This is a genomic window from Oceanobacillus sp. M60 (assembly GCF_053839645.1).
This window is the reverse complement of the sequence record NZ_JBSSNH010000002.1, coordinates 345,799-461,141: the sequence shown is the minus strand read 5'-3', so window position 1 is coordinate 461,141 and position 115,343 is coordinate 345,799. Positions and strand designations below refer to the sequence as shown.

Below are 115,343 nucleotides of genomic sequence, written 5' to 3'. Positions count from 1 at the left end.
CGACATTTCGGCATGACCCAAAGGACAATACACACTATATTTACAGCGGGACAATCGGGAAAGTTTTAGCTGGAGCTTTATTCTACGGGAAGGAAACCCATGCAGGAGAACCATTGAGCGGAATGACATCTCCATTTATCTCTTCATTTTTAACAAGGGAGATGGAATGGAATCCCATTTTTCAGGAAACGGTACTCGGTGAAACCGCTCCGCTGCCGGTTACACTGCAGCAAACAGATTTGCGGCTGCGGTATTCCACTCAGACTCCGTACCGTTCTTCCGCTTTATACAATATTTTTCTTTTAGAACGGACAGCAGAAGAGGTTTTTGCTTTATTTGAACAGGTTGCCAAGACTGCTGCCGCACAATGTAATGAACGGTATAAAAAGATATGCAAGGATAATCAAGTGCAGCCGATTGGTCATGTAAAAGTAATTACTTATAAAGAGTTATTAGAGTATGCAGGGAATAAACTGGGCAGGGAATTTGTTGAAGATGTGAAAAAGGATATTCATTTTCATGATGACTATGATGACCGGGAAAAATCGCTTCGTATTACGGACAGCTTAATGATTCATTGTCAGGAGCTTGCGCCAGCCATGGTGATTTTATTTGCACCTCCTTATTATCCTGCTGTAAATTCCAGCGGTAACGGTTTTGTAGAATATTGTGTTGATTTTGTTGAAAAAGAAGCGAAAAACGAATTTCAATTAGATATCAAACGGAGTCATTTTTTAAATGGAATTTGTGATTTGAGTTATGTACATTATCAAGGCAGTGATACAGGCCTGCAGGTTTACGAGGAAAATACGCCGGTATGGGGGGATTCGTATGAATTGCCGTTTTCATTGATGCGTAAATTGGACGCACCTGTATTAAATGTAGGTCCGTTCGGACATGATGCACATAAACGTACAGAAAGGCTGCATGTTACCAATGCATTTGAGCAATTTCCATATTTAATGCGTCAGCTCATTCTGCAAATTTCACAAAAAGAAGGCAAATCGTTATAATTTTATGGGTGTAACCATTAAAAAATAGATCGAAATGATTTATAATGAAATCAGAATGGAGGTGTTGTTCCATGAGTCCAGCAAACATAGGTATTCCGGGTTTGATATTGATAGTTATCATTGCCTTAATTATTTTCGGTCCCAAAAAGCTTCCGGAAATCGGGAAAGCAGCCGGACAGACCTTACGGGAATTCAAAAATTCAGCAAATAATATAATGTCTGAGGAAGACAAAAAGAAAGAAATAAAAGAAGATAATGATGAGCCTGAAAAGGACCCGTCAAAATAAGAGGAACAAGGCGCCGATGTAGTTTTCCATCATGCGCCTTGTTTTTATATTACATATAAAAAATGCTTGTAAAGAGGTTGATGCATTATCTTTACAAGCGTTCATAATCACGATCTATTTTCTTAGCCAGCCGTACGTAAAGCTAATTAATTATAGGGAAGAGGAGGAAAAGATTTGTTTATCATGGCATCACTAGAATCCCCAATAAGAAGTACCTACAATAATCAATAAGATGAACAGGACTACCAGTAGAGCAAAACCTCCGCCAAATTCATTGTAATTACTCATTTTTTACACCCCCTGTATGTTTACTATATGAAATGATTTTATGTTTGAGAGGGTATTTGACTAGAAAAAAGGATTTTAACCTATAGATATCGAATTAGAAAATTAAGAACGTAATACATCATCCGAGGTGGAATCGATGCAAAAACTAAATAACTTTTTATTAAACAAATGTCACAACAAAGGAAGTGTTTCAGGAATAAGTGTGCGCTCCGGGACAAGCGGTGCAAGCTTGTTTAATTATTATGCATCAACACGGCTGCAGCCTGCTTCCAACTTGAAAATACTTACAGCAGTAGCGGCATTAAGGAAATTAGGTCCTGAATATACATTTCAAACCGAGCTTCATTTGGGGGGGAAAGTAGTGGAGGAAACCTGTCATGGTAATGTTTATTTGGTTGGAAAGGGAGACCCGACTTTACAAGAAAAGGATTATAAACAGTTTGTGGCTTCTTTAAAAGAGCGTGGGATCAAAAATATATCCGGAGACTTTATTCTTGATGACAGCTGGTACGATGATATCCGCTGGTCTGATGATTTAATTTGGGCTGATCAGCAATACGGGTATGGTTCAGAAGTATCTGCTTTAACACTTGCTCCAGATACAGATTATGATACGAATGCTATTAAATTAATCATTACCCCGGAAAAATTGCATACAACCCCAAAGATAGAAATCCTGCCGCATACGGAAGGAATTACGGTGACCAACGATGCTGTAACGACAGAAGAAGCAGATGAAGAAGCATTGATTGTAAGGCGGAATAATTCAGCAAATCACTTTTTTATATCAGGAAAAATCGGCAGGAAAGAAGGAAAGCAGGAAGTATATATGGCTATTAAACATATTGAAAATTATATCGCAGACACAATCCGGCAAATATTAAAAAAGGAAGGTATTGCGTTAGAAGGCCGGATAAAAAAAGGAAAGCTTCAGGGAGATGCAGCGTGTATTTACCATAAACAGTCACCGCCATTAACTGGCATTATTATTCCCTTTATGAAGCTTAGCAATAATGGGATTGGTGAGATGCTCACAAAAGAATTAGGGCGTAAAACATATGATGACGGTTCATGGGAATCGGGTCTGGCAGCAGTGAAAGAAGCTCTGGCTACCTATTCAATCAATCTGGATACAATCCAGTTAAAGGATGGTTCCGGAATTTCAGCAGCTAACTTTATTCCAGCCGAAGAACTGACGCGTTTACTGTACGAAATCCAGCAGGAAAAGTGGTTCCCTGAATTTTTAGCCAGTCTGCCGGCAGCTGGAGAAGCCGATAAAATGATTGGAGGCACTTTACGTGAACGTATGAAGGGACTGGATGTTCAGGCAAAAACAGGAACCATTGAAGGTGTCAGCACTCTTTCCGGTTATGTAACCAATGGAAAGGGAGAACGGCTTATCTTTTCCATCTTATTTAATCATTTATTAGATACGGATACAGGAAAAGAATTAGAAGATGAACTGGTTGCGATAATGGCGGAGATAGAAGAATGGTGTTGACCTTTGTCATTTGTTTTTTGGGGGGGGTTCATTATTTGATTTAAGCTGTTATTAAACAGAAGTTTAAGGGCGTATTGTGGAATCGTGAAGCCGGGGAAGCATATTTATAGAGCGAAGGAATAATAGCAGCAAGCTTTATTTCGATGAATTAAGCTTCATTTCATGTTTTTTTTATGACCTTACCATAGTTTTACCACATTTCCATGCTAAAGTGAAACTAAGATAGAAAAAATGGAATGAAGAAGCAGAAATGTTTTACTTTCATTTCATCATAATCACTTTGAATCTTGTAATGAATATGTCAAATAATAAGGAGAATGAATATGACAGTGCATATTTACGGAGTATCTTGCTCATCTACAAGAAAAGCGAGACAATGGTTTCGCAAAAATGGAATTGCTTATAAGGAACGAAATATTTTACATCAACCATTGACAATTGACGAACTAAAGAATATTTTACAAATGACTGTGGAAGGCACGGATGAGATACTTTCAACCCGTTCTAAAATTTTTAAAGAATTGAATTTGAATGTAGAGGATTTGTCTCTGCAAACTTTATTGAAATTAATTCACAAATACCCAAGACTGCTGAAAAGTCCAATTTTGGTGGATGAAAAAAGATTCCAAGTTGGGTACCATGAGGAAGATATTCGTCAATTCTTACCTCGTAAAACGAGACAGCTGCAATGGTTACAATGGAAAGTGGATTTAGGTTTAATAAAAGGGTAACGAACCTTAAATGAACCTTAAATTATGGAAGCATACGATGAAATGGCTGTATGCTTCCATATGTTGAATGTTGAGCAAATTAAATAATATGTAAGGAAGAATATAATTTCATCTTTACTCTAAAAAAGAGGCAGCTTTAAAATGAGCTGCCTCTTTTTTGGGGTATTGTTTTAAATTTTACTGACAACCTGCAGCGCCTGCTCAATATCTGCTATTAAATCCTCCGCATCTTCAATTCCTACAGAGAAACGAAGAAGGTCATCACCGATTCCTCTGTTATCTCTTTCTTCCTCCGGCATATCGGCATGTGTTTGTGTTGTAGGATAGGTAATAAAGCTTTCTACACCGCCCAGACTTTCGGCAAATACAATTAAGTTGAGGTTAGCTAAGAAAGAACGCACCTGGTCGGCATCTTCTAAACAAAATGAAAGCATGCCGCCTTTATTTGGATAATAAACCTGTCCAATTGACGAGTGGTCTCGCAGGTAAGCAGCAATTTTTTGTGCGTTTTCCTCGTGACGCTGCATACGCAATGCAAGTGTTTTTAACCCGCGGACAAGCAGCCAGCTGTCTGAAGCAGATAATGTTGCTCCTGACGCATTATGCATTTCAAATAATTTTTCGGAAAGGTCAGGACTTTTGGTTACGACCAGACCGGCTAAAACATCATTATGGCCGCCGATATATTTTGTCGCACTATGCACTACAATATCCGCACCAAGCGTAATTGGCTGCTGGAGATAAGGTGTTAAAAATGTATTATCAACAATAAGCAGCAGGTTATGCTTTTTAGCCAGCTCCGCATACTTTTCAATATCCACCTCCTGAAGTAACGGGTTCGTCGGTGTTTCTAAAAAGATAGCCTTTGTATTTTCGTTAATACATCGTTCTGTTTCCGTGATATTTTGACAGACATCATAGGTCACGGAAATATTATAAGCTTTTTCAAAATGATTAAAAATACGGTAAGTTCCTCCGTAGATATCTTTTGTCGCGATAAGGTGATCGCCCATACGAAACAGGGAGGAGAGAACTAATTGAATAGCTGCCATTCCTGAGCTGCAGGCGAAAGCAGCATCTCCTTCTTCCAGCTTTGCGAAACCTTCCTCTAAAACAGATCTGGTCGGATTCTTGGTACGCGTATAATCATAACCTGTGGAATGGCCAATTCCCTGGTGCTGATAAGCTGTTGACATGTAAATAGGCGGATTTATAGCCCCTGTCCGTTCGTCCGTTTTATTACCTAACTGTACTAATGCTGTTTCTATTTTTCTCATTTTCCTTCAGCCTCCTCAATCCAGAAACATGAATTCGCTTATCTTTCGCGAATATGCTGTTTTCTTATGATTTTCCCATGTGAAATCAATAAAAAACCCTTCTTATTCCAGAGATGAGATAAGAAGGGTATGATATCGTGATGATACATATCTTATCTTTAAAGGGGAGTTCCCTTCTGGAATTAGCACCTTGCTAGAAGCAGCTGGTTGCTGAGACATCGTCGGGCCAGTCCCTCCGTCTCTCTGGATAAGAATTGGAATTTTATTAAATTATAATTACGTTAACTTTACAAGAGCGAGGAAAAAAAATCAAGTCTTGATTTTTTTAAAAATGAAAAAGCCGGCAACACTGGCTTAGAGGCTGTGTATAGAAAGAAGAAGCTTGAAAAAAACGAAAAGTATTTGAAAAGGACTCCGATGACGATTACAATGGTAGTGTAGTGAACGTATTGTTGAATGGTTATAAAATGGACAATTACTCTGAATGAGTTGGATATGTCTGATAATAAAAAGGGTGAAATAATAAATATCCGAATGAAACTATTTAAAAAGGAAGAAGATATATGCGCAAAAAAAAGCTATTATGGGTAAACATTTCTATGTTAGCAGGTTGTATTATCATCATTGGCATGGGGATTTATAAGGATAACCGCTCTGTAGAATATTCAATGGAAGTGAGTACAGAAGACGGAACTGGACAAACTGGAGAAAGCGTAGAGATTTTTACAACCTCCTGGAATAATCGGTTATTAGGAGACAATGAACAAATTTATCAAACAGCTAATTTAGATTATCGCAACATACTTCAGCAGGAAGACAATGAAATAGAAGTGCAGGAAGAGCGTACTGTGACTCAAGGTACCGAAACAGAGGAAGAAACATACACAAATCCAGAAACAGAGGTGCAGGAAGAAGATTATATAGCTTCTGAGGAAGCATCATCTAATCAAATAACAAATGATGAGCCAGCTGACAGTGAACAAAGCAGTAACGCTTCAAATAAGGAAAACGCAGCTGGTGAAAATAATGAGAATACAGAAAGCCGAGAATCAGAATCGAATACGCAACGTTCCACAGCTTCTGTACATCAGAATCAATCTGAAAAAAATAGCCGCTTTTCTGATTCCAATAATTCTGGAGCTGAAACTGAGGCGCCCGGCACAAATGACAGGAATGAAGAGAATTCAGAGAAAGAAGATTCAAAAGATAAATCGGATCAACCGCCGAAACAGCCGGAAGAGGAAGAAAATGGCAACGATGATAATGCAAACAACAAGGAACCCGATTCTGAAGATGTAGAGAGTGAAGAGCCGGAATCAGAGGAAGGAAATCCTGAAGAAGAAGAAAATAATGGAGAGCATGAGACTGAAGAAGAGGGAGAAAACTCAGACTCAGAAACAGATAAAGGTTCTGAAGAGCACAAAGGTTCTGAGGTCGATACTGCATCCATCTATGCTGATTAAATTACGAAAGAAAGCAGCTGTTTCATAATTAAATTAATAAGGTAAAATAAAACTGCGAATTTGCTGTAGCCTGGCGAATTTGCAGTTTTTTAATATTAAAATCTCAACTTTCGCACCTATTAATAAGCATATATATCATGCGGGTTCTTTGATAAAACAAGTTTCGCTAAGTTTTCTAAAGAAATTATAATGAAAATTAGCCTAATCCCGCAAAATTTGATATTATAATAGATGCAGTGACTATTAAACGTGATAGTTCGAAATTACATTACATTTTATTTGTGGAAGATAGAAAGGATGGAAGATGAATTATGAGTAAACCAAAAGTAGTCGTTCTTGGTGCAGGCTATGCTGGATTAGTTGCAACAAGACGTTTAACTCAACAGCTGTCTCCTGAAGAAGCTGAGATTGTGTTAATCAACAAACATAATTACCATTATGAAAGTACATGGTTACATGAAGTAGCAGCGGGTACGATTACCCCGAATCAGGCACGTTTTATGCTAACAGATGTAGTTAACCCTAAGCGTGTACGTTTAATTTACGATACCGTTACGGAAGTGAAGCGTGAGGAAAAACGCGTTGTTCTTGAAAACAGCGAAGTGGCTTATGACTATCTTGTATTTGCACTTGGATTTGTATCCAACTCATTTGGCATTCCGGGTATGGAAGAGAATGCTTATGCAATCACAGATATTGATTCCAGCCGATTAATTGCAGAGCACATTGAATATCAGTTTGCTCAGTATTCTTCAAGCGAAGAAAAACGTGACGAGCAGCTTACCATCGTTGTCGGCGGCGGCGGATTCACAGGGATTGAATTTGTTGGTGAGCTTGCAGACAAAGTACCTGAGCTATGTAAAAAATACGATATCGATCGCAGCAAAGCAAAAATTATTAACGTAGAGGCAATGCCATCTATTTTACCTATGTTTGATGAAGATTTAGTTTCTTACGGAAAACAGTCCTTAGAAAATCGTGGCGTAGAATTCCGTATTGGTACTGCCATCAAAGAATGTACAGAAGACGGATTTGTTGTCGGCGAAGATAACGAATTAATCAAAGCTGGTACAGTTGTATGGACAGGCGGCGTAATGGGTAACCCGGTATTGGCTGAATCCGGATTTGAATTATTCAAAGGAAAAGTAAATGTTGGATTAGATTTACGTCCAGAAGGAGAAGAAAATATCTTTATCCTTGGAGACTGCTCATGGACAATGGATCCGGAAACTGGAAAACCATTCCCTCCAACTGGTCAGCTGGCTGTACAAGAAGGCGCGAAAGCAGCAGATAACATTGTTGCATTGATTCGTGATGAAGTGATTACTGACTTTGTTTTCTCTAACAAAGGAACAGTTGCATCTCTTGGCTTATCTGATGGTATCGGAAACGTGCTTGATGGTAAAAAACTAAGCGGTAAAGCAGCGGCAGCAATGAAAAAAGTTGTTGATGACCGTTCTCTATTCTTAGTCGGCGGTGCTAAAACATTACTTAAAAAAGGTAAATTCCGTCCATTCTAATAACCAAATAACATTCGAATTGAAGTTGTATTTGATAAATTACTCCACAGGAGGTAAGCGATATGAAGAATTTATTATGTTACGTTCTACTTGCTCTGACAGCCCTGGTAGGCTACCGTGTTGCAAGTGAATATTTAGAAGACAACAGGGACTTTAGATAAGCTTTTAAAAATTGCCGGGATAATCTCCCGGCAATTTTTTTGCTTTTTAACAAGGAATACTCTCCACCGCGTAACAGTAAATCCTAGCTTATTCACTGTATAGAAATAAAGCATCCCAAACATACTAAGTCTTAAGGGGTGTGTCATGATGCGAACGATTGTACTTTTATTGCTATTTTTATTTCTTATATTTCCTCATACAACGAATGCTGCTGTTATGGAACTTTATGATGAACAGGATGATTCTTGGCTTATCGATTTAAAGCCGTATATATTTGAAATGGATGAAGCGTTATTGGATTGGAATGAGATTCAAGGGTTAACAAAATATATGCAGGAGCAGGTCTATAAAAAACCGGAAAATGCTTATATAGATAAAAATGGAGAAATTATCAAAGAAAAACAAGGATTTACCCTGGACGTAAACCAATTTCATACTCTGATTAACGAAGCTTATTATGGCGGGGCAGGGAAAAACCGGCTACAAGTACCAAAACAAATGATTCCGGCACGCGTGAATGAAGACCTTTTAAAAGAATTAAAGGAGAAAGAGTTAAATCGTTTTACGACAAGGTTTAAAAAAGGGAATACTGAAAGAACACGCAATATTGAATTGGCTGCAGATGCAATCAATAATACAGTGATCTTTCCCGGTGAGCATTTTTCCTTTAATGAAATCGTGGGAGAGCGGACAAGAGAAAGAGGTTACCTGCCGGCTCCGGTAATCGTAAAAGGGGAGTTTAGTGAAGATATTGGCGGAGGGATTTGCCAGGTATCCTCAACATTATTTAATGCGGTGGATCTGCAAGGCATTGAAATAACCGAACGCTATGCACACAGCAGAGAGGTCCCTTATGTTCCGAAGGGCAGAGATGCTACAGTGAGCTGGTGGGGGCCGGATTTTGCGTTCCGTAATAAATATAACCGTCCGGTGCTGATTCAAGCAAGGGCTGAAGAAGGAGTGATGACGGTCGCTGTTTATACGAGTCGCGATGCTTCTCTTTTTCAGGCAAAAAACCCCTGATTTTACTGCTCAGCGTAAAATCAGGGGCTTGCTGTTTTATGATGGAAAGGCTAGTGATATTATTCAGCCTTTTGTAATTCTAATTCAAAGTTGATTTTTACTTCTTCTCCTACCAGAACTCCGCCAGTTTCGAGAGAAGCATTCCATGTTAAACCGAATTCTTTACGGTTGATGCTTGTTGAACCGCTGAAGCCTGCAACAATGCTTCCGCTCATTGGATCTTTACTTTGACCTTCAAAAACAACATCCAAAGTGACCGGTTTAGTTGTTCCTTTTAATGTTAAATCACCAGTTACTTCGTAGTTATTCCCAGATTTTTTGATATCTGTTGCAACGAAAGTGATTTTAGGGTAATTTTCTGCGTCAAAGAAATCAGCAGAACGAAGGTGGTCGTCACGGTCTTTGTTACGAGTGTTGATGCTTTCCACATCAATGTTTAATTCAATTTCTGCATCGGTTAAATCTTCTGCATCTGCAACGATTTTTGCATCAAAATTATCGAAGGTTCCTTTTGCTTTTGAAATCATCATATGCTTTACAGAAAATCCTACTTCACTATGCGCTGTGTCTAAATTCCAGTTTACTTTTGCCATTTACGATTCCTCCTAAATAATTAGTTACTTACTTTCTGTTACCAAGTGTAAAATAATAAATAAAGAAAGTCAAGTATCTTTAATTAAAAATATTTTAAATGCATATATGTATGATACCCAAGTAAATAGATAATGAAACTTCTAAAGGTTTCTGCCGTTCCTAAAACCTTGTTTTTGCAATAATAATATATAGGGTTGTATAAGGAGGGGGAGAAAGTGGACAAAGGTACTATGATTAGTATAATAGCCGTGATTATCGCAGCAACAAATCAAATTTTTGTGCTATTAGATAAGTCACCGATGCTTATCGATAGTACCCTGATAGAACAACTATTATCTGCTATATTCACCATTGCGGCGGTTTTAAATGCTTGGATAAGGCGGAAAAAAGCGGCTAAGGAGAAACAAAAAAAGAAGTCTTCTAAAAAGAAATAAGATAGCTGTTTAAAAATAGATGGGAAATAAATGCCTGTAATAGAATAAATTTTCTTTACAGGCTTTTTTTTAATGCTTTGTTTTAACAATTTCGTTATACTAAATATTAGATAATAGAATAAAAAAAGGGAGAGAAGCTGATGACTCAAAAATTACAACCAACATGGGATCTAGATGTTATTTTTCCAGGGCAAAGCGATTCTGAAGCGCTTCGTCAATTTGTAAATGAGCTAAGTGAAGAAATTGAGACTGTCACCGAAAGCGTAAATAATCTTGAAGCAAACGGATTTGGAGAAGATTGGGAGCATGTTTTAAAACAAATCGAGCTTATTACAAAAAAATTACGTGAGATGGGAGCGTTTATCAGCTGTTTAAGTGCACAGGATGTAACGGATAAACAGGCAGATATCTATGTTGCCAAAAGAGCGCAGATAGCGGCTGCGCACAGTGCGTTAACAAAAATAGTCGACCAGAAGCTGGGAGCAGTGACTGAAGCGAATTGGGACCTCTTGCTGGAAAGGGAAGCGATAAAGCCGCTTCAATTTATTTTAACAGAAAGAAGAGAGCGGGCACGTGAACAATTATCTAAAAATGAAGAAATTTTAATCGGGGATTTAGCAATAGATGGGTACCATGCATGGAACCAAATGTATGAAACAATAGTCGGCAATATGAAAATTGATATAGAAGAGGACGGAAAAGTTCAACAATACTCTGTTGGGCAGGCTGCTAATAAGCTGTCGACACCTGACCGTGAGCAGAGAGAATATGTTTACCGGCGAATAAGTGATGCCTGGAAAGCGAATGAGGACTTATTTGGGCAGACATTAAATCACCTGGCTGGATTTCGCCTGCAGACCTATAAACATTATGGATGGGACAAAGTCTTAAAAGAGCCGTTAGCAAAAAATCGAATGAAGGAAGAAACATTAAATACAATGTGGGGAGCAATTGAAAAGCATAAATCCCTATTTGCAGACTACTTACATCAAAAGGCTTCTCTGTTAAATTTGGATAAATTAAGCATTTTCGATGTGAATGCTCCGATTCAATCAAAAATGGAAAAGAAAAGTTATGATGAAGGAGCTGCTTTTATTGTAGAGCAATTCCGCGGCTTCAGTCCCCAAATGGCGGATTTCGCACAAATGGCGTTTGAAAAACGCTGGATTGAAGCGGAAGATCGTGCAGGAAAACGTCCGGGGGGCTTCTGTACAAGCTTTCCGCTCAGTGAACAAACTCGTATTTTTATGACGTACTCTGGAACACCTTCTAATATAGCTACCCTGGCTCATGAGTTGGGACATGGCTATCACCAGTATGTGATGAACGATATGAACGGTTTGAATCAAGGCTATGCAATGAATGTTGCGGAAACTGCTTCGACCTTTGCAGAAATGATTGTAGCGGATGCATCGGTGAAAATGGCGGCGACAGATGAAGAAAAATTAACGTTGTTAGAGGATAAAGTATCGCGCAGTGTGGCTTTCTTCATGAACATCCATGCACGCTTTTTATTCGAGAAACAATTCTATGAAGAACGGAAGCAAGGTATGGTCAGTACGGAACGGTTAAATGAACTTATGGTGGAAGCACAGAAGGAAGCTTACTGCGGAAGTCTGTCCGAATATGATCCGCATTTCTGGGCTTCCAAGCTGCATTTTCATATTACTGGTGTGCCATTTTATAACTTCCCGTATACATTTGGTTATTTATTCAGCCAGGGAATTTATGCTTATGCAAAGGATTATAAAGGAGATTTTGAAGCAAAATATACTGCTTTATTAAGGGATACCGGCAGAATGACCGTAGAAGAGCTTGCTGAAAAGCATTTGCAAGTAGATTTGTCCAAGCCTGAGTTTTGGGAAAATGCCATCGAAATATGTAAACAGGATGTGCAGGAATTTTTGGAATTAGCGAAGAAAGTTGAAAAATAACAGGGGCTATTGCGGTTTTTTAGAAAGTGATTTATACTAAGCCTATACAAAAAAGTGAATATAAAAAGCCTGCAAGGGGAGCCTTTGGCTGAGAGTGGACATTTTCTATGTTCTGACCCTTTGAACCTGTCAGTTAGCGCTGGCGTAGGGATTGTGGACTTTTTGATGGATATAAAAGCAATGTGTGAGTGGAGTTTAAGGTATTCTCTTAAAATGTATTTTTAAAGAATACCGCCATCAAGAAGACTCCCTTGGCATTGCTTTTTTGTTGTCTAAAAAAAGATTGTTCGATGTAAATGGGGGAGAGACGATTGAAGAATAAAACATTATTTTTAGTAGAAGTAGCTATTTTTACGGCACTTGCATTACTGCTGGACATTTTACCGTTAGGATTTAAGCTTTGGCCGCAAGGAGGCTCCGTTTCTTTTGCAATGATTCCTGTCTTCATTGTAGCCTTTCGCTGGGGTCTGAAAGGAGGTTTGTTGTCCGGTTTCCTTTGGGGAATATTACAGGTGGCAACTGGTACAGCTTATATCCTGCATCCCGTACAGGGAATCATTGAGTATGGATTAGCTTTTACGGTAGTAGGGCTTGCCGGAGTGTTTTCGAAGCAGGTTATCGAAAGCATGAAAAACAAGCGGGTAAAGAAATCCTTTGTCTATATATCCGTAGGTGTATTTCTGGGATCAGCTGCTCGTTTTATTTGTCATTATATTGCCGGAATGGTTTTCTTTGGTTCAGCCGTCGAAGGACAGCCGGCGTGGCTTTATTCATTAATATATAATTCATCCTATATGGTTCCATCCTTTATTTTAAGTCTTGTTATTGTGTTCCTCCTGTTTTATAAACAGCCGAGAACATTAGTAGGAAAAGTATAACAAAAGAAAACTCCCTCACACAAAAACCTGTAGCACATCTTGCTTCAGGTTTTTCTTAAACCATTATTTTTATTTGGATAGTTTTGTTAAGTTTTATTAACATTTACTTATGGAATAGGCGTTGAACGTGAATAATGGTAGAATAAAGAAAATAAAATATATAAAGATACATTCTCACATCTTCATTTAACAAAAAAAGGGAGCTTTAAAAGAAGGAATTTTTGTCTAAGAGAACGTATATATGAATAAGGGGGATTTTCTAAGTGGGAAAACAGATTCTAATTGTGGATGACGAGCAATCGATTGTTACTTTATTAAAATATAATATGGAAAATGCCGGATTCACAACAGAGGTAGCATACGATGGAGAAGAAGCCTATCAAAAAGCTGCTGCAGATAACTATGAGTTAATTATCTTAGATGTAATGCTTCCAAAACTGGATGGAATAGAAGTATGCCGGAAGTTAAGAAAGAATGATATTGATACACCGATATTAATGCTCACCGCAAAAGATGAAGAAATAGACAAAATCCTCGGTCTGGAGCTTGGCGCAGATGACTATCTGACAAAGCCGTTCAGCCCGAAAGAAGTCATTGCCCGTGTGAAAGCAATTATCAGAAGAACACAGCGTCCGCTCGAGAATCATTATCAAGCGCTACGGATAAAGGATTTAACGATTTACCCGGAACGTTATGAAGCAGAAATGAAAGAAGAATTGATTACTTTCACACGAAAAGAGTTTGAACTGTTGTACTATTTGGCTAAACATAAGGGAAAGGTCATCTCCAGAGATCAATTACTCAGCAGTGTGTGGGATTATGATTTTGTTGGAGATACGAGAATTGTAGATGTTCATGTGAGTCATCTGCGGGACAAAATTGAACCTGATTCCAAAAAGCCTGTTTATATTAAAACAGTCCGCGGATTAGGTTATAAATTGGAGGAGCCGGTTTAAATGCAAATATTATTTTCGAAACCCTTGTTTCCTAATATACTAGGTATCACGATTGTCCTGGTTTTATCGGGCTGGTTAATGGTACAAGCTCAAGGAAACTGGATATTTATCGCAGCAATTATTTTAGTGGAATTTTTAGTGATTTCCATTATATTTATGCAATTCTACAATAAATACACAAGACCGCTTAATAAAGCTTCAAAAACAGTAAATGAAATGATTAAAGGAAATTATTCTGCCCGTTTTAATAACAGTAATAGTGAAGAAATGGAGCAGTTAAGCAAAAATATCAATAAATTAGCACGAAATATGAATGAAATTACGATTCAGGAACAAATGCATGCCGAGCAATTAACTTCTATTATTGATAATATGAAAAACGGGCTTGCGCTGATTGATGAAAAAGGATACGTTCATCTGGTGAATCGAGGGTTTACGGAAATGTTTCAAGGAAAAGAGAAACAATACCGCGGTCATCTATATTATGAAGTATTTGAAAACGAGGCAATGCACGACGTTGTCCAAAAAACATTTCTGTATGAAGAGCCTGTCAAAGAACAATTTAAAAATAAGCGCGGTCTGACTAAAAACTATATGGAAGTGATTGCAGCTCCTATTTTTAATGAGCATAATATGATTAAGGGTGCTGTCCTGGTTATATATGATATTACGGAATTAAAGCGTTTAGAAAAAATGCGCAAAGATTTTGTTGCCAATGTTTCTCACGAGCTGCGTACACCAATAACTTCTATCCGGGGATTTGCGGAAACGCTAAAGGAAAAACAGCATGATGAAAAAGCAGCAGAAGAATTTATTGATATTATTTTTAAGGAAAGCCATCGATTACAGTTGCTTATAGAGGATCTGCTCGAGCTTTCCCGTTTAGAAAGAGAAGATTTTCAACTTCAAAAAGCAGATTTTAATGTCAAACAGATGATTGATGCGGTTTTGCCGTCTTTAGAACAAAAAGCAGAGAAAAAAGAGTTGCATTTTACGACATCTATTCCAGCTGATATTCATATGTATGCAGATGCAGAAAAATTGAAACAGGTTATTATCAACCTTGCAGACAATGCAATTAATTATACGTCATCAGACGGAAGCGTTAGTCTAAACGTCTCTGAAAAGAATAATCGAGTGTTGTTTTCAATCGAAGATACAGGAATCGGGATTGAAAAAAAGGCTATCCCAAGAGTATTTGAACGATTTTACAGAATGGATAAGGACAGAAGCCGGAATACTGGAGGAACAGGACTTGGACTTGCAATTGTGAAGCATATTGTAGAGGTTCATCAAGGGGAGATTGTTGTAGAAAGCGAAGTGAATAAAGGAACTGCTATTCACGTTTATATTCCGAAAGATTAAGTCATCACTAGCGTTATAGTGATGGCTTTTTTTCTGCGGGGGGCTTCCCTCCGTGCTTTCCCACGATGGACAGGGCGTCCTAGAGTCGGCCGTTGGTCAAAGGACGTGACCGTTCTTAGCTGGCCAGGAGTCTCCATGATTCTCCTTCGCTGATTAGTCTTATTGCTATCTACTAGTATTAAATATAATTTTTATAAAATTCATTAACCTGACCACATTGCTGCTCTTTATCTTCCCACCGAAGACCATTGCGCTTTTGGTTCTGAAAGATATCGATGTCATATAGAGACGAGTTTAACTGGTTATGCGATGTGTACAGATTGGAAAAACTATGTAATAAGAACGTGTGCATTATGAAGTTTTCCCCAAACATGATAAAATGAAGTTACTTAAACAGTTGATAGATAAAGGAGACGGAATTATGACCAAAAAGCTAATTCTAATGGATGGCAACAGTATTATTTATCGTGCTTTTTTTGCTCTGCCATTATTGAATAACGAAAAAGGCGTCTATACGAATGCCGTTTACGGATTTACTACGATGCTGCTCCGTATTTTAGAGGAAGAGAAGCCAACGCATATGCTCGTGGCCTTCGATGCAGGGAAAACAACATTTCGCCATCAAACCTATAAAGAGTATAAAGGAGGACGCCAAAAAACACCTTCAGAGCTTTCTGAACAATTTCCAGTCTTAAAAGAGCTGCTGGATGCTTTTGACATCAGGCATTACCAGTTAGATCAGTATGAAGCAGATGATATCATTGGCACATTATCAAAACAGGCAGATGATAAAGACTGGGAAGTAACCGTTATTTCTGGCGACAAGGATTTACTGCAGCTTGTTTCGGATCACGTGACGGTCAGTGTAACCAAAAAAGGAATCAGTGAAATTGAAAAATATACACCGTCTTATCTTCTTGAGAAAATGCAGGTAACGCCTGAACAGATTACTGATTTAAAAGGACTGATGGGAGACAGTTCAGACAATATCCCGGGAGTGCCGGGTGTCGGTGAAAAAACAGCAACGAAGCTGTTAACACAATTTCATACGTTAGAGAAGGTTTACGAGAATCTGGACGATGTAAGCGGGAAAAAGCTTAAAGAAAATTTAACAAACCACCAAGATGATGCGCTAATGAGTAAAGATTTAGCAACAATCAATCGGGACTCGCCCATCGAGGTTAGTCTGGATGATGTTATTTATGAAGGCTACTCTGCCGCTTCCGTCCGTCAAATGTTTATGGATTTAGGCTTCCAATCTCTGTTGACGCGTCTTGCCGGCTCCGACGAAACGGAAGAAGAGGCGATAGAGCATAAAGAGATTCAATATGACATAGTGGAAGAAATAACGGAAGATCTATTTTCAGAGGAAGATGTACTCGTAATAGAGATGTTGGGTGAAAATTATCATACAGCTCAAATAGAAGGTATTGGCATTGTCAACGCCGATAAAAAAAGCTTCATACCTACTTCGGTTGCGATGGACTCGCCTATTTTCAAAAAATGGGCAGAGGACCCTCAGAAAAAGAAAATTGTATTTGATGCTAAGCGGACAAAAGTTGCCTTATTACGGAATGATATACAAATAGAAGGCATAGTGTTTGATGCGCTGCTTGCTTCTTATTTAATCAATCCTGCTGAAAACAGTCATGATATACCTGCTATTGCAAGCAGAAAAGGAAAATATGACGTATCCTTTGATGAAGAGGTTTATGGAAAAGGCGCAAAACAAAAGGTTCCGGAAGAAGCAATTCTCAGTGAGCATGTGATCCGGAAAACCAATGTACTGCTTGAATTATATCCGGCGATGGAGAAGGAATTAGAGGATAATGAACAGGCGAAATTATTAAAGGAATTAGAAATGCCGCTTGCTTTGATTCTTGCTGAGATGGAGCATCAGGGTGTTTTAGTAGATGTGGACCGGCTGAAAGAAATGGGAGACGATTTAAAAGAAAGGCTCAGCAATTTAGAAAAAGAAGTATATGAATTAGCTGGCAAGGAATTTAATCTGAACTCACCGAAGCAGCTCGGGCCGGTGTTATTTGAAGATTTAGGGCTTCCTGTAATCAAGAAGACGAAGACTGGTTACTCTACGGCAGCAGATGTTTTGGAACAGCTGGCAGATCAGCACGAAATAATTCCTAAATTACTTTTGTACCGTCAGTTAGGGAAGCTGCAATCAACCTATATTGAAGGCTTGCAAAAGGTGGTCCGTAAAGATACGCATAAGATTCATACACGCTTTAATCAGGCTTTAACACAGACAGGCAGATTGAGCTCAGTTGATCCCAATTTGCAAAATATCCCTATCCGTCTGGAGGAAGGCAGAAAGATACGGCAGGCGTTCGTCCCATCTCGAGAAGGCTGGAAAATGTTTGCTGCTGATTATTCGCAAATCGAATTACGGGTACTTGCCCATATTGCAGGGGATGAGAAATTGATTGCTGCCTTTAAAAATGATTTAGATATTCATACACAGACAGCAATGGATGTATTTCATGTCGAGAGAGACGAAGTCACCTCGGGTATGCGCCGGCAGGCAAAGGCTGTCAACTTTGGGATTGTATATGGAATCAGTGATTATGGACTATCCCAGAACTTAGGGATTACTCGGAAAGAAGCGAAACAATTCATCGAACGGTATTTTAAGAGCTATCCAAGCGTTAAAGAATATATGGATGACATTGTTGTTGAAGCAAAGCAAAAAGGCTATGTATCCACACTGATGAACCGTCGCCGTTACTTGCCTGATATTACGAGCAGGAACTTTAATGTACGCAGTTTTGCGGAAAGAACAGCGATGAATACACCTATTCAGGGAAGTGCAGCGGATGTAATCAAAAAAGCAATGATTGATTTAGACCATCGAATGAAACAAGAAAAACTGCAGGCCAAGCTTTTATTACAGGTCCATGATGAATTGATATTAGAAGCACCGGAAGACGAGATTGAAATCTTAAAGGAAATCGTTCCAGAAATGATGGAAAAAACGGTTGACATTTCTGTTCCGCTCAAGGTCGATTATTCTTATGGAGAAAGCTGGTTTGACGCGAAGTAAGGGGAAGGGAAAATGCCGGAATTACCAGAAGTAGAAACCATTAAAGAGACGTTAAAATTGCTTGTTCAAGGAAAGACGATTGAAAAAGCAGATGTTCTTTGGGCAAATATAATAAAACAGCCGGATGATGCGGAGATATTCAAGCATCTGCTGGAAGGACAAACCTTTCAACAAATAAAAAGAAAAGGGAAGTTTCTGCTTTTTTATCTAGATGAATATGTGCTTGTATCCCATTTACGAATGGAAGGAAAATATCGGTTGCATCAGCCGGGAGAAGAGATAGAAAAGCATACGCATGTTGTCTTCCATTTAAAGAATGGAGAGACATTGCGTTATAACGATGTTCGTAAGTTTGGAACCATGCATTTATTGGCCAAAGGGAGTGAATTCACGCAGGCTCCTTTAGCTGCGCTTGGCCCCGAGCCGTTTGAAGAAGCATTTACGACGGATTATTTTTACGAAAAGCTGAAAAAATCCTCCCGGTTTATTAAAACGGCGCTTTTGGACCAAAATCTGGTCACGGGGCTTGGAAATATTTATGTTGACGAGACGTTATTCCGTTCCGGGATCCACCCGTTAACAAAATGCAATGAACTGACAAAAAAAGAAGCGTCTGTTATTCGTTCTGCAGCCATTGAAACTCTTCAAGAAGCTGTGAAAGCTGGTGGTACGACCATCCGAAGCTACGTAGACAGCCAAGGGAATATGGGAATGTTTCAACAGGTTTTATATGTTTACGGTCAAGATAAGAAGCCATGTAAAACCTGTGGGGAAGAAATTATAAAAATGAAGGTTGGCGGACGGGCAACGCACCTATGTCTTCATTGCCAGCCGCAAAAAAAGGTGAATGTTTTATGAGTTTAGTGATTGGATTGACCGGAGGCATTGCCAGCGGGAAAAGCACGGTAGCGAAAATGTTTACAGCATTAGATATCCCGGTAATCGATGCGGATGTGATAGCGAGAGAAGTCGTGGAGCCTGGAGAAGCATCTTATAAAAAGATTATCGAGGTATTTGGCAAAGACATAGTAGGCGCAGATGGGTCGATTGATCGCCCGAAGCTGGGATCTATTATTTTTTCAAATGAAGAAAAAAGAGAACAATTAAACCAAATTGTTCACCCGGCTGTCCGCCAACGGATGCTGGCGAAAAAAGAAACGTACACAGAGCAGGGAGAAAAATGCATTGTGCTGGATATCCCGCTGCTGTTTGAAGGCAAGCTGGCTTCTTTAGCGGATAAAACAGTCGTCGTGTTTGTAGATGAAGCAACACAGTTAGAGCGTTTAATGGAAAGAAATCAGCTTCGTGAACAGGAAGCAATGGACCGGATTAAATCACAGATGCCATTAGCAGAAAAGGCAAAGCTTGCTGATGAAGTAATTGATAATAATCATTCCGTGGAAGAAAGCAAGAAGCAATTATTTGATTTGCTGAAAAAATGGGAAGTAATGGAATAGGTGAGTGAAAAGACACTATCTGAACGGTAATTTACACCGTTCAGATAGTGTTTTTTTATATCAGAAAAAGAAATGCTGAAAATGGTTCTGGAAAAAAGAAGAAAAAAAATCTTTGTCATGGTCAAAATATGTATCCCCCTGTTTAAATGGACATCCATCTGTTCCTTACAAAGGATATTCAAAAAATGTGTGAAACATTTTAATATTTAATGACACACTTTCTCTTATATGTGTTATACTAATTACAACAAAAGATAAAAAGTATAACATTTTCGGGAGGAAGATAGTGCTTATGGAAAAAACGCGTATTGCAATTACAGGTTTTGGTCGAATTGGTAGAATGGTTTTTCGTCAAGCAATGGAAGAGGAGCATTTAGAAGTTGTTGCCATTAATGCGAGCTATCCTTCAGAAACGCTTGCTCACTTAATTAAATATGATAGTGTCCATGGTCCTTTTAATGGAGAAGTGCAAGCGCTGCCGAATAAATTGATTGTTAACCGGAAGGAAGTTCTTTTGGTGAATTTCAGAGAACCGGAAAAATTACCATGGGAAGACCTTGAAATTGACGTTGTTATCGAAGCAACTGGCAAATTTAACACAAAAGAGGCAGCTGGGCGTCATCTGCAGGCTGGAGCAAAAAAAGTAGTCATCACCGCTCCTGGAAAAGAAGTGGATAAGACAATTGTTATTGGTGTAAATGAAAATGATTACAATCCAGAATTAGATGATGTTATCTCGAATGCATCTTGTACAACCAATTGTTTAGCTCCTGTGGTTAAAGTAATTGATGACCACTTTACGATAAAGAACGGATTAATGACGACTGTTCATGCATATACAAATGATCAAAAGAATATTGATAATCCGCATAAAGATTTACGCCGGGCAAGAAGCTGCACGCAGTCTATCATTCCGACAACGACCGGGGCTGCTAAAGCGCTTGCAGAAGTGCTGCCTCAGACGAAAGGTAAATTACATGGAATGGCATTGCGTGTACCAACACCTAATGTATCATTGGTAGATTTAGTAATTGATATTGAAGAAGATGTTACGATAGAAGAAGTGAATGCTTTATTCAAACAAGCATCAGAAGGAAGTATGCGTGGGATTATTCAATATTCGGATGAACCTCTGGTTTCTATTGATTATACTACAAGCACTTATTCTGCAACCATTGATGGGCTCTCCACGATGGTGATGGATAATAATAAATTAAAGATTATTGCTTGGTATGATAATGAATGGGGCTACTCTAAACGTGTTGTCGATTTAGTCAGCTATGTAGGTTATAGACTGGAACAGAAAGTGCGTTTAACATCATAGAACGATAAAAAAGGGAAGCAGGCTTCTATATCAGCTTCCTTTTTCCCGAAAAGAGATTCTTATAACAGCAGAAAAACATCCGCTTGAGCGTTTATGCGGATGTTTTTCTGTCTTATACTTTAAATTTCTGTGTCTCCTCCTGCAATCCTTGAGCAGTTTCACTTAAGGAGGTGGCGACATGGGCAACTTCATTCATCGTTGCAGATTGTTCTTCCATTGAAGCGGCAATCGTGTCAATATTGCCAGACATGACCTGTGATCCGGTTGAAATTTCTGTAACGGAGGCAGAAACTTGTTCTGCGCTTGCTGAAAGCTCCTGTGAGGTTGCTGAAACCTCCTGGATTTCGTGTGTCATTCCTTGGACAGCAGTCACAATCGCTTCAAAAGATGTTCCGGCCTCAGTAATAACCTCTACTCCTTTTTGAACAGCAGGTAAAGCAGTTTGCATGGCTTTCTCCACATTTTCTGTATCATTTTTGATTTCTGTGGTTAACAGACTAATAGAGCTGGCTGATTTTTTGGATTGCTCAGCTAGCTTGCGTACTTCATCTGCTACAACTGAAAAACCTTTTCCTTGTTCACCTGCACGGGCTGCCTCAATCGCTGCATTTAATGCTAATAGATTGGTTTGATCTGTGATATCAGTAATGACCTTCGTAATATTTTCAATTTCTTCGGTTTGTTTTGCCAGTTTCAGCACAAGATCATTGACAGAAGAAGCAGATTCATTTATGTGATTCATTTGCTGCTGAGCGTCCCCGATAACCAATGTTCCATTTTGTGCGGCTTCACTTGTTTCGCTGGAAGAAGCATGAAGTGACTGCGCAGCTTCAGCAATTCGCTGAACACCCTGAGCGGTTTCTCCCATTGCAATGGAGCTTTCATTTGCGGCGTGTGCTGCAGTTTGAGAAGTTTCCGCAGTCTCCGCAGCCTGCTTCGTCACTTCTTCCGTTGTTGCAGATGCTTCTTCAGCGCTTGCTGAAAGCTCTTCGGATGATGCACCCAGCTGTTCCGCATTGTGTTGAATACGCATAATTAAGTCCCGGGTATTATTTTTAGAAGCATTGAAAATTGCAGCCAGCTGACCTAGTTCATCTTTAGATTTAACAGCTATATCCTCTGCAGATAGATCACCATCACCAAATTTCCTTGCAACATCCATGACACTTACTAATGGGGCTGTGATAGAACGGCGAACATAGAACATTAAACCAATACCAATGAGTATACTTGCACCCAGAACAACGAATGAAATAACCTGGGCAGTAACAATGGCAGAGCTTATTTCGCTATCGATATTATCCATTTGTCCAGTTTGATAGATTTCCATTTCTTCAGCTGCATCAAGCATAGCAGTATTGATATCCTGTACAGTTGTATTGACGATTTCTGTCGCCTCTTCGATATTCCCATTTTCCACATCAGCTATAATATCTGGCATTGCCTCATTGAAATCATTATTCGGGGCATTAGCCTGATCCCAATATGATCTCATTTCCTCAGATGCTAAATAGCCTTGTAATTCATCTAAATTGTTGTCAAGGTCTGCAGCGACAGCTATAAGATTCTCTCTATGGATATCTTCCTCCGGTTCTAAAATCATTGAACGGGTATGGAGCGCCTGCATCGCAACATCATAGCGGATATTTTCAATTAATATAAGCTGCTCCAGGCGTGAATCCATTGCCTCCCCTACATCATTTTCAATGTTTTTCAAATTCATGATGCTGCTTCCAACAGAAACAGCCAATAAAACAATTAATACAGTAAAAGATAAATTCAATTTCTTTCCTACACTCATTAAAACATACTCCTTCTTTTTTAAAATGACATCTTTATGGATAATGGCTTTCTTAATTACTTTATCGGTTGTTGTTGAACAATATGTAATAAGTCTTTATGACTATTTCATGAGAATAATACCAAGAAATTTAAACGGGTTTATGTTCTATAAATGTCTTTTTAATGTGCTTATATTAAATCCGCAGTTTACTCTATTTTGGGAAAGTAGTTTAAATGTACAAATCATGTTAAAATAATATATACATATATGTATGTATTTATATGTTTAAAAGAATTGGAAGATACGGTAGAATAAATACGCTGCAATGCTGTTTACAGAGAAAAGAGATGCTTGTAGAATAGTTTTTTATAGCGATAAATATAGGATGTGTATGTTTATGTCAATAGGGTATAAAATGAAACGTTTTTTTAGTAATCATGCAGAAACAAGTGATCATCATATAGATGCAAGCTTAAAAACCAGATATTATAAAGCGAGTAAGAATACTGTTATTCAGGAACTAGAGACGTATTTTAATGGAAGCTCTGACTTTTCGATTCATGCCAGCTCGGAGCAGCATGGGGAGATTAGTGCTGTCAGTAAACGAGGTAAAAAAGTTTTCATTATTGCTACAGTCATTATGGTCCGGCCGTATTATACAGCGCTTGACTTTTCAGTGACTACAGAAACACCTCTCCAGATAGATTTTGGTTACAGTAATAAAATCATAAAAAGAATGTATCAGCATGTGAATGAACAATTACCATTAATAGAAGGGTAAATGAAGAAGGAGTGAACGAAATGCGTTGTTCTAACTGCAATAATAAAAATACGAAAGTGTTAGATTCTCGTCCAATTGAAGAGGGAGCAGCTATACGCAGACGCCGGGAATGTGAGAAGTGCGGATTTCGTTTTACCACTTTTGAACGGATTGAAGAAGTACCACTCATTGTTGTGAAAAAAGATGGCATGCGTCAGGAGTTTTCAAGGGAAAAACTTACCAGAGGGATTATCAGAGCTTGTGAGAAACGCCCTGTGGCGATAGATACGATAGAAAATATTGCTTTAGATGTAGAAAAGAAATTACGGAATGAAGGGAACTCAGAGGTTTCCAGTCATAATGTAGGCGAAATGGTGATGGAAAGACTTGCTGAGGTGGATGAAGTATCTTATGTCAGGTTTGCTTCTGTCTATCGTCAATTTAAGGATATAACTGTTTTCTTGGATGAGTTGAAAGAAATTATCAAGACAGATAAACAAACACAGGAAGAATAAAATAAAGGATGGGTTGAAATGAATGTAATCGGAAAAATCCTTCCTATTGATGGGTACCATGTTGTTATGGATGAACAGCCTTTCATTGATTTTAATGCATCATTGACGCATTTTTATCAGCCGTTGATTGGGGTTCAGGCAATTTCGTTATACTATACATTATTTTATGAGGTAGATTATGCGCAAAAAGCGCAGACACATCATACATTAATGACATATTTGAATTTAACGCTGGATAATATTTACCGTGCACGTATAAAATTGGAAGCTATCGGGTTATTAAAGACCTATAAACGAAGAGAGGACAACAGAGATTATTATACTTATAGTGTGCAGCGTCCTTATTCCCCCAATCAATTTTTTGGAGAACCTATGCTGTCCCAGCTATTATTACATCATATAGGAGAACAGAAATATAATGAGCTTTATGCTCGTTATGTAAAGGACAGCATCGCTTATGGGGAAGAGGTAACAGCTGATTTTAATGAAGTGTTTGATACGATTACACCTTCTTCGTCTGCTGTTCTGAATATGGAAAATGAAAAAGAAAATAGAGAAACGGATTTAATGGATTTTTCATGGATAGAACAGTCGCTTCGTCAGCGGTTTATTCCGGCTGAAAAAGTTTTACATTCTGTAAATAAAAAACTCATTTATCAGATGAAGGTATTATATGATGCAGAAAGTATAGAAATAGAAAAAGCACTTTTATGGGCACTTGATGAAGATAACCAACTGAATCAGGAAGAATTTAAATCTGCTTGCCATGATATGTTTATCTCCCGTAATAATGGACAGGCTATCCGTTTAAACGAAAAAATGGCAGCTGTTGATACACAAGTTTCTATGAAGCAGCCTGCGACAAAAGAAGAGCAGCTGATTCACGAGCTGGAGAACATATCACCAAAGCAGTTATTGGAGGATTTATCTGACGGAAACCATGCTTCGGAGCAGGATATTAAAGTAGTCCGGGAAGTGATGACTAAACAGGGGCTGCCAGCTCCTGTCATGAATGTACTGATTCATTATGTTCTGCTGCAATCCAATATGAAGCTGTCTAAAGCGTATATGGAAACCATTGCGGGCCATTGGTCAAGAGTTGGATTGAAAACAGCAAAAGATGCCATGAACTTTGCTAAACAAGAACAGGAAAAATATAAATCATCCAAAAGTAAACCAAGGAAAAGTAATAATTATAATTATAATAACAACTATAAAAAAGAAGTTGTTCCGGACTGGTTTAATAACCGGAAAAAGACACCATCAAAAAATACAACAGACAGCAATATAAGCGAACAAGAGCAGCAGGAAATTGAAGCTAAGCTGCAAAAATATTTAAATGAAAGCTGAGATGAAAAGGAGGGATAATAGGTGAAACCGATACAATCCGAATTAAAAGCATGGATGGACAAAAATGAGAACTTCAAAACCAATTACACTAGAATAAAAAATGAAATTCTAAGTGATCCCTCTGTTAAAGCATTTTTGCGTGACCATCCGGAACTGACTGACCACGATATTGAAAAGAATTTAATGCGGCTCTATGAATATAAATCACAATCGAAACAATGTGACCGTTGTGCATCTTTCGGAGAGTGCCAGAATTTGATGCAGGGTTACTCTCCGGTATTAAGTATGGATAAAAATGAAATTAGACTGAGCTATGAAAAATGTCATTCACGTATTCAGGTTGAGGAACAGGAAGCACAACAGAAGCTTTTTCAGAGCCTTTATATGCCGAAGGAGATTTTAGAAGCAAAAATGTCAGAAGTGATCCAAGATAAGTCAAGAATTTCAGCTATTGGTGAGATTATCAGCTTTTTAGAAGAAGCAAAAAGCGGGCTGCCGAAAAAAGGATTGTATCTTCATGGATCATTTGGAATTGGAAAAACCTATTTGCTCGGCGCGATAGCAAATGAGCTGAAAAAGAGAAATTACTCTACTACCTTGATTTACATGCCAGAGTTTGTCCGGGAAATAAAAGGTTCCTTTAAAGATGATTCATTTAACGAAAAGATAGATTTCTTTAAGAAAGCGGATGTGTTAATGTTAGATGATATTGGAGCGGAATTGCAATCTGCCTGGTTTCGGGATGAAGTGTTGGGCTCCGTACTGCAATACCGGATGATGGAAGGATTGCCTGTCTTTTTCTCCTCCAATTTTGATTTGAATGAACTGGAGAAAGAATTGGCAAGCACCAGAAACGGTGTGGAAGAAGTGAAAGCCGGCCGGATTATTGAACGGATTAAGCAGGTTAGCAGTGTGGTAAAAATGTCCGGTAAAAATAGAAGAGACGAATAACGATTTGAACACACATGATTCACAATCTGCCTTCATAAAAAAGATTTCCGCTCAGATACGGAAATCTTTTTTTATGAACAGGAAACGTAGGTAAAAAGCTAGAGGGTTTCATGGGGGAGTAAACCTAACAATATTGTCAGGTTAATGAATTTTATTAAATTTGATATAGATAGTAATAAAACCTGTCTAGCGGAGGAAAAACACGTAGACTCCTATGGGAAAGCGTAGTGTTTTTCCGTAGCGGCCGCACTAACCTGACAACATTGGTAATCCTGAACCCCAGAAATATACACCGTTTTCCGCAGCCCCCAAGCTCATTTCCTTTAAAGAAAACTTGCTGACTGGCAGGGTTATCAAACATGGTTTGGTTTCAACTTTTCTTATACTACATGACTTTCATTTGCTAGTCTGACTAGTTTACGCATTTTTATATAACCTTGTCCATATAATTGTAACAGTTTGTAAGTGGATGAGGGTGATATGTATTGTTGGAACTGTATTTTGAATCGGATAAAGAAGTAACGGTTTTTCGTAATCAGTTGACTCCATATAAAAAGCAGATCAGAGTACATCAACAAACAAATGCCTGGAGCAGCAGATTAAGGCTGGAAGGTGATTTAGCAGAGAAGGAGTTCATCCATGTGATAAGCTCCGTGATGGCAGAGGTTTTTATAGAAGAGCATCTTTCTGACATCATTATTGGTAAGATTACCGATAATTATTATTTTTCAGATCCGGATGAAATCAACCGTATTTATGATTTTTCTATGTGGATTTTGTTTGAAACAGATTCAGACAATCAGTATTTGCGAGAACATGTGAATACTATAAAGCTTTTGCAGGATATTTTTTTTCGTCATTTAAAAGAACATAAAAGCATTCATTTTAGTGCAATATTGCATTTTCGGCTTGCTTCCTTTTTAGAATTTGTCCACGAATGTGTCGGGAAAGCAATTGAAGAATTTAAACGGGAAGAGGATCATCAGGCATTTATAGATATGCTCCGTCATTATATCGAGAAAAAAGATCCCTGTGTTGATTTGGTTTATATCGAACAGGGAGAGAATTTTATTTTTTATAATGATAAAGGAGAAGTAATTTCTAAAGATATGCTGCGTATGTGGATGTTTCAAGCACCGTTATATGCATTGGGCCTGCATGAAAATGAATTTAATTTAAGTCCGCTTATTGCCATGTCGCCAGCAAAAATAAAAGTGTATGGAAATGATCCGGACGATCCGAAAATCATGACAATAACAAATATCTTTCAAGAAAGGGTGGAATTTGAAACGGAAGGAACTTCTATCCTGTCTCGCGGAGAATAATCCATTGGACTTGCTTTTCAAACCTGAAAGGAATATAATACGAATAGAGTTTGAAAATAAGCTGCTGAGATGAGGACAACATTATTTCCTGATTACGTACTCAGAGAGGGAAGTCATTTGGCTGCAAGCTTCCTTTCGTGAAGAAATAATTACCGCCTCGGAGCATTGCTGCTGAAACGATTGAAAGTAGGCAGTAACGTCCTATCTGCGTTAAAGATCAATGAAGCTGAGGATAAGAGGATTCGTTTATCTTCAGGAATTTGGGTGGAACCACGGCATAAAACGCTCGTCCCTTTGCATAGCGCAAAGAGATAGAGCGTTTTTTTACATTTGATAAAGGAGTTCGATGAACATGGCTGATTTAACAATTATTTTTCCAGATGGAGCTGAAAAAGCCTTTCCGGAGGGAACAACAGGAGAAGATATTGCTGCTTCTATTTCTTCAGGTTTAAAAAAGCAGGCACTTGCAGTTAAATTGGATGGAGAGCCTGTAGATTTACGCCGTCCTCTTCCAAAGGGCGGAAAAATTGAAATTATTACGTATCGTGACCAAGAAGGCTTGGAAATAGCACGTCACTCTACAGCCCATTTATTAGCGCAAGCTGTAAAACGCTTGTACCCTAATGTGCAATTAGGTGTCGGTCCAGTGATTGAGGAAGGCTTCTACTATGATATTGATATGGAGCATACCTTAACTCCGGAAGACCTTCCGAAAATAGAAAAAGAAATGAAACGGATCGTGGACGAGAACTTAGAAATAACTCGTGTAGAAGTATCTCGTGATGAAGCAAAAGCCCGCTTTGCAGAAATTGGTGATGACTTAAAATTAGAATTGCTGGATGCAATCCCTGAAGATGAAACAGTAACCATATACGAACAAGGGGAGTTCTTTGATTTATGCAGAGGAGTGCATGTTCCTTCTACCAGTAAAATCAAAGCATTTAAATTATTAAGTATTTCTGGCGCTTATTGGCGTGGAGACAGTAATAATAAACAGCTGCAACGTATTTATGGAACCGAATTTGAGAAAAAATCACAATTAGAGGAATATCTGCAAATTTTGGAAGAGCGTAAAGAAAGAGATCATCGGAAGCTTGGGAAAGAGCTTGGTATTTTCACCGTGTCGCAAAAAGTAGGACAGGGTCTGCCATTATGGCTGCCAAAAGGAGCAACTATTCGTCGTAACGTGGAGCGTTATATCGTTGATTTAGAAGAACGCTTAGGTTATGACCATGTGTATACACCTGTTCTTGGTAATGTAGAGTTGTATAAAACAAGCGGACATTGGGACCATTATCAGGAGGATATGTTCCCGACTATGGAAATGGATAATGAAGAGCTTGTATTGCGTCCAATGAACTGTCCGCATCATATGATGGTTTTCAAAAATCAACTATGGAGCTACCGTAACCTGCCTGTCCGTATAGCAGAGTTAGGAACCATGCATCGTCATGAGATGAGCGGGGCGCTTGCCGGTCTGCAGCGTGTCCGTGCAATGACATTAAATGATGCGCATATTTTTGCTCGCCCGGATCAGTTAAAAGAAGAATTTATCCGCGTGGTAGAACTGGTTCAGCGTGTTTACAAAGACTTTGGAATCGATGACTATTATTTCCGTCTTTCCTATCGTGACCCAGAAGATAAGGAAAAATATGTAGATAATGATGCCATGTGGGATAAAGCGCAGGCAATGCTGAAGGAAACCATGGAAGATATGAACTTGGAATATGTAGAAGCAGAAGGAGAAGCTGCTTTCTATGGTCCGAAGCTGGATGTGCAGGTGAAAACAGCATTAGGAAAAGATGAAACATTATCTACAGTGCAATTGGACTTTCACTTGCCAGAACGTTTTGACTTAACGTATATCGGAGAAGACGGAAAAGAACATCGTCCCGTTGTTATTCACCGTGGTGTTGTTTCTACGATGGAACGCTTTGTTGCATTTCTTATTGAAGAGTACAAAGGGGCTTTTCCTACTTGGCTTGCTCCCGTACAAGCAAAAATCATTCCGGTATCTTTGCAGGCGCATCTTGATTTCGCTAAAGAGGTGGAGGATAAATTACGCCAGGAAGGTGTCCGTGTTGAATTAGACAGCCGTGATGAGAAGCTGGGCTATAAAATACGTGAAGCACAGACACAAAAAGTTCCATTTGCCCTTGTTCTGGGAGATAAGGAATTGGAAGCAAACAGTGTGAACTATCGCCGTTACGGTGAACAAGATACAGAAACACTTCCGTTTGATCAATTTGTTGATTTTATCAAGGAAGAAATTAATCAGAAGAAATAAGCAGTAATCATGATTTTTAAAAGGGAAAAGCTATTTTCATATTTAATATGAAAATAGCTTTTTTGTGGAATAAGAAAGTATAAGCGGAGATCGCTTCGGCGAGGACAACGATGTTTTAAAGACCAAGCGGTATTCTTGGTTTTTCTTGTGAGAGAGCATTTCCACGTTAACCGTCTTACTTCTATTTTGCTAAAAACATTGACACTTCAAAATAACCGTGCTATGATTCAATAGTTGTTTAAAACAAAAGGATACAGTCCTTGACAAAAAAACGATAAAATGCTATATTATAAAAGTTAATGATATGATCTAACGACAAGCAGAAGCACCCGCTTCTCACCTGTTTGACGTCCCTGGAGGATAGTTGACTGGTTCATCACGATTCATGTTTACGAATGAGGAGATGTGTGGGTGCAAGTATGTACCGACACTTTTTTTATGTATTGAAATGACTTGTCCAGATAGATCAGTAACAAAATTTCGGAGGTGGCTGGCTATTAGCAAGGATATGAATGTTAACGAAAAAATTCGTGCAAGAGAAGTTCGTCTCATTGATTCAAATGGGGATCAGCTTGGAGTAAAATCTCGTAACGAAGCATTAGATATTGCTCAGAAACGAAACCTTGATCTAGTATTAGTTGCTCCAAACGCAAAACCACCGGTATGTCGTATTATGGATTTCGGGAAGTATCGTTTTGAGCAGCAGAAGAAAGAGAAGGAAGCTCGCAAGAAGCAAAAGGTTATTAATGTGAAGGAAGTGCGTTTTACTCCTGGAATTGGTGACCATGACTTTGAAACGAAGCTTAAAAATGCACGTAAGTTCTTGGAAAAAGGGGATAAAGTTAAAGCTGCGGTTCGTTTCCGCGGTCGTGCGATTACCCATAAAGAACTAGGGAAAGAAGTACTGGACCGTTTCGCTGAAGAAGTGAAGGATCTCGGAACAGTAGAAACAAAACCGAAAATGGAAGGCCGTAATATGTTTATGATGGTCGCTCCATTGAATGAAAAAAAATAAGCTTTTTATTGCAATGACTGGAGGAAAAAATCATGCCTAAAATGAAAACTCATAAAGGTTCAGCAAAACGTTTCAAAAAAACTGGATCTGGAAAAGTAAAAAGATCTCATGCATACACTAGCCATATGTTTGCACACAAATCTCAGAAGCAAAAACGTAAATTACGTAAGAGTACTTTAGTTTCTTCTGGGGACTATCAACGCATTAAACAAATGCTGCCAAAATAATAAATTTAGATATGTAATTGAATACAGGAGGGATTTCTTATGCCACGTGTTAAAGGTGGAACAGTTACGCGTCGTCGTCGTAAACGCGTCTTAAAATTAGCAAAAGGTTATTACGGTTCGAAACGAACTCTATTTAAAACAGCAAAACAACAGGTTATCAAATCAGGTCAATATGCTTATCGTGACCGCAGACAGAAAAAACGTGATTTCCGTAAACTTTGGATTTCTCGTATTAACGCTGCTGCTCGTTTAAACGATATGAGCTACAGCAAATTAATGCACGGTTTGAAGCTTGCTGGTATCGATATTAATCGTAAAATGCTATCTGATTTAGCTATTAATGACGAACAAGCATTTTCTCAATTAGTATCTCAAGCAAAAGAAGCTTTAAAATAATAGGAAGAATGAGAGATCGCATCCAAATTGGATAGCGATCTTTTTTTATCTTTCGAACCAAGGCGCTCAGTGTTGCAGGAAACAGAGACTTTCTTTATGATGAAAAGGTATCATTCATGAAAACAGGAGGAAGAAATGGAAAACATATCATCATGGCTTCTATATATACTTATTGCGAATACGATTGGGTTTTATTTGATGTTTAAAGATAAACAAAAGGCAAAGCAGCGAGCATATCGAATTCCTGAACGGACCTTTTGGCTGCTGGCTATTTTAGGAGGAAGTGCCGGTGTATATATTGGCATGCAGACTTTCCGGCATAAAACAAAGCATAAGAGCTTTACTATTGGTATTCCGGTATTAATCGCGATTAATATAATCAGCTTTATTAGCCTGACTGTCTATTTCTAGGGGGGAGTGCTTCATTTTAATGGAGCATTTTTTTAATAGAAAAACCAGCGTAATTCTTTTATCATACACAGCTCGTCTTGAAACATATATATAAATAGAAATTAAACCAGCTTCCTCAGAGGAGGGGTAGCCATGGAATACGTTGGGAATTATTTGCTGGTGATTGTTGAGATGGGAGGCGTGCTTTCTCCGCTGCTGTTTATTATTCTTCATCTCATTCGGCCCATGTTATTCTTACCAGTTGTGTTTATTTGTATTTCTGGCGGTATCTTATTTGGTCCAATTGCAGGAAGTGTTTATTCTATTATCGGGATAACAATGGCGAGTTTGCTTTTTTATATCATGGCAGGCTGGATGCCGAAATCTATTGATAAACTCATTATTTTGAAGCAGCGGTTACTTGGCAAGCATACAGAAATGACAACCGCTCAGATTACGCTGTTACGCCTTGTTCCATTTATTCATTTTCACTTATTATCTTTATGCTTGATTGAAACGAATCAAACCTTTAAAGGATATATAAAATCTTCCTTTATCTCAAACATACCTCTGGCAATTGTCTACACAAGCATCGGCGGTTGGATCTCTCAGCTTTCTCCGGTATATATCGCTGCATTTATCATCGCCTTACTCCCATCCCTGTACCTGTTAAGGAGAAAAGAGATTATTATTAAATGGCAGGAGTTTTTTGCTTCGCCAACGTCGGGTACGGAGCATCGGCATCATGGATTATCAAAACCTCTTACACCAAGTAAAACAACCAGCTCTTGAGCATAAGAGCTGGTTGTTTTAAAATAAAAGTAAGAAAAAGGGGTTAAAAGAGGTGATGTATGATATAGAACTCCCGTCGTGCTGGAATTGTGAGCATGAATTTAAACTTCGTGAGCTTGTCTGGAGCTGGAGAATGCGCTGTCCAAGCTGTAAAAAGAAGCAATTTTTAACAAAAGAAAGCCGGTTTAATACATTACTTTTCAGTCCGATTCTAATGATTGTTATTTTCATCATGAATGTATGGAACTTTTCTTGGGTGATTATTATTCCAGTAAGCTTTTGTTTATTCCTTATTTTTATGTTAATTATCCCTTATTTTTACCGTTTTACCGACAAAGAAGCTCCTTTTGTATAGAAAAATAACCAGTCCTGTCCGGGCTGGTTAGTCTTTTGTAATCTCCGTTATAATCAACTCATTAATCGGATGCTTCCACGTAATGGAAGCGTGCGGATAGTGAATTAATATTTCCTGCTCCAGAAAATACAAATCCTCTCTCGTCAATCCCCGAAGCTCTAATGGATTTTTAACGGTAACATGAATATCCACGACTTCAAAAGCATCTTCGGTGGTCCCTAAGTATTTTTCACCGATAAAAAGGCAGCCTTTATAAGTTAATTGGAAATTTTTCTTATTGTTATTTTGTTCATCTAATAAATAAAAACCCTGATTTTCCTGAGAAAGACGCAGCTTTCGCTCAGGATTTTTTAAGTATTGAATCCATGTATAAATTAATAGTGCAATTGCAATCACTAATAATATTCGAAAGAGAATGATGGCCATAATTATCTACTCCTTAGAACGTCCTGTTACCCCTTCATACGGATGAGATTCAAAAAAGTTTCAGAGAAATATTATTTTATTAAAAAAATGTTGAAATTTAATATTTCCTGCCTTTCCTGATTGTCATACTGGGATCTTCTCTGATTTTAAATCCTTATATTATTTTATTGACTTAAACTAATTCGATTAGTTATAATGTTAATAACATTAGTTGAGGTGATTAAATGATAATTAAACGATATCATAATTTATATCAAATTACTTTTCTGCCGTATCTTTTTCCAATTAACTGCTTTGTTGTAGAGCAGGAAGCAGATTTAATCTGTATCGATATGGGAGTGGGGAAGTTTGCTGATACGGTAAAAGAAATGGTTCATCAAACTGGAAAGCCATTGAATACATTAATTTTGACCCATGCACACGGAGATCATGTAAACGGGATACCCTATTTTAAAAAAGTCTTTCCTGAAGTACTGGTGGGAATTTCAAAAAGAGACAGTTATTTATTAAAAAAAGATTTTCGCTTGCAGGAAGACGAGCCGGATAAACCTGTAAAGGGAGGCTTTCCTAAAAACATTATCCCGATTGATTTTACTTTTGAAAGCGGAGAATTCATTGATTCTTTGGAGGTAATTTCGAGTCCGGGGCACACTCCGGGAGCTGTATCTTTTTTTGAACCGCAGCATCGAATGCTTATTGCCGGAGATGCATTCCAAACAAGGGGAGGCCTTGCTGTTTCCGGGGTCTTAAAGTGGCAGTTTCCTTTTCCTAAAATAGCAACTTGGGACAGGAAAATGGCTGTAGAGAGTGCAAAAAAATTACTGGATTTAAATCCCGAATTACTTGCAGTAGGACATGGTAATATGCTCGTCCAGCCAGAGGAGCAGATGAAAAAAGCGATAAAAGTTGCAGAAAGAGGCATGGAAAAATGAGAAAAAAGATAACCCAGGAAAGAATCATTGATGCAACGCTAGAAATTGTGGAAGAGAAGGGAATAGCCGGTGTAACCATAAAAAATACAGCCATACAATTAGGCATCAAGCCGCCATCCCTATATAATCATGTGGAAAATTTAGAAGACCTATTAGATATAGCAGCTAATAGGAGTATGCGGAATTTGTATGAGAAACTGCTCACAGCCAGTATTGGATTGGAAAAGAAAGAAGCGCTGTGGGCGATTGCGCAGGAGTATCGAAATTTTGCAAAAAACAATCCGGGACAATATGAATTAGCGCAAAAAGTGAATGTTTGGAATAGCGAGGAAACGAAACAAATATCTGAGCAGATTGTAGCTATCTTTCTAAAAATACTGCAAAAATATACGTTATCCGAAGAGGAAGCGATTCATTTTATTCGGGTATTACGAAGCTATCTGCATGGGTTTACGCTGTTAGAGATAAATGAAGGATTTGGGCTTCCGCAGGAGCTGGAAAAAAGCTTTACAATCGGATTGGAACTGGTTTTGACAAATTTGGAAAGCCGTTCAAATCAAGATGGTCAATGGGAATAAAAAGATTTTCTAAAAGGTCTGTGATAAAATGGAAGAGAACATGGAAGAGGAGGCGTTACGTTGGATTGGAATCAGCTATTTGATATGCAGAAGCAACTAGATACATATATTGAAAATAATCATGATTTGTCAAATGTAAATTTATTTCGTGAAAAGCATCTTGCCTTGCTGGTAGAGCTTGGAGAGCTTGCAAATGAGACAAGATGCTTTAAATTTTGGAGTACCAAACCAAGAAATAGCGGGCAGGTTATTTTAGAAGAATACGTAGATGTTCTGCATTTTTTAATGTCCATTGGTATAGAAAAGGATCTTATTTATCAACCAGCGGATAAAACACAATTGGAAGAGGACATTACCGAATCAGAATGTTTTTATCACGTATATGAGAAGGCGATTACCTACCGGGAAAACCCGGTAAATGAAAATTATCAGCAGCTGTTCAGCTGGAGTCTGCGATTAGGAAATCAGCTTGGGTTTACGGATGAGGATATCCAGCAGGCTTATTGGGAGAAAAATAAAATTAATTATGAGCGTCAGGATCAAGGTTATTAAATCTTTTCCATACGTTGGGGAAGAGTAAGCTTATAGCAAATGATTGAAAGCGGCGAGTCCTCGTGTTGTATTTGTTGTTGATGAATGCAAAACAAAGGAAATTTGAAGCTTTATTACACCAGGCAAGCCAATTTTCTTTAAAGGAGAGATTTTGAATATGGCAAAATTAGACAACACCTTAACAATGCTTAAAGATTTAACGGACGCAAAGGGAATACCAGGAAATGAAAAAGAAGTGCGTGACGTATTTGAAAGCTATATCAAGCCCTTTGCGGATGAGCTGACAACAGACAATTTAGGCAGTGCCATCGCAGTGAAAACCGGAGATGAAAATGGACCGAAAATTATGGTTGCAGGGCATTTGGACGAAATTGGCCTGATGGTTACACGCATTGATGAAAATGGCTTTTTATATTTCCAGACAGCTGGCGGCTGGTGGAATCAGGTTATGCTGGCACAGCGTGTAACGATTATGGGTTCGGATGGAGATGTGACAGGGGTTATCGGTTCCAAGCCTCCGCATGTACTTAGTCCGGAAGCCAGAAAGAAACCATATGAAATAAAAGATATGTTTATCGACATTGGTGCTACTAGTAAAGAAGAAGCAGAATCGTTCGGTGTAAAACCTGGAGATTCGATTGTTCCTTATTTTGAATTTACCCAATTAAAAAATGAAAAATTATTGATGGCAAAAGCTTGGGACAACCGTATCGGTTTAGCAATTGCCATTGATGTATTAAGGGCATTAAAAGATGAAGCACATCCTAATACCGTCTATGGAGTCGGTACGATTCAAGAAGAGGTCGGTCTGCGCGGGGCAAAAACATCCGCCCATCTGATCCAGCCGGATATTGGTTTCGGTGTCGACGTCGGCATTGCAGGAGACACACCGGGGATTGCGAAACAAGAAGCGGACAGCAAGCTTGGCGAAGGACCGCAAATTGTGCTGTATGATGCTTCCATGATTTCACATAAAGGACTTCGTGATTTGGTTGTGGATACAGCAGAGGAGAATAATATTCCTTACCAATTTACCTCGATGTCTGGCGGAGGTACAGATTCAGGCTCCATCCACTTAACGGGCAATGGTGTTCCATCTCTGTCTGTTACAGTAGCAACCCGCTATATTCATTCCCATGCAGGGATTCTTCATCGGGATGACTATGAAAATGCGGTGAAATTGCTGACAGCTGTCATAAAGAAATTAGACCGGGAAACGGTAGATGCTTTAATTAAAGCTTAATAATGATAAAAAAATCGTGCCTTTAATCAATTTAAAAGGTACGATTTTTTATCAAAGAGGGTGCTATAAGATGCCCATTATTGACAGATAGAAAAAGCTATGGTAAATTATATTTAATTAAAAAATATTTAATTAAATATAAAAGGAGTTTTTACAATGAATCCAATCCGTGGAATGCACCACGTTACAGCAATTACAAGCAGCGCAGAAAAAAACTATGAGTTTTTCACTTATGTACTCGGTATGCGATTAGTAAAGAAAACAGTCAATCAAGACGATATCCAAACGTATCACTTATTCTTTGCGGACGATGAAGGCAGCGCCGGAACAGATATGACATTTTTTGACTTTCCAGGTATTCCGAAAGGTTCTCATGGAACAAATGAAATCTATAAAACATCTTTACGTGTTCCAAGTGATGCGGCGCTCGAATACTGGGTGAAACGTTTTGATCGCCTGGGAATTGCACATACAGGAATCAAACAGCAATTTGATGTAAAAACATTATCCTTCGCTGATTTTGATGATCAACAATATCAGCTCGTTTCAGATGAGAATAATAATGGAAGAGCATCCGGTACACCATGGAAAAATGGCCCAATACCAATAGAATTTGGAATTACTGGACTTGGCCCTGTTGTGGTACGTGTGGCAGATTTCAACTTTTTCAAGCAAGTGCTGGAAAAAGTATTTATGTACAAGGAGATTGCAGACGAGGGAGCATTCCATCTATTTGAAGTGGACGAAGGAGGAAACGGCGCCCGAATCATTGTAGAGCATAATGAAGAATTGCCTCCTGCAAGACAGGGCTATGGTACCGTGCATCACGCCGCATTATGTGTGGACGAACGGGAAGATTTAGATACATGGCAGCAAAGAATAGAACAATTTGGTTTTAACACCTCTGGATTTGTGGAACGCTTCTATTTTGGTTCCCTATATGCGCCAGTTGCGCCACAGGTATTATTCGAAATAGCCACCGCTGGTCCTGGATTTATGGAGGATGAGCCGTATGAAACAGTGGGAGAGAAATTAGCCTTGCCGCCATTTCTTGAGCCGCAGCGTGAACAGATTGAAAGTCAGGTAAGAGAAATCGATACGGTCCGCAGTACAAAAACCATTGAAAAAGAATATGAATAAAATAAAAAGATTCGTTTATCTGTCCATTGATAAACGAATCTTTTTTTGTACAATTTAAGAAATATATCTTAAATTAACGTTAAATCTATTTTTAAGAACGGTATGTACCCATTACTTTAGATACATAAGCTGTTGTTTCCTTAAACGGCGGAATACCCTGATGTTTATCTACGTTGCCCGGTCCGGCGTTATACGCAGCCAAAGCTAATTCTATATTTCCGTTATACCGGTTAAGCATCTGACTTAAGTATTTTGTGCCGCCTTCAATATTTTGGCGGGGATCATACGAATTCGTAACACCTAAACCTGAAGCTGTTCCCGGCATTAATTGCATTAAACCTTGCGCGCCGGCATGGCTTCTGGCGTTCGGATTAAAATTAGATTCCTGCTGAATAACAGCATTGATTAATCGTTCACTTACATTATATTTGTTTGCCATTTCCTGAACGATACCTTGATAATTTGATGCCTCCCCACTGACAGGCTGACTTGCAGCTGGCTGTGCAGAAGAAGCCATTTGTGCCATAGGAGAAGAAACAACTTCAGGATTTTGAATATTCGATCCAAAATCCTGTGCTGTTCGTTCTTCTGCCTCCCGGATTCGTTCTAAAAGCAGCTGCTGAAAAGACTTTCCGCCGAAGCCTGTATTTTCTTCCACATTTCCTGCTTCTGGAGCAGAACCTAGCATGCCTAAAGGGTTTGTAAGTTGATTCGTATTGATTTCCATTCGCATTCACCGTCCGTATTTTACTGAAAAATAGATTCTTTATCCTGCGTAATCACGATATAAAATGAATAATTATTACTAAAAATTTTTAGTTTCACGCACATTAACTAATTCTATTTTATCTGTTTTACAATTTTTAAGCAATATTATATAGAAATTATTTTCATGTTTGTTTCTCGCAATAAATTTTCGTAGAATGGATCATTTCCAATACACACGACAGCGTCACAGATACTTTGAATTTCATCCATATCATGAGAGGTATACATAATCATTTTATGGTCAACCTTCGCTCTTTGTTTCAGATAACCAGCTATTTCTTTTTTGGACCGTAAATCAATACCCACGGTCGGCTCATCCAGCAGCAGCAATTCCGGATTATGGATCAGACTGATAGCCATGTTTAATTTACGTTTCATTCCGCCGGATAATGTATGAACAGGTTCATTCCATTTAAATAGCTCCATATCCTCGCAAAGCTTTTTTAATTCTTCTTTTGAGCGATGGACCCATGAAAGTTTTTCGAAAAACATCATGTTTTCCTTCACAGTCATGTCTTCCCACAAAGCAATATCTTGAGGGACAAATCCTACAATTCTGCGAAGCTGTTTTCGATTTTTTCCGTATGTCCATTCACCTAAACGTATACTGCCTGAATTTGCTTTAGAAATTGTTGCTAAAATACGGAGCAGAGAGGACTTTCCCGCGCCATTTTCTCCAACCAAACCGATGATTTCGCCGGATTCTACCTGGAAGGATACATTTTCAAGCACCTTCTTTTTTCCGAATGATTTAGATACTTTTTCAATTTCCAGCTGCATTGCCAAAAACTCCTTTCACATACCAGACGATGAGACAAATTGGTGCTATAAATGTCCAGCCGCTCCATATCTCTTCATAAACAATCTGTCTTAACGGGTTTGCATATGCAACCCAAGGGAAATGTTTATAAACCCCATCCATGGGTAATATAATTCCGCTGATGATTATCGTTACTAAAATAATCAAAACAGCAGTTATATAATAGGGGAGCAGCTTTTTAAAAGCTAATCCTGTCAAAAAAACAAGCATACAAACCGTTACACGAAAACTGACTAGATAAACTAATTGCGATATACTAAAGCCTTCGTCATATAAAATATGGAAAATGCCCCATGTCAGCATATCTAATACAAATAACCCCATACTGTAAAGAAGGAGGTTGGACAGCAAATAGGTTGGAAAAGAAAAACGATTAAATATGAAACGGATGCGGGTTGTTGCATTTTTTTCTTTTATCAGCCAATCAAATAAAAAGAAGGTAGATAAAAGTGAAAAAACGGACCATAAGCCCCATGGGTTTTGGAATAAAGAAAACCCTTCATCGGTTTCAGTGTCTTCTCCAAGCAAAGTGAAATTAGTGAAAATCAGATTCTCACTTTCTTCAATAGAATAAATTTCATTCATTATTTCATCAAAAGAGAGAATGGATGAACTGTTTAAAGCCTCCCCTAAATCCATAATGGTATATGCTGTTTTGGCTTTTCCGCTATCCTCTTGAACAAAGGAAGCAATCATTTCTACAACCGGTGTATAACCCATAGATAAATCTGTCTGGTAACTTGTAATCAGCCGGTTGCGCTGACCAGCCTGAATAGCATCTTCATATCCTTCTTCAATAATAAATGCACTATCCAGCTCATGCGTCGCTACCATTTGTCTTGCTTCTGTTTCATTCTCTATGTCTACTACACGAATGAGATCGGAGGAATCGAGCTTTTCTCTTAACTGCATTGCCATCTCTGTTTCTTCCTCCAGTATAACTCCAACTGGAATCGAGCTTTGGTTTTGAATAAGCTCTGTACCAGAAAGAAGCAGCCAGGTGAAAAGGATAGGTGAGATTGCCCAAAATAATATAGATACAAGCTGCTTTTTCAAATGCAGCCAACGTGTCGTCAGAATATCCATCATATGCTTCTGCGCTCCTTCCAGCTTAAAAGTCCCAGCAGTATAAATAACAAAACTCCAATTAGCAGAAGGCTGGAAGTATATTCGGCATAATGTCTCCCGTTAAGTACAATTTCCTGAAGCCAGTAAAGACTGTTATAAGCATAAGAGTAGGGAAGATAATCCTGAACTCCTAATGGAAAGTATAGCGTCGGAATCAGTGCGCCGCTAAATATTATCAAAATGGATGTAAATAATATCTGTGTGAGCAGTCTTAATTTTAAAGAAGAAATAAGCACTTCAAAAATGGCCAAACAGATAATAAACCCAACTTGATACAAAATAATAAGTATGAAAGAGCGAACAATATTTTCTTGATTCAGCTCTATATTTAAAAAAGAAAGTAATGCCCAAAAGGACAGACAGGCTAACATAAGGGAGAGTACGAGCGTAACCATTATCTTAGCGAGCATTTGCCTGAGCTGTGTAGCTCCATACAAACGAATACGCTGACTAATCAATGCCGGATTTTCTTTTGTGAAAAAATAATATAACGAAAAGAGCCAGAGACTGCTGATAATAAACCAGCCTCCCAAGCTAAAATAAGCAACAGGGGAGGAACTTGCCTGATTGGACAAGGTTCGTTCCCTTATGACCTGGTCTCTGCCGACAGTATACATTAAAAACTCTTGGAACTGCTCGAAAACAAAGTCATTTCTTTCTTCATCGTCCATTTCAAATTGTTTTGCATAATAATTGATTGCCAGAATATTAGCTTGCGAGGAACGAATGTGACGGACAACGCTCTGCAGCGTTTCATTCATCATGTAGCTTTCCAGCAGCTGTTTTTTATTGCCGACGATGGGAACTTCCACAGAGTATCCTTGATATAAATCCTGAATAAAGCCTTCCGGAAAAGCGATATATGTACTTAAATTGTTTAATTCAATCTGTTCAATAGCTTCTTCCTCGGATAATTGATTGACTTCTAAAAAATCAATAAAGCCTGAGGACTGTTCTAATAATTGCACCATCATTTCTGTTTCTGTTGAATTATCTAAATCAACTAAACCTAATTGGATGGCTTCATTTTCATCCTGGGAAAAAAAACTGACAACAATCACCATCATAAGACCCGCCAACGCAAGCGGAAATATGAAAAGAAGAGGAAGTGAATACCACTTCCTCTTAAGCTGCCGTATATGATTTTTGATAAAAAGCCCAGTTTGCTTTAGAAAAATCATGATCATGCACACTCTTTTCTTTCTAATTCAGTCTTTCAAATGCTGGCTTAAAGGCCAAACTGCATTAACCATTGTTCAAGCTGACTGCTGAAGTCACCTTCGAAGTATTGCTGCAGTTCTTCGGCAGACATGGCGCCGAGGTCAACGACATTTGATGTATCAACACCTTCTACCGCATCGATAACTGCACCTTCAGAATTAATGTCCATGGAAACATTTTCAACATATCCAGGGAAATCTAATGCAATATTATTGTTTGAGCTCATTTGGTCGCCATCGTAGGTAGAGTCACCAGTCCAGCCAAGATTTATTGTTTCATTTTCTACTGTGAATTGCAGTTGACGGTCAAAATCACGAGTAGACCCATCTAACGATTCATCGCCAGTATACGTACCAGCGAATTCAACTGGCATGTAGCCATCGTCAAATGAAAAGCTAAAGTTAGCATTATCTGTTACAGAGTCTCCAGTTCCTTGGAAATCTCCATCGAACGCCATCGTTACATCTTCAGATCCATCGCCCATTGTTAATGTATGGTCAAAATAAATCTGATCATCATTAAATAATTGGCCGCCGGATAAATTGAAAGTAACAGGATCTTCGTTTTCAGGTGCTAGACTGATAGAGAAGTCGCGTTGGACAACTTTATCATCAGATACCCAAAGTGTAGATTGGACGCCATCAGGGAATTGGAAGTTTTCTACTGCTTCAATGCCTTGATCCATGGCGCTGTCAAATTCTCCTAATACTTCATCAATCTGCTGTTGGAAGACTTCGGGGTCTTCTAATGGAGTGCTTCCAGCTCTTTCAAGCTGATTGCTTAAAATTTCCTGAAACTGTTCGTCACCTTTCATTTTTTCTAAAACAGAAGTGATTAGAGATTTAAATTGATCTTCAGAAAGATTCATCGTGATTTTCTCAGCGCTGATTGAATCACCATTTACTTCTACGTCTTCATTTTCACTTTCAAATGCATCGTCTGGAAGCTCATCATAAATGAACATGACATATTCATCCTGAAGGTATTCTTTCTCTTCATCTGTTAATAGCTGACCATCATTTTCAAACATCAGCTCTTCAATTCCTAGTTGCTCATTGCCTGTGAATGTGTAAGGATCTATTTCAGCCAATACACTGCCGATATCCTCATCAGAAATCTTAAGTACTTCTTCCAGGAAAGGAAGTTCTGCATACACATCAGAGCCTTCTACATAACCTGCCAGCCCATCGAAGTTCATGCCAGCAACATTTACGGATAATTCCGTAGAAGCCTGATTGTTTTCCATATCTGTCTCTGAATGGAATGCAAGCTCAGCGTTTGAAAGCATCGCTGCAATTTGCGGGTCTATATAGCCTTGATTTTCAAGTCCTTCCAGGTTTAAACCGAGGCTCACGTTTTGGGAAACAGGATTTTCCATGGATTGTTCATACCAATTATATTCATCCTCATATCGTGTTTCCATAAAATCTTGCAGTTGTTCAATTGAATTTTTCTCAGCTTGGAAATAGGTTGCTTTAGGTGTAGATGTTGTTAGGAAAAATGCAGCTGCACCACCGCCGGCGAGGACGATTACAGCAATAATAATAGCAATAATTCCTTTTGAAATTCCTTTTTTCTTTGGTTGTTCCTCATTATTTTCTACCAAAGTTCATGCTCCTTTCTTGAAACTATATTTGCGCAATTTGCACAATTTAGAATGGTCAATAAAAGCTCAGCGTATGTAGTTTTGCCAGGCTACTGTATCTTTTTCATACTATAAATTATATTCATCAGCTGAGAATTAGAATCAAAAATTTATACGATGAAAAATGACCCTAACCTGTTATAACATTAAAGAAATAAGTAGTCAATCGGTTTCAAGCCTTGGTTCTTAAGACTAAATATCGACTGAGCTTGATTTCCTATTCCCTAAATAGGATAAAAATAAACAGGCTGGAAGCAGTTTTTGTCAAAACATGCTGTCTTTTATTCTACTATTTTCTACGGAACGAAACAGGAAAAGGTTTCAAAGTTTGCTAAATTTGTCGAATTATATGTTTTAAAAATCAAGTGGTGTTCTTGTTTTTTCTCGAAAAAACAAGAAAGTATATAAAAAATGCTGAATATATCCGCTCCAATGGGTTTCATTGAGGGAGTAATCTTCAATGTTGTCAGGTTCATACGACCGCTGCGACGGGTTATGGTGGGGTGAGTAATCGCAACCCCAGAAAAACACTACGCTTTCCATAGGCCCCGAGCTCATCTCCTTTAAAGAAGACTTGCTGATTGGCAAGCCGACAGGCGCAGACAGAAGCAAAGTCGCACTTATGCCCTGCGGGTGAAAAGAAGACTTGCTGATTGGCAAGCTGACAGGCGCAGACAGAAGCAAAGTCGCACTTATGCCCTGCGGGTAGAAAAAAAGAAGTACGCTTTTTTTCTGCGGGGTCTTCCCACTGGGACTGCGATTACTCGTCCCACCGAAAACCATTGCGATTACTCGCCCCATCAAAACCGTCACTAGAATTTGCGTTATTTCCTTGTAAAATAGCAAATAAAATATAATTCCACTTAGATGGGAGCGGATGTTGTCGACTCCTGCGTGAAAAGCAACAGGTAGACCTGAGCAGGAAGCGTTTTTCTTACCGTGCGGCTGAACGTTGCCCGCGGAAATCGACTTCCCGCAGCGGACATCTCTTTGGCAAGAACACCGATATTTTAAAGACCAAGCGGTATTATTGGTTTTTCTTAATGGATTAAAATTTTTGAAACATCCTAAAAAGCATGCCGGCTTCTCATTCAGAGAGCGGCATGCTTTTTAGGATGACATAATAAAGATATAACTGATGTCAATTAGGATAAATCGCTTTGAATTCCATCCTCTAAGGAAGATATCATTTCCTGTTTTTTACTTTCATCTGAATGATTCCAAATCAATTCAAAAAGAACCCCGAGACCAGGAAGCATTTTTTCTTCTCCATTATTAATGGCATCCACAATGGTTGCTTCTAATTGTTCTTGATTATTATTTGATATGTTAGCGTAAATTGCTTTACGGATATTTAAATCCATTCCTGTTCACTCCTTTAATTGTGATATTAAAAGTAGTTTGACCATAAGTTGTGAATTTATGTATGATGTAGTTAGAATTTAAAATTGGATAGGATGAATAAAGTGATTACATCTGTGAAGAATGAGAAAATAAAGGGTTTAAAAAAGCTGCACCAAAGAAAATATAGAAAGCAAATGAATGCATTCTTGGTTGAAGGGGAGCATTTAATAGAAGAAGCGCTGACGAGCGATTGGGAAGTAAAGGAGCTTATTGTTTCCGAAGAGGTTGCTGTGCCGGATATGGCAAAGCATCTTCCTGTTACTGAGGTCACCAAACAGGTGTTTAAAGAACTTTCTTTTACTGCTTCGCCTCAAGGGATGATGGCTGTCGTTGAAATAAAGAAAGAAGAAGCAGTGAACGGAGAGGTAGTTGTTTTATTGGATGCAGTCCAAGACCCGGGGAATGCAGGGACAATCATACGTACTGCGGACGCTGCGGGTGCAGATGGAATTATCCTTGGCAGCGGTTGTGTCGATTTGTATAATGATAAAGTGATTCGTGCCACACAAGGGTCCATTTTCCATTTACCAATTATACATGCTGATCTGGAAGAGAAGCTGTTGCGGCTGAAAGAAGCTGATTACCGTGTTTGGGCTACAGCATTAGAAAAAGCGGAGAATTACAAAGATCTCCCAATCCCGCAAAAAACAGCGCTTATTTTTGGGAATGAAGGAGCCGGCGTAAAGGAATCCTTGTTGGAAAAAGCGGATGAACGGGTAACCATTCCCATCCTCGGAAAGGCAGAATCATTAAATGTCAGCATCGCAGCAGGCGTGTTGCTATATTATTTAAAGAATTAACCTTGCAATGCAGCGATAATTTTTCTATAATAACTGTAATACATCATAAAGTAAATGATACGTTCTTTTGTTATGAAAAGAACAAACAACTAAACGCAATGAAAGAGCAAGTAACTGCCTGTATAAATGATTTAGGGAGGAGATGCCTTGACTGGAAGCATTTCTATCATGTCGGCAATTACGTTTCACTCTGGAGCGGACACTTGGACCATATCAAAATGTAAAGGTGATTCGGACGCCATCCGTTATGAGGCAAGAGTTGGATTGGATAGGTTTATCCAGTCAACAAGGGTGGTACCGCGACCATATAGCTTCGTCCCTTTTTGGGAGACGGGGCTTTTTTATGTTTAAAAAAGTCCATCAAACACAGGAAATGATTAAAAGGAGGTATTTCGGACGATGAAAGAAGAATTGCAGGCGATAGAGCAGGAGGCTCTCGCAGCTATTGAAAAGGCAGAAAACAGCCAGGCTGTACAGGAGATGAAAGTGAAATACTTAGGAAAAAAAGGTTCTCTGACGACCGTTCTTCGCGGTATGGGAAAGTTATCAAAGGAAGAACGCCCGGTTATCGGCGAGCTTGCTAATAATGTTCGGGAATCCATTACAGAGGCATTGGAAGCTAAAACAGAAAAATTAGAAAGAGAAGCTTTAAATGAGCAGCTGGAAACAGAAACCATCGATGTGACACTGCCTGGAAATCCGGTTCATGTCGGCGGCAGACATTTATTAACAAGCATTATGGAAGAAATTGAGGATTTGTTTATCGGCATGGGCTATGAAGTGAAAGAAGGGCCCGAGGTAGAAACAGATTATTACAATTTTGAGAAATTAAATTTACCGAAAAACCATCCGGCGCGGGATATGCAGGACACCTTCTTTATTACAAATGAATTGCTTTTGCGTACACAGACCTCACCTGTGCAGGCACGTACGATGGAAGCATATCAAGGAAAGCGCCCAATCAAGATGATTTGCCCGGGCAAGGTGTATCGCCGGGATACTGATGATGCGACACATTCTCATCAATTCAGACAAATCGAAGGGTTAGTAGTAGATAAAAATATTACCTTGAGTGATTTAAAAGGTACATTAGATGTGTTTGCGAAAAAAATGTTCGGGAAAGACCGCGAAATCCGTTTGCGTCCATCTTTCTTCCCATTTACAGAGCCCTCTGTTGAAATGGATGTATCCTGTAAGGTTTGTAATGGAAAAGGGTGCTCGGTTTGTAAGCATACCGGCTGGATTGAAATCCTGGGCGGCGGAATGGTCCATCCACGTGTATTGGAAATGAGCGGTTATGATTCCACTGTTTACAGCGGGTTTGCATTCGGAATGGGACAGGAGCGCATTGCGATGTTGAAATATGGTGTGAACGATATTCGTCATTTTTACACCAATGATGTCCGTTTCTTATCACAATATCATCAAGCGTAAGAGAAGAAGGAGGAGAGTACATGCTTGTTTCATATAATTGGTTACGAAACTATGTCAATTTAGATCATGTAACACCAGAAGAATTAGCAGAAAAAATAACACGATCCGGGATTGAAGTAGAGGGAGTGGAATATCTGGCCCCTGCTGTAGAAAATATTGTCGTGGGATATGTGAAATCCTGTGAGAAGCATCCGGATGCAGATAAATTAAATCTTTGTCAAGTAGACGTCGGGGAAGAATCCCTGCAAATCGTCTGCGGGGCGCCGAATGTTGGAGAGGGTCAGAAGGTTGCTGTTGCAAAACCTGGGACTAAGCTTCCAAATGGGATGAAAATCAAAAAAGTTAAGCTGCGCGGAGTGGAATCAAATGGGATGATTTGTTCCCTGCAGGAGCTCGGATTGGATGAAAAATACATTCCTACCGACGTCGCAGAAGGGATTTTTGTTTTTCCAGAAGATGCAGAGGTTGGTACACCTGTACAGGAGCTGTTAAATCTAGATGATGCGGTGTTAGATTTAGATGTTTTAGCGAACCGTCCAGATGCATTAAGCATGCTTGGTGTAGCGTATGATGTAGCAGCTGTTTTAGATCAGCCAATCCATTTACCAGATGAAAACCTGAATGCAGATGAATCTATCCAGGCTGAGGATTATATTGATGTGAAAATTGATTCCATTGAAAATAACCCATATTACGGAGCATTTGTTATAAGAGATGTGGAAATTAAGCCGGCGCCACTATGGATGCGGAATTATTTAATGGCATCTGGTATCCGTCCGATCAACAATGTTGTAGATATTACTAACTTTGTATTATTAGAGTACGGACAGCCGTTACACGCGTTTGACTATGACCGGTTTGGCTCCAAAGAGGTCGTTATCCGACAAGGAAAAGAAAACGAGACAATGATTACCTTAGATGATCAGGAACGTCAATTAAATGAGAAGAATCTTGTTATTACGAATGGCAAAGAGCCGGTTGCTTTAGCCGGGGTCATGGGTGGCGCAGATTCTGAGGTGACCGATGAAACCACGAATATCCTGCTGGAGGCTGCTTATTTTGATGCCGCTTCTGTTCGCCATACGGTCAAACAGACCGGCCTGCGCAGTGAATCCAGCACGCGTTTTGAAAAAGGGGTTGACCCAAATCGCGTGAAACGCGCCGGTATCCGGGCATGCAGTCTGCTTCAAAAATATGCTGGCGGAAAAGTAGCAGCTGGTGTTGTAGAAGTAGATGAATTGGATAAATCGGAGAAGTCTGTGACCATTACAACTTCGAAAGTGAACCAGCGATTAGGAATGGAGTTAGATGAAAAAGACGTGACCTCTGTCCTCGCACGGCTGCAATTTGAATTCAGTAAAAATGGAGAAGAAATTGTTGTTCAAGTTCCAACGCGCCGTCTGGATATATCTATTTTTGAAGATATTTTAGAAGAAGTTATTCGTATTTATGGTTATGATCATCTGCCATATACGATTCCGCAAGGCTGGGTACAGGCAGGAGGATTAACAGATGTCCAATTGCTGCAGCGGGAAATCAAAAATTACTTATCCAGCGCCGGATTGATGGAAACATTAACCTACTCCTTAACAAATAAACAGGATGCATCGCGATTCCTGACACCTGATATGGAGGAAGGGACTGCTAATACAGTCGGTTTAGCAATGCCGATGAGTGAGGAGCACAGCCATCTCCGCCTAAGTCTTATTCCAGAGATGCTTCGCGTACTCCAGCATAATGTAGCGAGAACACAAACAGATTTAGCGTATTATGAAATTGGAAAAGTATTCATTTCTGAAGAAGAGCAGATAACCAAACAGCCGATTGAGAATTTGCATGTTGCCGGCGCGTTAACTGGTTTATGGCATAATCACCCATGGCAGCAAGAGAAGAAGCCGGTTGATTTTTATGTAGCAAAAGGAATCGTGGAAGGCTTATTCGCACATTTAGAATTAGATGTTACCTTTGTACAGACTAAAATGGAAGATATGCACCCGGGACGTTGTGCAGAAATCAGATTAAATGGCAAAGGAATCGGCTATGTCGGCCAAATTCATCCGCTTGTTGCCAAAGATTTTGATGTAAAGGAAACCTATGTTTTTGAAATAAATCTGGAATCTGTATTTTCTGTACATCAAGCAACACCTTCCTTTACGGATATTCCGCGTTATCCATCTGTAACAAGAGATATCGCCTTTATCCTGGATAATGATGTTCCTGCTGGAGAGGTTCAGGCAGTGATTAAGGAAACAGGAGCTCCGTTAGTAAAAGAAGTCTCTATATTTGATGTATATCAGGGAGAGCATATGGAAGAGGGCAAAAAATCTGTAGCTTATCGTCTTCTGTATCAGGACCCAAGCCGTACGTTGAAAGATGATGAAGTGGAGACATCTTATCAGGCGGTTGTTGAAAAAGTAAATAATCAATTTGGATCGTATGTCCGTTCCTGATCATGATATAAAAAGCCGCTGGCACAGATTTTGAAGCTGTGCCAGCGGCTTTTAGCGTAAATAGACTTGATTTATTTATCAGGATTTACCGTCAAAGAAAGCTGCCAATTAACAGGAGTCAGATTTTCCTGCTTTAAAATAGCGTTTGTTTTTGAAAAGTGACGGCACCCGAAGAAACCCCGGTGTGCAGATAAAGGGCTTGGATGTGGCGCTTTTAAAATATAATGCTTATCGGTATCGATCAACTCTATCTTCTTCTGTGCTGCTGCGCCCCATAATAAGAAGACAACCGGGTGATCCTTCTGATTTAAAGCATCAATTACTTGATTCGTGAACCGCTCCCAGCCTTGATTTTTATGAGAATGTGCTTGATGTGCCCGGACAGTCAAAACATTGTTAAGCAAGAGCACCCCTTGATCAGCCCATTCTTTCAGATAACCATGGGAGGGAATCTTGAAATCAACATCAGCTGCCAGCTCTTGATACATATTTTTTAAGGAAGGAGGCACTGGCACACCAGGCTGTACGGAAAAGCTCAGGCCATGTGCCTGATTAGGGCCGTGATAAGGATCCTGACCTAAAATGACGACCTTCACTTCCTGGAAATCTGTAAAGCGAAGAGCATTAAAAATATCGTACATATCCGGATATATCGTGTGAGAACCGTATTCTGTTTTTAGAAATTCCCGCAAGTGTTTATAGTAGTCTTTTTCAAATTCTTGCTCTAAAACTTGTCCCCAATCGTTTTTTAAAGGTATATTCATTGTAGCACCTCATTTAGTGTAAATATTTCTTTGCTTTATTTGTATTGGCAAAATGAAGCTTAGCAACATGTCCCAGCTGCTGTTCGCCATGAGCTTTTATATAATTGGCTGCTGCCTTATCCACTTTACCGGACGCACCTTTTGGTAAGGTAATGCCTGCTTCTTGGGATAATTTATCCATTGCTGTTACGAACCGGGCTCTGGCTAAAATAGAAGCAGCAGCAACATTAATTGAATGGCTTTCTGCTTTTGTAATAAAAGTAGTTTTTTCATGAAGCTTTAATGCTTCTGATTGCAGATAGCGTTTGTAAACGGCAGGCTCACAAAATTGATCAATGACGATTCCATCATAATCTGTACCATCTAATTTTTTAATTAATTTGTCAATGGCATGATGATGCAGCATTGCTTTCATCTTCCCCTGCGACCAGCCTTTAAGCTGCAGGCGATTATATTTCTCATTCTCCAGTTTAAGGATGGTATATGAAATAGGAAGCTGTATGATCTCTTGTGCAATACGGTGGATGGCGTCATCTTTTAAGTGTTTGGAGTCTTCCACACCCAGCTGCTTTAATTGAACTTGCTGCGCTTTGTCTGCAAAAACAGCCGCAACGGTTATCGGTCCAAAATAGTCGCCGGTTCCTGACTCATCGGACCCTATATGACTTTTTTGAAAAATAGCTGTGTCCACACTTGAAGAGGGCTTCGCTTTAGCTGCTTGTGTCGAAGCAGATGCATCCTTCCATTGGGTGCTTTCCTTCTCTGGCTGGCTGCCCTGAAAGAGAACCTTCCCAGAATGATATGCTGTGATGACAGCATAAGGTGTTTTTGCCCGGAAAACAGCCCCCTGCGGTGTTTTTTGTAAGTAAGTATGATAATGCTTTTTCATTTGTTTGATTTTATCAGCAGATGTTGTTAATACTTCTTGGCCCAAAGCTTCATTCCTCCAATCATCGGATACCTAAGACTATAGCAAATATAACGGGATTTTGAAATACTTCTTTTTCCGCAAAGTTCATGTTAATATATACTAGAATCAACGTTACACAGGAGGAAGTTAAAATGACAGACAATGAAAAACAGCGCGTAACAGTTGAAATATACAATCGGACATACCATGTTATCGGAACGGAATCAGAACGCCATGTTCAGCTAGTGGCTAATTTAGTTGATCAAAAAATGAATGAAATTCATGATGCCAATAAACAATTAGATACAGCCAGCTTAGCAGTATTAACGGCTGTGAATACAATGAACGATTATTTAAAACTAAAAGAGGATTATGCAACACTTTTAGGTTCATTACGAAAGAAAGAGGACTAACAAACATGATTAACTTAATTATAATTATTCTTCTATTATTTGGGATTATGATGGGATTAAAAAGAGGATTTGTTCTTCAGCTATTTCATTTAACAGGGTTTATTGTTGCTTTTATTGTAGCAGTAATGTACTATAACCCGGTTGCAGAAAGACTTTCCTTATATATTCCTTATCCAGACCTCTCAGGTGATGGAGCCTGGTCAGCGTTTTTAGAAAACCTGCCAGTCGAATCGGCATTTTATAATGCGATTTCCTTTGCGCTTATCTTTTTTGCGGTGAAATTTATTCTGCAGATTATTGCTTCTATGCTGGATTTTGTGGCGGCAATACCCATCATCAGCTTTATCAATAAAATTTTAGGAGCCGCGCTGGGGTTTGTTGAGATATATCTCATCAGCTTCATTATTTTATATATCCTGGCGTTAACGCCTGTCGGCGGAGTGCAGGAAGCAATCCAAGGTTCTTCTCTGGCAATGCGGATTATTGAACAGACACCATATTTCTCAGATCGTATTTTTGAATTATGGTTTAACTTGACAGAATCTCTGACCAAATAATATAACAGGTCATTAGCAAGTATAGAAAGCAAAACTGACTCAAACTAACATGGATAGCTTGAGTCAGTTTTATCACGGCATGAGTGTCCGTAATTCGCCCTAACTATATATGGAACAATTATTTTAATATGTATGGGCGAAAACGGTCACTTCATCTCCTGATTAACTAACCTTCCGTGGAAAAGGAAAAATCTCCACGGAAGGAAGTTTCGTTTTATGTAAATAGTGACAGAATAGGGTGAAAGAAAATGAATAAGAAAGATATCATTCGTTTGCTGGAGAATATAGCTGTTTATATGGAGCTGAAGGGAGAAAATCCATTTAAAATAAGCGCTTATCGAAAGGCTGCGCAAGCGATTGAAACGGATGACCGCAGCTTAAATGAGATAGATGACTTTACAAAGATGAAAGGGATTGGAAAAGGAACTGCAGCAGTAATTACCGAGTTTATCGAAGCTGGACATTCAGAAACCTTAGCGGAATTGGAGAAAGAAGTACCGGCCGGGCTTGTACCGTTATTAGATTTGCCAGGTTTAGGCGGGAAAAAATTATCCAAGCTCTATCAGGAGCTGGGCGTCATAGATGCGGAAACGTTAAAAGAAGCTTGTCTGTCTGGAAAGGTAGAAGAGTTACCTGGATTTGGAAAAAAATCTGTAGAGAAAATCGTTGCAGCAATCGAGGATGCGGGGAAGAGACCGGAACGGCTTCCGGTAGCAATGATGCTTCCGATTGCTGAGAAGATAGAAGCTTACCTGGAGGATATTCCGGGTATTGTCCGTTACTCTCAGGCAGGGAGCATCCGGCGTATGCGTGAAACTGTAAAGGATCTTGATTTTATCATTGCTACGGATGATGCAGGCGAGGTAAAAGAAGCTTTAATCGCACTGCCTTCTGTCAAAAATGTTATTGCAAGCGGAGATACAAAGGTTTCTATCACTTTAGAAGAAGCTTATGATATCAATGTTGATTTTCGTATGGTTTCTGACGGGGAATTTGCTTCTACTTTACATCACTTTACCGGTTCAAAGGATCATAATGTAGCTATGCGGCAATTGGCAAAGTCGCGCGGTGAAAAAATCAGTGAATATGGTGTAGAGGTGGAAGAAACAGGAGAGACGCTCCAGTTTGGAACGGAAGAAGCCTTTTTTAATCATTTTGATCTGCATTTTATTCCTCCGGAGGTTCGTGAAAATACAGGAGAAGTAGACCTGTTTACAGAGGAACAGAAATTAATCCGGCTATCCGATATTCGCGGAGATTTGCATATGCATACCACCTGGAGTGATGGAGCACAGTCTTTAGACGAAATGGCTGAAAAGGTAAAAAGTATGGGCTATTCCTATATGGCGATTACAGACCACTCTAAATACTTGCGCGTAGCAAATGGATTAAATGAAGAACGCCTTCGTAAGCAGCGTCAGGAAATTAATGCATTAAATGAAAAGTACGCTGATTTCCATATCTTTTCGGGTGTGGAAATGGATATCCTGCCAGATGGCAGCTTAGATTTTGAGGACGACTTTCTTAAAGAAATGGACTTTGTTATTGGTGCGATACATTCCAGTTTTCAACAATCGGAAGAGGAAATCATGCACAGGCTGACTAACGCCTTAGAAAATCCATATGTTTCGATTATTGCTCACCCGACAGGAAGACTAATCGGAAGAAGAGATGGATATAAAGTGAACCTGGAAAAATTGATTGAAAAAGCAAAAGAAACAAATACCGCATTAGAAATTAATGCTAATCCCAATCGCTTAGATTTATCCCACGAATGGGCTAAAAAAGCGCAGGAAGCAGGCGTAAATCTTGTCATTGATACTGATGCGCACAACTATCAGATGCTTGAGCATATGCAATATGGCGTAGCTACAGCCCGAAAAGGATGGATCAAACCGTCCACGGTAATCAACACATGGACAAAAGAAGAATTAGCCGCATTCTTTAACCAGGGGAAATAAGTGAGCCAGTGTTCTCATACGGAAACTGGCTCAAAGCATAGATTTTAATTTTTAATAAAAGAGGGGTTAAAATGAACGAACGTGTATTAAAAACGCTTGAATTTCACCGCCTTGTTGAAAAGGTTCGTGATCAAGCAGAAACCTCTATAGGAAAGGATTTAGCATCTAAGATACAACCCAAGTCGACGCTTGATGAAGTGGAGGAACTCCAAGCGCAGACAGACGAAGCCGTTCAAATTTTCCGGCTGAATAAAGTGATTCCTTTAGGTGGTATATCTGATATACGACCGAGTGTGAAACGCAGTGCAATAGGGAGCATTCTTTCGGCGGATGAGGTTTTACGCATTGGGGATACGTTATATGGAGGCAGACAGGCCAAAAGTTTTTTAGAACAGGTCGAGGATGTAGAAATACCAATTCTTCAATCTGCCGCAGCAAATATTATCGCAATCCGGGATTTAGAACAGCATATTAACAGCTGCATCGATGATCATGGCCAGATAATGGATGGTGCTTCATCAGCTTTACGTTCTATCCGCAGCTCTATACGGACATATGAAAGCAGTGTCCGCAGCAAGTTAGAAAGCTATACACGCTCTAACAGTAAAATGCTTTCCGATTCGATTATCACGATTCGGAATGATCGTTATGTTTTGCCGGTAAGACAGGAATACCGTGCTGCCATTGGCGGAATTGTCCATGATCAGTCATCATCCGGTCAGACATTATTTATGGAGCCAAAAGCGGTAGTGGATATGAATAATAAATTACAGGATTTATTTTCTAAAGAAAAACAAGAAATAGAACGGATTTTAAAGGAACTCAGCGGGCACATCGCTTCCTATGAACAAGAGCTTTTAAATAATGTCTATTGGCTTTCGGAAATTGATTTTATCAGCGCCCGGGGAAAACTTGCTCAAAAAATGCATGCGGTAAGACCTAAAATGAATATACATGGTTATATAAAGATGCAGCAGGCAAGACACCCATATATTCCAGATGATCAAGTTGTTCCAAATGATGTGGAAATGGGCCAGGACTATCAGGCAATTGTTATTACAGGACCAAATACAGGCGGAAAGACGGTTACTTTGAAAATGGTTGGGCTTTGTACATTGATGGCTCAATCGGGTTTACAGGTACCCGCACTCGATGGCTGTGAAATGCCGATATTTGATGAGGTTTTCGCTGATATAGGTGATGAACAGTCGATTGAACAAAACCTGAGTACCTTTTCCTCTCATATGACAAACATTGTGGAAATTATGAAGCATGTCACGGATCAGTCGCTGGTTTTATTTGATGAATTAGGCTCTGGTACAGATCCGCAAGAAGGAGCTGCTTTAGCAATGTCGATCCTGGATGAGGTGCTTTCTAAAAATGCAAGTGTTATTGCGACGACCCATTATCCGGAATTAAAAGCTTATGGATATAACCGGACGCAGGTGGTCAATGCTTCTGTAGAATTTAATGTAGAAACATTGCGGCCGACCTACCGGTTACTAATTGGCGTTCCAGGACGAAGCAATGCATTTGACATTTCGAAGCGGCTAGGGCTTGACGGAAATATCATTAATCAAGCGAAGCAGCTGATTGGTGTGGATTCTCATCAAGTAGAAAATATGATTGCTTCCTTAGAACAATCCCATACAGAGGCAGAGCGAGACTATGAAAAAGCGCATCAGGTACTGGAAGAGAGTGAAAAACTGCATCAAGAATTAACAAAAGCAATGAACCGATGGGAAGATAAGAAGCAAAAGATTTATGAAAAAACGGAAGAGAAGGCTGAAAAAGCGTTGCTGAAAGCGCGTCAGGAAGCAGAAGAAATTGTGCAGATGATGCGCAATATGAAAGACCAGTCTGGCATGAAGGAACATGAGTGGATTGAAGCCAGAAAGATGCTTGACGAGGCAATGCCGAATCTAAGCAGGGATAAATCAGCTGTCCAGCCTGAGAAGAAACAAGAGCAGAGCGAGCTGAAGCCGGGAGACGAGATTAAGCTGCTCACCGTAAATCAGCTCGGCGAGGTTGTTGAAAAGGTAAATGACAGGGAATATATGGTGCAGGTCGGCATTATGAAAGTAAAAGTAAAACGGTCTGATTTAGAGCTTGTCAAGAAGAAGAAAAAGAAGCAGGCTGAGCCAGTGGCCACGGTTAGAGGCAATAATCAGCATGTGAAAACAGAATTGGATTTACGCGGCGAACGTTATGAGGACGCGATGCACAAGCTGGAGAAGTATGTGGATGATGTATTGCTATCCGGTTACGCTCAAGCATCTATTATTCATGGGAAAGGGACTGGCGCCTTGCGAAAGGGTGTTCAGGAATTTGTGAAGCGGCATCCGCATATTAAAGGCTCAAGGTCAGGCGAAGCAGGAGAAGGCGGAAGCGGCGTTACAGTTATTCGCTTTGAATAAGTAATCGAATTAAATGTTTTGTAAGATCGGAAAAAGGGATGGATTTAATATTGGCAACAAATCCCTTTTTCCAAATGAAGGAGCGAGAAAAATGGAAGGCTTTTGGGAAAATATTTTAGTAATCACTGCAGCGAGGTATAGTGTATTTATTTTATCCACTCTGCTCTTTTTAGCAATTGCTGAACTGGTAACCTCCTATAAAAACTGGGAGGAAATAAAAAAAGGGAATCTGGCCGTTGCGATGGCTACCGGAGGAAAGCTATTCGGCATAGCCATGATTTTCAGATTCTCCATTGAGCATAACGATAGTTTAATGGTATCGATGGGCTGGGGGATTTTTGGTTTTGTATTATTAATAGCAGGATATTTATTTTTTGAATTTTTAACTCCATTTATGAAAGTGGATGAAGAAATCGGCAACGGCAATAAGGCTGTCGGCTTTATCTCGATGGTCATCTCTGTCGGGTTAGCCTATGTTATCGGAGCAAGCATCGTTGGTTAGGAGGGCAATGAGTGATATTTGAACGTTTAGCAAAAATATTAATGGCAGTTGGAATTATTTTTTTCATCGTAGGATTGGTTTATTTATTTCTCTAAATATTAGATAATATTTTCAAAGTTAGCAATTAACCGTTATAATAGGTATAGACTAAATTGAAGGAGGAATGATTTATGTTGGAAAAAAGGGCTTGGCATGATCGCTACCCTGAGGATTTACCTAAAACACTGGAATATGATAAGTGCGCTCTGTATCAATATTTAATTGATGCGGCGAAGCATCACGGAGAAAAGAAAGCGCTTTATTTCATGGGTAAGGAGATGACTTATAAAGAGCTGTATAAAGAGGCGAAAAAAACAGCGAATTATTTGCAATCTATCGGAATCAGAAAAGGAGACAGGGTTGCTATTTTTTTGCCAAATACTCCTCAATCGGTCATTAGCTACTATGGTATCCTGATGGCAGGAGCAATAGCTGTTCCAACAAATCCGCTTTATACGGAAAGAGAATTGATTTTTCAAATGAATGATGCGCAGGCTAGAGCAATTATTTGTTTAGATATTTTACTTCCGCGTGTAAACAGCGCCCGTTCACATACGACATTAGAGCATGTTATTGTAACCGGCATCAAGGATTATCTTCCTTTCCCTAAAAATATGATTTATCCATTTATACAGAAGCGAGAATACAATTTGGTGGTGAAGGTAGAGCCCAGCAATGATACCCATGTATGGAAAAAGATGATGGAGCACTCGGTTGCTGATTATTTAGAATCCCCTATTAATCCGGAAGAAGACCTTGCACTTTTACAATATACCGGCGGGACAACAGGCAGTCCTAAAGGAGTAATGCTGACGCATTATAATTTAAGTGCCAATGTGCAAATGTGCGAAACATGGCTTTCGCGCAGCGAAGAACAAAAAGGTCAGGATGTAGTTCTAGGTATTCTTCCATTCTTCCATGTATACGGGATGACAGCTGTGATGAACTTTGCGATAAAAAAAGCCTCCAAGATTATTCTGATACCAAAATTTGATGCGGGTGACTTATTAAAAGTAATAGATAAACAGAAACCTAATCTTTTTCCAGGCGCCCCAACGATTTATATCGGTCTGTTAAACCACCCGGAATTAGAGAAATATGATTTATCCTCTATAGATGCGTGTATTAGCGGGTCAGCCCCATTGCCAGTTGAGATTCAGGAGCGCTTTGAAAGAATTACCGGTGGAAAGCTGGTTGAAGGATATGGATTAACAGAAACTTCCCCTGTAACACATGCAAATTTTGTATATGCTGAACGTATTAACGGCAGTATCGGCGTCCCTTGGCCGGATACAGATGCTAAAATTGTTCAAATGGGTGAAGCGGGATTAGAAGAAGTTCCGGTTGGAGAAATCGGCGAAATCGCTGTAAAAGGACCGCAAGTAATGAAAGGGTATTGGAATAATGAAGAAGAGACGGCGAGTACCCTGAAAGATGGCTGGCTTTTGACCGGCGATTTAGGATATGTTGATGAATCCGGGTTTTTCTATGTCGTGGACAGAAAGAAGGATATGATTATTGCAGGCGGTTTTAACATTTATCCAAGAGAAATCGAAGAGGTTTTGTATGAGCATGAAGCTATCCAGGAAGCGGTAGCAGCAGGTATACCGGATCCATACAGAGGAGAGACAGTAAAGGCTTATATTGTGTTGAAAGAGGGAGCGGCTCTTACGGAAGAAGAGTTAAATGAATATGCAAGAAAACATCTCGCAAGCTACAAAGTCCCGAGAATTTATGAATTCCGTGATGAATTGCCAAAAACAGCAGTCGGGAAAATCTTAAGAAGAAAACTGATTGACGAAGAGAAACAGAAACAAGAAGCAGCATCTGTTTGAGCCTCGTGCTCTTTTTTTCTTTTCCAAAGCAGCTTGACAGGTAATTTAATTAAGCAGAGAATCGGAATGTATTTATATTGAAAACGTTTTAAATAAAACAGCTTTTCATTGACATTAAACTTCAAGAATTGTATATTAAAAATATGAATGACCATTCACTCATTTTTAATTATGTAATCAAGGAGTAAATCATGAATAATCAAAAACCAAAATATCATCAAATTATTGAAGCTGCTGTAAAAGTGATTGCCGAAAATGGATACCATGGGTCACAGGTTTCCAAAATAGCAAAGGAAGCGAATGTTGCTGACGGTACCATTTATTTATACTTTAAGAACAAAGAACATATTCTTGTTTCTTTATTCGAAGTGAAAATGGGAGAATTTATCAATCAAATAGCAAAAGCAATCGAAGAAAATGATTCTGCTTCTAATCAGCTGTATACCTTAATAAAAATGCATTTCACGCAGCTGTCTTCAGATTATTATTTAGCTATTGTGACCCAGCTGGAGTTAAGACAATCAAATATTTCTTTAAGACTGCAGATTAATCAAGTTTTGAAGCCTTACTTAACCGTGATTGACGGTATTATTCAAAAAGGAATGGAGCAGCAGCATTTTAGAGAGGATTTGAATATTCCTCTGGTCAGGCAAATGATTTTCGGTACACTTGATGAGATTGTTACGAATTGGGTGATGAAGGAACAGAAATATCATCTTGTTGACATGGCGCCTGAGATTCATAGAATGCTCGTCAGTGCTTTAACTTCAAAATAAACAGATAATGAAATATAAAAAAGAGGTGATTGATTTGTCCGTTTTGGAATTAAAAGTAGAGGAGAAGGTTGCTTATTTAACAATCAAAAGCCCTCCTGCTAATGCATTATCTTCTAAGCTGATCGCAAAATTAGATGAACTGTTAACACAGATTGAACAAGAAGGGGAAGCCAAAGTGGTTGTCCTGCAGGGAGAAGGCAAGTTTTTCTCAGCTGGGGCAGATATTAAAGAATTTACCGCTCTTCAAGAGGCATCAGAGTATGAAACTTTAGCTAAGAACGGCCAGAACATTTTTAACAGGATAGAGCATTTTCCGCTTCCTGTTATTGCATCCATACATGGCGCTGCATTAGGCGGAGGATTAGAGCTCGCAATGGCTTGTCATATAAGGTATGCAACGGCTGATGCCAGAATAGGGCTTCCAGAGATGAATTTAGGCATTATTCCTGGTTTTGCCGGTACACAGCGTTTGCCGCGATATATAGGTAATGCCAGAGCATATGAGATGATTTTAACCGGAGAACCGATTTCCGGAAGGCAGGCGGAAGAATGGGGGCTTGTTAACCGGATTGTGGAAGAAGATGAGCTGGAAAATGAAGTTCGTCAATTAGCCGGAAAAATTGCTGCTAAAAGCAAGCCTGGAATCAATCGGATTATGCAATTGATTCCTTATGCAAATACAAGCCAATTTGCAGAAGGAGCTGACAGGGAAGCGGGCTTGTTTGGTGAGATTTTCGGGTCATATGATGCGAAAGAAGGCGTAAGCGCTTTTAAAGAAAAAAGAGCAGCAAACTTTCAGGATAAATAGATTTTCTGGCGGTTCCCAAATTACTCGAATGATAAGAGGATGAAGTATTATTGACTGCTTTTTAAACATACATTCTAGTTTGTGACAAGGAGGAAAAAGAATATGAATATTTATGTATTATTGAAAAAAACGTTTGATACAGAGGAAAAAATTGCTGTTCAAAATGGGAAAATTGAAGATGATGGTGCAGAATTCATCATTAATCCTTATGATGAATATGCAGTAGAGGAAGCGATTGTACAAAGAGATAAGCATGGCGGAGAGGTCACAGTGGTTACCATTGGTGACGAAGACTCTGAGAAGCAGCTTCGGACAGCTCTTGCTATGGGAGCGGACAAAGCAGTTCTAATTAATACAGAAGAAGATTTGGAAGAAGGAGACCAGTTTACAATTGCCAAAATTTTAGAAGCATTTTTTGAAGACAAGGAAGCTGATTTGATTTTGGCAGGGAATGTTGCTATTGATGAAGCAAGCGGTCAGGTCGGTCCGAGACTTGCCGAGCTTTTGGGAATATCCTGCGTTACAACGATAACGAGCCTGTCTATCGATGGGGATACTGCTTCGATAGAAAAAGACGTTGAAGGAGATGTTGAAATCATCGAAACCAGCCTTCCTGTACTAGTTACTTGTCAACAAGGCTTAAATGACCCGCGTTACCCTTCACTGCCGGGAATTATGAAAGCGAAGAAAAAACCGCTTGAAGAATTAGAAATCGATGATCTGGACCTAGATGAGGATGACGTAGAAGCAAAAACGAAAACAATCGATATTTATCTTCCGCCTGAAAAAGAAGCAGGTAAAGTGTTAGAGGGAGAGGTAGCGGATCAGGTGAAGGAATTGGTATCTTTATTGAAAAATGACAAAAAGGTACTTTAAGAGAAAGTTTGTATGATAATGCAGCTGATAGTGAAAGGGGATAATAATAATGAGCGATAAATTACTAGTGATTGGTGAAGTAAGAGATAATGATATAAGAAATGTTTCCTTTGAGGCAATTGCAGCGGCGAAGCAAATTGATGCGGATGCTGAAATTGTGGGTGTTTTATTCAGTGATAGTGATTTAACCAGTGCAGGTGAAGAACTAATTGCTTATGGGGCGGATAGTGTTGTTACAGTCACGCACGACAATTTGAAAACGTATACATCAGAAGGGTATGGACAGGCGGTTTTAGAAATTATCGATGAATTATCTCCAAAAGGAATTGTCATGGGGCATACCTCTATTGGAAAAGACCTGACACCAAAGGTTGCAAGCAGGCTGTCAGCAGGACTTATCTCTGACGTAGTAGACATTGAAAAAAATGGCGATGACAATGTATTTATTCGTCCTATCTATTCTGGAAAAGCATTTGAAAAGAAGACATTTGCAGATGATTTTATATTTGTAACGATTCGCCCGAATAATATAGCTGCTCTTGAAAAAGATGCTTCAAGATCTGGCGAAGTAAATACCAAGGATATAGATATTAAAGATTTACGTACCATTGTGAAGGATGTTGTCCGAAAAACCTCGGAGGGGGTTGACCTCTCAGAAGCAAATGTTATTGTAGCAGGCGGAAGAGGAGTGAAAAGTGCAGAGGGATTTAAACCGCTTTACGAGCTTGCAGATGTACTGGGAGGTGCTGTAGGTGCATCCAGAGGTGCCTGTGATGCTGACTATTGTGATTATGCGCTGCAAATTGGGCAGACCGGAAAAGTGGTAACTCCTGATTTATATATTGCGGTAGGTATTTCCGGTGCAATTCAGCATTTAGCCGGAATGTCTAATTCCAAAGTAATTGTTGCTATAAATAAAGATGCTGAATCAAATATCTTTAATATTGCTGACTATGGAATTGTTGGTGATTTATTTGAAGTCATCCCGCTGCTTATTGAAGAAATTAAAAAAGTAAAGGCATAAAGGAAATAAAAGGTCTGTGAGAAATGCTGAGACACAGGCCTTTTGAAAGTAATTTTAATCAATTCAAGCAAACTATTAGGAAGTATACTTATACGATGATATACTCATACTAAGCTTATGATAAGCTGCATGATGTTTTAAGGAGGTAAAAATAATGGCAATTAAACATGTAACGGATCAAAACTTTACAGACGAGACATCAAAAGGTCTTGTACTTGCAGACTTTTGGGCTCCATGGTGTGGACCTTGTAAAATGATTGCTCCTGTTTTAGAAGAAATTGATGGAGAAATGGAAGAAAAAGTACAGATCGTCAAATTAGATGTGGATGAAAACCAGGAAACAGCTGGGAAATTTGGTGTAATGAGTATACCGACACTTCTTTTATTCAAAGATGGAGAAGTGGTAGACCAGGTTATTGGTTTCCAACCTAAAGAGGCATTAACAGATTTAATTAATAAACATGCCTGATAAAGTCACGTTTTCGTTCTGTGGTGATACCTTATCACAGAACGGATTCTTTGATTTCTATTAGAAAAAAGAGAATCCCTTTGTCATCAAGCAGATGAAAAGGGATTTTCTGATGTATAAAGGGCTGGTTATAGATGAAAGAAGCAATTGAAAAAAAGTTGGCTATTCTTCCAATGCAGCCTGGCTGTTATTTAATGAAGGATAAGCATGGGACAATTATTTATGTAGGAAAATCTAAAAAGTTAAGAAATCGCGTTCGTTCTTATTTTCGCGGGGCGAATGACAGGAAAACGCAGCGTTTAGTCCAGGATATTGCAGATTTTGAATATATGGTTACGTCATCAGAGATTGAAGCACTTATTTTAGAAATGAATTTAATAAAAAAATATGATCCTAAATATAATGTAATGCTGAAGGATGATAAATCGTATCCTTATTTGAAGATTACATCTGAGCGGCACCCGAGGTTAATTGTCACAAGACAGTTAAAAAAAGATAAAGGAAAATATTTTGGTCCTTATCCTAACGTGATTGCGGCAAGGGAAACCAAAAAGCTTTTAGACCGAATCTATCCGCTCAGGAAATGTAATAATCCTCCCGGCAGACCGTGTCTTTATTATCATATGGGGCAATGCTTAGCCTGTGGTAAAAATCCGCCTTCTAAAGAAACGTATCAGCAAATTGTTCAAGAGATAACCTCCTTTTTACATGGTGGGTTTAAGGATATTCGCAACCGTTTGACAAGAGAAATGACAGAAGCAAGTGAAGTGCTGAATTTTGAAAGAGCAAAAGAACTTCGAGACACTATCCAATACATCGATGCAACGATGGAACAGCAAAAAATGGCTGCTAATGATTTAGTGAACAGGGATGTTTTTGGTTACAGCTATGATAAAGGCTGGATGTGTGTACAGGTTTTCTTTATCCGGCAAGGAAAGCTGATAGAACGCGATGTCAGTATATTCCCATTTTATGATAATGCGGAAGAAGCAATCGTCAGTTTTATTGCACGATTTTATTTGCAGGAAAACCATCTGAAGCCAAAGCAGGTATTAGTTCCGATAGGCATTGATGATGAGATATTGGAAAAATTACTTGAAGTCAATGTCCATACACCGCTTCGTGGCAGAAAAAAAGAAATGGTAGAATTAGCTGAAAAAAATGCAAAAATCGCTTTGAACGAGAAATTTCAATTAATTGAGCGGGATGAGGAAAGAACCTACCAAGCAATGGAGGATTTAGGAGATTACTTAAATATAGAGACACCTCGCCGGATTGAAGCGTTTGATAATTCGAATATTCAAGGAACAGATCCTGTATCGGCAATGATTGTTTTTGAGGATGGAAAACCGAATAAAAAAGAATATCGCAAATATAAAATCAAAGATGTCAAGGGACCAGATGATTATGAAACCATGCGGGAAGTAATACGCAGACGTTATACAAGAGTACTTCGCGAGGAGCTTCCTTTACCTGATTTAATTATTGTTGACGGGGGAAAAGGCCAGATGACATCAGCATCAGATGTGCTGGAAAATGAACTTGGTTTAAGTATTCCGCTTGCTGGACTTGCTAAGGATGACCGGCATAAAACCAGCGAATTATTATATGGGGAACCTCCAGAGGTCATTCCGTTAAAACGCCAATCGCAGGCCTTTTATTTAGTGCAGCGGATACAGGATGAGGTGCACCGCTTTGCCATTACCTTCCACAGGCAATTAAGAGGAAAAGGACTGTTTCAATCCGAGCTTGACCGTATCCCGGGGGTTGGAGAGAAGCGGCGCAAGCTTTTATTGACGCATTTTAAATCAGTAGAAGAAATTAAAAATGCCTCTTTAGAAGATATGCGTAAAATTGGCATACCCAAAAATATAGCTACAGAGGTTATCGGACATTTAAAGAAGCAGGAAGCAGAACAAAACGATCGTGAAATCGAATAAGTTTCGCGATCGTTTTGTTCAGTTTTAAAGATTATTAATCCTGTATATAAACCGTAAATTCAACTTGTTTCAGGCGACGGTGAACAGATTCAAGGCATTCACAATCTACGTCTTCCAGCTGCTGCAGCGCCTCTGCTATTATTCCGGCTTCTAAACGGAAATCGGTCTCCATATTTGATTTTAATTTCGCAACAATTGTATCGGATAGAAGGTAAAAGGTTTTTACGTTCTTTTTATCTTTTACTAAATCCAGGGTCCCTAAACCCATTTTTTCAAAAAATAAACTTAAATCTTCCAGACTGCTGAACTCAAATTTCCGTGCCAGATTTCTGCCTAAAAAATAAAGAAGTGTATCTTTTTCTTCCCCAAAAAGCTCCGGCAGACCAATATAGCGTAAAATATCATATCCCGCGCCGTCACTATATAATTGCTCTAACTCAGTTACATCTAATTTTTGATTGCTGCCATACTTTGACACTATTTTCATCCTTTCCTTCACGTCTCGCTCGTGTTACATGTCTATGGTTATTATGTATTGTTGTCTGTTGATTAGCAAGTATAGGAACTAGATAATTTAACTTTACTTGCGTGTTCATACAGGTCTCAGCCTGAGCAGGAAAAGGGGACTCCTTCACCGCCTGTCGTCCGGTCATTCGGTTATTTTTCCTGTCAGCTATATTTCGAGATTTTTGAACACTGCCATTAAATTAATAGATTATCCAAGAGATTAACATCATCTGGAACCGCAAACGAAGTTAAATATCTCTATTATAATAACATTCTCTGCGACTTTTCTAAATCTTTTTCTTGGTTTTCGTATGGTTTTGTTTCATTTTGATGTAAAAACGGCGATTATCTTATAGAATGATGCAATAATATAATTCAATTTCTCATGTAATAGACTCAACTATAGCACCTAAGAATAAGTATATATATCTTGTTGTTTCAGGATTATCAAGTTCTTCTTTATTGTGCTTGCTTTTTAGTTAAATCTGCTTTTTTGAACTAATGATAGTGCATAGCTCCGCTCCGTCCCCATGGAAAACAAAACAGTCCGCCGCAGCGGTATTTTACACTCCACCTTCTATTCTTTGTCAAGGGTGTTTTCGAAGGAACGGCCAACTCCTGTTTCTATGGAAATGAAGTTTCTTTTTAAGGTGCGAAAGTTGAGTAATAGAGATTTTAATAAATACTTTTCATTTTCTTAAAGAAGCCGGTCGGGAATTCTTGACGCTTTACAATGTAAGAAGTACAATAATAGATGTTATTGGCTGTACTATAAAAATAAATATTTACAATTTTGTAAAGCGCTTTATTTTTATAGTATACATATTATAGGGATTACGTTTCAAAAGGGGGGTAAACATGGCAGAACAACGTGAGTTCTTCTTTAGAAGACTACATTCGCTGCTGGGAGTTGTGCCGATTGGTATTTTCCTAGTACAACATTTATTTATCAATCATCTTGCTGTGTATGGAGAAGAAGTATTTAATACAGCAGCTGGTATTATGCACGAATTACCATTTGTATTGCTGCTGGAGACATTAGTAATCTATCTACCAATTTTGTTCCATGCGATTCTGGGTGTTTATATTGTTTTTACATCTAGATACAGTACACGACGTTATGGATTCTTCCGTAACTGGATGTTCGCACTACAGCGGGTTACTGGAATTATCCTTGTTATCTTCATTGCATGGCACGTATTTGAAACACGCGTTCAGCTTGCTTTAGGAAATGTGGATATCAACTATAGCTTGATGGAAGGCATCCTTTCCAGCACGCCGATGTTTTGGTTCTATGTGGTAGGGGTTCTTTCGGCTGTATTCCACTTCGCAAATGGATTGTGGAGCTTCATGGTAACATGGGGTATTACACAAACACCGAAATCACAGCGCATTTCTACGTATGTGTGTCTGATTGTATTTTTAGCAGTCGGCTATCTAGGTATAAGATCATTACTTGCATTCGCATATGGTGTATAAATAGTAATGGAATGAAAGAAGGAGTGAGCTAACGAATGAGTAAAAAAGTTGCTGTAGTCGGCGGCGGTCTGGCCGGTTTGATGGCTACGATCAAAGCCGCTGAAGCAGGAGTAAATGTAGATTTATTTTCTATCGTACCTGTAAAACGTTCTCACTCTGTATGTGCACAGGGCGGTATCAATGGAGCTGTTAATACAAAGGGAGAAGGGGATTCTCCAGATTTGCATTTTGATGATACAGTTTACGGCGGAGACTTTCTCGCCAATCAGCCGCAGGTAAAAGCAATGTGTGATGCTGCACCAGGTATTATACATATGTTTGACCGTATGGGAGTCATGTTTAACCGTACGCCGGAAGGGCTATTAGATTTCCGACGTTTTGGCGGTACGCAGATGCACCGTACAGCATATGCAGGGGCAACGACAGGACAACAATTATTATATGCATTAGATGAGCAGGTTCGCCGTTATGAGGTGGAAGGACTGGTCACTAAATTTGAAGGCTGGGAATTCCTTGAAGCGGTTATTGATGAAAACGGTGTAGGAAAAGGAATTGTGGCTCAAGATGTGAAAACACATGAAATTAGAGCATTTCGTTCAGATGCAACCATCTTTGCAACTGGAGGACCTGGTATCATTTTCGGGAAATCAACAAATTCCATGATCAATACAGGCTCTGCAGCAAGTAAGCTTTATTTGCAAGGTGCAAAATATGCAAATGGAGAATTTATCCAAATCCATCCGACTGCTATTCCGGGAGATGATAAACTAAGATTAATGAGTGAATCAGCTCGTGGGGAAGGCGGACGAGTTTGGACGTATAAAGATGGAGAACCTTGGTACTTCCTTGAAGAAAAATATCCGGCATATGGTAACCTTGTTCCTCGTGATATCGCAACACGTGAAATTTTTGATGTTTGCGTAAACCAAAAACTTGGTATCAATGGGGAAAACATGGTTTACCTTGATTTATCGCATAAAGATCCAAAAGAGCTTGATGTAAAACTCGGCGGAATTATTGAGATTTATGAGAAATTTGTCGGTGAAGATCCTCGTAAAGTGCCGATGAAAATCTTCCCTGCAGTTCACTATTCCATGGGTGGATTATGGGTTGATGAGAAGCAAATGACAAGCATTCCTGGAATTTTTGCTGCAGGTGAATGTGATTATTCACAGCATGGCGGAAATCGCCTGGGTGCGAATTCCCTGTTATCCGCAATCTATGGCGGTATGGTGGCAGGTCCAAATGCTATTGAATATATTGATGGGCTGGAGGAGCATGTGGAAGAGCTTCCGGATGAACTCTATCAATCTCGTGAAGAAGCAGAACAAAGCGATTTTGAAAAGCTGATGAATATGCAGGGAACAGAAAATGCATATCAAATCCATAAAGAGCTTGGAGACTGGATGACAGATAACGTAACAGTGGTACGTGAAAATGAAAAGCTGTTAAAAACGGATGAGAAAATCGTCGAATTGATGGAGCGCTGGGAAAATATCAATATTAATGATACGACCCGCTGGAGCAACCAAGGAGTTATGTTCACCCGTCAATTAAAGCATATGCTTCAATTAGCACGAGTGATTACCATTGGTGCATATAACCGGAACGAAAGCCGCGGAGCACATTATAAACCGGAGTTTCCGGAACGAAATGATGAGGAATGGTTAAAAACAACTGTTGCTGAATACAATGCGGAAAAGAATGAGCCTGTATTTAGTTATGAAGATGTAGATATTTCCTTGATTCCCCCTCGGAAACGAGATTATACAACAAAACATTAGAAAGGAGTAAACGAAATGGCTGAACAAAGTAAGGTTACCTTTATTATAACTAGACAAGACGGTCCGGACGCTGCTCCTTATGAGGAAACGTTTGAGATACCTTATAGACAGAATATGAATGTTATTTCTGCTTTAATGGAAATCCGAAAAAATCCTGTAAACAGCAAAGGAGAGCAAACCACACCAGTCATGTGGGACATGAACTGCTTAGAGGAGGTTTGCGGCGCTTGTTCAATGGTTATTAATGGAACAGCAAGGCAGTCCTGTGCGGCATTGGTTGATCAGCTGGAGCAGCCTATCCGTTTAGAGCCGATGGCCACATTCGATGTTGTCCGTGACCTTATCGTCGACCGTGATCGCATGTTTGAAGCTTTAAAACAAGTAAAAGCATGGATTCCAATCGACGGTACGCATGATTTAGGTCCTGGACCGCGCATGCCGGAGAATAAACGCCAATGGGCATATGAGCTGTCTAAATGTATGACATGCGGTGTTTGTCTGGAAGCTTGTCCGAACGTAAATGACAGTTCCAATTTCATTGGTCCTGCTGCTATTTCCCAAGCACGTTTATTTAACGCGCATCCAACTGGTGAAATGAATGCCAGTGACCGTTTAAACGGTTTAATGGAAGACGGCGGAATTGACGGCTGCGGAAATTCTCAAAACTGTGTACAAGTTTGTCCAAAAGGAATTCCTCTGACAACTTCTATCGCAGCAATGAACCGCGCGACCAATATCCAAGCATTTAAAAACTTCTTTGGAAGCGACACAGCACTTTAATAGGTGATGGATAACAAGCGAAAAACCCTAACCACTAATCCGGTCAGGGTTTTTCTTCAACTGAAAATGAAAACGTTTTAATTAAAAGATAGAGATTGATATAAAATTGTACAAGAGAGAGGAAAAAGTTGTATGCCCCGTATTCCTTATATTGAAGATTTTTCGGCATGGGAGAAAGATTTTTCTTTCTATATCCCTATATCTGTCCGATTTTCTGAAACAGATATGTATGGTCATGTGAATAATGTTTCCCCATTTATTTATTTTGAAGAAGCGCGTATTGCCTATTTAAACAGTATCGGTTTTTTATCAAAGGATATGCGTCAAAAAGACGGAATTATTGTTGCTGATTTGCAATGTAATTATCTGAAGGAGCTCTATTTTGGCGATGATATTCGTGTTTATGTAAAAACAGCATCTGTCGGCAATACTTCTTTTGATATTCACTATAAGGTGATGAGAGAAGAGGAGGCCATCCTGACAGCTCGAGGAAGGCTAGTTTATATTGATACAGAAAAGAAAGCCCCAAAAAAGCTGTCTGATGCATTAAAGCAGAAGCTGCTGGAGACATGATCTATATTAATCGCGTTCAAACTAGATGGACACGAAGAGAATGAATAGCCAGGCTGAACGTCTAAATAGAAAAAGCTGGATGGATGATAGTTTTTTATCGTCCATCCAGCTTGCGCATTATTTAGCTCTTCTGTTTTCGCTGCTTTCAAAGAGCTTTCTTAGTTTTTAATTCCTTTCTTCTAGTTAGTAGCTAATTTTTTCTAAATGAATTTAAACTACTACTGAAGCAAGAACTTTTTGAATATCATAAATATTAGTGTCTTTCTTAAATGTTTTAGAAACAAGCGGATTGACTCCGCCTGAAATCCATATTTTAAGTTCCGCATCCATATCAAAATGTCCGGCAGTCTCCACGCTGAAATGGGAGATGCTTTTATACAGTATGGAATGATATTCTGTTTTCTTGCCGGTTAAACCTTGTTTGTCAACCAAAATCAGACGTTTATTGGTGAAAATAAATAAATCACGAATAACTTTAAAAGCTGCGCTTACTTCTTCCCCTTCAATAAATAATTGCTCGTATTCTTTCATGATTTCCTTTTCATCTACGTTTGAAGCATTTCCCATTAAACCATCTAAAATTCCCATCATTTCGTCCCCCAGTTTTATAGTTTATTTATTATACTTTTGTTTCTTCATAGCCATATCTGTAATGTATGTAAAATATTTCTCTAATTCTTTCATTTCATCCGAGCCCATTGCCTCCCATCGATCAATCTCGTGGAATCTCGAACACTCCACCCTATATTCTTTAATCAAACGACTGATTTCCGAGATTGGATTGAATTCATTTTCTAAATTTCTATTATCTGTCCTGCCTAGCAGGTAGTCCACACTTACTTCGAAATAGTCAGCTAATTTAACTACTAAATTATAATCTGGTGTTCTTGTTCCTTTTTCATAAGCAGTATATGCAGGGCGAGTGACACCAATAATAATTGATATTTCTTGTTGGGTATTTTTCTTTTCATTCCTTAATGCTGCTAATCTTTGATTAAGCATTTATTTTTATCCTCCCTATAACTATATTTTACAGTAACAATGTGTTACTTGAAATGGAATGTAACAAATAGCGACTATTCATATAAAAATCTATAAAAAAGTAACAATATGAAACTGTAATCAATTGTAACCTTAATAAGGGAGACGTGAAAAACTAAAAAAGTCAAAATACATTTCTTGAAAGCCTGTAGCAGCAAATTTAGATGTTGGATAGGAATAGAAAAGAAATGGTTTAATAAATAGGTGAGATATTCTCTGGAGCTAAAGAAAAATGAAAAAGAAATGCAGAATAAGGAAAGGATATTCCTATTCATATGTAATGTAATTTAATTAATTTAAGAAAATTTTTTAGTTATAAAAAAGATAAATACTATCTATTACTATTTGATTATATATGGTAAAATTTACTTATTACATATACAGGGGTGATCAATATGTCAAAAGAAAGAAAGCGTGTTTTGAAAAAATGGCAGTTTTTTCTAATCGCGATAATCGCAGCCGCAGCAATTTTAAGCGGTTGCGGGGATGAAGGAGAGGCAGCAGAAGAACCGGATCAAGATGAAATGAATAATGAGGAGGAGACTAAAGAAGCAGAGGAAGAAGCTGCCGAGGAGGAAGAGTCTGAAGAAGCAGAAGAACTTGCTGAAGCGGAGGAGCTTGAAGAAACGGAAGAAATAGAGGAAGAAACGGTTGAAGCGGAGGAGCCTGAAGAAGCAGAGGAGAATCCGGCTGAAGTGGAGGAATCCGAAGAGGCAGAAGAGGATCTGGCTGAAGTGATAGAACCGGAAGAAGTTGAAGAAGAACTTGTTGAAGAGGAAGCATCTGGAGAAAGCTTCTCTCAACAAAATGCAGTGAGCGCAGCTGGCGATTATTTAAATTTTACAGCTTTTTCAGAAAGCGGTTTGATAGAACAACTGGAATTTGAAGGATTTACAAATGAAGAAGCTGTTTATGCAGTCAATCAATTGGATGCAGATTGGCAAGAACAAGCAGTTTTATCGGCAGAGGATTATATAGCATTTACTAGCTTTTCAGAAAGCGGCTTGGTAGAACAGCTGGAATTTGAAGGATTCAGCAATGAACATGCGGTGAATGCAGTCAGTCAATTAGATGTAAATTGGCAGGAGCAAGCAGTATTAACAGCAGAAGATTATTTGTCTTATTCCAGTTTTTCCAAAAGCGGCTTGATTGATCAGCTCGTGTTTGAAGGGTTCAGCAATGAGCATGCTACGTATGCTGCAGAGCAAGTAGGCTTTTAAAAAGATAAATAGTATAAAAGTCACCCTGAAAATAGGGTGGCTTTTTCTTATATAAAATCTGAAGGGGCAGATTTATTATGCGGCGAGCATTTGATTGTTAAACCTTTCATTACTTTTAAAAATAAAAAGTCTGAGCTCTTTTTTCAAAGCTCAGACTAAAAAGCACCTTCATATAGCCTTAGTTTATACCTGTAAGGAATGACGATAAAGTATACGATTGTATGGTGAGTCCTGCCGTAGCATCTCACCACTGAATGCATGTATTGATTTGAGTTCAAAACAAAAATAGAATAAAAAAGAAAATAAATGTATTTTGATCTCGAACGACATGCTGGTGTATCATTTTTTCTTTTTTGTGTGTTTACAGTTTTAATTCGCCCATGCGAAGCAATTCAACAACAGCCTGTGAACGGCCTTTTACCCCCAGTTTTTGCATCGCGTTTGAAATGTGGTTCCTCACAGTTTTTTCTGAGATGAATAGCTCTTGGGCAATCTCTTTTGTTGTTTTATCTTGTACCAATAGTTCAAACACTTCTTTCTCGCGTTTGGTCAGCAGCTGCTTCGGTTTATACCCATTATCCTTCAAATGTTACCCCCTCCTTGCTTTATAGAACTGCATCATGAAGGGAAATTATTTAGTCGATATAGCTTATGAAGGCTGAAACAAAAGAGTGCGTACATTTTTAAAGGTATTTGCCTTGGACGGCTTTAAAAAAGTTTTCAAGAAGCGATTTTTAGTTTACTATGTAATACAAGCAGCAAGAAAATGACTTCATAACCATTGCTATTTAATTAGTGTTAAAATACCAGGAGCAATTCTTACTTTTAGGGGGTATCAATGTGGAAAAAAATAAAGAATTGGAAAAGAATAAAGATGTAGAAGCAGTGAATAAAATGGAAAAACAATTAAGGTATATTTCTGGCATGATTAAACAAAATGGCAGGAAAATATTACATCATTATCCGATTACTTCGCCGCAGTTTATTGCCTTGCAGTGGCTGCTGGAAGAAGGAGATTTGACCGTTGGCGAATTGTCGAACCGTATTAGCCATGCATTTAGTACGACGACAGACTTAGTTGACCGTTTAGAGAAAAATGAATTAGTAGAGCGTGTCCGTGATACAAATGACCGGCGCGTGGTGCGCATCCATCTTCTGGAAAAAGGGAAGCATATTATTGAAGAAGTAATCCAAAAACGTCAGGAATATTTGCAGGATGTTTTATCTTCATTTTCAGATGAGCAGAAAGAAACGTTGAATGATTTGTTAGGCTTTTTGCATGATGAAATGAAGCAAGTTAATGAGAAGTAGCAATAGCAAAAAGGGAGAGAGCGCTTTGGAACAGCCAATTGGTGTAATAGATTCAGGAGTGGGCGGGTTAACGGTTGTTCATGAACTAATGAGACAGCTGCCTAAAGAGCCGCTTATTTACTTAGGAGATACAGAAAGATGCCCATACGGACCGAGAACGAAAGAAGAGGTAAAACAATTCACATGGGAAATGGTCCGTTTTTTACTTAAAAAAAATATAAAAATGCTTGTGATTGCTTGTAATACGGCAACCGCATTTACAATAGAAGAGTTACAAGAAAAATTGGATATTCCGGTTATTGGCGTTATCAAGCCTGGCGCGAGGGCTGCAATCAAATCTACGGAGAATAATTATATCGGTGTAATTGGAACAGAAGGAACGGTGCAGAGCGGTGCATATAGTTATGCACTACGTCAAATCAAGTCTGATATTGAGGTTATTTCTTTAGCTTGCCCTGCTTTTGTTCCGATGGTGGAAAAAGGGATCCTGGACGGGCCGGAAGCAAAACAAGTAGTGGAAACAACCCTGGTGCCTATTTTAGAGCATGATCAAATGGATACATTGATTTTAGGCTGTACGCATTATCCACTATTAAAGGATACTATTCAAGCGGTGGCAGGAGAGAAAATTACTGTTATTTCTTCCAGTGAAGAAACGGCAAGAGAGACGAGTACAACATTAGATATTCATCAAATTGCGAATGGCGATGACCCGATGCCGCCCCATGAATTTTATGCGACAGGAGATTTGAATATTTTTATCGAAATCACACAGAAGATTTTTAAAGATAGTAATTTTGGTGTGCTGACAATTAAACATGCAGATTTGCGTCATGTTTAATCTCAGTAGCTTTAACTCCTATGCAGATGAGAGTGAATCTTTGCATAGGAGTTTTTTCTCACAGCTGCATATTAACCTGACAACATTGCTGCGATTATTCGCTCCATCGTAAAGAGCCATGCGTCGAAACCTCCACTGATTAAAGTTTCAGTTTATGTGGTCTTTTTTCAGATATAAAATGAAACTTCCTTTATAAACTATCTAAATCATGGTCTATTTCTCGGGGTGGGCTCGTATGATTAATAGTACAAACCATCTTGGGAGGTAGTTGCATGAGTAAAATGATAATCCGATTAATCGTGGCTTTTGGAATATTAGTCTTGTTGGCAGGATGTTTTAAAGGAGAACAGTCATCAAAAGAGGTGGATCCTCCGCAAAATGCAGAAGCAGTAAATGGGGAAGAAACAGCAGATGATGAAGCAGCAAACGAGGAAGATGCTGCAGCTCCTCCTGAGGAAGCAGAAGATACGGTTTCTAGAGAGTTGTATTTAATTGATTCAAACGGGATGGTTGCCTCACAAATGATTGAGCTTCCAATTCCTGAAACAAATCAAGTGGCGCAGCAAGTTATTGAATATATGGTTAAAGGCGGTCCAATCACTCCAATGCTGCCAAACGGCTTCCAAGCTGTGCTTCCGGAGGATACAGAGGTCCTTGGCATTGATCTTCAAGAAGACGGTACAATTGTCGTAGATTTATCCGGAGAATTTTCCGATTATGAAGCAGCATCTGAGCTTCCTATTTTAGAAGCTGTTACACACACGCTGACACAATTTGAGAATGTTAATAAGGTCAAGCTTCGGGTGGATGGAGTCGATTTAAAGGAAATGCCAGTAAATGGTACACCGATCAATAATGGTTATACACGGGCAAAGGGAATCAATTTGACCAATAATGATACATTAGACTATTTTAACAGTAGTCCAGTTACCATGTTTTATCCGGTAGAACAGGAAAATAACCGTTATTATGTTCCTGTTACACAATATGTCGAGATGGATGATGAAAATGATTTAACAGGCGTTGTGAATGAACTGGTAGACGGTCCAGGCTATCAAAATCATGTTGTGAATGTTTTTAGCCCGGAAGCAGCCTTGACAGCAGATCCGGTTATAGAGGAAGGAGTTGTCCATCTGACATTTAATGAAGGTATCCTGATGGATTCCGAGCAAAATATTATCTCAGATGAAGTGATGGAGACTATGGTCAGAACGTTAACGCAGCGGCCAAACATCGATGCGGTAAATGTTCAGGTTGAAAATGTGGATGAAGTATTTAATGAAAATGGAGAGCCTTATTCTGCACCGGTGTCAGCAGATATATATACACCAAGTGAAGAATTATAAAAGGATTGCAATGTGCGATGAAGCATCTGGAGAGCAGTTTACCTGTTCTTGAGGTGCTTTTTTCTTTGAACGGATAATTTGAAGATACATACTTCTTTTAACAGCATTCTCATGTTTCTTTTTTCGAAAATATGATAAGCTATGTAATGTGAAATAAGGAGGAAAATAGATGGAAAGACAGGATAATCGAAAACCAAATGAATTGCGGCCGATAAAAATAACACCGGGCTATATTACACATCCGGAGGGGTCTGTATTAATTGAAATGGGCCAGACAAAGGTTATTTGTAATGCGAGTATTGAAGATAGAGTGCCGCCATTTATGAGAGGCCAGGGAAAAGGATGGATTACAGCGGAATATGCAATGCTGCCGCGTGCAACAGAGCAGCGTAATATTCGTGAATCTTCTAAAGGAAAAGTGAGCGGCAGAACGATGGAGATTCAACGTTTGATTGGACGAGCACTACGTTCAGTTGTTGACCTTTCCAAAATCGGGGAACGGACCATCTGGATTGATTGTGATGTTATTCAAGCGGATGGCGGAACTAGAACAGCTTCCATTACAGGTGCTTATGTCGCTATGGCAATTGCACTTCATCAGCTTGTTGAAAAGAAAGTGCTGAAGGAGCTTCCTTTAACTGATTTCTTAGCGGCAATTTCAGTTGGTGTATTGCCTGAGGGATGTGAGGTACTTGATCTGAATTATCAGGAAGACAGTACAGCGGATGTCGATATGAATATTGTGATGACTGGTAAAGGGGAATTTGTAGAACTGCAGGGAACTGGAGAAGAAGCTACATTTAGTCCAAAGCAATTACAAGCGATGCTCGGTTTAGGTGAGCAAGGTATTCAGGAATTGATCAGCCAGCAGAAAGAAACGCTTGGCTCTATTGCAGATTTGGTTAACCAAGACTGATTTCATTGGGGGAGATACCATGAAGAAGATTATTATTGCAACAAAAAATAAAGGAAAAGTAAAAGAATTTAGAGATTTCTTTGCTCCTCATCATATTGAGGTAGTTTCCCTGCTTGATTTAGACGAGGACATTCCAGATATTGAGGAGACAGGGGAGAGCTTTGTAGAAAATGCAGCTATCAAAGCGGAGCAAATTTCTAATCGTTTCCAAAAGACAGTGCTGGCTGATGATTCAGGGCTGGTTATTGACAGTTTAGAAGGAAGACCCGGAGTGTATTCCGCCCGTTATGCCGGCGAACCGACAGATGATCAAGCGAATATTGATAAGGTTCTGGAGGAAATGAAGGAAATTCCTGAAGGCGAACGCGGAGCCCGCTTTGTCTGTGTCTTAGCAATTGCTCAGCCTGGTCAGGAGCCGTTGTTTGTAACTGGGTATTGTGAAGGTCATATTCAAACGGAACAGAGTGGAGAAAATGGTTTCGGCTACGATCCTATTTTTGTACCGGAGGGTTATGAAAAAACAATGGCAGAGCTGGATCCGGCTGAAAAAAATCAAATCAGCCATCGGAAAATAGCGATGAATCAATTGGAACAAAATATACATTTGCTCTAAGGAATAAAGAGGAGGAGTATAATGACAAGCGTACTGATTACAAGTGACAGTCACGGGTTGACGAAAGAACTGGAAGAAATGACGGAAAAGCATGCTGCAGATTTATACATCCATTGCGGTGATTCGGAGCTGGATTTTGATGCGGCAGAGTTGAGCGCTTTTTATAAAGTTGGAGGAAATTGTGATTTTGATTTGCTTTATCCAGAACAAGAAATGTTAGATTTAAATGGTCTTCGTTTCTTTGTAACGCATGGTCATCTTCACCAAGTGAAAGGAAGCTTGACCAACCTATCCTATGCAGCAGAAGAGTATGCTGCAAATGTCGTATGCTTTGGTCATACCCATATTGCCGGTGCTCAAAAAATGGGGAATCAATTATTTATCAATCCAGGGAGTATTCGTATGCCTAGAAATCGTGTGGAAAAAACATACGCTGTTTTAAGCTGGGAAAATACAGATGAAGTGCAGGTAGACTTCTACACTTTAAAAGATGGAAAAATAGAAGATATGAGCTATCGTACTTCTTTGTAAAACGAAACTTCATACATTGATAATGTTATGGACGACTCTCCGTGATAAATAAGATAAAAGCAGTTCATATTTTTCTGAAAAGAGAATGTGAACTGCTTTTATTGCTTTCACTAGAGAATTTTCAAGCTGTTTTTCCCTTGTGTACCGAGGGTTTTCGTCATTTTTATGAAGCCGAGAAATAAAAATTAAAAATCTGTTGACAAAAACTTCTATCCCACATATAATATTACTTGTCCGTTAAAAACGGTGCACATCATTTCATACATAAAACACGGTAATTGCGGGTGTAGTTTAATGGTAAAACCTCAGCCTTCCAAGCTGATGACGAGGGTTCGATTCCCTTCACCCGCTCCATCATGTCCCAGTAGCTCAGCAGGATAGAGCAACAGCCTTCTAAGCTGTGGGTCGCAGGTTCGAATCCTGCCTGGGACGTAAACAGTTTAAAAAGCTCAAAACCTCAATTAATAAGGTTTTGAGCTTTTTTGGTTTCTAGAAAAAGATAATTGGCTCTATATTAAAAACTGGGCTTGCAGGGATATGAATAAATTCAGTTAAGAAAGAAACTAGCTGACGTTATTTTTCGGGTGCAGCAGCTTACATCTATATCACGAATGATTTATAATGCATAGATTTTGATGAAGTGCCTAAAATGAATTTAACTATCTTTTGCAAATTAATATAGACCCGCTGCTTTTTTAAGGGTAACATGATAATGAGACAGGAAGGTTAAACCTGCTGCAGATATAATCTGAAAAAAATAGTTTAAATAGTGCAGGATAGGGTATAACAGATTTGAAGAAAATTTTTGGAAACCCAGAATAGAGGTGAACAAATGAAAGATAGTGCTAAAGTGATATTATTTCCGAATACGAAAAAACAATTGGAAGAAGAAGGTTTGCATGCATTAAAGGAAAAAAGGTACAAAGAGGCATTAGATAAATTAAACAGTCTGATTGCATATCATGAAGGAAGCCATGAAATATACATTGGTAAATTAATGTGTTTGATGGAATTAGGAAAGTATAAGGATGCAGAGCAGCTCAGTGAAGAACTGCTGGCCAGAAAAGACGCACATTATTATCATTACTTCCATATTTATTTAACCATTCTTTTTCAAACAAGCCAGTATCAGCATTTGATGGATTTGTTAGAAATAGAATTTGAGCATAATATGATTCCTGACATGCTTCAAGAGCCTTTTCAGCAGTTATATGAAATGAGCGGCAATATGAAGATTGGGATCGATGAAGATAATGCCGTCAGTTTTATGAAAGAACTTAAGGAAGCTGTAAGGGATGATGATTATCTGAAGCAATGGAATATCATTGATAACCTTCGGCGGATACAGGCAAATCCGGAGGAAGAAAATATCAGACTGCTTGAAAATCCTCAAGTGCATCCTGTTATTAAAACTGCTTTATTAGAATGGTTCAAAGAAACAGGCGTAGAAAGATCTGTCTACATACATAAATTTGAGGCAATGATGGTTACTCAGCCGACGGAATTGATCCAGATATCTGAAGAGAAAAGCTATATAGCTATAACGGAAGAATTAGAAAAAAGGGCAGAAGCCAATCCATCTCTATTAAATTTGATTGAGCAGCTTGTATATCGATACTTTTACGTGACTTATCCATTTACACCGAAAGAGAGTGATATGTTTTCTTTTGCAGAAGCCGTCTATATTCTTGGAAATGACTATTTACAGCTGGATTTGCAGCTGGACGAATTGAATGAAACTGCCCAATCATGGATAGAGTCTATAAAAATTTGTAACTCGCTTTATTTAAGTATCATTGAAGAGTAGGTAGTAAAATGCTTGAAACACAAAAGATATGTGTTATAATGAGGTGGTTGTAAATCAGGAAAAATGATTGATCAAATGAATAATGAAATGCAATGATAGATTTGATTTTGGAGGGAATAATAATGACAACAAAATGGGAAAAACAAGAAGGTAATAAAGGAGTATTAACGTTTGAAGTATCTGTTGAAGACTTTGATCAAGCGTTAGACCAAGCGTTCAAAAAGGTATCGAAGGATGTTCAGATTCCTGGTTTCCGTAAAGGGAAAATTCCACGCAGTATTTTTGAAAAACGCTTTGGCGTAGAATCTCTATATCAGGACGCAGTAGATATTGTACTTCCTAGTGCTTATTCTAAAGCAGTTGATGAAGCTGAGATTTTCCCAATTGCACAGCCTTCTATCGACATTGATCAGATTGAAAAAGGACAACCGCTTGTTTTCACTGCGGAAGTAGAAGTGAAACCAGAGGTGAAACTTGGTGAATATAAAGGTTTAGAAGTGGAAGAAAAATCTGTAGAAGTAACTGATGAAGATGTAGAACAGGAAATCGAAAATCTTCGTGAACGCCAAGCAGAATTAGTTGTAAAAGAAGATAGCGAAATCGAAGACGGCGATACTGCTGTTATCGATTTTGAAGGATTCAAAGATGGCGTTGCTTTTGAAGGCGGACAAGGTGAAAATCATTCACTGGAAATTGGTTCCGGACAATTTATCCCTGGCTTTGAAGAACAATTGATTGGTAAAAAAGCTGGTGATGAAACAGAAGTAGAAATCACTTTCCCTGAAGAGTACCATGCGGAAGATTTAGCTGGTCAGGACGCAGTCTTTAAAGTGAAAATTCATGAAGTAAAAGCAAAAGAATTACCAGAACTGGATGATGAATTTGCAAAAGATGTTGATGAAGAAGTAGAAACACTTGATGAATTGAAAGCAAAAAAACGTGAAGAACTGGAAACAAACAAAAAACAACAAGCTGAAAATGAACAGCGTGAAGAATTACTTCAACAAGCTTCAGATAATATCGAGGTAGAGATTCCAGAAGCAATGGTAGACACAGAAGTAAATCAGATGGTTCGCGAATTTGAACAACAGCTTCAAATGCAAGGCATGACATTAGAAATGTACAGCCAATTCTCAGGACAAGATGAGAATGCTTTGAAAGAACAAATGCGTGAAGATGCTGAAAAGCGTGTAAAAACTAACTTGACGTTAGAAGCAATTGCTGAAGCTGAAAATCTTGAAGCTACAGAAGAGGATATCGATGCAGAGCTTGAAAAAATGGGCTCTATGTACGGAGTTGAGAAAGAACAGCTTCTACAAATGCTTGGCGGTTCCACAGAAACATTAGAAAATGATTTAAAAATGCGTGCTGCAATTGAATTCTTAGCTGAAAACAGCAAAACAAAATAATTTTTATAAACAAGTGAAAAAAGAGGATAAATAAGACAAGGTGCGCCGAGAGACGTGCCTTGTCTTTCCTGTTAATTAGGACAGTGTCGAATAAACGAAGATTTTGTCAAAAGCGGTATTTGTTCCAGGATATAAAGTATACTATACAGATGGAATTGCAAATAGTTGACATTTAAAAGAATTGATTCATACTGTATAGACACACTTATCATAGGATTATCTTTAGAAAATATAAAAAGTATATTGTTTTGTATTTCTATTTGTATCTGATATGATGAATTATAAAGCTGACTGCTAATCCGATACGGCACATGTAGGAGTGAATGAATATGTTGAATTTAGAAGCCGGGATGGGACAATCAAATTGCTCTTTTTGTGGGAAGAACGAAAAAGAAGTTCAGAAATTAGTAGCTGGCCCTGGCGTTTATATATGTAACGAATGTGTTAGGAAAGTCTCAGAGATTGTTGAGGAAGGCGGCGAAAAGTAATGTTTAAATTTAATGAAGAAAAAGGACAATTAAAATGTTCTTTTTGTGGCAAAGGCCAAGAACAAGTACGAAAGCTGGTAGCTGGTCCCGGTGTTTATATATGTGATGAATGTATTGAATTATGCACAGAAATCGTTGAGGAAGAGCTTGGCACCGAGGAAGGCATGGAAATGAATGAGATTCCAAAGCCAAAAGAAATCTGTGATACACTTGATGATTACGTAATTGGTCAAGATAAAGCCAAAAGAAATCTTTCTGTAGCAGTATATAACCATTACAAACGTGTTAATTCCGGCATGCATAATGGGGATGTAGAAATCTCTAAAAGTAATATTGCCATGATTGGGCCTACAGGAAGCGGTAAAACACTCTTAGCTCAAACATTAGCAAGAATTATTAATGTACCATTTGCAATGGCTGATGCAACATCATTAACAGAAGCAGGATATGTAGGAGAGGATGTAGAAAATATTCTTCTCAAACTGATCCAAGCTGCTGATTATGATGTAGAAAAAGCAGAAAAAGGAATCATTTATATTGATGAGATTGACAAAGTAGCAAGAAAATCTGAAAATCCATCGATTACAAGAGATGTTTCCGGAGAAGGCGTACAGCAGGCGCTTCTAAAAATCTTAGAAGGAACAGTAGCAAGCGTACCTCCTCAAGGTGGAAGGAAGCATCCGCATCAAGAATTTATCCAAATCGATACAACCAATATTTTATTTATTGTCGGCGGTGCATTTGACGGTATTGATCAAGTAATCAAGCGTCGTATAGGTAAAAAAGTAATTGGTTTTGGTGCAAATGAAGAGCAGGAAGAATTGGATACAGCACAATTGCTGTCTAAAGTTCTTCCGGAAGATTTATTACGCTATGGTTTAATCCCAGAATTTATTGGACGTATTCCGGTAATTGGCAGTCTTACTCCGCTGGATGAAGATGCCCTGATTGAAATTTTGACTAAACCAAAGAATGCACTTGTTAAACAGTATCAAAAGCTGTTTGAAATTGATAATGTCGAGCTTGAATTTGAACAGGATGCGCTTATCGAAATTGCTAAGAAAGCTATTGAACGGAAGACTGGTGCACGCGGACTTCGTTCTATCATAGAAGGAATCATTGTAGATGTTATGTTCGACCTTCCTTCTAGAGAAGACGTAGAAAAATGCATCATTACAAAGGACACTGTTATCCAGGAAGATGGAAGTCCAAAACTTGTTTTCCAGGACGGTACCGTTCAAGAAGGAAATGAGAAGTTACCAAAGGAAAGTGCATAAGCATAAACGGTTGAGGAATGCAGATTCTGGTCAGAATCTGCATTCTTCCTCTTTTCTGCTGGTATAGGACGTGCTTTCAGTAAAATCTTCTTTTATCACGATGCCCGATTGGCGAAACTCCTGATGAATAAATGTTTCGTTTTATAAAATGACTATAATAATCATAGATACCTGAATACTTGTTTATAATAAAAGAAGGTATGATGGTGTTTACATTTTGTTGATTTTTTTTTACACTTAGAAAGAGCCTTACAGAGAAAATACATAAAAAATGAAAATAGGGGGTGAATGTATGACAGCAAACTATTTAAAAATGCCGCTGCTGCCTCTGCGGGGGTTGATTGTGTTTCCGTCGATGGTATTACACCTTGATGTAGGAAGGGATAAGTCTATTGCTTCTTTGGAACAAGCTATGTTAGCTGATCAATACATATTTTTAGCTTCACAGAAAAAAATGAATTCAGATGATCCGAGTTCTGCTGACATCTACAATATTGGAACCGTTGCAAAAATTAAACAGATTACGAAGCTGCCGAATGGAACACAACGAGTACTTGTAGAAGGGTTCTATCGGGCGGAGGTTATTCGTTATCTGGAAGAAGAAGAAAACTTTATTGTAGAGGCAGAAGAAAAAGAGGAGATTGTTGGAGACAGCTATGAAACTGAAGCTTTAATGCGTACGCTGCTTGAACAATTCCAACAGTACATAAAGGTTTCACGTAAATTAACGGATGAAACATTTGAAACCGTTGGCGATATTGATCATCCGGGCCGCTTAGCGGATATGATTACCTCACATCTTTCTTTAAAGCTGGATGACAAGCAGGAGATATTAGAATGCTTTGATGTCACGGAAAGAATACATAAGCTTCTGGATATTATTGCGGATGAGCGGAAGATTTTATCCATTGAAAAGAAAATCGGTCAAAAGATTAAAACTTCCATGGAAAAAACTCAGAAAGAATATTATTTAAGAGAGCAATTAAAGGTGATACAAAAAGAATTGGGAGACCGTGACGGCAGAACTGGCGAATTGGAACAGCTCAGAACAAAAATTGAACAGTCTGATATGCCTGAAAGAATTACCACCGTTGCGATGAAGGAATTAGGACGTTACGAAAAGGTCCCGCAGTCATCTGCTGAAAGCTCTGTCATCCGAAATTATATTGAGTGGCTTGTTGCGCTTCCATGGCAAACCAAAACAGAAGATAATATTCAAATGAAGAAAGCTGAAAAAGTGTTAAATGCAGATCACTATGGATTAGAAAAGGTGAAGGAACGCATTTTAGAATACTTAGCTGTTCAAAAGCTTACTAATACGATAAAGGGGCCGATTTTATGTCTGGTCGGACCGCCTGGAGTCGGGAAGACTTCTCTAGCGAAGTCGATTGCCAACGCAATCGACCGGAATTTTGTCCGTATTTCTTTAGGCGGCATTCGGGATGAAGCGGAAATTCGCGGACATCGCCGAACTTATATCGGCGCCATGCCGGGAAGAATTATGCAAGGAATGCGGCGGGCTGAAACGGTTAATCCGGTATTTTTATTAGATGAAATTGAGAAAATGTCCAATGATTTTCGGGGCGATCCTTCTTCAGCTATGCTGGAGGTACTGGATCCAGAACAAAATCATAACTTTAGTGATCATTACATTGAAGAGACCTATGATTTATCTAATGTATTGTTTATTGCTACTGCAAATAACATCAACAGTATTCCAGAGCCGTTATTGGATCGGATGGAATTAATCTCTATCCCGGGGTATACAGAGGTTGAAAAGCTGCATATCGCGAAACGTCACCTTATACCAAAACAAATTAAAGAAAATGGACTGACTAAAAGTAAAATACAAATTCGTGAGTCTTCTATCATGAAATTAATCCGCACATATACGAGGGAGGCAGGCGTCCGCGGTTTAGAAAGACAAATTGCGACGCTTTGCCGGAAAGCGGCTAAAGAGCTTGTCTCTGATGAAAGCAAGGACAGGATTATTATAACCGATCGCATTGTAGAAGAATATCTGGGCAAGCCGGCATACCGATATGGATTGATTGAAGAGGAAAATCAGGTTGGAGCGGCAACAGGGCTTGCATATACAACAGCTGGCGGAGATATTTTATCGATAGAGGTAACGCATTATCCGGGGAAAGGGAGCCTAAAGCTGACTGGTAAACTTGGCGGCGTTATGCAGGAATCGGCGCAAGCTGCGTTTAGCTATGTGCGTTCTCGTACAGAACAGTTGAATATAGAACCCGATTTTTATGAAAAATACGATATTCATATCCATGTTCCTGCCGGTGCAACACCTAAAGATGGTCCGTCAGCCGGAATTACCATTGCAACAGCCCTCGTATCTTCCTTGACAGGGCGTCCTATCAAAAGAGAAGTAGGAATGACCGGTGAAATTACACTTCGCGGGCGTGTCTTGCCTATTGGCGGATTAAAAGAAAAAGCATTAAGTGCACATCGCGCCGGATTGACGACGATTATTCTTCCGGAAGATAATGAAAAAGATATAGAAGACATTCCAGAAAGTGTCCGTGAGGGGCTTCAGTTTATCCCGGTGAAGCATTTAGATGAAGTATTAGAAATCGCGTTGGTAAAGGAGGATGAACCAAATGAAAGTTAATCAAGCAGAAATTGTAATCAGTGCTGTCAGTGAGAAGCAATATCCGCAGGAGCAATATCCTGAGTTTGCGCTGGCTGGCCGTTCAAATGTCGGAAAATCTTCCTTAATCAACAAGCTGATTAACCGGAAAAACTTGGCAAGGACTTCTTCCAAGCCGGGAAAAACACAAACGTTAAATTTCTATCTGATAAATGAATCTCTTTATTTTGTCGATGTTCCGGGTTATGGATATGCACAGGTATCTAAGAAAGAACGGGCAAAATGGGGCGGCATGATGGAAGAGTATTTTAAAAACAGAGAACCGCTCCGGGCTGTTATTTTAATTACTGATTTACGCCATGAACCGACGACTGATGATGTTCAGATGTATGATTATTTGAAGTTTTTTGAGCTTCCGGTCATCGTAATCGGGACAAAGCTGGATAAAATCCCAAAAACAAAGAAGGACAAGCATATTAAGCGATCTAAGAAGGTTTTAGAAATAGATCCAGATGATATTTTTATTCCTTTTTCCGCAGAAACCGGCGAAGGCAAGGATGCGGTTTGGGGAGCGATAAAATCTTTTATCGCGGAGGAGCGTCCGTAAAACTTCCGCCTGAGTGAAGTTTTCTTATAAGAGAAGATAAAATAAGGATACAGCCAGAAATTAAAATTTCTGGCTGTATCCTTATTTGCGTTTGAGCATAAACATACCTAAGAGAATAAGCAGAATCGGCCAAAATCGTTCTAAGAGCGAAACAATCGGTTCAAGCCAGCTGGTGTATATAGAAAGCTGTTCCGAAAAAAGAAATAGCAGGCCTAATAAAATAGAGAAAAGACCTAAGAAAAATCCTTTTTTTGTTTTGGTATAACGGATAATAAAGGCAAGTCCTATAATAATGAAATAAACAGACCAGTCATCGATCCAAAAAGAGTAATGTTTGACTCCATGAAGATGAATGCCGATTCCAAAAAGTAATGTACCTATAAATAAATTCTGGTATGTTTTTGTTGTATAGCTATGAATGATGATACCAATTCCAATTACAATCAGGAAAGATTGCCATGAATAAAGGTCAACAAAAAAAGGAATCCGAAGCTCCCGCAGTAAAAGAAAAATACCGATTCCGATACATAAATAAGCAAGCAGTGAATGCTTTCTTTTCATCGAAAAACCTCCCAAATGTCTCTGTTTCTGTGCTGCAAATGATGATACCTGTTGTAACAGACACCCCCTTAAAAAGCAAGTACATTGTCTCTTAAAGTGAGTTCCTTGCTATAATGGGTCAGTTATGTTACATTACAGTCGGAATAAGTTGTTGCAGCGGTCGTTTTTATTTAGCTGGAATGAATCATTTTATCATACATATCTTTATGTTACGTACGAATTGTTTCAGATTCTGTTCACATTTTAGCACGAAAAGCACTTCATGACATGTTATAATGATTATTAGATAATAATCATAAAAAGTTTGAATCATTTAATCATAATGGGGGTAGTACGGTGCATATTTTAAAGGTTGGTTTTAATTACAAAACAACCCCTGTAGAAATTAGGGAAAAGTTTACATTTAATGAAGAAAAATTGTCAGAAGCAATGATTGTATTGAAGGAACAGAAGAGTATTCTGGAAAATGTAATTGTTTCAACATGTAATCGGACGGAAGTATACGCAGTTGTTGATCAGCTTCATACTGGCAGATATTATATTAAACAATTTTTAGCAGATTGGTTTGGAGAAGAAAAAGAAACCTTTTCAACTTACTTGCACATTACGGAGGATGATGGTGCAATGGAGCATTTGTTTCGCGTGACGACTGGACTCGATTCCATGGTTCTTGGCGAAACACAGATTCTTGGCCAGCTGAAGCAGGCTTTTTCAAAAGGACAACTGGCAAATACAACGGGTACCATTTTTAATGAACTGTTTAAGCAGGCCATTACATTCGGGAAGCGGATGCATAAAGAGACAGGTATCGGTGAACATGCTGTCTCCATCAGCTATGCAGCTGTGGAATTAGCAAAAGAAAAGTTCGGAGACTTGAGTAATAAGCATGTAGCTATTTTAGGCGCCGGTAAAATGGGCGAATTAGCAGCGAAAAACATTCAAGGTGCTGGAGTAAAGGATATCACTGTCATTAATCGCACACAGGAGAAAGCAAAAATGATGGCAGAGAAATTTGAAGCTAAGGTTGCCGGGATGGATGAACTATCTGTTGTATTAGAAGAAGCGGATATCCTGATTAGTTCTACCGGTTCAGAGTCTGTTGTTTTATCAAAAGAAGATATTGAAAAGGTACAAAGTAAACGGCAGGATAAAGAACTATTCTTAGTAGATATTGCGGTTCCCCGGGATATTGATCCGGAAATTGCTGAAGTTAATCAAGTTGCTTTATTTGATATTGATCACCTGCAGAATATTGTGGATGAACATCTGGAGTCTCGAAAAGCAGCAGCAGAACAAATTGAAATATCCTTAGAGGAAGAAATTGTCCAATTCAAGGAATGGATGAAAACATTAGGTGTTATCCCGGTTATATCTGCTCTAAGACAAAAAGCGCTATCTATCCAATCCGAAACAATGCAAAGTATTGAACGGAAAATTCCAAGCTTAACGGATCGCGAGAAAAAAGTGCTTAATAAGCATACGAAAAGTATTATAAATCAGTTACTGAAAGAGCCGATTACGCAGGCGAAAGAATTGGCAGGTGCTGAGCAGGCAGATGAGGCGTTGCAATTATTTATTGATATTTTTGGGATTGAGAATGAGGTAAGAGAAGAATTTGCGAAACAGCTGAAAAAGAATGATGCATTCACCAAATTTACGCAAGAGGAAGCCTCCTCATTCAAGGTTATTGAACGAGTAACCACTGCCTAAGCAGGATGGATTCATTCTGTTTACATCATTCACATCCAACCAGAAGGTCATTTCATTTACTTTCTGGTTGCTTTTTATTGTAGAAGAAACCTGGAAAGGTCGAGGAGGACACATCATGCGAAAAATAATTGTTGGTTCGAGAAAAAGTAATTTAGCCATGACACAAACGAAATGGGTTATTGATCAGCTGAAAAAAGCTGGTGTAGAAAATGAATTTGAGATTAAAAAGATTGTTACAAAGGGAGACCAAATCCTGGATGTAACCCTATCGAAAGTTGGTGGAAAAGGTCTGTTTGTAAAAGAAATTGAAAAAGCGATGTTTGACAAAGAAATTGATTTTGCCGTACACAGTATGAAGGATATGCCTTCTTCTCTTCCAGAAGGGCTGGAGATTTCCTCTATTCCTGACAGAGAAGACCACCGCGATGCTTATATTGCGAAAAATAATATCAAATTAGCAGACCTGAAAGAAGGCTCGATTATCGGCACAAGCAGCTTACGCAGAGGGGCACAAATTCTTGCAGCCAGACCAGATTTAGAGATTAAATGGATTCGTGGAAATGTGGAAACACGTATCCGAAAATTAAATGAGGAAGACTACGATGCCATTATCTTAGCTGTATCCGGTTTGAAGCGGGTTGGTTTAAGTGAGAATCTGATTACAGAATACCTGGATCCGGAAATCTGTGTACCTGCTGTAGGACAGGGTTCGCTTGCCATTGAAAGCCGTGAAGATGATACAGAATTAAAAGAAATCGTTCAAAGGATCCATAATGAATATACAGCCAAAACAGTATTAGCGGAACGTACTTTCCTGCATTTATTAGAGGGAGGGTGTCAAGTTCCAATCGGCGGCTATGCTTATTTAGATGGCGAAGAAATCGTCTTAACTGCTTTAGTAGGAACCCCTGACGGAAAAACAATCCTGAAAGAAGTCGTCCGCGGTAATGACTCTGTTCAAGTTGGTAAGCAGGCGGCTGAAATATTAATAAATCAGGGAGCTAAAGATATCGTTGACCGTGTCAAAGAGGAGATGGAATAATCATGGGAAAGCCGCTTCACGGGGAGCGCATATTGATTACGAGAGAAGAGACAAAAGCTGCTGAAATGGCTGACAAAGTCACGAAGCTGGGCGGTAGTCCAGTTATTGTCCCAATGATTGAAATAAATTTTCCAGAAAAACTTGAGGATACTGCTATACTGGAACGCCTCTCGGATTTCAGCTGGGTATTCATGACAAGCGCTAACGGTGTGGATGGTTTTTTTCAGCTGCTCCGTAAACAGCAGATAACGTTTCCGGAAGGATTGAAGATAGGAATCGTCGGCAAGAAAACAGAAAAGGTATTGCATCGATATGGTTATGCTGCTTCCTTTGTTCCGGAAACCTTTGATGCGCAGGCGATGGCAGAAGCGTTTATCTCTTTTTACACATCGGATAAGCCGGTGCTGCTGATACGGGGTAATTTATCAAGGCCGACGCTTCCAGAAAAGCTAAAAGAAGCCCAGATTGCTTATGAAGCATTGGAAGTGTATGAGACAACGTATTGTGTGGAATCAAAACAGAAGTTGAATCAAGAGCTTCCAACTGTTGATTATATAACGTTTACAAGCCCATCAACAGCAGAGGCGTTTGTACAATTAGCGGAATGTATACCGAATAATGCAACCTATATTTGTATCGGTAATACGACGGAAGATAAGGCAAGGGAATTAGGGATTCCTGATGTATATACGTCCATACCATATACAACAGATGCGATGTTGGATTTAATTTCAACGATTGCAAACGAAAGGAAGATAAATCATGAGTGAATTCACATTTGACAGACATCGGCGTTTGCGTTCATCCGTTTCGATGCGCGCACTCGTTCAAGAAACACACTTACGGGCAACGGATTTTATTTATCCGATATTTGTTATTGAAGGAGAAGACATCCGTAATGAGGTTTCGTCAATGCCGGGAGTTTTCCAGGTTTCTTTTGATCATTTATTGAAAGAAGTGGAGGAAGCGTATCAATTAGGAATCCGTTCGCTTATTTTATTTGGCGTGGTAGAAGAAAAGGATGAAATCGGATCCGAGGCTTTTCATGATCATGGAATTATTCAGGAAGCAACAAGAATCGTGAAACAGGCGTATCCGGAAATGCTTGTTGTTGCGGATACCTGTTTATGCGAGTATACCTCGCATGGACATTGCGGCGTGATTGAAAACGGAGATGTAGCCAACGATGCTTCTCTGGAGCTGTTAGCTAAAACAGCTGTATCTCAAGCAAAAGCAGGTGCCGATATTATTGCTCCTTCCAATATGATGGACGGATTTGTAACTGTCATCCGCCATGCTTTGGATGAAGCCGGTTTTCACCATATTCCGATTATGTCCTATGCGGTGAAATATGCTTCCGCTTATTACGGTCCTTTCCGTGATGCAGCAGACAGCACACCTCAATTTGGAGACAGGAAAACCTACCAGATGAACCCGGCTAACCGTTTAGAGGCAATTCGTGAAGCGAAATCGGATATTAAAGAAGGCGCTGATTTCTTAATTGTCAAACCGAGCCTGTCTTATATGGATATTATGCGGGAAGTGAAAGATAATTTTGACGTGCCCGTCGTTGCATACAACGTGAGCGGGGAGTATTCCATGATTAAAGCGGCTGCTTTAAATGGCTGGATTGATGAGAAAAAATTAGTAACAGAAACCCTGCTATCGATGAAACGTGCAGGAGCAGACTTAATTATTACCTATTTTGCAAAAGATGTGGCAAAATGGTTGCAAGAAGATAAATAAGGGAGGAAGAGCATGGTAAACACAAGATCAGTAGATGCATACAAAGAAGCTGTTGATTTAATGCCCGGCGGGGTAAACTCTCCGGTACGTGCATTTAAATCAGTGGGGCTTGATCCGATTTTTATGGAAAAAGGAAAGGGCTCTAAAATTACCGATATTGACGGCAATACGTATATTGATTACGTACTAAGCTGGGGACCGTTAATTTTGGGACATGCAGATGAGCGTGTGACGAAAAGTTTAAAGGAAGTTGTTGAAAAAGGGACAAGCTTTGGAGCACCTTCATTATTAGAAAATCAGCTGGCTAAGCTCGTTATTGACCGTGTTCCATCGATTGAAATGGTTCGGATGGTCAACTCTGGGACAGAAGCAACGATGAGTGCGATTCGTCTGGCGCGGGGTTATACAAACCGGGATTTGATTATTAAATTTGAAGGAAGCTATCATGGCCATGGGGATTCCCTGCTGATTAAAGCCGGCTCTGGTGTTGCAACACTTGGTCTTCCAGACAGCCCGGGGGTACCAGAAAATATCGCTAAGAATACCATTACCGTTCCTTATAATGATGTAGAGAGCTTAAAGCTTGCTTTTGAGCATTATGGTGATAAAATCGCAGCGGTGATTATGGAGCCTGTATGTGGAAATATGGGAGTCGTGCCTCCAAAAGAAGGCTTCTTACAGGCTGTACGCGATATTACCGAGCAAAATGGTTCGTTGCTTATCTTTGATGAGGTAATGTCAGGCTTCCGCGTCGGTTATTACAGTGCGCAGGGACATTTTGATGTTACGCCTGATTTAACCTGTCTGGGTAAAGTCATCGGCGGCGGTCTTCCTGTCGGCGCATACGGCGGAAAACGGGAAATTATCGAACAGATTGCACCGACTGGTCCAATTTATCAAGCCGGTACATTATCCGGTAACCCGTTAGCCATGACAGCGGGCTATGAATCGTTAGCTTCCTTGACAGAAGCGTCTTATGAAGAAATTAATAAGAAAGTAGACCGTCTTACAGAAGGGTTCCGCCAGGCGGCAGACAAATATGATATACCGCTTCATATTAATCGTGCCGGTTCCATGGTCGGTGTATTCTTCACAGATCAGGAAGTCGTTGATTTTGAAACGGCGCAATCCTCTAATTTAGACTACTTTGCGCAATATTACCGTGCGATGATTGAAGAAGGCGTATTTTTACCGCCATCTCAATTTGAAGGATTATTCTTATCTACTGCACATACAGATGAGGATATTGAAAAGACAATTGAAGCGGTGCATACTGCTTTTTCTAAGATTGAAAAATAATGATAAAGAGAAAATAAAAGAGAAATCCATGCGGGTTTCTCTTTTTTACTGACAGAATATTACTTTCTCAAATTCAAGTGGAGGTCATACAAAGATGCTGTTTCAAAATAATAAGCTAACTGTTCGTGAATTAACAAAAGAGGATAATTATTTACTGGCAAAGTGGCTTTCCGATCCGGCAGTTCTTCAATTTTACGATGGGAGAGATAATCCATTTGATTTAGAAAAAGTGAATGAAAAATTTTATCCGCTTCAAGACAATGTAGTCAGATGTATCATAGCTTTTGATAATATTGAAATCGGTTATATTCAATATTATCTATTAAATGTAGACACGAGAAAAAAGTATGGTTATTTAAATGATAATAATGTTATTTAGGGAATAGACCAATTTATAGGAGAAACGCAATACTGGGATAGAGGTATTGGCAAACTCCTGATCCAGTCTATGGTTGCTTATTTAATGAATACGAAACATGTAAATAAAGTCGTCATGGACCCCCAAGCCTGGAATAAAAGAGCGATTCGCTGTTACGAGAAAAGTGGTTTTAAGAAAATAAAATTACTTCCTTGCCATGAACTGCACGAGGGCGAGTATCGGGATTGCTGGTTAATGGAATACCCGGAAACAGAGTGATTTCTTGAAGCGCGTTTAACATAAACGATACCCCTGCTTTTCTTGTTTGCTTTAAACCAATCTTCCTCCTTAGCATATTCCAATGTTTCTTATCATATAAATGATAACGAATGATTCGCATCTGGACTGTTTGCGAGAGGAGGAATACATTTGTCAGTAGATTCTAATTCATTTGTTTTTGAACTGGAAGAATCACTGTTTTTTGAAAAAGGACAGGAAGTAGAAGAGCTCAGAGGAATTTCCATTGAACCAGAAATAACAATCGAATCATTAGATAACTATATTTCTATCCATGGCAATCTTGAACTGCAGGGAGAATATCAAAAAGTAAATGGTGAAGAAGAAGGAGAAGAGATTTTTGACTTTGATCAAATTCAGGCTAAGCGTTATGTCGAAAGTATTAGAGAGGTAAATGGACTGTATGTATTCACCCATAAATTTCCTGTAGATATATCTGTGCCGCCTCATCGGGTGAATAAAATAGAAGATGTCACGGTACAAATTGAATCCTTTGATTATGATTTATTAGGTGCAGATAGTTTAAAAATTACTGCTGCAGTTGAGATTCAAGGGATTTTACAGGATGAAGCATATCGTCCGTCAGAAGAAAATTGGGAAACAGCAGAAGCGGATCAAGAACAGGTAGGAGATACATTTTCCTTCGAAATAGAACTTCCGGAAGAAGCATTGACCCGCAATGAACAAACGATATCGGAAAATCAGCAAAAATTAGAAGAACTGCTAGCGTCAGAAGAAGAAATTAAACCGGAAGTTGAACCGATATTGGAAGAAAGCCCCCCGGAAGAAGCATTAATTCGTAATGAGCAAGCGATATCGAAGGATCAGAAAAAAATGGAAGAACTATTAACATTGGAAGAAAGCTATTCAGAAGAGGAGCCAGAAGATGACCCGGATCGATGGAAAGTAAAGTCACAGCCTCTTTCTGAATATTTCGAGTCTCTTTCGAAAGGAAAGGCTTCAGAGGATGAGTCGGAAGAAGAAGAGCAGGTGGAAGAGGTATTAGAGGCTGAGGAAGATATGGAGATGACAGGGGAGGAGCCAGGCTGGGATGTCGCTGATGAATCCGAGGTGATTGATTATATAGAAGATACCTTCTATCCAGATACACCCAGGGAGGAAGAAATACTGGTGGCTGAAGAACCGAAAAAAGAGGAGGAACGAACAGAAAGCGAATCGTTACTATCTCAGATTTTCCGCGAAGCAGACGAGGATCATTATGCCAAAATGCGTCTGTGCATTGTTCAGGAGAATGATACGATCGATACCATAGCAGAACGGTTTGCAATCAGCCCGCTGCAATTAATCAAGCATAATCAATTAGAAGAAGAATTAGAAGTAAATGAAGGACAGCTGCTTTATATTCCGTCTAAACAATAAATAAAGACTCTGCACAAATAATGAATAAGATTATTTGTGCCGGAGTTTTACATAATCTATGTTTTTAATTATTTTATGCAGGTTAATATTCAGATGTAATGCAGATTTGATATACACGAGCAATTTCAAGTTTACAAATAAGGGGTGACATGTGGTGAATATATGGAAGAAGGTCCTGGAAGCATATCATATCTATCCCGTCAGTATTGAAAAACAGACAGAGCGTGTTGTAAAAGTATTTGACGGTATGCAGGAATATGCTTTGAAGCGCAGTTTTTTAACAGAACAGACGATGGAGAATTGGCAGCATGTCTACCGTATTGCTCGTGAAAAAAATGTGACAGAGATTTTACCTGTGTATTTAACCCGGGACAATGCATTTTTTCATAAGGAGGAAAATTTTTACTATTATTTAACACCTTGGATTGACTCTCCGGAGGTCACAGATTCCGCGTATAACATTGAGCGAACATTGCAGACACTTGCACAAATTCATAAAAAGACAAGGCAGACCAGCCGTATTAAATCTGATCGTCTCAAAGAATCCTTTCAAGGGTTTTCAAGCTTTTGTAAACAATCCTTAGATCAGCTCCATGCCCGTGTCACCGATTATGAAAGCAGAAAATATATGTCGCCGTTTGAGCTGCTTTATTGCACGCATTATAAAGGGGTTTGCCATGCTGTAGGGCTGCTGCAAGATAAACTGTATCAAATCTATGGAGAGGAAGAAACGGAGATTTTATGGTCTTCCAGCTTATGTCATCAGCGAGTCGACGATACGCATTCAAAGGGGGGCTATTTAATTAATTGGGAATCAGGAGGATTCGAGCATCCGGCACGTGATTTATCACATTATTTCCGGGGCTTGACAGGAGCTTATAACCAGCCTGAGGAAACAATACAGCAGGCATTTACGGTCTATCAAAAAACAAATCATCTGACTGTAAAGGAAATGCATCTTGTTTCTGTCTATTTGTTAAATCCATCATTCTATTTAAGTGTACTTAAGAATTATACAGACCGCCGCACAAAGAAATCGATGGTTAATCAGGTCAAAGAGCTGCAGCAGCAATTCCGCCGTTTAGAATTTGGGATGAATTGGGTGGAGTTTATTCAAGAAACATATGAGTCCAAAGAAGAACAGCCAGACTAAATCCATTGCATGTAAAAAGAAAGGGCAAGGCCAATTAGTACAGCTAGTATTAAAATATCAAATGCTGTTGGTATTAAAAGCGTTCGGATAATCTGAAAGACCAGAATTGGTGTGACGCAGGCTTCTACAACGAAAATACATTTTCTGGCCCAAAGCGGTATACGATAACGATAATAACGGGACATTTATTTCCCTCCTTTTTTGAATGAAGTGTGACTTCAGGAATGATATATAATATGTTATGTATAAATGCTCGAAAAGTGTGTCAATAATATAGATACACTTTTTAATGAACTGGGAACAAGCCTATTTATCGGTAAATATATGAAAATCTAGTTGACGTTCTTAAGCGGAAACGATAAAATAAATGTTACTAAGAAAACATACGAATACGTGGAAGAGAAGTAGTAAAGAGTAAACGCTCTTAGAGAGGGAAATCCTGTGCTGAAAATTTCCCGGGAAGGTTGTTCTTGAAGTCGTCTCTGATGTAGAATCTCTGAAAAATGAAGTAGGAGGTTCCGGTTGTCAGCCGATATCCATGACCTTGAGTGTGCTTTAATGAAGCTGCAGCAGCTTTTATTGATCAGCAAACAAAGGTGGTACCACGGAAATATACCTTTTCGTCCTTTATGTATAAGGATGAAAAGGTTTTTTTAGTTGAATGAATGAAGGAGGTTTTTTAACATGTCAGATAAACAAAATCAGCTTCCTCCTAAATATAATCCACAAGAAGTGGAAGCAGGAAGATATCAATTTTGGTTAGATGGGAAGTTTTTTGAAGCAAAAGATGATCCGGAGAAGGAGCCGTATTCCATTGTGATTCCGCCGCCAAATGTAACAGGACGATTGCATTTAGGGCATGCATGGGATACCACGATGCAGGATACAATCACACGTATGAAGCGTATGCAGGGCTATGATGTATTATGGCTTCCTGGAATGGATCATGCGGGGATTGCTACCCAGGCGAAGGTAGAAGCAAAATTAAAAGAATTGGGAACCAGCCGCTATGAGCTTGGACGGGAGAAATTTCTTGAAAAATCCTGGGAGTGGAAAGAGGAATATGCAAGCTTTATCCGCTCGCAGTGGGAGAAACTTGGACTTGGATTAGACTATTCCCGGGAACGTTTCACGTTAGATGAAGGTTTGTCTGAAGCTGTTCGGGAGGTATTTGTCCGTCTTTACGAAAAAGGATTGATTTATCGCGGCGAATATATTATTAACTGGGATCCCTCCACGAAAACAGCTCTTTCTGATATTGAGGTGATTTATGAAGAGATTCCAGGGAAATTTTATCATATGCGCTACCCGATAAAGGATAGTGATGAAACAATTGAGATTGCGACAACCCGGCCGGAAACTATGCTCGGTGATACGGCGGTTGCGGTGCATCCAAAAGATGAACGCTATCAGCATTTAATCGGAAAAACGGTTATCCTGCCGATTGTAGGAAGAGAAATGCAAATTGTTGCAGATGATTATGTAGATATGGAGCTTGGCTCCGGAGCAGTTAAAATTACACCTGCTCATGATCCGAATGACTTTGAGATTGGGAACCGTCATAATCTAGAGCGTGTGCTTGTGATGAACGAAGATGGTACCATGAATGAAAATGCAGGGAAGTATCAGGGATTAGACCGTTTTGAATGCCGGAAGCAGCTGGTTAAAGACCTGCAAGAGCAGGGTGTGCTCTTTGAAATCGAAGAACGTCCGCATCAGGTCGGGCATTCGGAGAGAAGCGGTGCAGTGGTAGAGCCTTACTTATCTACACAATGGTTTGTAAAAATGGAGCCGTTGGCAGAATCAGCTTTGAAGATGCAGGATTCTGACGCGGAAAAAGTCAACTTTGTACCAGAGCGATTTGAAAAAACATATTTCAACTGGATGGATAATATCCGTGACTGGTGTATTTCCAGACAATTATGGTGGGGGCACCGGATTCCGGCCTGGTACCATAAAGTAACAGGTGAAATTTATGTAGGTAAAGAAACGCCGGAGGATGTTGAAAACTGGGAGCAGGATGAGGATGTATTGGATACATGGTTCTCATCTGCCTTATGGCCGTTCTCTACCATGGGCTGGCCGAATGAAGAATCCGCTGATTTGAAACGTTATTTCCCTACCAATGTTTTGGTAACAGGCTATGATATTATTTTCTTCTGGGTATCCCGGATGATTTTCCAATCAAAGGAATTTATGAATGAACGTCCATTTGAGGATACATTGCTGCATGGCTTAATTCGTGATGCTAAAGGAAGAAAAATGAGTAAATCCCTGGGGAACGGTGTAGACCCGATGGATGTCATTGATAAATACGGTGCCGATTCGCTGCGTTATTTCTTAATGACTGGTTCTACACCTGGTCAGGACCTGCGTTTTCATTGGGAACGAATCGAGTCTACCTGGAATTTTGCCAATAAAGTATGGAATGCCTCCCGTTTTTCTCTGATGAATATGGAAGGGTTCCAGTATGAGGATATTGATTTAACAGGGGACTTAACGGTTGCAGACAGATGGATTTTATCCCGATTGAATGAAACAATTGACCATGTAACGAGAAATGCAGATAAATATGAATTTGGCGAAGCAGGAAGATATCTCTACAACTTTATTTGGGATGAATTCTGTGATTGGTACATTGAAATGGCTAAGCTGGCGCTGTATGGTGAAGATGAAGCCAAGAAAAATACAACCCGTTCTGTATTGGCACATGTATTAGACCAGACGATGCGTATGCTGCATCCGTTTATGCCTTTTATTACAGAGGAGATCTGGCAGCAGCTTCCGCATGAAGGAGCATCTATTACAGTCAGCGAATGGCCAAAAGTAAATCCGGCATTTGATGATAAAAAAGCAGTTTCTGAAATGCAGCGCTTAGTTGCTATTATCAAATCTGTACGTAACAGCCGGGCAGAGGTAGATACACCGATGTCTAAGCAAATTGAGATACTTATCTCCGCAGAAAATGAAGAGCTTGTGCAGGAATTAGAAAAGAATCGGGAGTATTTAGAGCGTTTCTGTAACCCGAGCTCTCTGCAAATTGCAGAAGATATTGCAGCACCGGACAAAGCGATGACCTCTGTTGTGACAGGTGCAGAAATCTTCCTTCCTTTAGAAGGCCTGATTGACTTTGATAAAGAAATCGCACGTTTGGAAAACGAACTCGCTAAATGGAACAAAGAAGTAGAAAGAGTGCAGAAAAAGCTCTCTAACCAAGGCTTTATCAGCAAAGCACCAGAATCCTTAGTGGAAGAAGAAAAACAAAAAGAAAAAGATTATCTGGATAAACAGGCGAAAGTAAAAGCCCGTTTAGCAGAATTAAAACAGTAATTAAAAATGCTATGAGACAATTTCTCATAGCATTTTTTCTTTTATATACGTTACATATTCTTCTAATATATTGATATCGCTGAGTTTGCTCAACGTACGCGAACCAACGGCGTCTTCAATTTCATTAAATATAAATTCTCCATTTTCCGTGAACATAAAATCAATACCGGCAAGGCCGAAATCATAAGCATTTATAATTGTTTGAACGATACTTTTTTCTGTTTCATTTAACGTATACAGAGATGCTGTTCCGCCAAGAGAGTAGTTTGCTCGAAAATCGTTTAAGTTCTCACGTAAAACAGCTGCTATAATCCTTGTACCAATCACGAACACGCGTAAATCCTTGCCCGGCTGAATATGTTGAGAAGACTGAAGTACATAGTCTTCGGTCAGGCTCTGGCGGTATGCTTCCCATTCTTTTTGGCTATGAAGCATCGCAACCTGCTTTCCTCCTTTCCCATTAGCTGTTTTGGCAACAAAAGGGAAGTTAAAAGGCAAGGAGGGAGGGGCCATCTTTCCGGGGAAAAAATAGGTTTCCGGAACAGGAATACCTAGTTGCTGGATAGCGAGATAGCCATATGCTTTATGATTAAATGTTTCTGAGATTATAGAGTGATTAAATACGGTAATTCCCATTTGTTCTAATTGTTTATTGAGCAGAGGTTCCATTGTCCGGATAACTGCGAAATCTGCACAGATTTCTTCTCCATTCGCATAGATAACCTGTTTATTTTGATTTATGCCAATCGATAGATCTTCCCTGATCAATAATCTGAGATAGATGGATTGCTTTTTAGCTTCATCTATAAACCAGTCGATATAGCTTTTATTTCTTATTGAATCTGCTTTCGTATATATCAGCCATCCATTCATCGGGAAAGCTCCTTTTTTATATAAGTTATCATGTAATCAGCGGCGTTGACGCCCGTACACTCATAAAGATTGCGGATATGTGCATTCGCATTTATTTCACAAATCAGCAGTTCACTGTCTTGGCCAAACAATAAATCGACACCGGCAAAATCAGCTCCAATGGCTTTAGCTGCTGCTACAGCCAGCTTTTCTGTATTCTCATTAAGGGGAAAGGGCAGCATTTTGCCTCCATTAGTTACATTTGCCCGAAAATCTACTTCGTTTTGCCGTTCCACAGCAGTTATCGCTTTGTCACCAACTACCTGAACGCGAATATCCCTGCCTCTGCTTTCCTCTATATAACGCTGAAATACGAAGGGGCGCTCGCCAATATTCGAGATAATATCTGTTAAGCTCTGTTGATTGTCGATTAAATGAACCTGTTCACCAAAGGAGCCATATGCTTCTTTCACAATCAGCGGAAATCCAAAATGATTGATTATTTCCTGGATATAGTCGGATGGCAGATTATCTGCATGATATTTTTTAGGAGCAATAACCGTTTCCGGAATAGGAAGCTGATTTCTCATGAGCATTTGATAGGTGTAGATTTTATCGTCGCTGATTTCGATAGCAAGTGAACTATTAAAGACACGAACCCCCAACTGCTCCAGCTGTCTTGCCAGATAAATATCCTTGTCGATAAAAAAAGCAAAATCAGGCAGTTTATTATGGTTTGGTATAGGTGACACCGTTCCATTTTTCGGGCATAATAAAGTTAAAACCGCATCATTTTTTAAACAAATGGTTTTCATTTTTTGTTTTGCAGCGGCTTCTTCAATCATAGTTGCATAATCGATAAATTTATCCGTTGCGATACTTCCATTAATAATAATCCAGCCAGTATAATTCAAAGTTGTACATCCTTTCTGCTAAAGGGTGAAAATTTAGCTATTGGTCAATTTCTCCTGATAACCTTAAGGCAGTCACTGAGGAGATGAAGCGGCCACTTCCCTGTATAAAAAAATTTTTAGCTGTATGTAATATAGCAGGGAAAAGCACAGACGCTTATGCTGTGATAATTAGTATACGATGAAATAGATAAAGGAGGAAAGAAAGATGCGTACGAACATCCATGAATTTTTTGAAAAACGTCAGCAGCTTGGTGTACAGCCTGGACTAGACCGGATAGAAGCATTATTAGAAGCTTTAGATCATCCGGAGAAGAAGTTTACTTCGGTCCACATTGCCGGTACAAACGGAAAAGGGTCCACAGGAGCTTTTTTGCAGGCTGCTTTAAGAGCAAATCGTTATCGGATTGGAACCTTTACATCACCGAGTTTAAACGGTTTAACCGGGTTTATCCTTTACAACGGGGAATTTATTTCAGAAGATGTATTTGCAGAGTTGTTTGAGGAAATAGAACCGGTCATTGAACAAATGGATCGAGAAGGCAAACCGCCAAGCCATTTTGAAATTATGACAGCAATGGCATTTTTATATTTCTCCAGAAATGTTGATATAGCTATTATTGAAGCTGGTATGGGCGGAAGAGACGATACGACCAATGTGATACAACCAGTTTTATCCATTATTACCACGGTTTCCAAGGACCATACTGCTTTTTTGGGAGATACACTTGTGGAAATCGCAGCGCATAAAGCTGGAATTATAAAACCTCATACTCCGATTATAACAGGGGTAGAGGGAGAGGCACTCACTCCAATTGTTAATGAAGCAAATAAAAATAGAGCAGTATTATATCGTTTTGGGATGGACTTTACGATGGAAAATATCCAGATAGATGAATTTGAATGGAAAAACCTTGGCTCACGTTACCGAGTAAAGCTTCGGACAATTGGATTACATCAGCATCATAATGCTTCCGTAGCGATACAGGCGTTAAAAGTGTTAAAAAATCGATTCGGTCATCTGGATATGCACACGTCCATCGAAGCAATCCAAAAAGTGACCATCCCCGGCAGAATGGAAAAGATTCATGATAACCCGTTTATTCTAGTAGATGGTGCTCATAACGAAGCAGGAGTAAGAGCTTTTATTAAAACTGTGAGAGCTATTTATCCAAGAAGAAAAGTACATGTACTGTTTGCAGCTTTTAAAGATAAGGATATAGAAGAAATGCAGCGTCTGCTGGCAGATGTCTTTCCAAACTTATATATAACATCGTTTGATCATCCCCGGGCAGCTGCCCTAACCGATTATCCGCTGCAAGATAAGGGAGAGCAGGTCGAGGACTGGCAGGCATGGATGAAAGAAAAAATAAAAACGTCAATGGCACCGATCCTGATAACAGGTTCCTTTCATTTTGTTGATTATATCCGTTCTTTTGTGAAGTCACTTGAAGCGTCTGAATAGAGGGAGGATTATTAAGAAAATTGTAGAACGATTATAATAGATAGTGTCATGATTCGCCTTACTTTTTACAAGGGCTGTGCTAGAGTGAAACAAAACTGGCACTGGAGGGCTGGATGAATGACAAAACATAAACTGCATAGAATAAAAGATACGAAAGGTACTTGGACATACAAAGTCCATATATCCTCCAAAGATGATAGTGCAGAAAGAACATCGGCAGCAACGCTGGAGAACGAACCAGAAGAAACAGACATCACCACGCTGACAGCCGTTAAAGGCACGAATAAGGGAAAATTAAAAAGAAATCCTGTATGGAAAACAATCCTGATTAGTGGGGGAAGTGCTGTGCTTGTCGGTACCTTGATTGGTTTTTTAATTTTCCGGATGTTTCTGCAGGTTGATACACCGACAAGTGCTGAAAATCCATCCCAAACAACCCCAGCGGTAACGCCGGCAGAAAAAGAAGAAGCCAGTCCAGATGTTATTGCTGTCACACTCGCTTCGTTAGAAACCTATATCCTTCAAGCAGGTGTTTTTTCAGATCAAGAAAATGCTGACCCATTAATCGCCAGCTTGAAGAATTTAAATATTCCATCTGTATTTTTTGACAGGGATGGGGAGTTTTATCTAATGGCAGGAGTTGCATCGTCAGAGGATGCTGCACAGGCTCTTGCTGCATCCCTTTCCGATAATCAAGCAGAGCTTTATGTGAAGGCATGGGGAACGCAGACAAAGGACATAGAAATGACCGAAGCAGAAAGGGAATGGATCACAGCGTTTCAAGCTTTTTTTGAGGAGCAGCTTCAGCAGACAGAGTCCAATCAGCCGATTCCTGAGGAAGAGATAGCTGCTCTAGTGGACAAGGCTCCTGCAGAGACTGTGGCGATTGATGAATTATTAAGCAGCATAACCGAAATGCAAGGAGAGCCTTCTTTTTACCAATTGTTGACCTGGATGAAAATCTATGACGAATTATAGGGAGCAGACGTTATAAAACCCTTAGAAAGCTGGATTGAGATGCCCGCTTTCTAAGGGTTTTATAATGAACTGTTGATTTTACATAAAATTTATTTTTATAGTAGTACAAGGTTATCAAAACAACAATTTTTTATTAGAAAACAACGATTATTACTAGATAATTCTTATTGAAAATGGATAATTGTCAAGTTGTAGGAAAAGTGTGTTCTCGCTATGATATAAAGGAAACTTCATTCAGCGAAAGTTTTATCTCCGTTGAAGAAGGAACAAAGGCTAAGTTTACGCCGTCTCCGGGACATTTGTGACCAACAGCCAGTTGAACTGCAATAAATAAACGAAAGGCGGGATACCCGTGGCAAAACCAATTTTTATACGAGATTTACCTACAGAAGACAGACCGAGGGAGCGTTTGTTAAAGCATGGAGCGGATAAGTTGAGCAATCAGGAAATACTTTCTATTCTAATCGGCAGCGGCTCTAAAAATGAACCTGTCCAATTACTAGCAGACCGTATTTTGATGCATTTTGAAGGAATTAAACTGCTAAGAGATGCCACCGTGGAAGAATTGACAGCGATTAAAGGGATTGGAACGGCAAAAAGTTTAAATATACTGGCTGCCATTGAGCTTGGAAAGCGAATCAGCAGCTATAAGCCGGTGGATGCCTATGTAATCCGCTCTCCAGAAGACGGCGCGAATTACGTTATGGAAGAGATGCGTAATTTATCACAGGAGCATTTTGTAGCGCTTTTTTTAAATACTAAAAATCAAATCATTCACCGGCAGACTATCTTTATCGGTTCGTTGAATGCTTCTATCGTCCACCCCCGTGAGCTGTTCCGGGAAGCTGTAAAACGGTCAGCCGCCTCCATACTAGTTTGCCATAACCACCCCTCCGGAGATCCAACCCCCTCACAAGAAGATATTCTTGTTACAAAGCGTCTTGTCGAATCTGGAGATATCATTGGAATAAAGGTTATTGATCATTTAGTTATTGGGAATGAGTGTTTTGTTTCATTAAAACAAAAAGGATACTTATAAATACTATCTATTTTAGCGTTTTTTTCGTATAATTATATTTGGAATTAATTTTCAGCGCCATTTTTCGGAAAATATAAAAGTGGCGCTTCTTAGAATTGTATAAAGTATCACTCCATTCTGCAGGGCGGTTCTTTTCATCCCCTGCAAACGAAGCTTTACTGCGAAAGGAATACATTCTAGAGTGCTGATATAAAACGAAATTGCCTTCCAAGGGAATTTTACGGATGGCTATCCGTGATAGAGGAACAGCTAAAAATTAATATTTGATGGAAGAACGGAAAGGATGAAATTTATGGGGATATTTAACTTTTCACAGGATTTAGGAATTGATTTAGGAACAGCAAATACATTGGTTTATGTAAAAGGTAAAGGAGTTATTGTCCGGGAGCCTTCTGTTGTAGCTAAAAATTTGGAGACTGGGGCCGTCGAGGCTGTTGGAAGTGATGCAAGAATGATGATTGGGCGTACACCCGGAAATATTTCTGTTGTCCGCCCGATGAAGGATGGGGTAATTGCAGATTACGATACTACTTCCATCATGATGAACTACTATATGAAAAAAGCAATGAAGAAACGTTCTCTTTTTGCTAAGAAACCTAATGTAATGATTTGTGTTCCATCTGGCATCACCATGGTGGAGGAACGGGCAGTTATTGATGCAACGAAGCAAGCCGGTGCGAAAGAAGCCTATCCGATTGCAGAGCCCTTTGCAGCGGCAATTGGAGCAGGGCTTCCTGTCTGGGAACCGACAGGAAGTATGATCGTTGATATCGGCGGAGGAACGACGGAAATCGCTGTTATTTCATTGGGAGGAATTGTAACGAGCAGCTCCATTCGAATTGCAGGAGATGATATGGATGAAGCGATTATCTCTTACATAAGAAAAAAATATAACCTAATGATTGGAGAAAGATCCGCTGAATCGATTAAAATGGATATAGCAGCAGCGAAAAAAGGCATTGTTGGAGAAGAACGGGATATTAGAGGGCGTGATTTGTTGACGGGATTGCCAAAAACAATTACAGTTACATCGGAAGAAATTTCTGGAGCTTTGGATGATAATATTGATGCAATTGTGAATGCTGTCAAAACAACATTGGAAAAAACGCCGCCAGAATTATCGGCTGATATCATGGATAGAGGAATCGTCTTATCCGGAGGCGGTGCTCTATTAGAAAATCTGGATAAAGTCATTAGTGATGAAACGAAAATTCCTGTATTTGTTACAGAGGAACCATTGGAAAGCGTGGCAATTGGAACTGGAAAATCACTAGATTACATCGAACAATTCCGTTCAGCTCCGAGTGTGTCTTCACGCGCGTTAAATTAATAAGTAGGTGTTTGTATGAATTTTTTTCGAAGCAAGAAATTATTTATAATCCTTATCGGATTTATTGTACTCGTCGTATTAATAGGATATTCTCTAAACAATCGCGGACATTTAAACGTTGGTGAAAAGATTGTCAGTGATGCCGTGGGGTGGGTGCAGAATGTTGCACAGGCTCCAGTAACGTTTGTCACTGATATTGCTTCCAATATCAGTGATTTCAAGACAACATATGAAGAGAACCAGGTATTAAGGGAGCAGCTTTCTCAACAAAAAAGTGTAGCCTATGACCTGCAAAATCTGGAAGAAGAAAATGAAGAGCTGCGTTCCATGATTGATATGACGGAAACAGCTCGAGACTATGAACCAATCTATGCAACAGTGATTGCCCGTTCGCCGGAGCAATGGGTTAATCAGGTAACCATTAATCGCGGAGAGAATGACGGGGTACAGGAAAATATGGTTGTGCGTACAGCTGAAGGAATGATTGGAAAAGTGCTTCATACATCAGGGGGTACGGCCACGGTACAATTACTGACAGGTTTTGACGAGTTCAACCGTGTTTCTGCAACTGTATTGAGAGAAGACGACAGTGATATTTTTGGAATGATAGAAGGGTTCGATGAAGAGACAGAGATGCTCTTATTCCGCATTATTGAAGAATCGGATACAGATATCGAGGAAGGAGATACCGTATATTCCTCAGAACTTGGCGGAGAGTTTCCTGCTGGCATAACCATTGGTGAAGTAAATGAAGTAGTTGCCGACCAATATGGATTGACCAGAATCGCAATGGTCGAACCGGCGGCGGATTTATTTGACATCCGCAATGTTATTGTTGTGAACCGTTCTATTGACCAGCCGGAAGACGATGTTGAAGAAGGGGATGACGAGTCTTGACTAGACGTGTGATATTCCCTTTGATTCTGTTCGTCGTCATGGTACTCAGCGGCGTGGCTTTAGAGCTTTTACCTCAACAGTTATTAATGGGTACATATATGATTGTGCCGCACTGGCTGTTTATTATGCTCATTTACATTGCCATATTCTACGACCGTAATGATACTTATTATGCTGTTTTATATGCACTTATTTTTGGATTGCTTTTTGATATTGTGTATACAGGTATTTTAGGTGTTTATATGTTTTCTTATGCACTGGTAATTTACATTGTCCGCGGTTTAAAGAAAATGCTGCAAGGTAACTTTTATGTGCTGTTAATCCTTTCCGCTTTTGGAATAGCTTTGGCTGATCTAAGTGTCTATACGGTTTTCACTGTGATTGGATTAGCAGATATGCCGATAGAAGTATACTTATTGAATCGATTAGTGCCTACTATTCTTTTGAATCTTTTATTCCTGGTATTAATCTATCCGCTAATAATAAAACCGATACGGAAATGGGGAAGAGAATTAACCTGATCTGACCGTTTGAAATAAATCTGTTCAAACGTATATTTATGAAAGAGCGGCGGACTCTGCTCAGTCAGTAATCTGCTTTTATGCTGGCTGTAGAAAAAAGAGGTGAATATATCGTGCAAGAAACCAAACCGACCATCACGATTAAAGGGACAAGAGATGGTTTGATTTTATTTATAGATGAAAATTCTTCTTTTGAAGAAATTGTCCAAGATTTAATCAAAAAGCTTGATGAAAGCAGCCCGAAAAAAGAGGAACCTGTAGTTTCTGTAAAAGTAAAACTCGGACACCGTTATTTAACCGAGGAACAGCGCAATCAATTAAAGAAAATTATTGAAGAGAAGAATCGTTTCCAGATTGAAGCAATGGAATCCGAAGTTATACCAATCAAAGATGCAAAAACTTGGCTGGATCAGAGTAAATTAAAAGTAGTTAACCAGATTGTCCGATCTGGACAAGTTCTTGAAACAGAAGGCGATTTGCTGCTGATTGGTGATGTGAACCCTGGAGGCAGAGTAAGAGCCAGAGGAAACATCTATATCATGGGGAACTTATTAGGAATTGCACATGCTGGCACAGAAGGGGACCAAGAAGCTTTTATAGCTGCTTCTTATATGAAACCGGCACAGCTTCGAATTGCAGAATATATCAGTCGGGCACCTGATTATGAAGCAGATGGAGTATACATGGAATGCGGAATCATTGATCCGGATCAGAACAAGATTGTAATTGATTCTATCAAAATACTTTCTAAACAGAGAAAGGTGATTAGCGCATTTGAGAGGAGAATGAATAATGGGTGAAGCGATTGTAATTACATCCGGGAAAGGTGGAGTTGGTAAAACAACGACAACTGCAAATATTGGGACATCTTTAGCATTAATGGATAAAAAAGTTTGTTTAATCGATACAGATATCGGCCTTCGTAATCTCGATGTAATTATGGGGCTGGAAAATCGTATTATTTATGATATTGTTGACGTTATTCAGGGACGCTGTAAGCTGCAGCAGGCTTTAATCAAAGATAAACGTTTTGATTACCTTTCTTTACTTCCTGCCGCACAGACAAGCGATAAGTCATCTGTCACCACAGAGGGAATGAAAGAGATCGTGACAGAATTAAAGCAAGAATACGATTATATCATTATTGATTGTCCGGCAGGTATTGAACAAGGCTTTCAAAATGCCATTGCTGGTGCGGACAGAGCGATTGTAGTCACAACACCTGAAAATTCCAGTGTACGCGATGCAGATCGAATTATCGGATTGATTGAAAAAGAAGATATGATCGAACCGCCGAGACTCGTCATTAATCGAATCCGTAATCATATGATGCAGAATGGCGATATGCTCGATGTAGACGATATTGTTCAGCTCTTAGCAATTGATTTAATTGGGATTGTAGCGGATAGTGAAGAAATGATTAAAGCTTCTAATAAAGGAGAACCCATTGCGCTGCATCCAAATTTTAAATCCTCTATCAGCTATCGCAACATAGCCAGAAGGATTTTAGGCGAAACCGTTCCGCTTCAGTCGCTCGAGGAAGAAAAAAGTTTTATGCAAAAGGTAAAAGCATTCTTTAAAATATAATAATCTTATAAATAAAACATCCGCTGCGGAAGTACCGTGGCGGATGTTTTATTTATTCAGTAGCCAGTAAAAGCTTCTCCAATCGTTTTTCGATAAGGTCTCTCATTAAAATAGAAATCCAAGCATTCATTATCCTCCACAGAAATGCGTTCTCTATCAGGGTATTCAATATAAATAGTATGTTTTTTTTCACGATGAAACCGGGCTAATACATCCAAAAAGCTATCTTGAGGAGAGGCATAAATCGGTTGGATAGCACGTACAAAATGTCCGCTCTCATATCTCTTTAAAAGGAAACGGATAAATACATAAAAGCGATATTTCCATTCTTTTCGATTTTCATGTATTAAAAAGAGCCAAATAAGAAAACTGCTCAGTGTAAATGGAAAGAAAAGAAGCTGAGCGAGAATAATCAGGGCACAAATTACTAAAGAGCTGATGATAGTTACATAATACGCCTTTTTAAAGGTTAAGAAAGTAGTTAAAGCTAAGAAAACAAGTTTTCCGCCATCCAGCGGCCAAATAGGCAGCAAGTTAAATAAGAGGATGATTGTATTATAATAAAGAATTAATCCGTAGTAATAGTCTGGTATCATTCCAAAGGAAAATGCGCTATAAAGGAAGCCAAATATGAAAACTTGTACCATCGGACCTGCCAGTATAACAATTACTTCTTCACGGACGGGGCGAGTCCCGTGTTCATCTGTCTTCATGACGCCGCCGAAAGCCCAAAGAATAATAGCGGAAATTCGCCATTTAAAGGAAGAAGCAGCAATATAGTGCCCTAATTCGTGAAGAAAAACAAGGCTGAATATAATAGCAAGTTCAGTAAAAGAACCTGTTAAAAAGGAAATGACAAAGAATATCCAAAGAATCGGATGTAGATGAATAAGCTGTACGGAATTTTTAAGGCTGTTGATCAACCAGAATCACCTGCTCAGGATCAATATATTGGTTTTCTTGCTCAATTGCGAAAAAAACAGATGAACTTTCGCTTTCCATTTCCATTCCTGAGGTTCCCAGAACTTGCCCATTGGCAATATGCTGATATAAATGAACCTCGATGGAATCTAAAAAGCCATATTGTGTCGTGGTTCCATCTGCATGCTGAATCTTGACTGTTTTTTCTGTGGAACGGTCGTTGCCGGCAAACACAACAATACCTTCTTGGACAGCTGCTACATTTTCTTCTCCCTCCGGTTCAATATAGATGCCTTGCCCATTTTCATGGAAATGCTCTGAAATGATGCCGTTGACTGGAAGATACCCTGCATCGTTGGTTACTTCTTCTGAAACTGTACTCGGCCTGAATGACAGGGGAGCACCAAATGCATCAGAATACCATGCATTTACTTTTGCAAAAGGAAATTGATTCGTTAAAGTGGAAGTAAGCCACTCTTTAGGCTGTTGCATAAATGGCCTGTCTATTTCTGTAACGAATGCGGTCCCCAGAAACAGTGAAACGGACAAAAGAGCCTTCACAGCAATACTGGTAATACGGGAATTGTTCTCAGGACTTGCTGAATTTGTATGGCTGGCGGATATAGAAGGATAAAAACCGTGAGACTCTTCCATTTCCGGTAACGCGTTACTTTGCAGATAATCTTCTTGCTGGCTCCGATTTGTTCGATTTAATCCTTTTGCTTTTTGACGCATTTCAATGGCTTTGCGAATTCTTTTTAAGTTTTTATCCATACATCTCACAATCCTTTATAGCGTGGTGTGATTCATTATATGTGGAACAAGCTGTATATATGAGTAAATGGAAGAAAGATAAATGACAGACTGTGCAGGCTGAAGATGATTGATATTTATCCCTTTATCAACGGATATATCGCAGTGTAATTAAAGGTAAGGTTCTTGCAGAAGGATGCATTATTTTATATAATTTGAAAGACACTCCGTCTAAATGGACGAATATAAAGGTATTTTTTAAAAAAGGTTGACAATGAAACCTGTAAAATGATAAGATTTATCTGTTATGCAAAGTAGCACCCGTGCTACAACCGCGCAGAACAGGTTTTAAAACTGCTGTCTGCAGTACCTGAATGGCGAGTCTGAGTTTAAAGAGGAGGTGCATATAAATGTACGCAATTATTGAAACTGGTGGTAAGCAAGTTAAAGTAACTGAGGGACAAGAAATTTATGTAGAGAAAGTTACTGGTGAAGTGAATGACACGGTGACTTTTGAGAAAGTCCTATTCGTCGGCGGAGACGATGTGAAGGTTGGTGCTCCATATGTGGATGGCGCATCTGTAACAGCTAAGGTTGAAAAACATGGCCGTCAAAAGAAAATTGACGTTGTGAAGTTCAAGCCTAAAAAGAACTATCATCGTAAACAAGGTCATCGTCAACCATATACGAAACTTGTAATCGATAAAATCAGCTTATAAGGATCTGTTGTTCATAATGATTCAGGTAACGGTTTTTCAATCTGACAATCAGGTTACAGCATTTAAACTTACTGGACATGCAGAGAGTGGTCCTTATGGGTATGATCTTGTCTGTGCAGGAGTTTCAGCTGTGACATTTGGTGCTGTGAATGCAATTATGAAGCTATGTGAGACAGACCTCGATATTGATCAGGGAGCTGACGGCGGTTATCTTGCTGTGAAGCTTCCAACAAATATAAGCTCCGAAAAACTTGAAAAAATACAGTGGCTGGTAAAAGGGATGATTGTCTCTTTAGAAACCATTGAAGAAAGTTATGGGGAGCATATTGAACTGAAATTTTCATAAGGAGGTGCATTTTCATGTTACGTCTTGATTTACAATTTTTCGCATCTAAAAAAGGTGTAGGTAGCTCAAAAAACGGTCGTGATTCAGAATCAAAACGACTTGGATCTAAACGTGCTGATGGACAGTTTGTAACTGGCGGTTCTATCCTTTATCGTCAACGCGGTACAAAAATTTATCCAGGTGAGAATGTTGGCCGCGGCGGGGATGACACGCTTTTTGCTAAAATCGATGGTGTTGTGAGATTCGAACGCTTCGGTAGAGATCGTAAAAAAGTCAGTGTTTATCCTGTAGCTAAAGAAGCATAATGCTCGGATAACAGTATAGTTAAGAAACGAACAAGACAGGCTGTCGAGATAATCTCTCGGCAGCCTTCTTTGATTTCTAAAGTATAGCCGGATTCTGCTGTTTACGACTTTTGATTTCCTCTGATTTCTGCTATACTCAATTTTAATGAGGTGAAGGAATGGACGAAAAGGAGACAGTTGGTTTAATCCAGAAGTATCGACATGATCTAATGAACCGATTACAAATTGTTTCCGGTTATTTGAGTATGGGAAAAGCAGATAAAGCAAAAAAGAATTTAGATGATGTAATCAAGTTTTATGAAGAGGAACGAAAACTGATGCGGTTGAATGCTGATGCATTTATGATCTGGGTATTGCGGTTTCAGGATAACTACCCTTCTTTTGCATTAACCTATCGTATAGATTTGCTGGAATCAATGGAAAAATCCATTGACGGGCAAAAGCTTCTCTCTGCTTGTGAAGCATTATTAGCTGTTTTATCAGATGCTGCAGAAGCGTTCCATGTGCACGAACTCTTTCTCCATATGAAAGAAAAAGAAACCCATTGGGAAATCGGGATGAATATAAATGATGTCGTACTTGAGAAAATAAATATGAATAACGTAGAAAAACAATATGGGATTTCTATGACGAATGAAAAAGAACAAACAAGCTTTAATTGGAAAATAACAAAGGAAGAAAGAGGTGAATAGCCATGTTTGTTGATCAGGTAAGTGTCTATGTGAAAGCCGGAGACGGCGGTAATGGACTTGTTGCATACCGCAGGGAGAAATATGTTCCAAAAGGCGGCCCCGCAGGTGGAGATGGCGGTAATGGAGCGGATATCGTCTTTAAGGTAGATGAAGGTTTAAATACATTAATGGATTTTCGCTACAATCGTCATTTTAAAGGTAAACGCGGTGAAAACGGAATGAGTAAAACCCAGCACGGTAAAAATGCTGCTGCTTATGTGATTCCAGTACCACCCGGAACAACTGTAGTCGATGAAGATACAGAAGAAGTAATAGCCGATTTAACAACTCACGAGCAAGAGGCTGTTATCGCAAAAGGCGGACGGGGAGGAAGAGGTAACACAAGGTTTGCCAGTCCGCGTAATCCAGCTCCCGATATGGCAGAAAACGGTGAACCGGGGCAGGAGCGTAATATTAAAGTAGAGCTGAAGCTGATTGCTGATGTGGGATTGGTCGGTTTTCCAAGTGTTGGAAAGTCTACATTATTGTCTGTCGTCAGTGCGGCTAAGCCAAAGGTTGCTGCTTATCATTTTACAACGATTGCTCCAAATCTGGGTGTTGTGGACACAGGAGACCAGCGCAGCTTTGTGATGGCCGATTTACCCGGTTTAATAGAGGGCGCCTCCCAGGGGGTTGGATTGGGCCATCAATTCCTGCGCCATGTGGAGCGTACAAGAGTTATTGTTCATGTGATTGATATGGCAGGGACAGAAGGACGCGACCCTTATGAAGACTATATTAAGATTAATGAAGAGCTGGCGGCGTATGATAAGAAGCTTTTAACAAGACCGCAAATCATCGCTGCCAATAAAATGGACATGCCGGGTTCAGAAGAGAATTTAGCAGGGTTCAAAGAAAACCTTGGGGAAGAAGTTCCGATATATAAAATTTCAGCTGTTACCAAGGATGGTCTGAGAGATTTATTATTTGCAGTGGCAGATAAGCTGGAAGAGATTCCAAAATATGAGCCAGAGATAGAGCAGGCGGATGAAACGGTTGTTTATCGTTACCAGAAGGAAGAGGATCCTTTCCATATCACAAGAGATCCGGATGGTGCATACGTACTCTATGGACATCGAATCGAAACATTATTTAAAATGACTGATTTCCAACATGATGAAGCTGTTCAGCGTTTTTCACGCCAATTAAGAGGAATGGGTGTAGATAAAGCGCTTCGTGAGCGCGGAGCACAAGACGGTGATACGGTTCGGCTGTTAGATTATGAATTTGATTTTATTGAATAGATTTTAATTTTCAGTTCCAAGCGCCAAAAACGAAGAAATAACACATGAGCCCCGGCGGAAAAACTTAGCAGCCTGCAAGCCTGCAGGTGCGGACAGATCAAAGTTAAACCGCTCTAAATGAACAGGGGCTCAAGTTTCGGCGTTGTTTAACAGGTGCTTTGCATTTTTCTATTTAGGAGGAAATGAAGTTGACGAGTATTGGTTATTTAGGCCCCAAAGGAACATTTACAAAATTAGCAGTAGATGCAACGTTTAACGGAGAACATAAAGAAGCTTTTAAAACAATCCCAGAATGTATCGATGCCGTAGATAAAGGAGAAATTGATATTGGAGTTGTTCCGTTAGAAAACGCTATTGAAGGAACTGTACAATTGACGGTGGATTATTTGATTCATCAAGTGCGGATCCCTGTAGTGGGAGAAATCGTTGTCCCGATTCAACAGCATTTATTGGTGCGCAGTGATATAGTTCAAAAAGAATCCGATATAGAAGAGGTACATTCGCATAGTCATGCTATTGCTCAGTGCCATCAATATTTGCACCAGAATTTACATAATGCCAAAATTGCTTTTACTTCCTCAACGGGGAAAGCGGCTGAAATCGTAAGCAATTCTGATCAGCCCATTGCAGCTATCGGAAATCGGGCAGCAGCTTCAGAGTATGGCTTGGAAATAATGAAAGAAAATATTCATGATTATCCAAATAACCATACCCGATTCCTGGTCCTTTCTCACCAGCCGGAGAAGGTTAAAATCAAAAGCGAAGCCAAGGGTGATAAAACAACGCTTTTAATTACGCTGCCAAGTGACCAGGCAGGAGCACTGCATCAAATTCTTTCTGCCTTTGCGTGGCGTAAATTGAATTTATCTAAGATTGAGTCCAGGCCTACGAAAACAGGATTAGGCAATTATTTCTTTATTATTGATGTGAATCAAGCCTATGATGACGTTCTTCTTCCCGGTGTAAAGGCTGAACTGGAAGCATTAGGATGCCAGGTTACAATTTTGGGATCATATTCTGTTTATGATATCTTATAAGCTAAAAGTCCTGTCCCTATTTGAAGTTTAGAAGTGATAACAGCGATAATATAATATTTTAAAATAAAAGATAGGTAACAATTTGCAAACAGAATATAGGAGAACAAAAGAAAAAAGTGCTGAGTGATTACGCCCAGCACTTTTTTCTTGCTTATATACCTTTTGTATCGTCTTTTTGCTTTTCTCTGTACGTTTCTAATTTTTTCTCATATTCCTCTGGCGATGTTTCCAGATAAGTTTTCACCCGCTGTTTGTTCGGTGTAATCGTTAGCCCCAGGAATTTTCTTTCTTCATTAGCAATTTTGAAGAAGGATATAACCAGCAATATGACTACAATACTAAATGGCAGAGCAGCTGTTATCGCAGCTGATTGTAATGCGTCAAGACCAGTTTCTCCTCCCGCTAATAAAAGAATAAATGCAATAGCTGATAAGGAAACTCCCCAAACAA

General features: G+C 39.2%; 114 protein-coding genes, 2 tRNA genes, 1 pseudogene, 2 riboswitches and 3 other annotated features (2 of these 122 only partly in view). Of the genes and pseudogenes, 92 read left to right on the top strand and 25 right to left on the bottom strand.

Going from position 1 to position 115,343, the window contains the following annotated elements:
* Both ACW0TQ_RS06475 and tatA read left to right on the top strand, forming a co-directional pair.
* Positions 1–1,013: the 3' portion of a M20/M25/M40 family metallo-hydrolase gene (locus ACW0TQ_RS06475; RefSeq protein WP_042534541.1), read on the top strand. It extends 610 nt beyond the left edge of the window; only the last 1,013 of its 1,623 coding nucleotides appear in the window; its start codon lies beyond the left edge, outside the window; the stop codon is at positions 1,011–1,013.
* A gap of 71 nt (positions 1,014–1,084) precedes the next feature.
* Positions 1,085–1,300, top strand: a complete 216-nt coding sequence (gene tatA, locus ACW0TQ_RS06470) for a twin-arginine translocase TatA/TatE family subunit (protein ID WP_042534539.1) — start codon at positions 1,085–1,087, stop codon at positions 1,298–1,300.
* A 192-nt stretch (positions 1,301–1,492) separates the two neighbouring features.
* On the opposite strand, the gene ACW0TQ_RS06465 is transcribed toward tatA, so the two are convergent.
* Positions 1,493–1,588 carry a YjcZ family sporulation protein gene (locus ACW0TQ_RS06465; protein ID WP_084612984.1) on the bottom strand — a complete coding sequence of 32 codons (96 nt, stop codon included), beginning with the start codon at positions 1,586–1,588 and terminating at the stop codon, positions 1,493–1,495.
* Between the two features lie 136 nt (positions 1,589–1,724).
* On the opposite strand from ACW0TQ_RS06465, the gene dacB reads away from it, so the two are divergent.
* Positions 1,725–3,089 carry a D-alanyl-D-alanine carboxypeptidase/D-alanyl-D-alanine endopeptidase gene (dacB, locus tag ACW0TQ_RS06460; RefSeq protein ID WP_289584826.1) on the top strand — a complete coding sequence of 455 codons (1,365 nt, stop codon included), beginning with the start codon at positions 1,725–1,727 and terminating at the stop codon, positions 3,087–3,089.
* 323 nt (positions 3,090–3,412) lie between these two features.
* Positions 3,413–3,820, top strand: coding sequence for a transcriptional regulator Spx (gene spx / locus ACW0TQ_RS06455; RefSeq protein ID WP_042534537.1), 408 nt, complete (start codon positions 3,413–3,415; stop codon positions 3,818–3,820).
* 170 nt (positions 3,821–3,990) lie between these two features.
* Here the strand turns inward: spx and ACW0TQ_RS06450 are convergent, their stop codons facing one another.
* Positions 3,991–5,097: a methionine biosynthesis PLP-dependent protein gene (locus ACW0TQ_RS06450; RefSeq protein ID WP_042534535.1), complete on the bottom strand. Its 1,107-nt coding sequence runs from the start codon at positions 5,095–5,097 to the stop codon at positions 3,991–3,993.
* A gap of 149 nt (positions 5,098–5,246) precedes the next feature.
* Positions 5,247–5,351, bottom strand: a riboswitch (SAM riboswitch).
* 309 nt (positions 5,352–5,660) lie between these two features.
* Here ACW0TQ_RS06450 and ACW0TQ_RS06445 point away from each other — a divergent pair.
* From ACW0TQ_RS06445 to ACW0TQ_RS06435, 3 genes are all read left to right on the top strand, one after another.
* Positions 5,661–6,560 (top strand): hypothetical protein, encoded by a 900-nt coding sequence (locus ACW0TQ_RS06445; protein ID WP_455725421.1) that lies wholly within the window; start codon positions 5,661–5,663, stop codon positions 6,558–6,560.
* A 311-nt stretch (positions 6,561–6,871) separates the two neighbouring features.
* Positions 6,872–8,080, top strand: a complete 1,209-nt coding sequence (locus tag ACW0TQ_RS06440) for an NAD(P)/FAD-dependent oxidoreductase (RefSeq protein ID WP_042534532.1) — start codon at positions 6,872–6,874, stop codon at positions 8,078–8,080.
* 306 nt (positions 8,081–8,386) lie between these two features.
* Positions 8,387–9,265 (top strand): VanW family protein, encoded by an 879-nt coding sequence (locus tag ACW0TQ_RS06435; protein WP_052485086.1) that lies wholly within the window; start codon positions 8,387–8,389, stop codon positions 9,263–9,265.
* Positions 9,266–9,324: 59 nt separating this feature from the next.
* Here ACW0TQ_RS06435 and ACW0TQ_RS06430 read toward each other — a convergent pair whose 3' ends face one another.
* Entirely contained in the window at positions 9,325–9,858 is a 534-nt protein-coding gene (locus ACW0TQ_RS06430; RefSeq protein ID WP_042534528.1) for a YceI family protein, read from the bottom strand.
* 216 nt (positions 9,859–10,074) lie between these two features.
* Between ACW0TQ_RS06430 and ACW0TQ_RS06425 the strand changes: the two genes are divergently transcribed.
* The 9 genes from ACW0TQ_RS06425 to ACW0TQ_RS06385 all read left to right on the top strand — a co-directional run bounded on the left by ACW0TQ_RS06425 (position 10,075) and on the right by ACW0TQ_RS06385 (position 21,265).
* Entirely contained in the window at positions 10,075–10,293 is a 219-nt protein-coding gene (locus ACW0TQ_RS06425) for a phage holin (protein ID WP_042534526.1), read from the top strand.
* Between the two features lie 140 nt (positions 10,294–10,433).
* Complete coding sequence (locus tag ACW0TQ_RS06420; protein WP_193064824.1) at positions 10,434–12,227, top strand: M3 family oligoendopeptidase; 1,794 nt, start codon at positions 10,434–10,436, stop codon at positions 12,225–12,227.
* A 64-nt stretch (positions 12,228–12,291) separates the two neighbouring features.
* Positions 12,292–12,396: riboswitch (TPP riboswitch) on the top strand.
* Between the two features lie 142 nt (positions 12,397–12,538).
* Positions 12,539–13,105: an energy-coupled thiamine transporter ThiT gene (gene thiT, locus ACW0TQ_RS06415; RefSeq protein ID WP_374705718.1), complete on the top strand. Its 567-nt coding sequence runs from the start codon at positions 12,539–12,541 to the stop codon at positions 13,103–13,105.
* 263 nt (positions 13,106–13,368) lie between these two features.
* Positions 13,369–14,061: a response regulator transcription factor gene (locus ACW0TQ_RS06410; protein WP_042534520.1), complete on the top strand. Its 693-nt coding sequence runs from the start codon at positions 13,369–13,371 to the stop codon at positions 14,059–14,061.
* A complete protein-coding gene (pnpS, locus tag ACW0TQ_RS06405) occupies positions 14,062–15,426 on the top strand; it encodes a two-component system histidine kinase PnpS (RefSeq protein ID WP_042534518.1) in 1,365 nt (454 codons plus the stop codon).
* Between the two features lie 421 nt (positions 15,427–15,847).
* A complete protein-coding gene (gene polA, locus ACW0TQ_RS06400; protein WP_042534516.1) occupies positions 15,848–18,484 on the top strand; it encodes a DNA polymerase I in 2,637 nt (878 codons plus the stop codon).
* Positions 18,485–18,496: 12 nt separating this feature from the next.
* Entirely contained in the window at positions 18,497–19,342 is an 846-nt protein-coding gene (gene mutM / locus ACW0TQ_RS06395; protein WP_455725420.1) for a DNA-formamidopyrimidine glycosylase, read from the top strand.
* Positions 19,339–19,941, top strand: coding sequence for a dephospho-CoA kinase (gene coaE / locus ACW0TQ_RS06390; protein ID WP_042534512.1), 603 nt, complete (start codon positions 19,339–19,341; stop codon positions 19,939–19,941). Before mutM ends, coaE begins: the two co-directional genes overlap by 4 nt.
* 292 nt (positions 19,942–20,233) lie before the next feature.
* Positions 20,234–21,265 (top strand): glyceraldehyde-3-phosphate dehydrogenase, encoded by a 1,032-nt coding sequence (locus ACW0TQ_RS06385; RefSeq protein WP_193064821.1) that lies wholly within the window; start codon positions 20,234–20,236, stop codon positions 21,263–21,265.
* Between the two features lie 112 nt (positions 21,266–21,377).
* On the opposite strand, the gene ACW0TQ_RS06380 is transcribed toward ACW0TQ_RS06385, so the two are convergent.
* Positions 21,378–23,066 (bottom strand): methyl-accepting chemotaxis protein, encoded by a 1,689-nt coding sequence (locus ACW0TQ_RS06380; protein ID WP_455725419.1) that lies wholly within the window; start codon positions 23,064–23,066, stop codon positions 21,378–21,380.
* Positions 23,067–23,445: 379 nt separating this feature from the next.
* Here ACW0TQ_RS06380 and ACW0TQ_RS06375 point away from each other — a divergent pair, with 379 nt between their 5' ends.
* From ACW0TQ_RS06375 to ACW0TQ_RS06320, 12 genes are all read left to right on the top strand, one after another.
* Positions 23,446–23,829 (top strand): hypothetical protein, encoded by a 384-nt coding sequence (locus tag ACW0TQ_RS06375; protein ID WP_042534508.1) that lies wholly within the window; start codon positions 23,446–23,448, stop codon positions 23,827–23,829.
* 20 nt (positions 23,830–23,849) lie between these two features.
* Positions 23,850–24,323 (top strand): transcriptional regulator NrdR, encoded by a 474-nt coding sequence (gene nrdR / locus ACW0TQ_RS06370; RefSeq protein WP_042534507.1) that lies wholly within the window; start codon positions 23,850–23,852, stop codon positions 24,321–24,323.
* Positions 24,324–24,341: 18 nt separating this feature from the next.
* Positions 24,342–25,673 carry a replication initiation and membrane attachment family protein gene (locus ACW0TQ_RS06365; protein ID WP_042534505.1) on the top strand — a complete coding sequence of 444 codons (1,332 nt, stop codon included), beginning with the start codon at positions 24,342–24,344 and terminating at the stop codon, positions 25,671–25,673.
* A gap of 21 nt (positions 25,674–25,694) precedes the next feature.
* A complete protein-coding gene (dnaI, locus tag ACW0TQ_RS06360; protein ID WP_042534503.1) occupies positions 25,695–26,624 on the top strand; it encodes a primosomal protein DnaI in 930 nt (309 codons plus the stop codon).
* Positions 26,625–27,109: 485 nt separating this feature from the next.
* On the top strand, positions 27,110–27,949 hold the full coding sequence (gene ytxC, locus ACW0TQ_RS06355) for a sporulation protein YtxC (RefSeq protein WP_042534502.1): 840 nt from the start codon (positions 27,110–27,112) through the stop codon (positions 27,947–27,949).
* A 352-nt stretch (positions 27,950–28,301) separates the two neighbouring features.
* Entirely contained in the window at positions 28,302–30,236 is a 1,935-nt protein-coding gene (thrS, locus tag ACW0TQ_RS06350) for a threonine--tRNA ligase (protein WP_042534500.1), read from the top strand.
* 311 nt (positions 30,237–30,547) lie between these two features.
* Positions 30,548–30,679, top strand: a sequence feature (ribosomal protein L20 leader region).
* 65 nt (positions 30,680–30,744) lie between these two features.
* A complete protein-coding gene (gene infC, locus ACW0TQ_RS06345) occupies positions 30,745–31,251 on the top strand; it encodes a translation initiation factor IF-3 (RefSeq protein ID WP_042534499.1) in 507 nt (168 codons plus the stop codon).
* A 32-nt stretch (positions 31,252–31,283) separates the two neighbouring features.
* On the top strand, positions 31,284–31,478 hold the full coding sequence (rpmI, locus tag ACW0TQ_RS06340) for a 50S ribosomal protein L35 (RefSeq protein ID WP_042534497.1): 195 nt from the start codon (positions 31,284–31,286) through the stop codon (positions 31,476–31,478).
* Between the two features lie 39 nt (positions 31,479–31,517).
* Positions 31,518–31,874, top strand: a complete 357-nt coding sequence (gene rplT, locus ACW0TQ_RS06335) for a 50S ribosomal protein L20 (RefSeq protein WP_042534495.1) — start codon at positions 31,518–31,520, stop codon at positions 31,872–31,874.
* A 135-nt stretch (positions 31,875–32,009) separates the two neighbouring features.
* Positions 32,010–32,285, top strand: a complete 276-nt coding sequence (locus ACW0TQ_RS06330; RefSeq protein ID WP_042534493.1) for a DUF1294 domain-containing protein — start codon at positions 32,010–32,012, stop codon at positions 32,283–32,285.
* A 132-nt stretch (positions 32,286–32,417) separates the two neighbouring features.
* On the top strand, positions 32,418–33,056 hold the full coding sequence (locus tag ACW0TQ_RS06325) for a TVP38/TMEM64 family protein (RefSeq protein WP_042534491.1): 639 nt from the start codon (positions 32,418–32,420) through the stop codon (positions 33,054–33,056).
* Positions 33,057–33,111: 55 nt separating this feature from the next.
* Positions 33,112–33,411, top strand: coding sequence for a TIGR04104 family putative zinc finger protein (locus ACW0TQ_RS06320; RefSeq protein ID WP_052485083.1), 300 nt, complete (start codon positions 33,112–33,114; stop codon positions 33,409–33,411).
* 27 nt (positions 33,412–33,438) lie between these two features.
* On the opposite strand, the gene ACW0TQ_RS06315 is transcribed toward ACW0TQ_RS06320, so the two are convergent.
* Positions 33,439–33,837, bottom strand: a complete 399-nt coding sequence (locus tag ACW0TQ_RS06315; RefSeq protein ID WP_042534489.1) for a hypothetical protein — start codon at positions 33,835–33,837, stop codon at positions 33,439–33,441.
* 224 nt (positions 33,838–34,061) lie between these two features.
* Between ACW0TQ_RS06315 and ACW0TQ_RS06310 the strand changes: the two genes are divergently transcribed.
* The 5 genes from ACW0TQ_RS06310 to ACW0TQ_RS06290 all read left to right on the top strand — a co-directional run bounded on the left by ACW0TQ_RS06310 (position 34,062) and on the right by ACW0TQ_RS06290 (position 38,282).
* Complete coding sequence (locus ACW0TQ_RS06310) at positions 34,062–34,769, top strand: MBL fold metallo-hydrolase (protein ID WP_042534487.1); 708 nt, start codon at positions 34,062–34,064, stop codon at positions 34,767–34,769.
* On the top strand, positions 34,766–35,347 hold the full coding sequence (locus tag ACW0TQ_RS06305) for a TetR/AcrR family transcriptional regulator (protein WP_042534485.1): 582 nt from the start codon (positions 34,766–34,768) through the stop codon (positions 35,345–35,347). The genes ACW0TQ_RS06310 and ACW0TQ_RS06305 overlap by 4 nt, the downstream gene beginning before the upstream one ends.
* A gap of 60 nt (positions 35,348–35,407) precedes the next feature.
* A complete protein-coding gene (locus ACW0TQ_RS06300; RefSeq protein WP_042534483.1) occupies positions 35,408–35,899 on the top strand; it encodes a dUTP diphosphatase in 492 nt (163 codons plus the stop codon).
* A gap of 157 nt (positions 35,900–36,056) precedes the next feature.
* The gene (locus ACW0TQ_RS06295; protein WP_193064813.1) at positions 36,057–37,142 is read left to right on the top strand and encodes a M42 family metallopeptidase; all 1,086 of its coding nucleotides are present in this window, start codon (positions 36,057–36,059) and stop codon (positions 37,140–37,142) included.
* A 156-nt stretch (positions 37,143–37,298) separates the two neighbouring features.
* On the top strand, positions 37,299–38,282 hold the full coding sequence (locus ACW0TQ_RS06290; RefSeq protein ID WP_455725418.1) for a ring-cleaving dioxygenase: 984 nt from the start codon (positions 37,299–37,301) through the stop codon (positions 38,280–38,282).
* A gap of 91 nt (positions 38,283–38,373) precedes the next feature.
* Here the strand turns inward: ACW0TQ_RS06290 and ACW0TQ_RS06285 are convergent, their stop codons facing one another.
* From ACW0TQ_RS06285 to sspI, 7 genes are all read right to left on the bottom strand, one after another.
* Positions 38,374–39,009: a lytic transglycosylase domain-containing protein gene (locus tag ACW0TQ_RS06285; RefSeq protein ID WP_052485082.1), complete on the bottom strand. Its 636-nt coding sequence runs from the start codon at positions 39,007–39,009 to the stop codon at positions 38,374–38,376.
* A 146-nt stretch (positions 39,010–39,155) separates the two neighbouring features.
* The gene (locus ACW0TQ_RS06280) at positions 39,156–39,830 is read right to left on the bottom strand and encodes an ABC transporter ATP-binding protein (protein ID WP_042534478.1); all 675 of its coding nucleotides are present in this window, start codon (positions 39,828–39,830) and stop codon (positions 39,156–39,158) included.
* On the bottom strand, positions 39,814–40,959 hold the full coding sequence (locus ACW0TQ_RS06275) for an ABC transporter permease (RefSeq protein ID WP_042534476.1): 1,146 nt from the start codon (positions 40,957–40,959) through the stop codon (positions 39,814–39,816). The genes ACW0TQ_RS06280 and ACW0TQ_RS06275 overlap by 17 nt, the downstream gene beginning before the upstream one ends.
* Positions 40,956–42,179, bottom strand: a complete 1,224-nt coding sequence (locus tag ACW0TQ_RS06270) for an ABC transporter permease (RefSeq protein WP_042534473.1) — start codon at positions 42,177–42,179, stop codon at positions 40,956–40,958. Before ACW0TQ_RS06270 ends, ACW0TQ_RS06275 begins: the two co-directional genes overlap by 4 nt.
* A 47-nt stretch (positions 42,180–42,226) precedes the next feature.
* Positions 42,227–43,825 (bottom strand): DUF6583 family protein, encoded by a 1,599-nt coding sequence (locus ACW0TQ_RS06265; protein ID WP_042534472.1) that lies wholly within the window; start codon positions 43,823–43,825, stop codon positions 42,227–42,229.
* A gap of 393 nt (positions 43,826–44,218) precedes the next feature.
* Entirely contained in the window at positions 44,219–44,647 is a 429-nt protein-coding gene (locus tag ACW0TQ_RS06260) for a hypothetical protein (RefSeq protein WP_212928137.1), read from the bottom strand.
* 362 nt (positions 44,648–45,009) lie between these two features.
* Positions 45,010–45,228 (bottom strand): small acid-soluble spore protein SspI, encoded by a 219-nt coding sequence (sspI, locus tag ACW0TQ_RS06255; RefSeq protein WP_042534468.1) that lies wholly within the window; start codon positions 45,226–45,228, stop codon positions 45,010–45,012.
* A gap of 102 nt (positions 45,229–45,330) precedes the next feature.
* On the opposite strand from sspI, the gene ACW0TQ_RS06250 reads away from it, so the two are divergent.
* From ACW0TQ_RS06250 to pheT, 4 genes are all read left to right on the top strand, one after another.
* Entirely contained in the window at positions 45,331–46,068 is a 738-nt protein-coding gene (locus ACW0TQ_RS06250) for a TrmH family RNA methyltransferase (RefSeq protein ID WP_042534465.1), read from the top strand.
* A gap of 147 nt (positions 46,069–46,215) precedes the next feature.
* Positions 46,216–46,419 carry a hypothetical protein gene (locus ACW0TQ_RS06245; RefSeq protein ID WP_042534463.1) on the top strand — a complete coding sequence of 68 codons (204 nt, stop codon included), beginning with the start codon at positions 46,216–46,218 and terminating at the stop codon, positions 46,417–46,419.
* A 48-nt stretch (positions 46,420–46,467) separates the two neighbouring features.
* Positions 46,468–47,502: a phenylalanine--tRNA ligase subunit alpha gene (pheS, locus tag ACW0TQ_RS06240; RefSeq protein ID WP_042534461.1), complete on the top strand. Its 1,035-nt coding sequence runs from the start codon at positions 46,468–46,470 to the stop codon at positions 47,500–47,502.
* Positions 47,503–47,522: 20 nt separating this feature from the next.
* Positions 47,523–49,952, top strand: a complete 2,430-nt coding sequence (gene pheT / locus ACW0TQ_RS06235; protein ID WP_042534459.1) for a phenylalanine--tRNA ligase subunit beta — start codon at positions 47,523–47,525, stop codon at positions 49,950–49,952.
* A 71-nt stretch (positions 49,953–50,023) separates the two neighbouring features.
* On the opposite strand, the gene ACW0TQ_RS06230 is transcribed toward pheT, so the two are convergent.
* Together ACW0TQ_RS06230 and rnhC are read right to left on the bottom strand one after the other, a co-directional pair.
* Positions 50,024–50,716 (bottom strand): uracil-DNA glycosylase, encoded by a 693-nt coding sequence (locus ACW0TQ_RS06230; RefSeq protein ID WP_042534457.1) that lies wholly within the window; start codon positions 50,714–50,716, stop codon positions 50,024–50,026.
* A gap of 13 nt (positions 50,717–50,729) precedes the next feature.
* Positions 50,730–51,650 (bottom strand): ribonuclease HIII, encoded by a 921-nt coding sequence (gene rnhC / locus ACW0TQ_RS06225; RefSeq protein WP_042534455.1) that lies wholly within the window; start codon positions 51,648–51,650, stop codon positions 50,730–50,732.
* A 128-nt stretch (positions 51,651–51,778) separates the two neighbouring features.
* On the opposite strand from rnhC, the gene zapA reads away from it, so the two are divergent.
* From zapA to uvrC, 12 genes are all read left to right on the top strand, one after another.
* Positions 51,779–52,039: a cell division protein ZapA gene (gene zapA / locus ACW0TQ_RS06220; RefSeq protein ID WP_042534454.1), complete on the top strand. Its 261-nt coding sequence runs from the start codon at positions 51,779–51,781 to the stop codon at positions 52,037–52,039.
* Between the two features lie 5 nt (positions 52,040–52,044).
* Positions 52,045–52,596 (top strand): CvpA family protein, encoded by a 552-nt coding sequence (locus ACW0TQ_RS06215; protein ID WP_042534452.1) that lies wholly within the window; start codon positions 52,045–52,047, stop codon positions 52,594–52,596.
* Between the two features lie 248 nt (positions 52,597–52,844).
* Complete coding sequence (gene polX / locus ACW0TQ_RS06210; RefSeq protein ID WP_455725417.1) at positions 52,845–54,557, top strand: DNA polymerase/3'-5' exonuclease PolX; 1,713 nt, start codon at positions 52,845–52,847, stop codon at positions 54,555–54,557.
* A gap of 71 nt (positions 54,558–54,628) precedes the next feature.
* On the top strand, positions 54,629–56,974 hold the full coding sequence (locus tag ACW0TQ_RS06205; RefSeq protein WP_341173010.1) for an endonuclease MutS2: 2,346 nt from the start codon (positions 54,629–54,631) through the stop codon (positions 56,972–56,974).
* Between the two features lie 91 nt (positions 56,975–57,065).
* Positions 57,066–57,476 (top strand): DUF350 domain-containing protein, encoded by a 411-nt coding sequence (locus ACW0TQ_RS06200; protein WP_042534446.1) that lies wholly within the window; start codon positions 57,066–57,068, stop codon positions 57,474–57,476.
* Between the two features lie 170 nt (positions 57,477–57,646).
* Positions 57,647–59,350, top strand: coding sequence for a long-chain-fatty-acid--CoA ligase (locus ACW0TQ_RS06195; protein ID WP_193062349.1), 1,704 nt, complete (start codon positions 57,647–57,649; stop codon positions 59,348–59,350).
* A gap of 191 nt (positions 59,351–59,541) precedes the next feature.
* On the top strand, positions 59,542–60,126 hold the full coding sequence (gene fadR, locus ACW0TQ_RS06190; RefSeq protein WP_341173009.1) for a fatty acid metabolism transcriptional regulator FadR: 585 nt from the start codon (positions 59,542–59,544) through the stop codon (positions 60,124–60,126).
* 34 nt (positions 60,127–60,160) lie between these two features.
* Positions 60,161–60,934, top strand: a complete 774-nt coding sequence (locus ACW0TQ_RS06185) for an enoyl-CoA hydratase (RefSeq protein WP_193062347.1) — start codon at positions 60,161–60,163, stop codon at positions 60,932–60,934.
* Between the two features lie 102 nt (positions 60,935–61,036).
* The gene (locus ACW0TQ_RS06180) at positions 61,037–61,810 is read left to right on the top strand and encodes an electron transfer flavoprotein subunit beta (protein ID WP_368901856.1); all 774 of its coding nucleotides are present in this window, start codon (positions 61,037–61,039) and stop codon (positions 61,808–61,810) included.
* Between the two features lie 49 nt (positions 61,811–61,859).
* On the top strand, positions 61,860–62,834 hold the full coding sequence (locus ACW0TQ_RS06175; protein WP_042534436.1) for an electron transfer flavoprotein subunit alpha/FixB family protein: 975 nt from the start codon (positions 61,860–61,862) through the stop codon (positions 62,832–62,834).
* 154 nt (positions 62,835–62,988) lie between these two features.
* Positions 62,989–63,303, top strand: a complete 315-nt coding sequence (gene trxA / locus ACW0TQ_RS06170) for a thioredoxin (protein WP_042534434.1) — start codon at positions 62,989–62,991, stop codon at positions 63,301–63,303.
* A gap of 134 nt (positions 63,304–63,437) precedes the next feature.
* A complete protein-coding gene (gene uvrC / locus ACW0TQ_RS06165; RefSeq protein WP_256704762.1) occupies positions 63,438–65,243 on the top strand; it encodes an excinuclease ABC subunit UvrC in 1,806 nt (601 codons plus the stop codon).
* A gap of 34 nt (positions 65,244–65,277) precedes the next feature.
* On the opposite strand, the gene ACW0TQ_RS06160 is transcribed toward uvrC, so the two are convergent.
* Positions 65,278–65,721: a DUF2507 domain-containing protein gene (locus ACW0TQ_RS06160; RefSeq protein WP_244882405.1), complete on the bottom strand. Its 444-nt coding sequence runs from the start codon at positions 65,719–65,721 to the stop codon at positions 65,278–65,280.
* Positions 65,722–66,608: 887 nt separating this feature from the next.
* Between ACW0TQ_RS06160 and ACW0TQ_RS06155 the strand changes: the two genes are divergently transcribed.
* The 4 genes from ACW0TQ_RS06155 to ACW0TQ_RS06140 all read left to right on the top strand — a co-directional run bounded on the left by ACW0TQ_RS06155 (position 66,609) and on the right by ACW0TQ_RS06140 (position 70,366).
* Complete coding sequence (locus tag ACW0TQ_RS06155) at positions 66,609–67,229, top strand: succinate dehydrogenase cytochrome b558 subunit (RefSeq protein WP_042534431.1); 621 nt, start codon at positions 66,609–66,611, stop codon at positions 67,227–67,229.
* Positions 67,230–67,264: 35 nt separating this feature from the next.
* The gene (gene sdhA / locus ACW0TQ_RS06150; protein ID WP_042534430.1) at positions 67,265–69,013 is read left to right on the top strand and encodes a succinate dehydrogenase flavoprotein subunit; all 1,749 of its coding nucleotides are present in this window, start codon (positions 67,265–67,267) and stop codon (positions 69,011–69,013) included.
* Positions 69,014–69,028: 15 nt separating this feature from the next.
* Positions 69,029–69,793, top strand: coding sequence for a succinate dehydrogenase iron-sulfur subunit (sdhB, locus tag ACW0TQ_RS06145; RefSeq protein WP_042534429.1), 765 nt, complete (start codon positions 69,029–69,031; stop codon positions 69,791–69,793).
* A gap of 132 nt (positions 69,794–69,925) precedes the next feature.
* Complete coding sequence (locus tag ACW0TQ_RS06140; protein ID WP_042534428.1) at positions 69,926–70,366, top strand: acyl-CoA thioesterase; 441 nt, start codon at positions 69,926–69,928, stop codon at positions 70,364–70,366.
* A 210-nt stretch (positions 70,367–70,576) separates the two neighbouring features.
* Here the strand turns inward: ACW0TQ_RS06140 and ACW0TQ_RS06135 are convergent, their stop codons facing one another.
* Positions 70,577–70,954, bottom strand: a complete 378-nt coding sequence (locus tag ACW0TQ_RS06135; protein ID WP_193062402.1) for a PH domain-containing protein — start codon at positions 70,952–70,954, stop codon at positions 70,577–70,579.
* Between the two features lie 24 nt (positions 70,955–70,978).
* Positions 70,979–71,368 carry a helix-turn-helix domain-containing protein gene (locus ACW0TQ_RS06130; protein ID WP_042534427.1) on the bottom strand — a complete coding sequence of 130 codons (390 nt, stop codon included), beginning with the start codon at positions 71,366–71,368 and terminating at the stop codon, positions 70,979–70,981.
* Between the two features lie 434 nt (positions 71,369–71,802).
* Here ACW0TQ_RS06130 and ACW0TQ_RS06125 point away from each other — a divergent pair, with 434 nt between their 5' ends.
* Positions 71,803–72,627 carry an Ltp family lipoprotein gene (locus tag ACW0TQ_RS06125; protein ID WP_052485081.1) on the top strand — a complete coding sequence of 275 codons (825 nt, stop codon included), beginning with the start codon at positions 71,803–71,805 and terminating at the stop codon, positions 72,625–72,627.
* 361 nt (positions 72,628–72,988) lie between these two features.
* Here the strand turns inward: ACW0TQ_RS06125 and ACW0TQ_RS06120 are convergent, their stop codons facing one another.
* Positions 72,989–73,213, bottom strand: coding sequence for a helix-turn-helix domain-containing protein (locus tag ACW0TQ_RS06120; RefSeq protein ID WP_040981732.1), 225 nt, complete (start codon positions 73,211–73,213; stop codon positions 72,989–72,991).
* A 308-nt stretch (positions 73,214–73,521) separates the two neighbouring features.
* Between ACW0TQ_RS06120 and ACW0TQ_RS06115 the strand changes: the two genes are divergently transcribed.
* The 14 genes and pseudogenes from ACW0TQ_RS06115 to yihA all read left to right on the top strand — a co-directional run bounded on the left by ACW0TQ_RS06115 (position 73,522) and on the right by yihA (position 86,381).
* Entirely contained in the window at positions 73,522–73,938 is a 417-nt protein-coding gene (locus ACW0TQ_RS06115) for a MarR family winged helix-turn-helix transcriptional regulator (RefSeq protein ID WP_175297093.1), read from the top strand.
* 25 nt (positions 73,939–73,963) lie between these two features.
* Positions 73,964–74,779: a glutamate racemase gene (racE, locus tag ACW0TQ_RS06110; protein WP_042534426.1), complete on the top strand. Its 816-nt coding sequence runs from the start codon at positions 73,964–73,966 to the stop codon at positions 74,777–74,779.
* Positions 74,780–75,051: 272 nt separating this feature from the next.
* Positions 75,052–76,125, top strand: a complete 1,074-nt coding sequence (locus ACW0TQ_RS06105; RefSeq protein ID WP_042534425.1) for a GerMN domain-containing protein — start codon at positions 75,052–75,054, stop codon at positions 76,123–76,125.
* A 169-nt stretch (positions 76,126–76,294) separates the two neighbouring features.
* Positions 76,295–77,041, top strand: coding sequence for a ribonuclease PH (gene rph / locus ACW0TQ_RS06100; RefSeq protein WP_042534424.1), 747 nt, complete (start codon positions 76,295–76,297; stop codon positions 77,039–77,041).
* Positions 77,042–77,060: 19 nt separating this feature from the next.
* Positions 77,061–77,654, top strand: a complete 594-nt coding sequence (locus ACW0TQ_RS06095) for an XTP/dITP diphosphatase (protein WP_042534423.1) — start codon at positions 77,061–77,063, stop codon at positions 77,652–77,654.
* A 21-nt stretch (positions 77,655–77,675) separates the two neighbouring features.
* The gene (locus ACW0TQ_RS06090) at positions 77,676–78,185 is read left to right on the top strand and encodes a metallophosphoesterase (protein WP_455725416.1); all 510 of its coding nucleotides are present in this window, start codon (positions 77,676–77,678) and stop codon (positions 78,183–78,185) included.
* 280 nt (positions 78,186–78,465) lie between these two features.
* Positions 78,466–78,539 (top strand) — tRNA-Gly (locus ACW0TQ_RS06085).
* A gap of 4 nt (positions 78,540–78,543) precedes the next feature.
* Positions 78,544–78,617 (top strand) — tRNA-Arg (locus tag ACW0TQ_RS06080).
* 400 nt (positions 78,618–79,017) lie between these two features.
* A complete protein-coding gene (locus tag ACW0TQ_RS06075) occupies positions 79,018–79,992 on the top strand; it encodes a tetratricopeptide repeat protein (protein WP_042534421.1) in 975 nt (324 codons plus the stop codon).
* A 122-nt stretch (positions 79,993–80,114) separates the two neighbouring features.
* Complete coding sequence (tig, locus tag ACW0TQ_RS06070; protein ID WP_042534420.1) at positions 80,115–81,401, top strand: trigger factor; 1,287 nt, start codon at positions 80,115–80,117, stop codon at positions 81,399–81,401.
* Between the two features lie 329 nt (positions 81,402–81,730).
* Positions 81,731–81,874, top strand: a pseudogene (locus tag ACW0TQ_RS06065) (ClpX C4-type zinc finger protein); the annotation flags it as partial.
* A 14-nt stretch (positions 81,875–81,888) separates the two neighbouring features.
* Positions 81,889–83,166: an ATP-dependent protease ATP-binding subunit ClpX gene (gene clpX, locus ACW0TQ_RS06060; RefSeq protein WP_042534419.1), complete on the top strand. Its 1,278-nt coding sequence runs from the start codon at positions 81,889–81,891 to the stop codon at positions 83,164–83,166.
* A 292-nt stretch (positions 83,167–83,458) separates the two neighbouring features.
* Entirely contained in the window at positions 83,459–85,795 is a 2,337-nt protein-coding gene (gene lon, locus ACW0TQ_RS06055; protein ID WP_042534418.1) for an endopeptidase La, read from the top strand.
* The gene (gene yihA / locus ACW0TQ_RS06050) at positions 85,785–86,381 is read left to right on the top strand and encodes a ribosome biogenesis GTP-binding protein YihA/YsxC (protein ID WP_042534417.1); all 597 of its coding nucleotides are present in this window, start codon (positions 85,785–85,787) and stop codon (positions 86,379–86,381) included. Before lon ends, yihA begins: the two co-directional genes overlap by 11 nt.
* A gap of 81 nt (positions 86,382–86,462) precedes the next feature.
* On the opposite strand, the gene ACW0TQ_RS06045 is transcribed toward yihA, so the two are convergent.
* A complete protein-coding gene (locus tag ACW0TQ_RS06045; RefSeq protein ID WP_332093734.1) occupies positions 86,463–86,942 on the bottom strand; it encodes a LiaF transmembrane domain-containing protein in 480 nt (159 codons plus the stop codon).
* Between the two features lie 336 nt (positions 86,943–87,278).
* Here ACW0TQ_RS06045 and hemA point away from each other — a divergent pair, with 336 nt between their 5' ends.
* The 9 genes from hemA to ysxE all read left to right on the top strand — a co-directional run bounded on the left by hemA (position 87,279) and on the right by ysxE (position 95,927).
* The gene (gene hemA, locus ACW0TQ_RS06040; protein WP_042534415.1) at positions 87,279–88,652 is read left to right on the top strand and encodes a glutamyl-tRNA reductase; all 1,374 of its coding nucleotides are present in this window, start codon (positions 87,279–87,281) and stop codon (positions 88,650–88,652) included.
* A 115-nt stretch (positions 88,653–88,767) separates the two neighbouring features.
* Positions 88,768–89,694, top strand: coding sequence for a hydroxymethylbilane synthase (gene hemC / locus ACW0TQ_RS06035; protein WP_042534414.1), 927 nt, complete (start codon positions 88,768–88,770; stop codon positions 89,692–89,694).
* Positions 89,695–89,696: 2 nt separating this feature from the next.
* On the top strand, positions 89,697–90,464 hold the full coding sequence (locus ACW0TQ_RS06030; protein ID WP_042534413.1) for a uroporphyrinogen-III synthase: 768 nt from the start codon (positions 89,697–89,699) through the stop codon (positions 90,462–90,464).
* Positions 90,457–91,440 carry a porphobilinogen synthase gene (gene hemB / locus ACW0TQ_RS06025; protein ID WP_042534412.1) on the top strand — a complete coding sequence of 328 codons (984 nt, stop codon included), beginning with the start codon at positions 90,457–90,459 and terminating at the stop codon, positions 91,438–91,440. Before ACW0TQ_RS06030 ends, hemB begins: the two co-directional genes overlap by 8 nt.
* A 12-nt stretch (positions 91,441–91,452) precedes the next feature.
* Positions 91,453–92,739: a glutamate-1-semialdehyde 2,1-aminomutase gene (gene hemL, locus ACW0TQ_RS06020; protein ID WP_042534411.1), complete on the top strand. Its 1,287-nt coding sequence runs from the start codon at positions 91,453–91,455 to the stop codon at positions 92,737–92,739.
* A 94-nt stretch (positions 92,740–92,833) separates the two neighbouring features.
* A complete protein-coding gene (locus tag ACW0TQ_RS06015; protein ID WP_306432730.1) occupies positions 92,834–93,118 on the top strand; it encodes a hypothetical protein in 285 nt (94 codons plus the stop codon).
* Between the two features lie 3 nt (positions 93,119–93,121).
* Entirely contained in the window at positions 93,122–93,376 is a 255-nt protein-coding gene (locus ACW0TQ_RS06010) for a GNAT family N-acetyltransferase (protein WP_306432737.1), read from the top strand.
* 150 nt (positions 93,377–93,526) lie between these two features.
* Positions 93,527–94,774 (top strand): stage VI sporulation protein D, encoded by a 1,248-nt coding sequence (spoVID, locus tag ACW0TQ_RS06005; RefSeq protein ID WP_042534409.1) that lies wholly within the window; start codon positions 93,527–93,529, stop codon positions 94,772–94,774.
* Positions 94,775–94,928: 154 nt separating this feature from the next.
* Positions 94,929–95,927: a spore coat protein YsxE gene (ysxE, locus tag ACW0TQ_RS06000; protein WP_042534407.1), complete on the top strand. Its 999-nt coding sequence runs from the start codon at positions 94,929–94,931 to the stop codon at positions 95,925–95,927.
* On the opposite strand, the gene ACW0TQ_RS05995 is transcribed toward ysxE, so the two are convergent.
* Entirely contained in the window at positions 95,924–96,112 is a 189-nt protein-coding gene (locus ACW0TQ_RS05995) for a hypothetical protein (RefSeq protein ID WP_042534406.1), read from the bottom strand. The genes ysxE and ACW0TQ_RS05995 overlap by 4 nt on opposite strands.
* A 200-nt stretch (positions 96,113–96,312) precedes the next feature.
* Positions 96,313–96,558, top strand: a binding site (T-box leader).
* 53 nt (positions 96,559–96,611) lie between these two features.
* On the opposite strand from ACW0TQ_RS05995, the gene ACW0TQ_RS05990 reads away from it, so the two are divergent.
* Entirely contained in the window at positions 96,612–99,257 is a 2,646-nt protein-coding gene (locus ACW0TQ_RS05990) for a valine--tRNA ligase (protein WP_455725415.1), read from the top strand.
* 24 nt (positions 99,258–99,281) lie between these two features.
* Here the strand turns inward: ACW0TQ_RS05990 and ACW0TQ_RS05985 are convergent, their stop codons facing one another.
* Both ACW0TQ_RS05985 and ACW0TQ_RS05980 read right to left on the bottom strand, forming a co-directional pair.
* Positions 99,282–100,130, bottom strand: coding sequence for an ATP-grasp domain-containing protein (locus ACW0TQ_RS05985; protein ID WP_256704754.1), 849 nt, complete (start codon positions 100,128–100,130; stop codon positions 99,282–99,284).
* The gene (locus ACW0TQ_RS05980) at positions 100,127–101,023 is read right to left on the bottom strand and encodes a RimK family alpha-L-glutamate ligase (RefSeq protein WP_042534400.1); all 897 of its coding nucleotides are present in this window, start codon (positions 101,021–101,023) and stop codon (positions 100,127–100,129) included. The genes ACW0TQ_RS05985 and ACW0TQ_RS05980 overlap by 4 nt, the downstream gene beginning before the upstream one ends.
* 205 nt (positions 101,024–101,228) lie before the next feature.
* Between ACW0TQ_RS05980 and ACW0TQ_RS05975 the strand changes: the two genes are divergently transcribed.
* The 8 genes from ACW0TQ_RS05975 to minD all read left to right on the top strand — a co-directional run bounded on the left by ACW0TQ_RS05975 (position 101,229) and on the right by minD (position 108,837).
* The gene (locus tag ACW0TQ_RS05975; protein WP_042534398.1) at positions 101,229–102,485 is read left to right on the top strand and encodes a bifunctional folylpolyglutamate synthase/dihydrofolate synthase; all 1,257 of its coding nucleotides are present in this window, start codon (positions 101,229–101,231) and stop codon (positions 102,483–102,485) included.
* 117 nt (positions 102,486–102,602) lie between these two features.
* Positions 102,603–103,463 (top strand): SPOR domain-containing protein, encoded by an 861-nt coding sequence (locus tag ACW0TQ_RS05970; RefSeq protein WP_368901240.1) that lies wholly within the window; start codon positions 102,603–102,605, stop codon positions 103,461–103,463.
* Positions 103,464–103,815: 352 nt separating this feature from the next.
* Positions 103,816–104,502, top strand: a complete 687-nt coding sequence (gene radC / locus ACW0TQ_RS05965; protein ID WP_084612981.1) for a RadC family protein — start codon at positions 103,816–103,818, stop codon at positions 104,500–104,502.
* 292 nt (positions 104,503–104,794) lie between these two features.
* Positions 104,795–105,832 carry a rod shape-determining protein gene (locus ACW0TQ_RS05960; protein WP_042534394.1) on the top strand — a complete coding sequence of 346 codons (1,038 nt, stop codon included), beginning with the start codon at positions 104,795–104,797 and terminating at the stop codon, positions 105,830–105,832.
* A 15-nt stretch (positions 105,833–105,847) separates the two neighbouring features.
* Positions 105,848–106,729 (top strand): rod shape-determining protein MreC, encoded by an 882-nt coding sequence (gene mreC, locus ACW0TQ_RS05955; protein WP_042534393.1) that lies wholly within the window; start codon positions 105,848–105,850, stop codon positions 106,727–106,729.
* Positions 106,726–107,250, top strand: coding sequence for a rod shape-determining protein MreD (gene mreD / locus ACW0TQ_RS05950; RefSeq protein ID WP_042534391.1), 525 nt, complete (start codon positions 106,726–106,728; stop codon positions 107,248–107,250). The genes mreC and mreD overlap by 4 nt, the downstream gene beginning before the upstream one ends.
* A 113-nt stretch (positions 107,251–107,363) precedes the next feature.
* Entirely contained in the window at positions 107,364–108,050 is a 687-nt protein-coding gene (minC, locus tag ACW0TQ_RS05945; protein ID WP_042536291.1) for a septum site-determining protein MinC, read from the top strand.
* Positions 108,043–108,837, top strand: a complete 795-nt coding sequence (gene minD, locus ACW0TQ_RS05940) for a septum site-determining protein MinD (protein WP_042534389.1) — start codon at positions 108,043–108,045, stop codon at positions 108,835–108,837. Before minC ends, minD begins: the two co-directional genes overlap by 8 nt.
* A gap of 56 nt (positions 108,838–108,893) precedes the next feature.
* On the opposite strand, the gene ACW0TQ_RS05935 is transcribed toward minD, so the two are convergent.
* Entirely contained in the window at positions 108,894–109,760 is an 867-nt protein-coding gene (locus ACW0TQ_RS05935; RefSeq protein ID WP_052485080.1) for a M50 family metallopeptidase, read from the bottom strand.
* The gene (locus ACW0TQ_RS05930) at positions 109,744–110,532 is read right to left on the bottom strand and encodes a M23 family metallopeptidase (protein ID WP_042534387.1); all 789 of its coding nucleotides are present in this window, start codon (positions 110,530–110,532) and stop codon (positions 109,744–109,746) included. The genes ACW0TQ_RS05935 and ACW0TQ_RS05930 overlap by 17 nt, the downstream gene beginning before the upstream one ends.
* A 299-nt stretch (positions 110,533–110,831) precedes the next feature.
* Positions 110,832–110,906 (top strand) — a sequence feature (ribosomal protein L21 leader region).
* Positions 110,907–110,921: 15 nt separating this feature from the next.
* Between ACW0TQ_RS05930 and rplU the strand changes: the two genes are divergently transcribed.
* The 6 genes from rplU to pheA all read left to right on the top strand — a co-directional run bounded on the left by rplU (position 110,922) and on the right by pheA (position 114,893).
* Entirely contained in the window at positions 110,922–111,230 is a 309-nt protein-coding gene (rplU, locus tag ACW0TQ_RS05925; RefSeq protein WP_042534385.1) for a 50S ribosomal protein L21, read from the top strand.
* Positions 111,231–111,246: 16 nt separating this feature from the next.
* Positions 111,247–111,576 (top strand): ribosomal-processing cysteine protease Prp, encoded by a 330-nt coding sequence (locus ACW0TQ_RS05920; RefSeq protein WP_042534383.1) that lies wholly within the window; start codon positions 111,247–111,249, stop codon positions 111,574–111,576.
* A 14-nt stretch (positions 111,577–111,590) separates the two neighbouring features.
* Positions 111,591–111,881, top strand: coding sequence for a 50S ribosomal protein L27 (rpmA, locus tag ACW0TQ_RS05915; protein WP_042534381.1), 291 nt, complete (start codon positions 111,591–111,593; stop codon positions 111,879–111,881).
* Between the two features lie 158 nt (positions 111,882–112,039).
* A complete protein-coding gene (locus ACW0TQ_RS05910; protein ID WP_455725414.1) occupies positions 112,040–112,573 on the top strand; it encodes a Spo0B domain-containing protein in 534 nt (177 codons plus the stop codon).
* 2 nt (positions 112,574–112,575) lie between these two features.
* Entirely contained in the window at positions 112,576–113,856 is a 1,281-nt protein-coding gene (obgE, locus tag ACW0TQ_RS05905; protein WP_368901238.1) for a GTPase ObgE, read from the top strand.
* Between the two features lie 182 nt (positions 113,857–114,038).
* Complete coding sequence (pheA, locus tag ACW0TQ_RS05900; RefSeq protein WP_042534376.1) at positions 114,039–114,893, top strand: prephenate dehydratase; 855 nt, start codon at positions 114,039–114,041, stop codon at positions 114,891–114,893.
* A gap of 151 nt (positions 114,894–115,044) precedes the next feature.
* On the opposite strand, the gene ACW0TQ_RS05895 is transcribed toward pheA, so the two are convergent.
* Positions 115,045–115,343, bottom strand: partial view of a BCCT family transporter gene (locus ACW0TQ_RS05895; RefSeq protein WP_042534374.1) — the 3' portion only. The gene runs 1,324 nt beyond the window's last position; 299 of the gene's 1,623 nt are visible here — the last part of the coding sequence; the start codon falls outside the window, past its right edge; it ends in the stop codon at positions 115,045–115,047.

Coding starts and splice junctions, on each gene's coding strand:
- ACW0TQ_RS06310 (WP_042534487.1), top strand. CDS start 34,062: ATGATAATTAAACGATATCATAATTTATATCAAATTACTTTTCTGCCG.
- uvrC (WP_256704762.1), top strand. CDS start 63,438: ATGAAAGAAGCAATTGAAAAAAAGTTGGCTATTCTTCCAATGCAGCCT.
- tig (WP_042534420.1), top strand. CDS start 80,115: ATGACAACAAAATGGGAAAAACAAGAAGGTAATAAAGGAGTATTAACG.
- ACW0TQ_RS06380 (WP_455725419.1), bottom strand. CDS start 23,066: ATGAGTGTAGGAAAGAAATTGAATTTATCTTTTACTGTATTAATTGTT.
- ACW0TQ_RS05920 (WP_042534383.1), top strand. CDS start 111,247: ATGATTCAGGTAACGGTTTTTCAATCTGACAATCAGGTTACAGCATTT.
- ACW0TQ_RS06375 (WP_042534508.1), top strand. CDS start 23,446: ATGTCAATAGGGTATAAAATGAAACGTTTTTTTAGTAATCATGCAGAA.
- ACW0TQ_RS05930 (WP_042534387.1), bottom strand. CDS start 110,532: ATGGATAAAAACTTAAAAAGAATTCGCAAAGCCATTGAAATGCGTCAA.
- ACW0TQ_RS06140 (WP_042534428.1), top strand. CDS start 69,926: ATGCCCCGTATTCCTTATATTGAAGATTTTTCGGCATGGGAGAAAGAT.
- ACW0TQ_RS06290 (WP_455725418.1), top strand. CDS start 37,299: ATGAATCCAATCCGTGGAATGCACCACGTTACAGCAATTACAAGCAGC.
- polA (WP_042534516.1), top strand. CDS start 15,848: ATGACCAAAAAGCTAATTCTAATGGATGGCAACAGTATTATTTATCGT.
- ACW0TQ_RS06320 (WP_052485083.1), top strand. CDS start 33,112: ATGTATGATATAGAACTCCCGTCGTGCTGGAATTGTGAGCATGAATTT.
- ACW0TQ_RS06195 (WP_193062349.1), top strand. CDS start 57,647: ATGTTGGAAAAAAGGGCTTGGCATGATCGCTACCCTGAGGATTTACCT.
- rplU (WP_042534385.1), top strand. CDS start 110,922: ATGTACGCAATTATTGAAACTGGTGGTAAGCAAGTTAAAGTAACTGAG.
- zapA (WP_042534454.1), top strand. CDS start 51,779: ATGACAGACAATGAAAAACAGCGCGTAACAGTTGAAATATACAATCGG.
- ACW0TQ_RS06450 (WP_042534535.1), bottom strand. CDS start 5,097: ATGAGAAAAATAGAAACAGCATTAGTACAGTTAGGTAATAAAACGGAC.
- sspI (WP_042534468.1), bottom strand. CDS start 45,228: ATGGATTTAAATATCCGTAAAGCAATTTACGCTAACATATCAAATAAT.
- ACW0TQ_RS06280 (WP_042534478.1), bottom strand. CDS start 39,830: ATGCAGCTGGAAATTGAAAAAGTATCTAAATCATTCGGAAAAAAGAAG.
- ACW0TQ_RS06440 (WP_042534532.1), top strand. CDS start 6,872: ATGAGTAAACCAAAAGTAGTCGTTCTTGGTGCAGGCTATGCTGGATTA.
- obgE (WP_368901238.1), top strand. CDS start 112,576: ATGTTTGTTGATCAGGTAAGTGTCTATGTGAAAGCCGGAGACGGCGGT.
- infC (WP_042534499.1), top strand. CDS start 30,745: ATGAATGTTAACGAAAAAATTCGTGCAAGAGAAGTTCGTCTCATTGAT.
- ACW0TQ_RS06420 (WP_193064824.1), top strand. CDS start 10,434: ATGACTCAAAAATTACAACCAACATGGGATCTAGATGTTATTTTTCCA.
- dacB (WP_289584826.1), top strand. CDS start 1,725: ATGCAAAAACTAAATAACTTTTTATTAAACAAATGTCACAACAAAGGA.
- mreC (WP_042534393.1), top strand. CDS start 105,848: ATGAATTTTTTTCGAAGCAAGAAATTATTTATAATCCTTATCGGATTT.
- thrS (WP_042534500.1), top strand. CDS start 28,302: ATGGCTGATTTAACAATTATTTTTCCAGATGGAGCTGAAAAAGCCTTT.
- ACW0TQ_RS05985 (WP_256704754.1), bottom strand. CDS start 100,130: ATGAATGGATGGCTGATATATACGAAAGCAGATTCAATAAGAAATAAA.
- rplT (WP_042534495.1), top strand. CDS start 31,518: ATGCCACGTGTTAAAGGTGGAACAGTTACGCGTCGTCGTCGTAAACGC.
- ACW0TQ_RS06385 (WP_193064821.1), top strand. CDS start 20,234: ATGGAAAAAACGCGTATTGCAATTACAGGTTTTGGTCGAATTGGTAGA.
- hemB (WP_042534412.1), top strand. CDS start 90,457: ATGAGTGAATTCACATTTGACAGACATCGGCGTTTGCGTTCATCCGTT.
- ACW0TQ_RS06075 (WP_042534421.1), top strand. CDS start 79,018: ATGAAAGATAGTGCTAAAGTGATATTATTTCCGAATACGAAAAAACAA.
- ACW0TQ_RS06365 (WP_042534505.1), top strand. CDS start 24,342: ATGAATGTAATCGGAAAAATCCTTCCTATTGATGGGTACCATGTTGTT.
- ACW0TQ_RS06270 (WP_042534473.1), bottom strand. CDS start 42,179: ATGATTTTTCTAAAGCAAACTGGGCTTTTTATCAAAAATCATATACGG.
- ACW0TQ_RS06325 (WP_042534491.1), top strand. CDS start 32,418: ATGGAATACGTTGGGAATTATTTGCTGGTGATTGTTGAGATGGGAGGC.
- ACW0TQ_RS06430 (WP_042534528.1), bottom strand. CDS start 9,858: ATGGCAAAAGTAAACTGGAATTTAGACACAGCGCATAGTGAAGTAGGA.
- ACW0TQ_RS06435 (WP_052485086.1), top strand. CDS start 8,387: ATGATGCGAACGATTGTACTTTTATTGCTATTTTTATTTCTTATATTT.
- ACW0TQ_RS06315 (WP_042534489.1), bottom strand. CDS start 33,837: ATGGCCATCATTCTCTTTCGAATATTATTAGTGATTGCAATTGCACTA.
- trxA (WP_042534434.1), top strand. CDS start 62,989: ATGGCAATTAAACATGTAACGGATCAAAACTTTACAGACGAGACATCA.
- lon (WP_042534418.1), top strand. CDS start 83,459: ATGACAGCAAACTATTTAAAAATGCCGCTGCTGCCTCTGCGGGGGTTG.
- yihA (WP_042534417.1), top strand. CDS start 85,785: ATGAAAGTTAATCAAGCAGAAATTGTAATCAGTGCTGTCAGTGAGAAG.
- ACW0TQ_RS06090 (WP_455725416.1), top strand. CDS start 77,676: ATGACAAGCGTACTGATTACAAGTGACAGTCACGGGTTGACGAAAGAA.
- tatA (WP_042534539.1), top strand. CDS start 1,085: ATGAGTCCAGCAAACATAGGTATTCCGGGTTTGATATTGATAGTTATC.
- pheT (WP_042534459.1), top strand. CDS start 47,523: ATGCTTGTTTCATATAATTGGTTACGAAACTATGTCAATTTAGATCAT.
- polX (WP_455725417.1), top strand. CDS start 52,845: ATGAATAAGAAAGATATCATTCGTTTGCTGGAGAATATAGCTGTTTAT.
- ACW0TQ_RS05995 (WP_042534406.1), bottom strand. CDS start 96,112: ATGTCCCGTTATTATCGTTATCGTATACCGCTTTGGGCCAGAAAATGT.
- ACW0TQ_RS06205 (WP_341173010.1), top strand. CDS start 54,629: ATGAACGAACGTGTATTAAAAACGCTTGAATTTCACCGCCTTGTTGAA.
- ACW0TQ_RS06130 (WP_042534427.1), bottom strand. CDS start 71,368: ATGCTTAATCAAAGATTAGCAGCATTAAGGAATGAAAAGAAAAATACC.
- ACW0TQ_RS06030 (WP_042534413.1), top strand. CDS start 89,697: ATGGGAAAGCCGCTTCACGGGGAGCGCATATTGATTACGAGAGAAGAG.
- hemL (WP_042534411.1), top strand. CDS start 91,453: ATGGTAAACACAAGATCAGTAGATGCATACAAAGAAGCTGTTGATTTA.
- ACW0TQ_RS06045 (WP_332093734.1), bottom strand. CDS start 86,942: ATGAAAAGAAAGCATTCACTGCTTGCTTATTTATGTATCGGAATCGGT.
- ACW0TQ_RS06175 (WP_042534436.1), top strand. CDS start 61,860: ATGAGCGATAAATTACTAGTGATTGGTGAAGTAAGAGATAATGATATA.
- clpX (WP_042534419.1), top strand. CDS start 81,889: ATGTTTAAATTTAATGAAGAAAAAGGACAATTAAAATGTTCTTTTTGT.
- ACW0TQ_RS06135 (WP_193062402.1), bottom strand. CDS start 70,954: ATGGGAATTTTAGATGGTTTAATGGGAAATGCTTCAAACGTAGATGAA.
- ACW0TQ_RS06215 (WP_042534452.1), top strand. CDS start 52,045: ATGATTAACTTAATTATAATTATTCTTCTATTATTTGGGATTATGATG.
- rpmI (WP_042534497.1), top strand. CDS start 31,284: ATGCCTAAAATGAAAACTCATAAAGGTTCAGCAAAACGTTTCAAAAAA.
- mutM (WP_455725420.1), top strand. CDS start 18,497: ATGCCGGAATTACCAGAAGTAGAAACCATTAAAGAGACGTTAAAATTG.
- ACW0TQ_RS06305 (WP_042534485.1), top strand. CDS start 34,766: ATGAGAAAAAAGATAACCCAGGAAAGAATCATTGATGCAACGCTAGAA.
- sdhB (WP_042534429.1), top strand. CDS start 69,029: ATGGCTGAACAAAGTAAGGTTACCTTTATTATAACTAGACAAGACGGT.
- minD (WP_042534389.1), top strand. CDS start 108,043: ATGGGTGAAGCGATTGTAATTACATCCGGGAAAGGTGGAGTTGGTAAA.
- ACW0TQ_RS05960 (WP_042534394.1), top strand. CDS start 104,795: ATGGGGATATTTAACTTTTCACAGGATTTAGGAATTGATTTAGGAACA.
- pheA (WP_042534376.1), top strand. CDS start 114,039: ATGAAGTTGACGAGTATTGGTTATTTAGGCCCCAAAGGAACATTTACA.
- coaE (WP_042534512.1), top strand. CDS start 19,339: ATGAGTTTAGTGATTGGATTGACCGGAGGCATTGCCAGCGGGAAAAGC.
- ACW0TQ_RS06105 (WP_042534425.1), top strand. CDS start 75,052: ATGAGTAAAATGATAATCCGATTAATCGTGGCTTTTGGAATATTAGTC.
- hemC (WP_042534414.1), top strand. CDS start 88,768: ATGCGAAAAATAATTGTTGGTTCGAGAAAAAGTAATTTAGCCATGACA.
- pheS (WP_042534461.1), top strand. CDS start 46,468: ATGAAAGAAGAATTGCAGGCGATAGAGCAGGAGGCTCTCGCAGCTATT.
- ACW0TQ_RS06200 (WP_042534446.1), top strand. CDS start 57,066: ATGGAAGGCTTTTGGGAAAATATTTTAGTAATCACTGCAGCGAGGTAT.
- sdhA (WP_042534430.1), top strand. CDS start 67,265: ATGAGTAAAAAAGTTGCTGTAGTCGGCGGCGGTCTGGCCGGTTTGATG.
- ACW0TQ_RS05910 (WP_455725414.1), top strand. CDS start 112,040: ATGGACGAAAAGGAGACAGTTGGTTTAATCCAGAAGTATCGACATGAT.
- ACW0TQ_RS06465 (WP_084612984.1), bottom strand. CDS start 1,588: ATGAGTAATTACAATGAATTTGGCGGAGGTTTTGCTCTACTGGTAGTC.
- ACW0TQ_RS06285 (WP_052485082.1), bottom strand. CDS start 39,009: ATGGAAATCAATACGAATCAACTTACAAACCCTTTAGGCATGCTAGGT.
- ACW0TQ_RS06260 (WP_212928137.1), bottom strand. CDS start 44,647: ATGGTTTTCGGTGGGACGAGTAATCGCAGTCCCAGTGGGAAGACCCCG.
- ACW0TQ_RS06125 (WP_052485081.1), top strand. CDS start 71,803: ATGTCAAAAGAAAGAAAGCGTGTTTTGAAAAAATGGCAGTTTTTTCTA.
- fadR (WP_341173009.1), top strand. CDS start 59,542: ATGAATAATCAAAAACCAAAATATCATCAAATTATTGAAGCTGCTGTA.
- ACW0TQ_RS06275 (WP_042534476.1), bottom strand. CDS start 40,959: ATGATGGATATTCTGACGACACGTTGGCTGCATTTGAAAAAGCAGCTT.
- pnpS (WP_042534518.1), top strand. CDS start 14,062: ATGCAAATATTATTTTCGAAACCCTTGTTTCCTAATATACTAGGTATC.
- ACW0TQ_RS06230 (WP_042534457.1), bottom strand. CDS start 50,716: ATGAATATACCTTTAAAAAACGATTGGGGACAAGTTTTAGAGCAAGAA.
- ACW0TQ_RS06115 (WP_175297093.1), top strand. CDS start 73,522: ATGGAAAAACAATTAAGGTATATTTCTGGCATGATTAAACAAAATGGC.
- ACW0TQ_RS06330 (WP_042534493.1), top strand. CDS start 32,010: ATGGAAAACATATCATCATGGCTTCTATATATACTTATTGCGAATACG.
- ACW0TQ_RS06015 (WP_306432730.1), top strand. CDS start 92,834: ATGCTGTTTCAAAATAATAAGCTAACTGTTCGTGAATTAACAAAAGAG.
- ACW0TQ_RS05970 (WP_368901240.1), top strand. CDS start 102,603: ATGACAAAACATAAACTGCATAGAATAAAAGATACGAAAGGTACTTGG.
- ACW0TQ_RS05990 (WP_455725415.1), top strand. CDS start 96,612: ATGTCAGATAAACAAAATCAGCTTCCTCCTAAATATAATCCACAAGAA.
- rph (WP_042534424.1), top strand. CDS start 76,295: ATGGAAAGACAGGATAATCGAAAACCAAATGAATTGCGGCCGATAAAA.
- ACW0TQ_RS05975 (WP_042534398.1), top strand. CDS start 101,229: ATGCGTACGAACATCCATGAATTTTTTGAAAAACGTCAGCAGCTTGGT.
- ACW0TQ_RS06095 (WP_042534423.1), top strand. CDS start 77,061: ATGAAGAAGATTATTATTGCAACAAAAAATAAAGGAAAAGTAAAAGAA.
- ACW0TQ_RS06295 (WP_193064813.1), top strand. CDS start 36,057: ATGGCAAAATTAGACAACACCTTAACAATGCTTAAAGATTTAACGGAC.
- ACW0TQ_RS06180 (WP_368901856.1), top strand. CDS start 61,037: ATGAATATTTATGTATTATTGAAAAAAACGTTTGATACAGAGGAAAAA.
- ACW0TQ_RS06445 (WP_455725421.1), top strand. CDS start 5,661: ATGCGCAAAAAAAAGCTATTATGGGTAAACATTTCTATGTTAGCAGGT.
- nrdR (WP_042534507.1), top strand. CDS start 23,850: ATGCGTTGTTCTAACTGCAATAATAAAAATACGAAAGTGTTAGATTCT.
- ACW0TQ_RS06155 (WP_042534431.1), top strand. CDS start 66,609: ATGGCAGAACAACGTGAGTTCTTCTTTAGAAGACTACATTCGCTGCTG.
- spx (WP_042534537.1), top strand. CDS start 3,413: ATGACAGTGCATATTTACGGAGTATCTTGCTCATCTACAAGAAAAGCG.
- rpmA (WP_042534381.1), top strand. CDS start 111,591: ATGTTACGTCTTGATTTACAATTTTTCGCATCTAAAAAAGGTGTAGGT.